This is a genomic window from Methylobacterium sp. AC315 (genome assembly GCF_979253755.1).
On the sequence record NZ_CEEDEA010000007.1, the window covers coordinates 54,667 to 164,690 of the forward strand.

Sequence of the window (110,024 nt, forward strand, 5' to 3'; positions counted from 1 at the left end):
ATCCCTTCCCGGGCGGCGACTTCTCCTCCTTCATGCTGAAGGCGCAAGGCAGTGGCGCCCAGGTGATCGCGCTGGCCAATGCCGGCAGCGACACGATCAACGCCGTCAAGCAGGCCGCCGAGTACGGCATCGGGCGCGGCGACAAGCAGGTGATCGCCCCGCTGCTCACCTACATCACCGACGTGAAGAGCCTCGGCCTAGCCAAGGCCCAGGACATGTACCTCACTGAAGCCTTCTACTGGGACTACGATGACCGCTCGCGCGCCTTCGCGGAGAAGTACTTCGCCAAGATGAAGCGCATGCCGAGCGCGTCGCAGGCGGCGGTCTACTCGGCCGCGCTCAGCTACCTTAAGGCGATCGAGGCGGCGGGCACCGACGAGGCCGGCGCCGTGATGGCCAAGCTGCGCACCATGACCATCGACGACGCGGTGATCCGCAACGGCACGCTGCGCGCCGACGGCGCCCTCGTCCACGACATGCTGCTCCTGCAGGTGAAGAAGCCGGCGGAATCCAAGCGCGACTGGGACTTCTACAACGTCCGGGCGGTCCTGAAGGGCGACGACGTGTTCCCGAAGCCCTCGGATGCCTGCCCGCTCAACGCCAAGGGCTGAGGCCGTCCCCACGCTCCGCGCGGACGGTCTCCGTGCGGTCCCCGCCCCTCGCAGCCGCCGGTGACCCCCCGATGGACATCACCCTCCAGGCCTTCATGGCCCAGCTCACCATCGGCCTCATCGGCGGTTGCTTCTACGCCCTCCTGAGCATGGGGCTGGCGATCATCTTCGGGCTGCTCAACATCATCAACTTCACCCATGGGGCGCAGTTCATGATGGCCGCGTTCCTGGCCTGGATCGGGCTGACCCAGATCGGGCCCTGGCTCGGCTATCCCGACTTCCAGATCAGCTTCTGGGTCGCGCTGGTGCTGGCCCCGCTCTGCGTCGCCCTGTTCGGCATGCTCATCGAACGCACGCTGCTGCGCCGGCTCTACCATCTCGACCACCTCTACGGACTGCTCCTGACCTTCGGGGTGGCGCTGGTGATGGAGGGGGGCTTCCGATACGTGTTCGGCGTCTCCGGCCAGGGCTACGAGCCGCCGGAGATCCTGCAGGGGCCGGTCGATGTCGGCTTCATGCTGCTGCCGAAGTACCGCGTCTTCGTGGTCGTGGCCTCGCTGCTGATCTGCGTCTTCACCTGGTTCCTGTTCGAGCGGACCAAGCTCGGCGCCTACCTCCGCGCCGGGACCGAGAACCCGCGCCTGCTCCAGGCCTTCGGCATCAACGTGCCGGTGATGATCACCCTGACCTACGGGTTCGGCGTGGCGCTGGCCGGCATCGCCGGGGTGCTGGCCGCGCCGATCATGCAGGTGACGCCGCTCATGGGCGGCAACCTGCTCAACATCGTCTTCGCCGTGGTGGTGATCGGCGGCCTCGGCTCGATCCTCGGCGCGATGATGACCGGGCTCGCCCTCGGGCTGATTGAGGGGCTGACCAAGGTGGTCTACCCGGAGGCCTCGACCGTGGTGGTCTTCGTCATCATGGCGCTGGCCCTGCTGGTACGCCCGGCCGGCCTGTTCGGCCGCGAAGTCTGAGGGGAGCCGATGTCGAACACCTTCAAGATTGTCCTGGTCCTGGTCGCGCTCGCCCTGGTCGTCCCCTTCGTGCCGGGGCTGATCTACCCGGTCTTCGTGATGAAGGTGATGTGCTACGGGCTGTTCGCCTGCGCCTTCAACCTGCTCCTGGGCTTCACCGGGCTCGTGTCCTTCGCGCACGCCGCCTTCCTGGGCAGCGCCGGCTACGTCACCGGCGCCCTGATGATCCGGTTCGGCGACCACCCGCTGGGGATGCCGGCGGCCTTCGTGGCGGGCGTCGCCGCGGCGGCTCTGGTTGGCTTCGCCATCGGCGGCCTGGCGATCCGGCGGCGGGGCATCTACTTCGCGATGATCACTCTGGCGCTCTCGCAGATCGTCTATTTCCTGGCGGTGCAGATCCGCTGGACCGGCGGCGAGGACGGGCTCCAGGGCATCCCGCGCGGCAGCCTGTTCGGGCTCGACCTCACCTCCGACACGGTGATGTACTACGTGACGCTGGCGCTGTTTGCGGCGGGCTTCCTGTTCGTGGACCGCGTGGTCCACTCGCCCTTCGGCCAGATCCTGCAGGCGGTGCGGGACAACGAGGCGCGGGCGACGTCGCTCGGCTACGACACCGACCGCTTCAAGCTTCTGGCCTTCGTGATCTCGGCGGCGGTCGCCGGCTATGCCGGGGCGATGAAGGCGCTGGTGTTCCAGCTCGTCTCCCTCAACGACGTTTCGCTGCACACCTCGACCGAGGTGGTGCTGATGACCCTGCTCGGGGGCGTCGGCACGATCTTCGGGCCGCTGCTCGGGGCCGGGCTGGTGGTCGGGCTGCAGAACTACCTCGCGACCATCGGCGACCTCGTGACCGTGGTGATCGGCCTGATCTTCATCGTCTGCGTCTCGTTCTTCCGGCGCGGCGTGGTCGGCGAGCTTCTGCACCTGCGCCGCCGCCGGGCCGAGCGGATCAAGAGGCGTCCGGTCCTCGTCGCCACCCACGAGACAGCCCCGGCCGCCGAGGCGGTTTGAGGCACCCCCTGCCCCGACGGGCAGGCCGATTTCGCCGCCGCGCCGTGTGAGGCGTGGGCGAAGCCATGGCCGCGCGAGCCGAGTGCGGTGCTGTTCAACCCGTTGATCGAAAAGGAAATTCGACCATGTGGACCGGTGTCATTCCCGCCGTCACGACCAAGTTCAAGTCCGACGGCAGCCTCGACCATGCCGAGATGGAGCGCTGCTTCGGCCTCCAGATGGACGCCGGATGCGACGGCATCATCGTGTGCGGCTCGCTCGGCGAAGGGCCGATGCTGTCCCAGGACGAGCGCATCGACGTGCTCAAGCGGGCCCAGTCGGTCACCAAGGGCAAGCCGACCCTGCTGACCGTGTCCGAGGCGGGCACCCGCGAGGCCTGCGACCTCGCCGCCAAGGCGGCCAAGGCCGGCGCCAGCGGCCTGATGGTGGTACCGAGCCCGATCTACCACACCGATCCGGCCGAGACGGTCGAGACCCTGCGGGCCGTCGCGGCCGCGGGCGACCTGCCGGTGATGATCTATTCCAACCGCGTCGCCTACCGGGTCGACGTCACGCCCGAGATCATGGAGGACTTGGCCGCGGATCCGCGCTTCGTGGCCATCAAGGAATCCTCCGACGACATCCGCCGCACCACCGAGATCATCAACCGGCTGGGCGACCGCTACGCCGTCCTGACCGGCGTCGACAACCTCGCCCTGGAAGCGCTCGCGGTCGGCGCCTGCGGCTGGGTCGCCGGCCTCGTCTGCGCGTTCCCGTCGGAGACAGTCGCGATCTACCGGCTGATGCAGGCGGGGCGCACCCAGGAGGCACTCGCGATCTACCGCTGGTTCCGGCCGCTCCTCGACCTCGATGTCTCGACCTACCTGGTCCAGAACATCAAGCTCGCCGAGTGCCTCGCGATCAACTCGACCGAGCACGTGCGCGGTCCGCGCAAGCCCCTGTCCGGAGCGCGGCGGGCCGAGGTCGAGGCGATTGTGCGCAAGGCGATCGAGAGCCGCCCCGCCCTGCCCGCAACGGCCTGATCGCGGGCGGCGGGACCCGGGTTCGGCTCAGCGGCCGATCCCGGTCCCGCCGCCGATTGGGGCGACCGCGTTCGGGCCGGTGTTGGGAGCCGGCGTCGCGGCCTGATTCCGCTGGATGTCCATCCGCAGCGTGTTGCCCTGCGTCGTCTGCTCCTGGCGCAGCGACCGCAGCTGGTTGTTGTTTTCCATGGACTGGTTCGCGGCGTTGGGATTGTTCTGCTGCACCTGAGCCCGAACGGGGGTCGCGAGAAGCGGCGACAGGCAGAGGCCGGCGAGGAGGATGGCGCGCATGGTCAGCTCTGGAGTTCGATGAGGTCACCGAGTCGACGCGCGCGCCGGCCGCCAAGTTCCGCCGATCTCAGGCCGTCTGGCCGGCGTCGCCTTCGGGGAACCGCTCAGCAGCCGATGCAGACCCGCGGATCCCATTTCGGCAGCGGCTTCAGCGGTGGCAGCACCCTCTGCAACGGGGCCGACGTGGTCACGCTCTGCTGGGGAAGCACGACCACGGTGGTCCGCTCGTCTGGAGCGGCGACCACGATATCCTGAGCCGGCTCACCCGCGTCGGGACGGGCGATACTGCCGGTCAGATCGCGATCGACCGCCCGGGCGGAGCCGAGGCTGAGCGAGACGGCGAGGCCGGCGGCGACGAGGCGGATGACGGTCACGGGAAACTCCGCCGGCACAACGGGATGCGGGCGGCGGGGTTCAATTGCCCGTCCCGGTTTGCCAGGCGGTGTATCGCGTTCCGATCCCGGCGTCCGCCGTGACGGCGCCGCGCGTCGTGTCAGGATCGTCGCGGGCGTACCGATGAGGCCGGCAGGATCGTCGCGCGCCAGCGGTTGTCGTCCTGGGGCACCCACGGCCGCTCGACCGGGTGTTCGGGCAGCCGGTACTCGACCTGGATCGGCCCGACCGGTAACCCGCCCGCCAGCGCGAGTGTCCGCGGCGGCGGGCGTTTCGCCAGCCGGACCGGATGCGCTCCTGCCGCGAGCCGGCGCCGGTCGTGCCGATGAAGCCGGGCGTAGCGCTTGCGCATCTGGGCAAGTCGTAGTTGCGCAACGCGCATCTTGGCGCGCCGCAATTGGGCGAGCCGCACCTTCGCCCGCGGCCGCCGCGCGGCCGTCGCGAGGCGGGTCGGGCGCTGCGCCAGCTCGACCAGGCTCGGCTTGTCGTAGCTGACCGGCGCGACGCGGTTGGCCACCGTAATGCAGCCGGTGCAGATCGAGCCTGAAAGCTGCTGCCACGTCTGTTGCTGTCGCTCCGCGATGAGCGCGCTGCGATCGACCGCCGGGCGGGGTTGTTCCGCGCTTCGGCCAGCGGGAACGGCCGCAACGATCGACGGCGACAGGACGGCGAAAGCAGCAAGCGCCGCCATCAGGGAATGTGCAACGCTCTTCATGACCCATCTCGGCGGCTGTCCGGAGCCGCCAAGCTTCTCGTTGCCGCGTGGGCGCCGCCGAGCAAACCGTTTTCTCGAAGAGTCGGTATTCAATACGCAGGCAGCGAACCCGGTCTTGGACCGGCCGTGCCGACGATGCTTCCGTCCGGACGGGTTGAGCGGGCCAAGATTATCACGGGATTTCCGGTTATCTACAAGTATTGTTTGTTTATTTGGAAGTTACGCTTGGCCATGCGGGTTGGACATATGGCTTAATCCGTGGTTAACATCGAGTCCCACAGCCGTGATTAGGGCTGCGGCATCGCATCAGGGCGATCATGATCAATGTTAAGCGGATTGCGGTCCTAGGCATGCTGCTGTCGGCGGGGGCGTGCTCGCGCCTGCCGAACGTGCCGACGGCCTACAGCGCGTTGCCGCGCACCCCGGTGTCCGTCGCCGCGACGCCGGTGGCCGCGGCCCCGGAGGCCCAAGCCGAGGCGGTCGCCACCCTGCCGCGCATCGTCATACCGGGGACCATGACGACCCCGGTCCCGGCGTTCGAGCCCCGGGGCCTGAACCCGGGTGCGGCCCTGGACTCGTCCCGGCGCAGCCGCTTGGCCTGGGAGGCGTCGCGTCCCGCCGATCTCCTGAGACCGCCGGCCCTCGCCGCCGGCCGGTCGGCCGCGTCGACGATCCCGGCGCAGACCTACGATCGCGACGCGGCGATGGAGCGCCTCCTGAAAGGCGGCCACGCGGCCGCGAGCGGCATCTGCTCGGGCTGCTGAGCCTGCGCCGCCAGGCGGGGCATGGTTAGCTGATCGCGTCCGAAGGCTCTGCCGGTTTACGCGCCGTTAACGTGTCCTCCCCAAGTTGCAGCGAGCGACCCGAGGGAGGCGTGGCATGGGTGCCTTGAAGGCTGAAGACGAGCAGGCTGTCGATCGCCTGACCCTGCGGCTCCTCCAGGACGCCTATTGCGACCTCGCGGCCGTGCTCCGCGGGGCCCAGCCCGCGGCGGCCGCGGCCATTCTCGCCGTCATGGAACAGCGCGTCACCGACGTCCTCACTCGGATCTGCCAGCAGGGTTCGGAGGGGCCCGCCTCGGCCGGCATCGCGATCGCCGTCGGCGAACGGATCGGCGAGATCATGGATCAGGCCCATGGCCGCGACGGGCAGGCGGCGCTGGCAGCCTGAAGCCGGCTCAGCTCATCGCAGCGTTGGGCCGCCTGACGGCCCGCACAGATCCCTCGGCCATTGCCAGCGCCGCCATCGCCGGACCATCCTGCCTCGGATGCGTCCGCCCGTCCCCCTGTCCGCCGTCCGGATCTTCGAGGCCGCCGCGCGGCGGCGCTCATTCAAGGCGGCGGCGGGCGAGCTGAACCTGTCGCCGAGCGCGGTCAGCCACGCCGTCCGAAAGATGGAGGAGACGCTCGGCGTCGCCCTGTTCGAGCGCAACGGGCAAGGCATCACGCCGACCCCGGCCGGGGAGGCCTTGTGCGACCATGTCGGCCGGGCCTTCGCCGAGCTGAACCGCGGCCTCGATCTCGTGGCGAATCGCGGGCCCCAACTGCTGCGCCTCCATTGTGCGCCGAGCTTTGCCGCGCAGTGGCTCGTCCCGCGCCTGGCGCGCTTCCTCAGCGAGCATCCGGGCTTCGAGGTTCGGCTGGCCGCCGGCATGGACTACGCCCGCTTCATCACCGACGAGTTCGACGCCGACATCGTCTACGGGCCGCCCCGGGGCGAAGGCCTCTTGCGCATGCCGCTCGGGTTCGAGACGGTGACGCCCCTCTGCGATCCCGAGCGCGCCGCCCGGATCGCCGGCCCCGCCGACCTGTTCGCGCAGACCCTGATCCAGAGCGACAATAAGCAGGTGCGCTGGACTCACTGGTTCGAGCGCAACCGGCTGGCCGCGCCGCCCACCGCCGCGATCCGCTTCGACCGGAGTTTCCTCGCCCTGGCGGCGGCGGCGGACGGGCTCGGCGTCGCCCTCGAATCGACCCGGCTCGCCGAGCGGGAGATCGCCGCCGGTCGCCTGGTCGCGCCGCTCGCCGGGCGGGCGGAGGACATCGGCTACGTCGGCCACCATTTCGTCTGCCCGGCCGATGCCCGCCGCCGGGCGCCGCTGCGGGTCTTCGCGCGCTGGCTCGCCCAGGAACTCGCGATCGAGCTGGCCGCCGAGCTGGTTTGACACCCTCGGCAGGTGAATCCCATTCACCTGAGAGTGTAGGATTCGCGTTTGTCGCGGCCGGTCTCGCCGGGTCAATGTCGCCTCAACGAACAAGACGCGAGGAAACGTCACCGCGAGGCCGCCGATCCCCGGATCGCGATCGCCGGCCGGCTTGCGCCTCCTTCGCGACGACAGGCTTCGATCCCGCACCCGCGCGGATCGCCGGGAGGGTCCCATGCTGTTGAACGATCGGGTCTGCGTGATCACCGGGGCGGCCTCCGCCCGCGGCATCGGCAAGGCCACCGCGCGCCTGTTCGCGCAGTATGGCGCGCGCATCGCCGTGCTCGACCTCGATGCGGGCCAAGCCGAGGAATCCGCCCGCGAGATCGGGGCCGGCCATGTCGGCCTCGCCTGCGACGTGACCGACCGGGCCGCCTGTTCCCGGGCCGCCGAGGAGGTCGTGGCCCGGCTCGGGCGCATCGACGTGCTCGTCAACAACGCCGGCATCACCCAGCCGCTCAAGATCATGGACATCGCGCCGGAGAATTACGACGCGGTCACCGACGTGAACCTGCGCGGCACCCTCTACATGAGCCAGGCCGTGATCCCGGGGATGCGCGGCCAGGGCTCGGGGGCGATCGTATGCATGTCCTCGGTCTCTGCCCAGCGCGGCGGCGGCATCTTCGGAGGCCCGCATTACAGCGCGGCCAAGGGCGGCGTTCTGGGCCTCGCCAAGGCCATGGCCCGGGAACTCGGCCCCGACGGGATCCGGGTGAATTCCGTGACGCCCGGCCTGATCCAGACCGACATCACGGGCGGCAAGCTCACCCCCGAGCTCAAGGTCGAGATCGCGAAGGGCATCCCGCTGGGGCGCCTCGGGGTGGCCGACGACGTCGCCAACGCTTGCCTGTTCCTGGCCTCCGACCTGTCCGCGTACATCACCGGCGCGGTGATCGACGTGAACGGCGGCATGCTGATCCATTGAGAGGCACGCCATGACGTCTCCGTCCCCGACCGAACGGCCCCGTGCGGGGTCCAACGTCCCGCTCAGCGAGCGCGCCTACCATATCCGCCGCCATGCCCTGCGCATGGGCGAGGTCCAGGGCCAGGGCTACATCGCCCAGGCGCTCGGCATCAGCGACGTGCTGGCGGTGAGCTACTTCCACGCCATGGCCTACCGGCCGGAGGATCCCGAATGGGAGGGCCGCGACCGGTTCCTGCTGTCGATCGGCCACTACGCCATCGCGCTCTACGCCGCGCTGATCGAGGCGGAGATCATCCCGGAGGATGAGCTGACGAGCTATGGCGGCGACGACAGCCGCCTGCCGATGTCGGGCATGGCCGCCTACACGCCGGGCATGGAGATCACCGGCGGCTCGCTCGGCCACGGGCTCGGGATCGCGGTGGGCATGTGCCTCGGCCTGAAGCGGAAGGGCTCGAAGAGCGTCGTCTACAACCTGTTCTCCGACGGCGAGCTCGACGAGGGCTCGACCTGGGAGGCCGCCATGTCGGCGGGCTCGTTCAAGCTCGACAACCTGATCGGCCTCGTCGACGTGAACGGCATGCAGGCCGACGGCGCCTCCACGGGGGTGCTCAACTTCGAGCCGCTGGCTCCGAAATTCGAGGCGTTCAACTGGTTCGTGCAGCGGGTCGACGGCAACGACCTCGACGCGCTGGTGGCTGCCTTCGATGCGGCGCGCCATCACCCGGGGCCGCAGCCCCGGATCATCATCTGCGACACGCGCATGGCCAAGGGCGTGCCGTTCCTGGAAGCGCGCGAACGCAATCACTTCCTGCGCGTCGAGCCGGACGAATGGCAGCGGGCTTTAGCGGTCCTGGACGAAGGGAGGGTGCGGTGAGACGCTCGAAATACGAGAGACCCGCCCCGCGGGAAGGCGGCAGCCTCAAGACCTCGGCGATGATCGCCTCGCTCGCCGCCCCCGGGCAGCGCACCAGGGCCGCGCCGTTCGGACATGCCCTGGTCGAACTCGCCAAGACCCGGCCCGACATCGTCGGCCTGTCGGCGGACCTGTCGAAATACACCGACCTGCACATCTTCGCGCAGGCCCATCCCGAGCGGTTCTACCAGATGGGGATGGCCGAGCAGCTCCTGATGAGCGCGGCGGCCGGGCTCGCCCGCGAAGGCTTCACGCCCTTCGCCACCACCTACGCGGTGTTCGCCGCCCGCCGGGCCTACGACTTCATCTGCCTGGCGATCGCCGAGGAGAATCTCGACGTCAAGATTGCCTGTGCCCTGCCCGGCCTGACCACCGGCTACGGCCCGAGCCACCAGGCGACGGAGGACCTCGCGATCTTCCGCGGCATGCCCAACCTCACGATCATCGATCCGTGCGACGCGCACGAGATCGAGCAGGTCGTGCCGGCCATGGCCGCCCATAAGGGGCCTGTGTACCTGCGGCTCCTGCGCGGCAACGTCCCCCTGGTGCTCGACGAGTACGGCTACACGTTCGAACTGGGCAAGGCCAAGACGATCCGCGACGGGCGCGACGTGCTGATCGTCTCCTCCGGGCTGATGACCATGCGGGCGCTGGAGGTGGCCGAGGCGCTGCGCGACGACCGGATCGACGTGGCGGTCCTGCACGTGCCGACGATCAAGCCCCTGGACGAGGCGACGATCCTGCACGAGGCCCGACGTGGCGGACGCCTCGTTGTGGTGGCCGAGAACCACACGGTGATCGGCGGCCTCGGCGAGGCGGTGGCGGGCGTGCTGATGCGCAGCGGAACGATGCCGGAGCGCGGCTTCCGCCAGATCGGCCTGCCGGACGCATTCCTCGACGCCGGCGCCCTGCCCACGCTCCACGACCGCTACGGGATCTCGGCCGCCGCGATGGCGCGGAGCATCCGCGGATGGCTGTGAGCCGCCTCGCCTTCGTCGGCCTCGGCGCCATGGGCCTGCCGATGGCGGGTCACCTCGTGGCCGCGGGTTTTTCCGTGCGCGGCTACGACGTCCGGGCGGAGAGCCGCGCGGCCCTCGCGGCAGCGGGCGGCGAGCTGGCCGGGACCCTGGCGCAGGCGGCCGACGGCGCCGACGCGCTCGTGCTGATGGTGGTCAACGCCGCCCAGGCCGAGGACGTGCTGTTCGGACAGGGTGCGCTCGACGCCCTCGCCCCGGACGGGATCGTCGTCCTGATGGCGACCTGTCCGCCGGGGGCCGTGGAGGCCATCGCGGCGCGCGTCTCGGCCACGGGCCGCCGGTTCGTGGACGCCCCGGTCTCGGGGGGCGTCGTCGGGGCCAAGGCCGCCAAGCTCACGATCATGGCCGCGGCGCCGGCCGCAACGCTTGCGGAGATCCGCCCGTTGCTCGACGCCCTGGGTGACCGGATCTTCCATGTCGGCGAGCGGCCGGGCCAGGGCGCCACCGTCAAGGCGGTGAATCAGCTCTTGTGCGGCGTCCACATCGCGGCCGCCGCCGAGGCGATGGCTCTGGCCGGCCGGGTCGGGGTCGATCTCGCGGTGGTGCTGGAGATCCTCTCGGGTTCGTCGGCGTCGAGCTGGATGCTGCGCGACCGTGGCCCCCGCATGCTGGAGGGCGAGCCGGAGGTCACCAGCGCGGTCGACATCTTCGTCAAGGATCTCGGCATCGTGCTGGAGGCCGGTCGAAGCGCGGGGGCGGCGCTGCCGCTCGCGGCGCTGGCCCATCAGCTCTTCGTCTCGACATCGGGCCGCGGCGACGGCACCGCCGACGACAGCCAGGTGGTGCGCGCCTATCGCGCCCTCAACGGGACCTGAACGTGCGGGCACGGCAGCGGTGAAGTGTCGGCGTTTGTGCGCCGCCACGGCTTGTCCCCGCGCCGCTGAGCCTGGATGATCCGCGCCGGAGCGAGAGACGGCGCGTGAGACGCACAGAAGCGGTCCCCCGGATACCGGTATCGGACCGCGAAGACTGAAGGGACGCACGAATCCACACGACCGGTCAACGGCGGGGATCGCGCGGCTCGGGACGACCCAGGGAGTGAAACCATGCGCGACACGCGCTTCAGCCGCCGCAGCCTGCTCGCCGGCGCGACCGCCGTGCCGATCTTCGGCATCCTGACCCGGCGCGGGCAGGCGGCCGAGTTCTCCTACAAGCTCGCCACCGGCCAGGACCCGACCCACCCGGTCAACATCCGGGCGCAGGAGGCCCTCGACCGGATCCGCGAGGCGACCGGCGGGCGCCTGGAGATCAAGCTGTTCCCGGCCAACCAGCTCGGTTCGGACACCGACCTGCTGGCGCAGGTGCGCAACGGCAGCGTCGAGTTCTTCAACCTCGCCACCTCGATCCTCGCCACCTTCGTGCCGGCCGCGAGCCTGCCCAACACCGGTTTCGCATTCAAGGATTACGACGCGGTCTGGTCGGCGATGGATGGCGGCCTCGGTGCCTACGTCCGGGCCGAGATCGCCAAGACGCCGATCCTCACCGTCTCCAAGGTCTGGGACAACGGATTCCGGCAGATCACCTCCTCGACCCGCGAGATCAGGACCCCCGAGGACCTCAAGGGCTTCAAGATCCGCGTGCCGCCGGCGCCGATGCTGACCTCGCTGTTCAAGGCGCTCGATGCCGGCGCGGCGCCGATCAATTTCAACGAGCTGTACTCCGCGCTCCAGACCAAGGTGGTCGAGGGGCAGGAGAATCCGCTTGCCATCACGGCGACGGCCCGGCTCTACGAAGTGCAGAAATCCTGCAGCCTGACCGGGCATGTCTGGGACGGCTACTGGATTTTGGGCAACAAGAAGGCTTGGCATCGCCTGCCGGAGGATCTGCGCCGGACAGTTTCGCAGGAATTCGACCGGTCCGGCACCGACCAGCGCGCGGATGTGGCCAAGCTCAGCCTGTCCCTGCGCGAGAGCCTTGCCGCCAAGGGCATCGGCTTCGTCGACGTCGACCGCTCGCGGTTCCGCGCGGTGCTGAGCCGGACGAGCTTCTACCGCGACTGGAAGGCCAAGTACGGGGATGCGGCGTGGGCGCATCTCGAAGACGTCTCCGGCAAGCTGACCTGAAGGACGACCGGCATGCAGATCGATATCGCGGCCGTCGAGAGCGCGGCCGGGCTTGAGCTGGCGGGGCCGCCGCTCCGCGCCAGGACCTGGCTGCGCAAGCTGGACGTGGCCCTCGGCTACCTCGTGGAGATCCCGGCGGCGCTGCTGGTTCTGGCCGAGATCGGCGTGTTGTTCGGCGGCGTGGTCAGCCGCTACGTGTTCCGGGAGCCGCTGGTCTGGTCGGACGAATTGGCCGCGATCCTGTTCCTGTGGCTCGCCATGCTGGGCGCCGTGGTCGCGTTCCGCCGTGCCGAGCACATGCGCATGACCGCCATCGTGGCGATGTGCGGCCCGCGCCTGCGCGCCTTCCTGGAGACGGTCGCGCTGGTAGCCGGCCTGATCTTCGTGGCGCTGGTGCTGGAGCCGGCTTTCGAATTCGCCAGCGAGGAGACCTTCGTCCAGACCCCCGCGCTGGAGCTCAACAACGCCTGGCGGGCCGCCGCCCTCCCGATCGGCTTCGGCCTGATGCTGCTGGTCGCCGTGATCCGCCTCCTGGAATCCGCCGACTGGCGGCTCACCGTCGGCGCGCTCGCCCTGGGCGGCGGCATCGCGGCGGGGCTCATGGCGCTCCAGCCCTGGCTCATGGGGCTCGGCAACCTCAACCTGCTGCTGTTCTTCGTCCTCGGGGTCGGCGCCCTGGTCTTCTCCGGCGTGCCGATCGCCTTCGCGTTCGGTCTGTCGACCTACGCCTACATCACGCTCACCACCAACGCCCCGTCGATGGTGGTGGTCGGGCGCATGGACGAGGGCATGAGCCATCTCATCCTGCTCGCCGTGCCGCTGTTCGTGTTCCTCGGCCTGCTGATCGAGATGACCGGCATGGCCCGGGCGATGGTCGGGTTCCTGGCCTCCCTGCTCGGTCACGTCCGCGGTGGCCTGCATTACGTGCTGGTCGGCGCCATGTACCTCGTCTCGGGCATCTCCGGCTCGAAGGCCGCCGACATGGCCGCAGTCGCGCCCGTGCTGTTTCCCGAGATGAAGGCGCGGGGCGCCAAGGAGGGCGACCTCGTGGCCCTGCTCGCCACAACCGGCGCGCAGACCGAGACGATCCCGCCCTCGATCGTGTTGATCACCATCGGCTCGGTCACCGGCGTGTCGATCACGGCCCTGTTCACCGGCGGCCTGCTGCCGGGCCTGGTGCTGGCCGTGACCCTGTGCGCCCTGGTCTGGTGGCGCTACCGCCGGGAGGATCTGAGCCACGTCGCCCGCCCGTCGCGCAGCGTGATCGGCCGGGCTCTCCTGGTGGCGGTGCCGGCCCTGGCGCTGCCGTTCGTGATCCGCTTCGCGGTGGTCGAGGGCATCGCCACCGCCACCGAGGTCTCGACCATCGGCATCGTCTACGCGGTGCTGGCGGGGCTGCTGATCTACCGCCAGTTCGACTGGCGGCGGCTCTACCCGATGCTGGTCATGACCGCGACGCTGTCGGGGGCGATCCTGCTGATCATCGGCGCGGCCACCGGCATGGCCTGGGCGCTGACCCAGTCGGGCTTCTCGCAGACGCTGGCGATCGCGATGAAGAGCCTGCCCGGCGGCCCCGTGGGCTTCCTGTTCGTGTCGGCCGGCGCGTTCATCATCCTGGGCTCGGTGCTGGAGGGTATCCCGGCGATCGTGCTGTTCGGCCCGCTGCTGTTCCCGATCGCCCGGCAGGTGGGCGTCCACGAGGTCCACTACGCGATGGTGGTGATCCTCGCGATGGGCATCGGGCTGTTCGCCCCACCCTTCGGCGTCGGCTACTACGCCGCCTGCGCGATCAGCCGGATCCACCCGGATGCGGGCATGCGCCCGATCGTCGGCTACATCCTGGCCCTGCTGATCGGCCTCGTCGTCATCATCCTGGTCCCCTGGTTCTCGATCGGGTTCCTCTGACGACACCGAGTCTGCCCTCGCCACCGTGACACCCGGCCGGATCCATCCCCGTCCGGGGAGCGCCGCCGCGCGCCCGATCCGGAACCGCCCCATGCGGGCGCGACCTGCATGACGGCATCCGCGAGCCCGCGGTGGGCTCGATGATGAACGGCATCGCGGCCCATCGCGGGCTGGTGCCTGTGGGCGCCACCGACCTGGTCTTCTCGGATGACATGCGCCCGTCGCTGAGGCCGCGCGGACGCCGGCGTTGAGGCTGTATGCCGGTCAGATCATCCCGGCGCCGCCGGTGCGCGCGACGCGGTCGCGCTGCTCGGCGTAGCGACCGTCGGCGACGCGCTTCAGCGCGCCTTCGAGGCGGCCGGCGACCTGACCGAGAAGCGAACGCTCGGAGCGGAAGCCGACGAGATACGCGAGGGTGGCCATCGTGTCCGATCCCGAACAAGGGCCGGGCAGGCGCGCCCGGTTGCTGCGGTGCAATATGCGCCGGCTCGGGATCGCGCGTGAGGGGGCTCTTCCGCGGCCTGCCATGCAAGGACGGCATGAAGTTCGCATGAATTCTTCACCGAACCGGTCCGCGAACGGCTTCTGCCGGGTGCGGTGCAGCGAACGCGGTCGTCCGAACCGTCACCGTCCGGCAGGGGCACCCGGATCAAGCGGCAGGCCGCCGCGGGCTTCGAGACCCTCGCGGATCGCCCGCTTGGTGATCTTGCCGTAGCCGGATTTCGGCAATTCGTCCCAGAAGAACACCCGCTTCGGCAGCTTGTAGCGGGCGACCTCGCCGGCGAGCCACGCGATCAATTCCGCCTCGCCGATCTCCGCGCCGGGGCGGGCCACGCAGACTGCGACGCCGACCTCGCCCCAGGCCGGGTCGGGCACCCCCAGGATCGCGGCCTCGGCGATGGCCGGATGCTTCAGGAGCTTCTCCTCGGTCTCGCGCGGGTACACGTTCGACCCGCCCGAGATGTACATGTCGGAGGCGCGGCCGGTGATGAACAAAAACCCTTCCGGGTCGAGGTGGCCGAGGTCGCCGGTGCGGAACCAGCCGTTCCGGAACGCCGCCGCGTTGGCCTCCGGGTTGTCGTAGTAGCCCGCGAACACGGCCGGGCCGCAGACGCAGATCTCGCCGGTCTCGCCGGCCCCCAGCTCCCGCCCCTTCGCGTCCTGGATCTGCACCTGCATGCCGGTGCGCTCGAACCCGCAGGTGCCGACCTTCACCCCCGGGCCGTCTTCGGCGGCGTGCAGGCGGGGCGGCAGCACGGTGATGTTGCCGGTCACCTCGCCGAGCCCGAAATACTGGACCAGCACCGGTCCCAGCGCCCGCAGGGCCCGCTTCTGGTCCTCCCGGTACATCGGCGCGCCCGCGTAGATCACGTGGCGCAGGCTCGTATGGTCGTGCGCCGCGACCGCCGGGTGCTCGGTGATCAGCTTCACGATGGTCGGCACGGTGAACAGGTTGGTGATGCGCCAGCGCTCGACCAGCGACCACACCTCCGCGGGGTCCAGGCGCGTGCCGCCGGTGAGCACCGTCATGGCGCCGGCCGCGACCTGGGCGAGCTGGTGGATGCCGGCTCCGTGCGAGAGCGGCGCGACCACCAGCGAGGCGTCCGCCTCCGTCGTGCCCGGCATCAGGTCGCAGAGGTGGTTGGTGATCACGAAGGCCATCTGGCCGTGGGTGAGCACCGCCGCCTTCGGGCGGCCGGTGGTGCCCGAGGTGAAGAAGAACCAGCACGGATCGTCGTGCTCGACATCGGCGGTGGGGGCCGTCTGCGCGGCGTGCGCGGCCACCAGGGCGTCGTAATCCAGCCCGAAGGCGGAGCCGCCGATCTCGACCACGAGGCGCAGGTCCGGCGCGGCCTCGCGGATCGCGGTGGCGTGGTCCGGGAACTCCGCGCCGCAGATCAGCGCCGAGGCGCCGCTGGCGCTGGCGAGATAGGCGACCTCCGCGGGCGTCTGCCGGAAATTCGTCGGCACCCAGACGGCGCCGAGCCGGAAGCAGACGAACATCGATTCGAACAGCTGGTTGCCGTTGCGCGCCTGGACCAGCACGCGGTCGCCCTTGGCGACGCCCCGGGCCGCGAGCGCCGCCGCCATGGCGTCGACCCGGGCATCGAGGGCGCCCCAGCTCCAGGTCCGGTCACCCCAGGCGAGGCCGATCGCGTCCGGCCAGCGGCGGGCCGCCCGGCGCAGAAAGTGGGCGAGGTTCATCACCCGCCGCGAAGAGGGCGCGACGCCGCCGCGCGGCGCCGGCCCCGCCGGGCCGTTCACGCGAGCTTCCCGCAGGCCTTCTCCAGGAGGGACCAGCCCTCCTCGCCGTACCGGCCCTTCCATTCGGCGTAGAAGCCGGCCTTGCGCAGCTTCTCGCGAAACGGCTCAGGATCAGGCTTGTTGAACACGAGGCCGCTCTTGGTCAGGTCTTCCTGCAGGCTGGCATTGAGCTTGGCCACGTCGGCCCGCTCCTTCATGCCGGCCTCGTTGATGTGGCGGGCGACCATGGTGCGCAGGTCCTCGGGGAGGCGCTCCCAGGCCCGGCGGTTCGCCAGGAACCAGTAGCCGTCCCACATGTGGTTGGTAAGCGAGCAGTATTTCTGCACCTCGTAGAACTTCGTCGTGGCGATCACCGCCAGCGGGTTCTCCTGGCCTTCGACGATCTTGGTCTGGAGGGCCGAGTAGGTCTCGTTGAGGTTGATCGAGGCGGGCGCCGCCTCGAACGCCCGGAACATTGAGGTCCAGAGCGGCGAGACCGGCACGCGGATCCGGAAGCCCTTGAAGTCGTCCGGATTGGCGATGGGTCGGGTCGAGGAGGTGGTCTGGCGGTAGCCGTTGTCCCAGATCTTCTCCATGGCCACGAGGTTGGCCTTGGCGATCTGCTGGCGGACCCAGGCACCCAGCTCCCCGTCCATCGCCGGCCACACGGCCTCATAATCCGGGAAGGCGTAACCGATGCCGTTGATCGAGGCGTTGGGCACCAGGGTCGAAAGGATCAGCGGCGACATCGTGAAGAACTCGACGCTGCCCGAGCGCAGCTGGCTCAGCGTGTCGGTGTCCGAGCCGAGCTGGCTCGTGGGGAAGATCTTGAGATCGAAGCGGCCGCCGCTCTCGGTTCGCAGCGCGTCCGCCATCTCGCGGGCGCGGACGTTCATCGGGTGCGTGTCGGGCAGGTTGTTGGCGTACTTGTAGGTGAAGTCCGCCCGCTGGGCCCGCGCCACGTGCGGCATCGCCACGGTTCCGGCGAGGATCGCCGTCGAGCCGGCGGACAGGAACCCGCGGCGGGACAGGGGCAAGTGAATTCGCGACGACATGGGCGGCCCTCCTGATCCGGGCGCGCGGCCCGGCGTTTCCTCAGGGTCCGCGTTCATGCGCGGACTCTCTCGTGTCTTGCGGCTTCGATAGCGGCTGGCCCAATCCAGTCAACGGGGCCGTTTCGGCCCGGCCGTCAGTGCAGGCGACTTGTCAGGGCATGTCTCAGGGCATGCCCGCCGAAGCGTGCGGATCATCCGCGCGATGACCGTCTCGTGCGGGCCTATGCGGCCGGCAATTGCTGCTCCAGATGGGCACGAAGGATCGAATAGTGTTGGACGACCTTGTCGAGCTTGTCGGCGTTCGCTCTCCGGATCCGCTCCGAGCCGGCGTCGGGCTGGTAGGTGGTTGCGTAGTGGGCGGCGTGCGCTTTCAGCTTCGCGGAAACGAAGGCCAGATCGGCCGACCAGACGACCTCCGCGCGGACCAGCTGAAGGCGCCGCGCGATCTCGAGCCAATGCAAGTCGAGCGCGATGCCGCTGCCCATCTGCTTGAACAGGTCGAACAGGGAATCAAGGATGCCGATCGCGGTCCGGGCTGACACGATGGAGCGCTCCGTCATGCCTGCGTCGCGATGAGGTCGGGCCGCACATACCAATCGTCAAACAGGGACAGCTGCCGGAAACGCCGACGGTAACCCAGGCCGGTCAGCAGGGCGTAGATTTTCTCGCGGCTGTCCGAGAAGTTGTGCTCGACGCTGATCAGGGCGATGTCGTGGCGCGTGAAATCGAAGCTTTCCAGCACGTCAAACTCGCCGCCTTCCACGTCGATGCTCATGTAGTCGATGCGCTTCGGCGCCCGGGCCTCAACCAGGAATCGCTCCAGCGAAACCGTCTGGACCGCGTATTGCCGACCGTCCTGGCGGAACTGCGCGTGGAAATCGCCCGTCACCAAGTCGTTCATGCCGGACAGCTCGCCGATGTCCACCTCGTTGAATAGGACCTCGACCCCGTCGGTCCTATAGACGCACTTGTCGGTGATGTAGCAGCTCCGGTTGGCGTAGAGCGCGGCGTGCCAGGCCCGGGCCGGCTCGGCCAGCGCGCCCTGCCAGCCGAAGGTCTTCTCGAGCAGCAGCGTATTGCTCAGGCTGATCCCGTCGCAGGCACCGAACTCGACGAAGTAGCCGTTCCGCTTCTCCTTGAGTTCGTACAGGACCCAGAGGTCCTGCAGCAGCTGCGCGTTGGAATACGGCGCCATCTTCGTGGCGAACGACAGGAACTCGAGTTCGGAGCTGGCGAGATGGGGCTTCGCGTCCAGTTCGTTCCTGAGATCGACCAGGGCGTTGAAGACGGTCAGGAGCGCGACATCCATGGCCCTGCGTTCCACCATGTTGAAGGGGACCGATCGATACAGGTGACGAGTGCGGGTGCGGTGCGCTCAGGGACGGGTCCGGTCAAGAGGCCGGGCCCCCAGGATCCGGTTCGAGCCGTCGAACAGAACCGTATGCTGCAGCGAATCGGGCCCCTGGTCCGGTACCGTGCGGGCCGCCCTGCGGATCGCCGACAGGAAGCGCTTCCGGCTGAACCCAAAGGGCCGCAAACTCGCCGACAGGGCCTCGATCAGCTTGGTCGAGGCCTCGGATCGCGCCCGGGCCAGATCGCGCTCCCGCACGGCCGCGTCGCGCTCGGCCGTGATCAGTGCCAGTGCAATCTGCTGCTGCTGGATCTGGCGGATGTATTTGGTGTCGATGTCGTGGACAGGGGACGTCGTCATACGGCAGCCTTCGGGGCTCTGAGCGGAACCAGGTGGCGATACGGCCGGGAACGCGGCGGGACCTACGGGGATGATGGGATCCCATGCATGCTCCCGTGCCCTCGCACGTCTCAGATGGTCCTGGCCAGATCGTCCTGGCCAAGACCATCTGGCAAAGATCACGGTTCTAAGCGGCCCCGCATCCTGTGCTGCCGGATGGCGGCCTGTGCAAGCATCGGCCGACGTTACGGTCCCAACGAAACGATTGACTTCGTCGGGTCCTGAGATGGCGGTTTCGCGGTGTCGAGGGTTGCTGGGCCAGCGGAATAGCCATCAGAAACCGCATGGTTGCGTCACTGTCCGTCCTGCCGACCTCCCCCACCGTGCGCAGCGGCATGTCGTGGCCATCTGGCGCGCGCACCGTGCCGCGGCATTCGACACGGTTCGGGCCGGTCGGCTGCGGCTGCGCGACGCCGGGCCGGTTGTTCATCGCGTGCTGGACCCGCGCATCTGCCCGGTCTCTCGTCCTCGCGGGCGAAGCCGAAGGCAGACAGGGACGTCCAGCGCGTCGCGCCCTTGCGGTGCTTCAGGTTGAGGAGGCGTGTAGAAAGTTTCCGACCCTGAACGGTCCAGAGGACGGGGACGATGCCGCCGTTCACTGAGGGGCAGGCCCCGCCGGCTCAATCTAATGCGGGGAAACCGTCCGCTCGGGCGCCATAGGGTCGAATGGTGGAGACGACAGGGATCGAACCTGTGACCTTTCCCATGTCAAGGGAATGCACTACCGCTGTGCTACGTCTCCTAATCGATCGTCATCAGGCTCGTCGAGCCTGAAAGCCATCGAAATAACCCAGGCCACTCAGCGGCTTATGAGGAGTGCCCCCTACCCTGTCAAGGTAGTGCGCTCCCGCTGAGCTACGCGCCCGGTCCGGTGCTGCGTGAGCACCGGTGGGCCGGGCCTATAGCCGGTGCCCGGCGGGGGCGCAAGCGGAAGGTTGAGGGGCGTAGCCCGGGGGGCGGATACCGCAATGGTGCACGCGGGGAAGAAAATGCGCTATGGGCGTGCCGGCCGGCATCCGGCCGGGCCGCTCGGGCGGTCCCGGCATTCCGCCGCCTCAAGCTTCGGGACATGCGCTACTTCATCGATCACGATCACGGCGACTCGATCCGCGGCTGGATCGTGCCGGACAATCCCCTCGCCATCAGTCGGGTGATGGTCTCCGTCGGAGGCCAGCGCGTGGCCGAGGTTTCGGCCAGCGTCACCGACGAGACGTTCAAGCGCAACGGCTGGCACGCCACCGGGCAATGCACCTTCGTGCTGACGCAGGCCGAGGTGCCGGGCCTGGCCGAGATCCAGCGCCTCGAACTCTACGACGCCGACACCAATGTCCTGGTCTATCGCCGCACGCCTCCGGACGGGCTCGTGCGGCTGCGCGTCATGCTCATCAACACCGGGATCGAGCCCGAGACGGCCCTGCAGGCGGCCTTGTTCCCGTATTTCCAGCACTGCTACTTCGGCGTCCACAAGCTGCCGGACGAGATCCTGACCTGCATCCTGTCCGGCCCCTCAGCCCCCTCGGCGTTGCTGTCGGGCGCCGTGACGATCCCGCGCTACGAGAACTTCATGACGCCGGACCTGATGGTCACCGGCATCCTGGTGCAGGACCCCTACACCGAGATGGCGACCCGCATGCTCTGGCTGAAGGCCCGGGCCGGCGACGCCCTCGATCCGGTGCGCGGCTGGCGCCTCGGACCGCTGGCCGAGGCCGCGTCGTTCTCGGAATCCTACGACTTCACCGACGTGAAGAGCCTCAAGCGCTACTTCCGCATGCTGCCGGAGCCGGCCTACCGGCTGCTCTACAACCCGTTGACCCGCCAGCTCGGAACCCGCATGCCCGAGGATCGCCTGCACCCGGGCAACTCGATCGCCGCGATCGAGATCCTGGCCCGGGTCGGGATCGTCGGCCACAAGACGCGGTACCACGCCTTCGCTTCGACCCTGTTCGACCGGCTGGGCATCCACGCTCCGGTGCCGGTTCCGCCGCCGGTGCCGGCCGAGACCCAGGCGCTGGCCGAGCGCTTGCGGACCGTCAAGGCGGTGGAGGAGATGCTGGTGTTCGACGTCGCGATGTCGGATGCCGTGAAGGACTCGATCGACAAGAGCTGGAGCTGATGGCGCGCCCGACCGAGACGGGGGGCCCCGAGACGCGCCTGCCGCCGGCGCACCTGACGCGAACCGGACGCAAGCGCCGCCCTCTGCCGGTCCGGGCGGCGGCGGACGGGATGCGCGTCGAGCTTCCGGGGCTCGCGGGCCGCTGGCTCGAGATCACCCTGTCCAACGACCCGACGGAGGGTCCGGACACGATCCCCGGCATGGCCTTCGCCGGTCCCGAGGGGCGTCCGGGGCCGCTGCTGCCCCAGGAGGCGTCGGGCGGGGGTGCCTTCACGTGGATCGGGCGCCTCCCCGAGGGCGTCGTCGCCCTGCGGGTGGCCGATCCCGCCGGTCGGGTCCCGGTCCGGCTGCGCCGAATCACGGTGCGCCGCCTCGACTGGCCGACCCTGGTGCCGCGCGCGCTCCTGCGCGAGCCGGCGCTGACCCTGCAGGCGCTCTACTGGCGGATCCTCGGCAAGAAGGTGCGGGCGCGCGGCTTCCTGGGCCGGGCGCTGGCTCACCGCCGGGTGACCGGATACGAGGCCTGGATCCGTGCCCACGGCTATCGCCGGGCGGAGCGGGACGGCATTGCCGCCGAGATCGCCGCCTGGGCCGATCCGCCGCTGATCTCGGTGCTGATGCCGGTGCACGATCCGGACCCGAAGGTGCTGCAGGCCGCCCTCGCCTCCCTGCGCGCGCAGCTCTATCCGCACTGGGAACTGTGCGTCGTCGACGACGCCTCGACGCGGCCCGCGATTCCCCGGATCCTTGAGCGCGCCGCCGAGGCCGATCCGCGCATCCGCGTGCTCGCCCGGTCCGAGAACGGCCACATCGCCCGGGCCACCAACGATGCCCTGGGCCTCGCACGCGGTGTCGCCTGCGCCTTCATGGACCACGACGATGTGCTCACCGAGGACGCCCTCTATGAGGTCGCCCGGGCGCTTCGCCTCGATCCGGATCTGGTGCTGATCTACAGCGACGAGGACAAGATCGACGGACGCGGCCGCCGGTTCGACCCGCACTTCAAGGCGGGCTTCGACCGCGAGCTGCTCTACGCGCAGAACTACATCAACCATCTCACCGTGGTCCGGACCGACGCCCTGCGGGCGGTCGGCGGTCTGCGTCCGGGTTTTGAGGGCAGTCAGGACCACGACCTGCTGCTGCGGCTCACCGACGGCCTCGACCCGTCCCGCATCCGCCACATCCCGCGGGTGCTCTACCATTGGCGCGCCGCGCAGGGTTCCGGGACCTTCTCGGACCGGGCCCTGTCCCGGGCCGAGGCGGCGCGGCTGCGCGCCCTCGACGAGGTCGTGGCGCCCTGGGGTGGCCGGGTCGAGCGCGGGCCGTCGGGCTTCAACCGCCTGGTCCGGCCGCTCCCGCTTCCGCCGCCCCGGGTCTCCGCGATCATCCCGACCCGGGACCGCGCCGAGATCCTGTCGGTCACCCTCGACGGGCTGCTCGCGGGCACCGACTACCCCGATATCGAGGTGGTGATCGTCGACAACGACAGCCGCGAGCCCGAGACGGCGGCCCTGTTCGCCCGGTATCGCGACGACCCGCGCGTGCGCATCGTGCCGGTGCCGGGAGCCTTCAACTTCTCGGACCTGTCGAACCGCGGCGCGGCCGCCGCCACCGGGCCGGTGCTCCTGTTCCTCAACAACGACGTCGAGGTGCTGGACAGCGAGTGGCTCGGGGAACTGGTCCGGCACGCGGTGCGGCCGGAGATCGGCGCCGTCGGGGCAAAGCTGCTCTACCCGGACCGGACCATCCAGCACGGCGGCATCGTGCTGGGGATCGGTGGCGTCGCCGGGCACAGCCATCTCGGCGTACCGGACGCGGATCCCGGCTATTTCTGCCGGATGGTCATCGCCCACGAGGTCTCGGCGGTCACGGGCGCCTGCCTGGCCATGCGCGCCGACGTGTTCGAGGCGGTCGGCGGCTTCGATGCCGACGCCCTGAAGGTCGCCTTCAACGACGTGGACCTGTGCCTGAAGATCCGCCGGGCCGGCTACCGCATCGTGTGGACGCCGTTCGCCAAGTTGATTCATCACGAATCGAAGAGTCGGGGCGCCGAGGATACGCCGGAGAAGCGCAAGCGCTTCGAGGGCGAGGTGCTGACCATGCTCGATCGCTGGGGGCCCGAACTCCGGGCCGACCCCTACTATAACATCAACCTGTCACGGAACTCGGCGCATTACCGGGTCTAGGAGGACGTCCCGGTCAGCCGCGCGGCGACGGGTTCGCCCGCCGCGACAGTCCGCCCTGCATGTGTCGACAGCAGGGCTGGCATGGGGATGCCATGCATGCGTCAGTGGGTGAACTTGCGTCGGATGCCGGTTGCGATACCTCTGGACATGCCGCATGAGGCGGTTCCGGCCATGGCGCCCGAACGGGCGCGCGGCGAGGGCGGCAGTCAACCATGAGTGCGAACACCCCAATGGCTTCGGCCACAACCCTGGAGCGCGATGCTCAGCAGGCGATGGGGGACCACAAGGTCCACCCGAACGAGATCGCCATCGGCGTGGTCATCGGCCGCGCGTCCGAATACTTCGACTTCTTCGTATTCGGCATCGCCTGCGTGCTGGTTTTCCCGAAGGTATTCTTCCCCTTCGTCGATCCGCTGACCGGCACGCTGTACGCGTTCTCGATCTTCGCCCTGGCCTTCATCGCCCGGCCGATCGGCTCCGTGATCTTCATGGCGATCGATCGCCGGCACGGGCGCAGCGTCAAGCTCACGATCGCGCTGTTCCTGCTCGGGGGCGCCACGGCGGCGGTCAGCTTCCTGCCGCGCTACGATAGCATCGGCATCTCTTCCGTCTACCTCCTGGCGGTCCTCCGGATCCTTCAGGGCCTGGCACTGGGCGGCGCATGGGACGGGCTCGCCTCCCTGCTCGCCATGAACGCGCCCCGGGAGCGCCGCGGCTGGTACGCGATGATCCCGCAGCTCGGCGCGCCCCTGGGCTTCATGGTAGCGAGCGCGTTGTTCGCGTTCTTCCTGGTCAACCTCGACGAGGCCGACTTCATCGATTGGGGCTGGCGCTTCCCGTTCTACTGCGCCTTCACCATCAACGTCGTCGCCCTGTTCGCCCGGCTGCGCCTGGTCGCCACCGACGAATTCGCCCGGATGATGGACCTCGACCGGCTCCGCCCGGTCCCGGCCCTGGAGCTGTTCCGGCACCATGCCGCCGACGTGATCCGCGGCGCCTTCGTGCCGCTCGCCGGCTTCGCCCTGTTCCACCTCGTGACGATCTTCCCGATCGCCTGGCTGGCACTCAACAACACCAGCAGCCGCTCGCCCGGCGAGTTCCTGATCGTGCAGTTCTCCGGGGCCATCGTCTGTGCCGGCGCGATCGCCGCCTCCGGGCTGATCGCCGACCAGATCGGCCGCCGCAACTGCCTGATCATGAGCGCCTCGCTGATCGGGTTCTTTGCGGTCGGCAGCATCATCGCGCCGCTCCTGTTCGGCGAGAGCGCGATCGGCCAGACCATCTACGTCACGATCGGCTTCATGCTGCTCGGCCTCGCCTACGGCCAGACCGCCGGCGCGGTGACGGCCCGGTTGGGCAACCACTACCGCTACACCGGCGCCGCGCTGACCTCCGACTTCGCCTGGCTGGTCGGTGCCGGCTTCGCCCCGCTGGTGGCGCTGTTCCTGTCGCAGCGCTACGGCTTGGCCATGGTCGGCGTCTACCTGTTGTCCGGCGCGGTCTGCACCCTCGCGGCCTTGTTCCTCGACCGCTCCGAGATGCGCCAGATGTAGCCGGCAGCGCGCGGCGCAGGCTGCGCGCCTCCTTCCAGACGTTGTCGGCCGTGCCGCAGACGCGACACGGCGCGGATGCCGCGCATGCGGCGTGGGATAAAGAGACGAGTGCTGTGACCTCTTCGACCCCTCTCCCGGACAGGATCGAGCCCAGCGACCGCCGGAGCGGCCTCGCACGTCGGCTCGTGCCGCTCCTCGCCCTGCCGCCGATCCTGGCGTTGCTGGGTGGCTGCAACCTCGTGGTCATGAGCCCGGCCGGCTACGTCGCCGAGCAGCAGCGCAACCTCGTGCTGGCGGCCACCGGGCTGATGCTCCTGATCATCGTCCCGGTGATCTTCTTCACCTTGTTCTTCGCCTGGCGCTACCGCGCCACAAACAAGGACGCGGTGTACGATCCCGAATGGCACCACTCGACGCAGCTCGAGGTGCTGATCTGGACGGCGCCCCTGATGATCATCATCGCGCTCGGCGCCCTCACCTGGATCGGGACCCACACCCTGGATCCGTTCCGGCCGCTCAGCAAGATCGACGCGAAGCGCGACGTCCCGGCCGGCGTCGAGCCGCTGCAGGTCGAGGTGGTGGCGATGGATTGGAAGTGGCTGTTCCTCTACCCGCAATACGGGATCGCCACGGTGAACGAGCTCGCCGCCCCGGTGGACCGGCCGATCCAGTTCAAGATCACCGCCACCGACGTGATGAACACGTTCTACATCCCGACGCTCGCCGGCATGGTCTACGCGATGCCGGGCATGCAGACACAGCTCCACGCGGTGATCAACCGAGAGGGTTCCTATGAGGGCCGCTCGGCGCATTACAGCGGCGCCGGCTTCTCGAACATGTTCTTCAAGTTCAACGGCGTGACCAACGAGGCCTTCGATCAGTGGGTCGCCAAGACCAAGGCGCAGGGCGGCGAGCTGACCCAGGAGGCCTATCTCGAGCTGGAGAAGCCGAGCGAGTCCGAGCCGTCCCGCTTCTACAAGTCCTACGCCAAGGGCCTGTACGACCGGATCATCGGCATGTGCCCCCGGCCGGAGCAGATGTGCGTCGGTGAGATGGTGAAGATCGACGCCCGGGGCGGCGCGTCCGGGGCGGAGGCCGAGGCCAACTACGACCGGTTGCAGTACGACAACCGCATGGCCGATCGCGGCAACGAGGCTCCCGGTGCGACGGGGCCGGCATCCGGGACCGGCCCGCATGGGCAGACGCAGCCTCAGGGCATGAAGCCCAGGCCCGACATGGGCAACCCGGACTCGCGCGGCCAGGGCGAGAATGCGCTGCCTGGGCAGGAGAAGACCCCTGAGGTCAAGGCCCCCGACAGCCAGGGCCAGAGCGAGGGCGGGCAGATCGCGCCCAAGCAGCTCAACCAGTAAGAATGCTCGCGTGAACGCGAGCCCCACACCGTAAAACCGGCGGTCGCCGTCGAACCCATTGAACGGGCCGATCCCATGTTCGCAAACCTCGACCTACAGCAGTTGATCCTCGGTCGATTTACGATCGAGCAGATCCCGTATCACGAGCCGATCCTGCAGGCGACGTTCGCCGGCGTGGCCGTGGTCGGACTCGCCGTGCTGGGCGTCATCACGTATTTCCGCTTCTGGGGGCCGCTGTGGCGTGACTGGGTCACGTCCATCGACCACAAGAAGATCGGTATCATGTACTGCATCTTCGCGCTGATCATGCTGCTGCGGGGCTTCGCCGACGCGCTGCTCATGCGCTCGCAGCAGGCGGTGGCGTTCGGTTCGGAGCAGGGCTTCCTGCCGCCGCACCACTACGACCAGATCTTCACCGCCCACGGCATGATCATGATCTTCTTCGTGGCGATGCCGTTCGTCACGGGGCTCATGAACTTCGCGGTGCCGCTGCAGATCGGCGCCCGCGACGTGGCCTTCCCGTTCCTGAACAACTTCAGCTTCTGGATGACGGTGGCCGGCGGCATCCTGGTGATGGTGTCGCTGTTCGTCGGCGAGTTCTCGCGCGCCACCTGGCTCGCCTACCCGCCGCTCTCGGGGGCTGCCATGAGCCCCGGCGTCGGCGTCGACTACTACATCTGGGCGCTGCAGATCGCCGGTATCGGGACGCTGCTATCGGGCATCAACCTGATCGCGACCATCGTGAAGATGCGCGCGCCCGGCATGACCATGATGAAGCTGCCGATCTTCGTCTGGTCGTCGCTGTGCACCAACATCCTGATCGTGGCCGCCTTCCCGATCCTGACGGCCGTCCTGGCGATGCTGTCGCTCGACCGCTACGTCGGCACCCACTTCTTCACGAACGACCTTGGCGGCAACGCCATGCTGTACTTCAACCTGATCTGGATCTGGGGCCACCCGGAGGTCTACATCCTGATCCTGCCGGCCTTCGGGGTGTTCTCGGAGATCACCTCGACGTTCTGCGGCAAGCGGCTGTTCGGCTATACGTCGATGGTCTACGCGCTCGTGGTGATCACCATCCTCGCCTACCTGGTGTGGTTGCACCACTTCTTCACCATGGGCTCGGGCGCGGACGTGAACTCGTTCTTCGGGATCACGACGATGATCATCTCGATCCCGACGGGCGCGAAGATCTTCAACTGGATGTTCACGATGTACCGCGGCCGGATCCGGTTCGAGGTGCCGATGATGTGGGTGGTGGCGTTCATCGTCACCTTCGTGATCGGCGGCATGACCGGCGTCCTCCTGGCGGTGCCCCCGGCCGACTTCGTGCTCCACAACTCGCTGTTCCTGATCGCGCACTTCCACAACGTGATCATCGGCGGCGTGCTGTTCGGCATGTTCGCCGGCGTGACCTTCTGGTTCCCCAAGGCCTTCGGGTTCAAGCTCGACGAGTTCTGGGGCAAGATGGCCCTCGTGTTCTGGGTGAGCGGGTTCTACGTCGCCTTCATGCCGCTCTACGTGCTCGGCCTGATGGGCGTGACTCGGCGGATGCAGCACTTCGACGACCCGTCGCTTCAGATCTGGTTTGTCATCGCGGCTGGCGGCGCGGCGCTGATCGCTTGCGGGATCGCTTCGCAGATCATCATGTTCGTGGTCTCGATCCGCAATCGCGAGAAGCTGCGCGACCTGACCGGCGACCCGTGGGGCGGCCGGACCCTGGAATGGTCCACCTCCTCCCCGCCGCCGGACTACAATTTCGCCTTCACCCCGGTGGTCCACGATTCCGACGCGTGGTGGGACATGAAGAACCGCGGCTTCGCCCGGCCGATGACCGGGTACAAGCCGATCCACATGCCCAAGAACACCGCGACCGGTGCCATCCTGGCTGGACTGAACTTCACCTTCGGCCTGGCCATGGTCTGGTACGTCTGGTGGCTGGCGGCGCTCAGCTTCGTGGCGATCCTCGTCGTCGCGATCCTTCACACCTTTAATTACAAGCGCGACTTCTACATTCCTGCCGACACGGTCAGTCGGACGGAAGGTCAGAGGACGCGCGAGCTGGAGATGGCGTGATCCGATGATGCACGCGGAGACTGCACCCCCCGGCGCTGCGGCGCCGGTCTTCTACCAGACCGACGAGGAGGGCCATCACTCCGAGGGCTCGACGATGCTCGGGTTCTGGCTCTACCTGATGAGCGATTGCCTCATCTTCGCGACCCTGTTCGCGACCTACGGCGTGCTCGGCCGCAGCTACGCGGCCGGGCCGACTCCCAAGGAGCTGTTCGACTTGCCGGGCATCGCGGTGAACACCGCGATGCTGCTGTTCTCGTCCATCACCTACGGCTTCGCCATGCTGGAGATGGACCGGGACCGGATCAAGCCGACGCAGATCTGGCTCGCGATCACCGGCCTGTTCGGCGTGGCCTTCGTGGCCCTGGAGATCCGGGAGTTCGTCCACCTGTTCCATGAGGGCGCGCCGCCCTGGCGCAGCGCCTTCCTGTCGTCGTTCTACACCCTGGTGGCGACGCACGGCCTGCACGTCTCGGTCGGCATCCTCTGGCTGGTCGTGCTGCTGGTTCAGCTGCGCAAGCACGGCCTGATCGTCGAGAACAAGCGGCGCCTGATGTGCCTGTCGATGTTCTGGCACTTCCTCGACCTGATCTGGATCGGGGTGTTCACGGTCGTCTACCTGATGGGAGTGCTCGAATGAGCGCCGACGCGCACCACCTGACCGGTCACGGTCCGGATACCCATGACGCCCACGCCCACAGCGAGGGCGGGCACGGCAGCTTCGGCAGCTACATCACCGGCTTCGTCCTGTCGGTCATCCTGACGGTGATCCCGTTCTGGCTGGTGATGGGCAACGTACTCGACAACAGCCTCGTCACCACCCTGGTGATCCTGGCGCTGGGCGGCGTGCAGATGGTCGTGCATGTCATCTACTTCCTGCACATGAACACGAAGTCCGAGGGCGGCTGGACCTTCCTGGCCCTGATCTTCACCATCATGGTGGTGGTGATCATGCTCGCGGGCTCGGTCTGGGTGATGTACCACCTCAACCACAACATGATGCCGATGGATGCCCACGACGTCATGAACAACGCCCGCTGAGCGGGCGTGCGGACGTGATCCCCTCGGGGTCGGCGGGGGGCTCCGGTCCGGGCCCCTCCCCGGCCCCGCTTTCGTTCGCGCGGCGCTTCGTGTTCGGCGCGGCCGCCGCCTTCGTGTTCGTCGTCCTCGTCGGGCTCGGGACGTGGCAGGTCCAGCGCCGGGCCTGGAAGCTCGACCTGATCGCCCGGGTCGATACCCGGGTCCACGCCCCGGCGGTGCCGGCCCCCGGCCCAGCCGAATGGCCACGGGTCGGCCCCGACGACGCCTACCGGCATGTCCGGCTGTCCGGCACCTTCCTCCACGACCGGGAGACGCTGGTCCAGGCCGTCACCGAGCGGGGCGGCGGCTTCTGGGTGCTGACGCCGCTCCGCCGGCCCGACGGCACCCTCGTGCTGGTCAACCGCGGCTTCGTGCCGGGGCCGAACCGGGATCCCGCGACCCGGCTGGCCGGTCAGGTGGCGGGGGATGCGCGGGTGACCGGCCTCCTGCGACTGACCGAGCCCGGTGGCGCGTTCCTGCGGTCGAACGACCCGAAGGATGGGCGCTGGTATTCGCGCGACGTGGCCGCCATCGCGGCGGCAAAAGGCCTGACCGACGTCGCCCCCTACTTCGTCGACGCCGACGCGGCGCCCAATTCCGGCGGCCTGCCGGTGGGCGGGCTCACGGTGATCGCCTTCCCGAACAGCCACCTCGTCTATGCGCTGACCTGGTACGGGATGGCGCTGATGCTGGCCGGTGCAGCGATCTACATCCTGCGCGGCCGGCGGACGTCTAGACCTGGAGGGGAGTAGCCCGGTTTCCGGGGGCGTCTATAATGGGGTGACAAACGCCACAACGAGTCACCCCCAATGACCACCCGCATTCCGAACTTCGCCGAGATGTCTTGGGCCGGCGAGCCGCTTGCGGTGGCGTCGCCGGCTCTGCCCGAGCCGTGGATGACCCCGGAGGGCATTCCGGTGAAGGGCCGGTACGGGCCGGAGGACCGGGAGGGCCTGGAGTTCCTCGACACCTATCCCGGCATCGCGCCATTCCTGCGCGGCCCCTACCCGACCATGTACGTGACCCAGCCCTGGACGATCCGGCAATATGCCGGCTTCTCCACGGCCGAGGATTCGAACGCGTTCTATCGGCGCAACCTCGCGGCCGGGCAGAAGGGCCTGTCGGTGGCCTTCGATCTCGCCACGCACCGCGGCTACGATTCCGACCACCCCCGGGTCTCGGGCGATGTCGGCATGGCCGGGGTGGCGATCGACTCGATCTACGACATGCGGACGCTGTTCTCCGGCATCCCGCTCGACGAGATGACGGTGTCGATGACGATGAACGGCGCGGTGCTGCCGATCCTCGCGCTCTACATCGTCGCCGCCGAGGAGCAGGGCGTGCCGCCCCAGAAACTCGCCGGTACGATCCAGAACGACATCCTCAAGGAGTTCATGGTCCGCAACACGTATATCTATCCCCCCAAGGGATCGATGCGGATTATTTCCGATATCTTTGCCTATACCTCCAAGAATATGCCGAAGTTCAACTCGATCTCGATCTCCGGCTACCACATGCAGGAGGCCGGGGCGACGAACGACCTGGAACTCGCCTACACGCTGGCCGACGGCGTCGAGTACATCAAGGCCGGGCTGGCCGCCGGGCTGACCATCGACCAGTTCGCCCCGCGCCTGTCGTTCTTCTGGGCGATCTCGACCAACTTCTTCATGGAGATCGCCAAGATGCGGGCCGCGCGCCTGATCTGGGCGAAGCTGGTTAAGGGGTTCGATCCGAAATCCGAGAAGTCGCTGGCGCTGCGCACCCACTCGCAGACCTCCGGGTGGTCGCTCACCGCCCAGGACGTGTTCAACAACGTCACCCGCACCAACATCGAGGCGATGGCGGCGACGCAGGGCGGCACGCAGTCGCTGCACACCAACGCGCTGGACGAGGCGCTGGCGCTCCCCACCGACTTCTCCGCCCGGATCGCCCGCAACACCCAGCTGTTCCTGCAGCAGGAGAGCGGCACCACCCGGATCGCCGATCCGTGGGGCGGCTCCTACTACGTGGAGAAGCTGACCGCCGACATCGTGGCCCGGGCCTGGGAGCATATCCGCGAGGTCGACCAGCTCGGCGGCATGGCCAAGGCGATCGAGGCCGGCATCCCCAAGCTGCGGATCGAGGAGGCCGCGGCCCGGGCGCAGGCACGGATCGATTCCGGCCGCCAGACCATCGTGGGCATCAACAAGTTCAAGTCCGACGACGACATGGCGATCGACCTCCTGCGGGTCGACAACGGCAATGTCCGCCGCCTCCAGATCGACAAGCTCAAGCGGCTGCGCTCGGAGCGCGACGAGGCGGCGGTCACGGCCCGGCTCGAGGCGCTGACCAACGCCGCCGACACGAACGAGAACCTGCTGGCTCTGGCCGTGGACGCGGCCCGCGCCAAGGCCACCGTGGGTGAGATTTCCGAGGCCCTGGAGAAGGCCTGGGGCCGGCACCGCGCCGAGATCCGCTCGATCTCCGGCGTCTACAAGCGCGAGGTGGGGGGCATGTCGCCAGTGGTCGAGGAAGTCCGGGCGCTGGTCGAGGCGTTCGAGGAGAATGACGGCCGCCGGCCGCGCATCCTGGTCGCCAAGATGGGCCAGGACGGGCACGACCGTGGCCAGAAGGTCATCGCCTCGGCGTTCGCCGATCTCGGCTTCGACGTGGATATCGGACCGCTGTTCGCCACCCCGGACGAGGCCGCCCGGCAGGCGGTGGAGAACGACGTGCACATCGTCGGTGTCTCCTCCCTGGCGGCTGGGCACCTCACCCTGGTGCCGGAGCTGAAGGCGGCACTCACCGAGCAGGGCCGCGACGACGTGATGATCGCCATCGGCGGCGTGATCCCGCCGGGCGACTACGATGCCCTAGTGGCGGCCGGAGCCTCGGCGATCTTCCCGCCCGGTACGGTGATCGCCGAGGCCGCGGTCAAGCTGATCCGCGCGCTGAACGAGCGGTTGGGCTACGCGGCGCGTCAGGCCGCGGAGTAGATCGGGGCCCGTCTCCCCGAACGCGGGGAGACGGGACGCCGCTCAGTTCAGCGCGGTCGGGTCCGCCTCCGTGAGGAAGGCTCCGACCGCGTGGAGGAATTGCATGCGGTTCTTCTCCATCATCACCGTATGGGTGCCCTCCCCCAGCTCGACGAAGCGCTTGTAGGGGGCGTGGGTGAGCTTTGCGAAATACTCCTGTGCCTGGTAGCTCGGCAGGTCCGCGTCCCACTCGGCGTGGATGATCAGCACCGGCACGCGGATGTCGCCCGGGTCGTAGAGCGGTTTGCCGGCCGCCCAGTAGGCGTCCTTGTCGGCGACCGTGCCGTTCGGGGCGCGCAGGACCGGCGGCGCTTGCTTCGCGCCGACCGGATCGGTGGCGAAGGTCGCGTCGGCCCATTGGTCGAACCAGCCCGCCGGGATCAGGTCGGACTTCTTGTCCTCGGGGACGCCGGTCAGCCAGCGCGTCCGGGCGCTGTCCCGGCTCACGCTGCGATAGGCCCCCACCGGGCCGCCGCCGCCGATCAGGCCCGGCGTGCGCGCCAGCCATTGCGGCGCGTACAGGACGAGCCGGTTGACCCGATCGTTGTGGGTGCTGGTGTAGAGGCCCATGGTGGAAGTCCCCCAGGACCAGCCCATCAGGTCGATCTTCTCGACCCCGCGCCTCTTGGTGATGAAGTCCACGACCTGCCCCACCACCTTTGCGGCGTCCTGCGTGCGCATGAGCGGCGGGTTGTCGGCCGGCGACGCGTCCATCGCGGCCGGGCGTCCGGACAGGCCGTAGCCCGGCAGATCCACGAGGTAGACGTCGAAGCCGAGGCCCGCGAGGTAGTCCATGGCCGACATGCCGCCCAGCGGCAGGTCGAAGGCCGTGGACGACGGGTAGGTGGATCCGTGCACGTAGAGCAGGATCCGGTCGCCCGGAAACCGGTCGATCCCGGCAGGGCGCTTGTTGCGGACGTAGATCTCGACGCCCGGCTCGCTCCACGGCAGCCGGAATTCCTCCGTCTGCAGCCGGCTCGCGGGCGCGGCCGCCGACGGGGCCGGTGAGCCCGCGACCGCCACCCCGGCGGCGAGCGCCCCGACCAGCTGGCGTCGGGCCAGGCCCCTGCCCGGCCGCGCCCCGTTCGGATCCTTCTGCACCACTCTGTCCGCCATGGTTTCCTCCGGCCCGCCTTGTTCGGCGGCTCCGGTGATTCAACCGACGGGTGTCGATCGGCGCAACGGTCCGGAGCGGCCGCCGGCGGACAGGAGGCGGGTTCCGTTGCCCGATCCGGCGAAAGCGCGTGAAAAAACCCCCGCCTCTGTCGCCGGGGCGGGTGACGCCGCGCCTCCGCGCGGGCATTGAGGCGGGAGAACCCGGGAGACGCCCGCCCATGACGACCCCGACGACCGTCGCCACCACGCCCTTCCCCGATCAGAAGCCGGGCACCTCCGGCTTGCGCAAGAAGGTGCCCGTGTTCCGGCAGCCGAACTACGTCGAGAACTTCGTCCAGGCGATCTTCGACACCCTGCCCGACAAGGCGGGCGCGACCCTGGTGCTCGGCGGTGACGGGCGTTTCCTCAACCGCGAGGTGGTGCAGAAGACGCTGCGGCTCGCCGCCGGCAACGGGTTCGGCCGGGTGCTGGTCGGACGCGGCGGCCTGCTCTCGACCCCGGCCGCCTCCTGCGTGATCCGCAAGGCCCAGGCGATCGGCGGCATCATCCTGTCGGCGAGCCACAACCCGGGCGGGCCGGACGGCGATTTCGGCATCAAGTTCAATGCCGCCAACGGCGGTCCCGCGCCCGAGACCATGACCAACGCGATCTTCGAACGGGCCAAGGCGCTCACCCGCTACAGCCTGGTCGAGGCGTCGGATCTCGACCTCGACACCCTGGGCGAGACCCGGCTCGGCGCCATGACGGTCGCGATCATCGACCCGGTGGCCGACTACGCCGAACTGATGCGCACGCTGATCGACTTCGACGCCGTGTCGCGCCTGTTCGCCTCCGGCTTCCGCATGCGGTTCGACGCGATGAGCGCGGTGACCGGCCCCTACGCGGTCGCCATCCTCGAAGGCATGCTCGGCGCGCCTCGGGGGACGGTCGTCAACGCCATTCCAAAAGAAGATTTCGGTGGCCATCACCCGGATCCGAACCCGGTCCATTGCCACGACCTGTTCGACCTGATGCAGGGGCCTGACGCCCCCGATTTCGGCGCGGCGTCCGACGGCGACGGCGACCGCAACATGATCGTGGCCCCGGGCCTGTTCGTGACGCCGAGCGACAGCCTCGCGCTCCTTGCCGCCCACGCCCACCGGGCGCCGGGCTACGCGGGTGGGCTCGCCGGCATCGCCCGCTCGATGCCCACGAGCCGCGCCGCCGACCGGGTCGCGGCGGCTCTGGGCATCCAGGCCTACGAGACGCCCACCGGCTGGAAGTTCTTTGGGAATCTTCTCGATGCCGGCCTGATCACCCTGTGCGGCGAGGAGAGCGCCGGCACCGGCTCGAACCACGTGCGCGAGAAGGACGGGCTCTGGGCGGTGCTGCTCTGGCTCAACATCCTGGCCGCCACCGGCGAGCGCGCCGACGCGCTGGTCCGGGCGCATTGGCGCACCCACGGCCGCGACTACTACGCCCGCCACGACTACGAGGAGGTGGATTCCGACGCCGCCAACGGCCTGATGGATGCGCTCCGGGAAAAGCTCGCCGGTCTGCCGGGCACGCGGCTCGGCGACCTCACGGTCTCGACGGCCGACGAGTTCGCCTACCGCGATCCCGTCGATGGCTCGCTCACCGAGCACCAGGGTATCCGCATCGGCTTCGCCGAGGATGCCCGTGTGGTCTTCCGTCTCTCGGGCACCGGAACCGCCGGGGCGACACTCCGGGTCTATCTGGAGCGCTACGAGGCCGATCCGACCCGGCTCGACCTGCCCGTCTCCGAGGTGCTGGCCCCGGTCGTGGCGGCGGCCCGCGCCGTCGCGGAGATCGAGCCCCGCACCGGCCGGGCCGAGCCGAGCGTGGTGACCTGACCGATCCGGGTTTCCAAAGGGCTCAGCCCTTTGGCGGGGTATCGGGGCGGAGCCCGATAGCAGGGCTCCGCGCAGCATTCACGCCGAAGGTCGCTCATTGATCCTCGGTTCGCGCATAGACCCGCAGGCGATGCCCGTTCGGATCGACGGCGACGAAGCTGCGGCCGAAATCGAGATCCGTCGGTGCCAGGACGATCTTGGCGCCCTTCGCCCGCCAGGCGTCGTGGAGCGCGTCCACGCGCGCGGCCCCGTGCACCCGGAAGCCGATTTCGCCTCCGCCGCCCACTTGCGTGGGGGCCGGCACCACTCCGCTTCGCGCCCACAGGCTCAGCGCCAGGCCCGAGGGCAGCGCGAACAGCACGAAGGTCGGGCTCGCCTCGACCGGTTCTCGGTCCAGGAGGGTCGCGTAGAGGCGCGCGCTGGCCTCCGGGTCTGTGACGTAGAGAAGGATGTTGCTGGGTTCGGCCATCGGTCGCTCCTGTCGGTGGATGCGCGACCTCGATATCCAGCGCCCCTGCCAGTTTCCGGCAGCATCAAGCAGCGGGGTCTATGATCCCCTCGGTGCGCCGCCAGTCCTTGAGCAGGGCCTGCCGGCGCCGCGGATAGCGCGCGTCGCTCAGCTGGGCTTCGGCGGTCCGGTCGGTGCGGAAGTGCCGGAAGCCCTGGCGCAGTTCGCACCAGCCCACCAGGATCCGGGCGGCGTCGAAGAATGAGAGGGCGAACGGCCACACCACCCGCTCCGAGGCCGCGCTCGTCCCGTCGCGGTAGCGCAGTGTCAGCTTGCGCTCGGTCCGGATCGCCCTGCGCAGCAGGGCGGGGTCGACCGCGTCGACCGGTGCCGCGGTGCCGGGGCCGACCAGCAGCGCCGAACCCGCGAAGGTCTCGCGCAGGTCGTCGGGCAGGACCGCGCCGATCCGGGCGAGTGCGCTCCGGGCCGCGCTGCTCAGCCGGTCATCCGCGCGATCGGCGACCCAGCGCGATCCCAGGACCAGCGCTTCGATCTCCTCCGGGCTGAACATCAGCGGCGGCAGCAGGAAGCCCGGCCTCAGCACGTATCCGACCCCGGGCTCCCCCTCGATGGCGGCCCCCATCGCCTGAAGGCTCGCGATGTCCCGGTACAGGGTGCGCAGGCTGACGCCGGTCTCCCCGGCCAGCACGCGCCTGCTGACGGGCCGCCGGTGGCTGCGCAGGGCGTGGAGCAGGTCGAACAGGCGTTCCAAGCGGGACATGCGGCCCTTCTAACGCCCGCGACGCTGCCATCGGATGACGGCATCGCGGGTTCCGGCCGGTTACGGAGCGATCGCCTTCACCATGTGAACCGTGATGTCGTCGTCCAGGGTCCGGCCCGGTCCGTCATACGGCTCCTCGCGCTCCACTTCGTAGCCCAGCGATCCGTAGAGGCGCAGGTTCGCCGTGTATTTCTTGTTCGTGTAGAGCCGCAGCCGCGTCAGGCCGGCCCCGGCGGCGATCGTATCCGCGCGGGTGAGCAGCGTTGTCCCGAAGCCCCGGCCCTGGAAATTCGGGTGGACCGCGACGTTGACGACCAGCAGGTGGCCGTTCCCTTCGTCGTCCCTTCGCGTGGTCTCGATCAGGGCGGCCAGTTCTTCGTCGATCTGCAGCAGGTCGAAGCGGTGATCCTGCACAGACTTCGCGTAATCGGCCCGCATCGGTGTCGGCAGGCGGCCGATCAGCGGGATCCATTTGGCGTAGGCCGCGTCCACCACACCCCGGATCGCCGCCGCGTCCGCCGCCTCTGCCTGCCTGATCCGCATCGTCGCCGCCATTCCGAAAGTCCGCCTGTGGTTGACCCGGGCCGGCCCATCCCCTAAAGACCCGGCCGTCGATGGGGCTCCGCACGGGGCCCCGTCGCGTTTTCACGCGCACCCGTGGGCGGGATCATCCCGCCCTGTCGTCCCGGCCTTGAGGGTCCGGGAAAAGGAGGGCGCGTTCCTCAATCTCGGTCACGAGAGGACGCGAAACATATGTCAAAGCGGATTCAGGCGAAGCACAAGCTCGACCGCCGCATGGGCCAGAACATCTGGGGCCGCCCGAAGAGCCCCGTCAACCGCCGCGAGTACGGCCCGGGCCAGCACGGCCAGCGCCGCAAGGGCAAGATGAGCGACTTCGGCACGCAGCTGCGCGCCAAGCAGAAGCTCAAGGGCTATTACGGCAACATCACCGAGAAGCAGTTCCGCCGCTACTACGCCGAGGCGATCCGCCTGCGCGGCGATTCCGGCGAGAACCTGGTCGGCCTGCTCGAGCGTCGCCTCGACGCCGTGGTGTACCGTGCGAAGTTCGTGGCGACCCCGTTCGCGGCCCGCCAGTTCGTCAACCACGGCCACGTCAAGGTCAACGGGATCCGGGTGAACATCCCGAGCTATCAGGTGAAGGCCGGCGACCTCATCGAGGTCAAGGAATCCTCCCGCCAGCTCGAGATCGTCATCGTGGCGACCCAGCTCCCCGAGCGTGACGTGCCGGACTACATCGAGGCCGATCACGCCAAGATGACCGCCCGCGTCACCCGCATCCCCAGCCTGTCCGAGGTGCCCTACCCGGTGCAGATGGAGCCGAACCTCGTCATCGAGTTCTACTCCCGCTGAGTCTCCCGGGATCGCACCCCGCGGCCGAGCCGGCGGCGGGGTGCGGTTCGGGACCTGGACTTGCGAAAGAAGGGGCTGCCCGCAGGGGCGGCCCCTTTTCGTATCCGGCTCAGCAGCCGTTGCAGATCGTGCCCATCGTGTGGCGCATCTTGCTGTCCCACGCCTTCGAGCGGGCTTCCGCGGCCTTCTGCGCCTTGAGCATGGTGACCTCGTTCACCGGTCGGGCCGTACCCGTGGCGGCGGGGCTCGGCGGCTTGGTCTGCCCGGTGGCGGTGATCCTGCGGCCGACCCGGGACCCGTCCGGGGCCACCGGGCTCTGGGCCAGGGCCGGCGCCGCCCCGAGCAGCACGCCCAGGATCACCGCGTGACGGATCGTTGGCATGGACCTGATCTCCCCGACGGCGGGTTGTCTGCGTGCCCCGCCTCAACTGCCGATGACATTAGGGCCGCACCGGAGCACGTTGCAATTGGATGCGGCGCTAAGCCTTTGTCGTGATGCGCGTGCGCACCCCGAGCCGGTATCCGCACCGGCGGGCAGCCTTGTAGCCGGCCGCGGCGGCGAAATCATGGTGCCCGGGCCGGAGGCGGCCCGGCGAGCCGCCCTGCGCGCATCCCGGAGAAGAGCCCCTTGTCCTCGCCCTTGTCCTCGCCCCTGAACCGCCGCGAGGCCGTGGCCGAGGCGCTGGCCCACATCGCCCCGCGCCTGCCCGCCTTCGAGTCCGACGCCGTGCTGGACCGGGCGCTGGCGAGCGCCGGCCTGCGCGGAGCCGCCCCCGGGACCGCCGCGCGCCTCGCCCTGGTGGCCTATGCCCGCCACGTCTTCACCGATTACGACGACCTTCTGGGCGAGGGCTACGACCGCGACAGCGCCCGGCACTTCGTCCTCGACGACCTCAACGCGGCGCTCACCGCCTGGGGCGCCGCGCCGATCCCCGAGGAGGAGCCTGAGGCCGATCCGGAGGGCGAGCCGGATTAGCGTTTTGTCCCGGTGGCGGGCGGGATTCGGGGATGGCAAAGCCGGGTCCGGGGTCACGCCCGACGATGCAGCCCGACAGCGGGGCACCCGTCGCCGGCAAGCTGTCGCGGATCACGAGAGCGGCGCCTTTTGGAGGGGCTGGTTTCGACCCAACCCAGCCGCCAAACTCGTCTACAGCGCTTCCCATAAGCGGTCGTCCGTCGGCCGTCCGGCCACTTCGGCTCGGGACAGGAAGCGGACTTTAGCTTTTGGCCAAGAAGCGGACGCTCCGCATCCTACCTGCGACCCTGATATTGAATAGTACGCCGTCGTCCTATTTCTTTCCGATGCATGCTACGCCCGTCCGACACTCCGATTGCAGGGTCCTTCTCTGGCTTGCCGAGGATCTGAGGCTTGAGGACAATCTTGCCCTCCGGCAGGCCACCACCGGCTACGGAGGCATGGCGGTGCTGCGCATCGCCCCGGAGGCGCGGGGGCGACCCAGGCGGACTCCGCATCGGCGCACTCTTGAGGAGGCAGCCGAGGCGCGACTTGAGGCGCAGTTCTTGGCCAAAGGCATACCTTTCGAGGTGCGTGGCCCTGGTGACGATACGTCCGTTGCGGCGGCTTGTCGGCGGCATGGATGTACCGTGGTCATCCGCAACGCCGCCGATGGCATGGCCGCCGAGCTTGCCCATCACAGGCAATGGACGGACGAGTTGGCGGCGGTCGGCATCCCGCTGGTGACCGTCAACGGCGAGATGATCCGTCGCAAGGGAACGGGAGGGGCCAGGCCCGACGCGCCGTTCCTATCCGATGCGGCCGAGATCGCACCGGGGGCGCTGCCGGACGATCACCCGATAGCCTTGCTGCGGGCCTTCCTGAGGGGCCTGCCGGAGCGGGATTACCTGGCCGGCATGTGGGTGCCGGGCCGAGATCGGCTGAGCACCAGCCTGCTTTCGACCCACTTCGCGGCGGGCACGCTGTCCAGCGACAGGGCGAGGGTCGAAACCGAGGCGGCGGAACGCGCCTGGCACCGCGCGAACCCGGGCCAGGCCCGTTCGGTCGCGGGGAAATCCTTCGGCGCCTTCAAGGGGCGCGTCCGCTACCGTCCCGGCTTCCTGACGACCTTTTCCCGCTATGAGGACGATCTGCGTCCGCTCCCGATCACGCCGGAGATGCGGCGCAGGGTCGAAGCCTGGCGGGACGGATGCACCGGCATCCCCATGCCTGATGCGGCCATGCGCGAGCTGAAGGCGACCGGCTGGATCAATTTCCGCCTTCGCCAGCTGGCCGCGTCCTATGCGGTGCAGCTCCTGGGCTTGCCTCCGTTCGAGGTCGGGACGGTCCTGGCGGAGATGTTCGACGACTACGAGCCCGGCATCACCTGGCTTCAGGTCGCGATCAACGACGGCCGGGTCAATCAGGATCGCGGGCCGCGCATCCTGAACCCGGTCAAGCAAGGCCGCGACCTCGACCTCGACGAGAGCTACGTCCGCGCATGGCTGCCCGAACTGGCCAGCCTTCCGGCCGGGTTCGCCCACGAGCCATGGCTGCATCCCGCATCGCCCCTGCCGCCGCCCCTGGTCGATCACCTGGCCGCCGCTCGCGCAGCCCGCGCGGCTTGGGGGGCGAAGTCCCCAGCGCTCGGGGCGCGCCCGGTGCACGAAACCCCATCGTTCGAATTCGGCGAAAGGAATGCCCCCAGATGATCGAGAAGCACACCTTCGACTTCCTGAAGGGCATCGCGGCCCACAACGACAAGGAATGGTTCGAGGAGCATCGTGACGACTACGAGCGCGCGAAATCCAACCTCGTCGACGTGGCAGGCCACCTGATCGACGCGGCGTCCCGCTTCAATCCCAAGGTGAAGAAGGCGAACGCCGAGCCGACGAAGTGCGTGACCCGCCTCAACCGGGACATGCGCTTCGCCAAGGGCAAGCCGCCGTACAAGACGGACCTGTTCGTGATGCTCAACAGCGTCGGCGACTACCAGGGGTCGGCCTCTTACTACCTCCATGTCGAGCCGGGCGGCTGCTATGCGGGCGGGGGCATCTTCACGACCGAGCCGAAGGCGCTCGACCACATCCGCAAGCGGATCGCGGCATCGTTGCCGAAGTGGACCGGCGTCGTCGAGTCCCGCGAGATGAAGGCGATGTTCCCCGAAGGGCTGACGAGCCCGGGCGAGCTCAAGCGTGCGCCCCAGGGATACGATCCCGACCACCCGGCCATCGAATATTTGCGCATGAAGGGGTTCTGCGCCAACCGGAAGCTGACGAACAAGCAGCTCCAGGGCGAGGACGCCCTCGACGTGGTCGTTGAGACCTTCAAGGCGGCCCAGCCCCTGGTGGACTACCTCAACGACGCCATCGCCGGCTGAAGGCCAAGATCAAAAATCGGAACCGGCCAGGAACCATGGGCCGAACTGCGACTTCCCATAATAGGACGATATCGTCCTATTAATGCTCCGGGCATCGCCTTCGGACCGCCCCACCTTCGGACGTGGCTGGCCGTACGGCGCAACAGACAGGCAATCCGAATGTCCCACGACACGATCAAGACCTGGTACATCGCCGGCCTCCAGGCCTACCGTTCGGCTTCCGAGCAGGGCAAGACGGCAGCCTCCCAGGCCGAGGGGCAGTTCACCGATCCCGCGTTCAAGAAGCTGGCCGCAGAGGGCGCGGCGCTGTGCGGCCGCCAGCAGCAGGCGATGATCGGCTTCCTGAAGGAGCTCGACACCCAGCCGAACGACTTCAAGGACCGTATCCAGGCCGGCATCGCCGAAGGCACGGAGATGTCCGTCAAGGCTGCCCAGGACGACGAGACACGCGACGTCGCCATCGCCTTCGGTGCCCGAGCGGGCCTCACCTACGTGGCCACCGCCTTCCAGTGCCACGTGATTTACGCAAAGGCACTTAGCCTCTCCAAGCAGGCCGAGGAGTTCGAGCGCCTTGGCCAGGAGAGCAAGGCGCTGGAAGAGCGTTACGCAAAGGCCGCCGAGGCCGCGGTCGGCAAGCAGGCCGCTTAGCCCGGCGGCGACAGGGATCACGGGGCCACCGGCCATGTGATGACGGCGACCGGCCGGCGCTCCGCCCCCTCGCGCAGGTCGGTCGCCGCTCGCCATCTCAGGTGGACGGCCGTGTGGGACGACTTGGCTTGGCCGTTCGAACGCACCACCTTTGGTGCATGCGTCCCCCAGCAAAATCGGTTCCGATCTTGGACCAATCCGGCAAGCGTACCCCCGTCCCTTCGGCACCGGACCGCCCGCGCCGTGGACGCCCGCGCGCTGACCAGGCCGGACAGATCGAGGAACGCATCATCACCGTCGCCTCGTCCCTGTTCCTGGAGCAGGGGTTTGGCCGCACGACAGTCGATCAGATCGCCGATCTCGCCCACACCGGGAAGACGACGCTGTACGCGCGCTTTCCGACCAAGGAGGCGCTCTTCTCAGCGGTGGTGCTGCGCTACGTCGACGAACTACAGGCCCGAATGGCCATCGTCCCGACGAACGGGACGCCCAAGGAACGCCTCGTCCAGGTCGGGATCGAACTCGCCAACCTAACCCTGGCCGAGGAGAGCATCGCCCTGATGCGCCTCACCATCGCCGAGGCGAAGGCGTTTCCCGAACTCGGTCGCGAGGGGTTCCGGATCGGCTTTGGCGGATGCGTCCGCTGCATCGCGCAGTGCTTGGCGACGGACGGCTCCGACGCGGCGGTGACGGATGCAACACCGCTGGCGGCACGGTTCGTCGAGATGGCCCTCCACCCCCTTTACATGCACGCCTTCTCAGGTGCGGATCTTGCCGGACTGTGCGAGCGGGCGACCCGAGACGTGCCCGAAGTCGCCGAGATCCTGCTGAGCGGACGATGTTGATGTCCGCTTGAAGCATTTGGCGACCGAAATCGGTCTCGCCGCTTCCCACCTTCACCAGACGTTCCGATCGCGCTTCAACCGTCATCTCGACGTGCGGTCTTCCGCCGTTGCGAATCGTTTCCGGTTCCCCTAGCCTCGGCCCTGTCGCGCTCGCATGAGGGAGGAGACCGCATGAGCATCGTCTATGCCGTCCGCCCCGCAGGGATCGTCCGAGCCCGCGCGCGGATCGGCTGACCGCTGGCGCCCGGCCTCACGGCCCCGGCGTCCCCGAGCCTCTCCCCCGTCTGACCGCGCCCGCCCGCGTCGCATCCGATGCCGGGCCGGCGTTTCCCGGAGCCGACGCCGACGCGTCGGGCTTGTGCATGTCCCTGTCCCCTCCCCGGCGGGTGGGCGCGGTCCGCCGCGTGCTCGCCTTCGTCGTCCGCGGCTGGCGCCTGCGCTGGCCCCTCGTGGCCGGCCTCTCCGGCGCGATCACCCTGGCGACCTTCGCGGAGGTGCTGCTGCCGCTCTATGCCGGCCGGCTGGTCGACGCGCTCACCGGGCCCGAGCGGCAGGCGGCGCTGGAGGCGGCGCTGCCCGCCTTCCTGGCGATGACGGCGCTGGGCCTCGCCACCGCGCTGCTGCGGCACGTCGCCTGGAGCCTGGTGGTGCCGCTCACCCTCCACACCATGAGCGACATGGCCCGGGACGGCTTCGCCCGGGTCCAGCGCTTCTCGACCGAGTGGCACGCCAACACCTTCTCGGGCTCCACCGTCCGAAAGATCTCGCGCGGCATGTGGGCCCTCGACGGGCTCAACGACACGCTGCTGCTGGCGCTGCTGCCCGCCCTGGTGGTGCTGCTCGGCACCGCCCTCGTGCTCGGCCTGCACTGGCCGGCCCTCGGCGCCGTGGTGGCGCTGGGCGCCGCCGCCTATGTCGGCGCCACCGCGCTCCTGGCGACCCGGGTCATCGCCCCCGCCTCCGCGCTCTCGAACGCCCTCGACACGCGGCTCGGCGGCGCCCTCAGCGACGCGATCGGCAACAACGCCGTGGTCAAGGCCTTTGGCGCGGAGGCCCGGGAGGAGGCGCGCCTCGGCCGGCTCCTGGCCAGGTGGCAGCGGCGCACGCACCGCACCTGGATGATCATCACGTGGAGCGGCACCGGCCAGCTCGGGCTGCTGCTCGCCCTGCGCACCGCCATCGTGGCCACCGCCCTGTGGCTGTGGTGGCGCGGGGAGGCGAGCCCGGGCGACGTCGCCTACGTGCTCACCACCACCTTCGTGGTGCACGGCTACCTGCGCGACATCGGCGGCCACATCAACCACCTGCAGCGGGCGGTCAACGAGATGGAGGAACTGGTCGCGCTGGCGGACGAGCCCCTCGGCGTCGCCGACCGGCCGGGGGCGGCCCCGCTCGCGGTCGCGGGCGGGACGATCCGCTTCGAGGCCGTGCGCTTCCACTACGGCGCCCACGGGCATCCGCTCTACGACGGGCTGTCGGTGACGATCCCGGCGGGCCAGCGGGTCGGGCTGGTCGGCCGCTCGGGCTCGGGCAAGACCACCTTCGTCAAGCTGATCCAGCGGCTCTACGACGTCTCGGGCGGGCGCGTGACCATCGACGGGCAGGACGTGGCGGCGGCGAGCCAGGACAGCCTGCGGGCGCAGGTCGCGATCGTGCCCCAGGAGCCGGTGCTGTTCCACCGCTCGCTCGCCGAGAACATCGCGTATGCCCGGCCCGGCGCCTCGGCGCAGGCGATCGAGCGGGCGGCCCGGCTCGCCAACGCGCACGCCTTCATCGCCCGGCTGCCCGATGGCTACGCCACCCTGGTCGGCGAGCGCGGGGTCAAGCTCTCGGGCGGCGAGCGCCAGCGGGTGGCGCTGGCCCGCGCCTTCCTGGCGGATGCGCCGATCCTGATCCTCGACGAGGCGACCTCGAGCCTCGATTCGGAATCCGAGGCCTTGGTGCAGGAGGCGATGGCGCGGCTGATGCACGGCCGCACCGCGCTCGTGATCGCGCACCGGCTCTCGACCGTGCAGGCGCTCGACCGCATCCTCGTGTTCGACCACGGCCGCATCGTCGAGGACGGCCCCCACGCCGACCTGATGCGCCGCCCGGGCGGGGCCTACCGCGCCCTGTTCGAGCGGCAATCCGTCCTGGCTGCGAGCGCGTGACGGACCTGTCCCCCCGCCCCCGGGTGGTCGCGCCGACCCGCGCCATGCTGTAGGACACGCGCCGGATGCGGCCCGATTCGGCCGAGTGAGCTTCGGAGCACGACAGCATGAAGATCAGCGCGCGCAACGTCCTCAAGGGCACCGTGGTCTCGGTCGACAAGGGCTCGACCACCGCCCACGTGAAGATCGAGATCAGCCCCGGCCAGGTGGTCACCGCCGCGATCACCAACGAGGCGGTCGATGCCCTCAAGCTCGTGGCCGGCGGCCCGGCCTACGCCGTGGTGAAGGCCTCCGACGTGATGATCGCGGTCGACTGAGCCTGCCATGGGGCGCCGGGCGGTCATTGCGCTCGCCCGGCGCCCGGATTACGCCGGCCCGGCGGGCTCCCGGGCGGGGCCTGCAGGTCCGATGACCCTAGGGAGTGGCCCGTGAAGACCGTGCTCGGCATCGAGACCACCTGCGACGAGACCGCCGCCGCCGTGGTGTCCGTGGATGAGGACGGGGCCGCGCAGATCCGCGCCAACGAGATCCTGAGCCAGATCGCCGAGCACGCCGCCTACGGCGGCGTCGTGCCCGAGATCGCCGCCCGGGCCCATGTCGAGGTGCTCGACCGGCTGATCGCCCGCGCCCTCGACCGGGCCGGGATCGGCTTTTCCGACCTCGACGGGATCGCGGTGGCGGCCGGGCCCGGGCTGATCGGCGGCGTGCTGGTCGGCCTCGTCACCGCCAAGACCCTGGCCCTGGTGACCCGCAAGCCGCTGCTCGCGGTCAACCACCTCGAGGCCCACGCGCTCACCGCGCGGCTGACCGACAACCTGCCCTTCCCGTATCTCCTGCTGCTGGCCTCGGGCGGCCACACCCAGCTCGTCGCCGTGCGCGGGGTCGGCGACTATGTGCGCCTCGGCTCCACGGTGGACGACGCCATCGGCGAGGCCTTCGACAAGGTCGCCAAGCTGCTGGGCCTCGGCTACCCCGGCGGCCCCGAGGTCGAGCGCATGGCCGAATCGGGCGACCCCGAGCGCTTCGCCCTGCCCCGGCCGATGCTGGGCCGGCGCGAGGCGGATTTCTCCCTGTCGGGTCTCAAGACCGCCCTGCGGATCGAGGCCGAGCGGATCGCCCCGCTGGCCGAGCGCGACGTCGCCGACCTGTGCGCGAGCTTCCAGGCCGCCGTGGTCGACGTGGTGGTGGACCGCGCCCGGGTCGCCCTGCGCGCCTTCTCGGGCGTCGCCGGCCGGCCCACCGCCCTGGTGGCGGCAGGCGGCGTCTCGGCCAACGGCGCGATCCGTCGCGCTTTGGCGGCTTTGGCCGGCGAGGCGGGCCTCGGCTTCGTCGCCCCGCCCCTGCCGCTCTGCGGCGACAACGGCGCCATGATCGCCTGGGCCGGGCTGGAGCGCCTGCGGCTCGGGCTCGTCGACGACCTGACCGCGCCGGCCCGCCCCCGCTGGCCGCTGGCCGTCGACCCGGCCCGGGACGCGGTCCCGGCCGGATGAGCACCGGTGCGGACCGGCGCGCGCAGTGGCGGGATCTCGTCGCGCGCCGCCTGCCCGAGGCCGCCCGGCCCGGCTGGCCGGTCCGCCTCGATCATTGCTTCGCCCGCATCCTCCTGGACAATGCCTGCGGCGGCCCCTGGCGCGACAGCGTGGCGGCGCCCGCCCACGCCAACATGCCGGCCGACGGCCTTGAGCACGCGATCGCCCTCGGGGATGCGGTGCTGGCCGGCACCGCCGACCTCGCCCTGCTGAACCGGCGTTCCCTGGCTTGGCGCGGCAAGATCCGGCGGGGGAAGCTCCGGCGCAGCGAGATCGCGACGGCCCCAATGCCGGACGGCCTTCAGGACGGCGACCTGCTCCTGCGCCGCTGGCGTCCGGCCGACACGACCCCGTTCGCGGCGCTCAACGCCGATCCGGCGGTGATGGAATTCTTCCCCCGGCCCCGGACCGAGGCCGAGAGCGCCGCCGAGGCGAGCAGCTATGACCGGCGCTTCGTGGCGGACGGGTTCGGCCCCTGGGCCCTGGAGCGGGACGGCCGGTTCGTCGGCTTCGTCGGGGCGTTCCGGATCATGCGGGCCATGCCGTTCCCGGGGGGCGAGCGGGTCGGCGCGACCATCGAGATCGGCTGGCGCCTCGCCCGGGATGCCTGGGGCCACGGCCTCGCAACCCGGGCGGCGCGGCTGACGCTGGCCGACCTCGCCGAGCGCTGCGGCATCCGGGCGGTCGTGGCGTACACCGCGTCCGGCAATCGGCGCTCGTTGGCGGTGATGGAGCGCCTCGGCATGGTGCGGGCGGAGACGTTCGCGCATCCGGCGGTGCCGGAGGGGCCGCTGCGCAGCCACATCCTCTATCGGCTTGAACAGGCGGGGGTTTCGGCATGAGCGCACCCATCAACGTCGTCGGCGGCGGCGCTTGGGGCACGGCGCTGGCCAACGCGGCCGCGGCCGCCGGGCACCCGGTCTCGCTCTGGCTGCGCGACCCGGAGGCCGCCGCCAGGCTGCAGGCCGCGCGGGAGAACCCGCGCTACCTGCCGGGCGTGCCGCTCCACGACCGGATCGTGGTGACAGGGCAATCCGAACAACTCGCCGGCGCCCGGGCGACCCTGCTGGTCGTGCCGGCCCAGACCGTGCGCGGCGTGCTGGAGACTCTGCGCGGTCCCCTCGCCTCGGCCGGGCCGGTGATCCTCTGCGCCAAGGGGATCGAGCGCGGCAGCGACAGCTTCCTGAGCGCGGTCGCCGAAGAGGTCCTGCCGCCGGGAACGCCGGTCGCTGTCCTGTCCGGCCCGAGCTTCGCGGCCGACGTCGCCTGCGGCCTTCCCACGGCCGTCACCCTGGCGGCGACGGATCCCGGGCTCGCCGCGTCGTTGAGTGCATTGCTCTCGGGGCCGAGCTTCCGGCTCTACCACACCGACGACGTGCGCGGCGTCGAGATCGGCGGCGCCGGCAAGAACGTGCTGGCCATCGCCTGCGGGATCGTGGCGGGCCGGGGCCTCGGCGAGAGCGCCCGGGCGGCCCTGATCGCCCGCGCCTTCGCCGAGCTGATGCGCTTCGCCCGGGCGTTCGGAGGCCGGCCCGAGACCCTGATGGGCCTTTCCGGCCTCGGCGATCTGGTGCTCACCGCCTCCTCGCCGCAATCGCGCAACTTCGCCTTCGGGCAGCGGCTCGGCGCCGGGGCGAGCCCGGAGGCGGCGTCCGGCGGCAAGCTCGCCGAGGGCGCCTTCACGGCCGCGGCCCTGGCCGGCCTGGCGGCGGCCCGGGCGATCGACATGCCGGTGGCGCAGGCCGTCGCGGCGATCGTGACGGGCCGGGCCGGCGTCGAGGACGTGATCGCCGGCCTGCTCGCCCGGCCGCTGCGCGGCGAGTCGGATTAGGGTTTCAAAAGGTCGGGACCTTTTGCGGGTCCAGGGCGGAGCCCTGGTCGCCTGAAAGGTGTCTCAGGGGCTCCGCCCCCGAACCCCGCCAAAGGGCGGAGCCCTTTGGAAACCCTCAAGTCGTCGTGCGAACGCCCTAACCCCGCCGGTGCTCCCGGAACGCCGCCGTGATCGCCAGCAGCGCGTCCTTGCTGCGCGGATCGGTGAGGACGAGTGCAGCACCAGGGCGAGTGCGGGGATCGGCGGGAGCCCCAGCGCGTCGGCGACGTCGATCACGTCGGCCGGGGCGAGCCGGCGCGGGAAGGCCGAGACCGCCAGCCCCGCCGACAGGGCCGCGCTGATCGCCGAGGTGCCGCCGACGAACACCTCCGTCCAGGGAATCCCGGCCCGGTCCAGCAACTGGATGGCGACGTCCCGCACGGAGCAGCAGGGCGAGGTCGCGGCCAGGCGCAACGTCTCGCCGGCCCGGTGCTCGAAATGCGGGGCCGCGAACCAGCCGAAATGCTCCGGCCCGAGGATGTCGCCGTCGCGCCGCCCCTGTCGGAGCGCCTGCTCCTGCGCCACGGCCCGGGCGTGGTCATCCCGCTCGGCCTGTTCGCCATCGGCGCCGGCGTCCTGCTGATGCGCGCGGCCGCCACCGGCGCGCAGGCGGGCTGGCTGACGCTGCTGCCCGGCTGCCTCCTGGCCGGCACCGGGCTCGGCCTCACCAACACCCCCGTGACCAACACCGCCACGGGCGCCCTGCCGCCGGAGCGCGCCGGGATGGCCGCGGGCATGGACATGAGCGCGCGGATGATCGCGCTTTCCGTCAACATCGCCCTGATGGGTTTCATCCTGCTCCAGGGCGTCCGGGCGGGCCTCGCCCCGCTGGCGCAGGGGGCGGCGCTCGACGCCCTCGCGGAGACGGTGGCGGCCGGCAATCTGGCGCTGGCCGACGCCGGTGCCGCATCGATCGCCCGGCAGGCGCTGGTCCGGGGCGTCGACGGCGTCATGCTGTATGGCGGGCTCTGCGCCTGGGCCTTCGCGGGCGCCAGCTGGCTCGTGCTCGGCCGTAACGGGCGGTGAGCCGGGGCCGGAGGGGCCTGTCCGCGCCGGGGACAGCTGCGCTATGGGGGCCCTGCCGCCGCGACGGGGCGGCCCCGCGAGAGAGGGCGTGATGGCGTACTGGCTGTTCAAATCCGAGCCCGCGACCTGGTCGTGGGACCAGCAGGTCGCGGCCGGCGCGGCCGGCACCCACTGGAACGGCGTGCGCAACCACCTGGCCAAGAAGCACCTGATGGCCATGCAGGTCGGCGAGCAGGGCTTCTTCTACCACTCGAACGAAGGCAAGGCCGTGGTCGGCATCGTCGCGGTGATCCGGCCCTACTACCCCGACCACACCGACGAAACCGGCCGTTTCGGCATGGTCGACCTGAAGGCTGTCGCGGCGCTGCCCCGGCCGGTGACGCTGGACGCGATCAAGGCCGACCCGGCGCTGGCCGACATGGTGCTGGTGAACAACTCGCGCCTGTCGGTTCAGCCGGTCACCGAGGCCGAATGGAACCGCATCCGCGCCGTGGCTGAGATCCCGTAAGGTCCCGGTTTCGAAAGGTCCGAGACCTTTTGCGGGTCCAGGGCGGAGCCCTGGTGCCGGGCTTCGCCCGATGATCAGGGGCTCCGCCCCCGAATCCCCGCCGAAGGGCTGAGCCCTTCGGGAACCCCTTCGTTCAAGCCGCGCGGTTGAACGCGCCCCGCACCGTGACGAACGCGTCCGCGCCGACATCGACGGGCAGCAGGGTGTCCATCACCCGCGAGGCCGGCAGGGTCACGATCACCTCGGTGCCCTCGCGCGGCCGCGAGGACAGCTGGAACTGGCCGCCGTGCAGTTCCACCAGCCCCTTCACGATCGGCAGGCCGAGCCCCGAGCCCTGCTCGGCGGTCTTGATCGCCAGGGAGCCCCGGCCGAACGACGACATCACGGTGCCGAGTTCGTCCTCGGGGATGCCGGGTCCGCTGTCCTTCACCGAGACGTACTGCCCGCCTGAGGCGGTCCAGCCGACCTTCAGCCAGATCTCGCCGCCCGGCGGCGTGAACTTGACGGCGTTCGACAGCAGGTTGAGCACGATCTGGCGCAGCGCCCGCTCGTCGGCCCAGAGCCGCGGCAGCGAGGCGTCGACCAGGTCGTGGAAGGTCTGGTTCTTCGTCTTGGCCCGCAGGCCCATCATGTGGCGGCATTCCTCGACCACGTGGGCGAGCTGCACCGCCTCCTCGTTGAGCTCGTAGCGGCCGGCCTCGATGCGCGACAGGTCGAGGATCTCGTTGATCAGGTTCAGCAGGTGCATGCCGCTGTCGTGGATGTCGTTCGAGTATTCCCGGTAGGACGGCGCCGTGTGGATGCCGAACACCTCGTTCTTCATCACCTCCGAGAAGCCCAGGATGGCGTTGAGCGGCGTGCGCAGCTCGTGGCTCATGGTGGCGAGGAAACGCGATTTGGCGAGGTTCGCCTCCTCGGCCCGGCGGCGCGCCTCGTCGGAATTAGCCTTGGCCTGCTCCAGTTCGCCGAACACCGCGTCCTTCTCGGCCCGGGAACGCAGGGCGCCCACCGTCGAGGCGTAGAGGCGGCGGGCCAGCCCCAGGAAGAACAGCTGCGCGCCGGCGGCCATCAGCACCAGCAGCATCGCCTCCATGCCCTTCGAACAGGTGGCCAGCGACGCGGTGGCGAGCACCAGCGGCACCAGGGCGGCGACCGCCGCCACCGGCACCGTCGCCGCCAGCATGGTCGAGACCGCGGCCGCGATGACGAGGCCGAACAGCGCGAAGGTCCAGCCGCCGGTGGTGCCGAGCCCGATCATCGCCGACCACGACAGGCTCTGCAGGACCTCGCCGATCAGGAAGCGGCGGCGCCAGCGCGCGAGCGGGATCGTGGCCGCGTCGGCCCGCAGGAAGCCGCGGCTCAGCGTGGTGTTGAGCGTGACCATCAGGATCACGCCGAGTGCCCAGAGCGCGGCCACGACCGGGGCGATCCAGAAGGTCGCCGCCGTCGCCAGGGTGACGGCGAACAGCACCAGCGGAATGCCGGCTCCCGCCCGGTACCGGGCGTAATGGCGCAGGAGTTCGTGGTCGAAGGCCCGCTCCAGGCCGGTCTGCGACGTCAGCTTCTCGCGCGCCGAGCGGATCTCGCGGGCGACACCGAGGCGCCGCGCCGCTTCCTCCGTCGAGGGGCCGCGACCGCGCTGCACCATCTCGACGGTGAGATCGGACATGGGATTGTTGAAACTCGGCTCGAACGCGGCGGCGAGGCAGCTGGGCAGGGGGGCGACGGCGCCAGGATGGGGCGGATGTCTTAAGAAGCGGCTGCCGGCATCGGTCGCATCTTACGCATCGGCGTCCGCGCCATGGGGATCGGCCGGCCGGATCGACGTGCGGCGCCACACATCGTTGGCCAGGCGGGGCCGGTTACGGTAAACGACCCGCGTGGCGGGGCCGAAGCGCCGCGATCCGGCGCGCGCCCGGATCCCGCGTGTCGATCGAGGGCCGCCGACCATGCCGATGCTCACCGTCAACGGGGTCACCCACACGGTCGACGCCGACCCGGACATGCCCCTGCTGTGGGTGCTGCGCGACCGCCTCGACGTGACCGGCACCAAGTACGGCTGCGGCATCGCCCAGTGCGGCGCCTGCACGGTCCATCTCGACGGGCAGCCGGTGCGGTCCTGCCAGACTAAGGTGGGCGATGTCGGCACCGCCCAGGTGACCACCATCGAGGGCGTGTCCGGCCGCGTGGCCGAGGCCGTCCAGGCCGCGTGGCGCAAGCTCGACGTCGTGCAGTGCGGCTATTGCCAGTCCGGACAGATCATGTCGGCGATCGGGCTCCTGTCCGGCAACGCCAAGCCCTCCGACGCCGACATCGACGGCGCCATGGACGGCAACATCTGCCGCTGCGGCACCTATCAGCGCATCCGCGCCGCGATCCACGAGGCCGCGCGCGACCTCGCCTGAAGACCCCTCTGCAGACCCCTCTGCCCCTCCCCGCGGTCCTGACCGGAGCATCGCCGCCATGCTGAACGCCCGTCGACCGAACGCATCCCCCGTCCGTCCCAGCCGCCGCGGCCTCCTGGCCGGCGCCGGCGCCATCGTGGTCGCCTTCCGGCTCGACACGAAGCCCGCCCGGGCCGCCGCCGGCCCGGACCTCGCGAGCGTCAAGGCCCAACCCAACGCCTTCGTGCGGATCGCCCCGGACGACACCGTCACGGTGGTGATCAAGCACCTCGACATGGGCCAGGGCAACACGACCGGGCTGGCCACGATCCTGGCCGACGAGCTCGGCGCCGACTGGAAGACGGTCCGCACCGAGTTCGCGCCCGCGGACGCGACGCTCTACAACAACAGCCTGATGGGCCCGATCCAGGGCACCGGCGGCTCCACCGCGGTGGCCAATTCCTGGTTCCAGCTGCGCAAGGCCGGGGCCGCCGCCCGGGAGATGCTGATGGCCGAGGCGGCCTTCCGCTGGAAGGTCCCGGTGGCGCAGATCACGGTGGCCGAGGGCGTGGTCCGCCACGAACCCTCGGGCCGGCAGGCCCGGTTCGGCGAACTCGCGGCCTCGGCCGCCTCCCTGCCGGTCCCGTCCGAGCCGCGGCTCAAGGACCCGAGCGAGTGGACGCTGATCGGCCGGACGGTGCCGCGCCTCGATTCCGTGGCCAAGACCAACGGCTCGGCGGTCTACTCCCTCGACATCCGCCGCCCGAACCAGGTCACCGCCGTGGTCGCCCGCGCCCCGCGCTTCGGCGCCACCGTGAAGAGCTTCGATGCCGCCGCGGCCCGGAAGGTCGTGGGCGTGCTCGACGTGGTGCAGGTCCCCACCGGCGTGGCGGTGATCGCCCGGGACACCTGGGCGGCCATGAAGGGCCGCGAGGCGCTCACCGTCGCCTGGGATGACAGCACCGCCGAGACCCGCTCGTCGGACGCGATCCTGGCCGAGTACCGGGAGCGCGCCAAGGGCCCCGGCCTCACCGCCTCCGAGCGCGGCGATCCGCAGGCCGCGTTGAACGGCGCCGCCAAGGTGATCGAGGCCGAGTTCACCTTCCCGTACCTCGCCCATGCCGCGATGGAGCCCCTGAACGCCACGATCGAGCGGGCGGCCGACGGCGGCTACGACGTCTATGCCGGCTTCCAGTTCCAGACCGTGGAGCAGGCGACCATGGCGGCGATCCTCGGGGTGACGCCCGACCGGGTCCGGCTCCACAGCAACTGGGCCGGCGGGTCCTTCGGGCGCCGGGCGACGCCCACCGCCGACTACCTCGCGGAAGCCGCCACCGTGTTCAAGGCCGCCGGCGAGACGGCTCCCATCCACCTGGTCTGGACCCGCGAGGACGACATGGCCGGCGGCTATTACCGCCCGACCGTGCTGCACAAGGTCCGGGCCGGCATCGACGCCAAGGGTGCGGTGGTCGGCTGGGACCACGTCATGGTCGGCAAGTCCATCATGATCGGCTCGCCCTTCGAGGCGATGATCGTCAAGAACGGGATCGACTCGACCACCGTCGAGGGCGCCTCCGACACGCCCTACGCGCTGCCGGCCTACCGGTTCGGCGTCCATAACGGCCGCGAGGGCGTGCCGGTCCTGTGGTGGCGCTCGGTCGGCCACACCCACACGGCGCACGTCATGGAGGTGATGATCGACGAGCTGGCCCACGCCGCAGACGTCGATCCGGTGGCCTACCGGCTGTCGCTGCTGACGCAGGCGCCGCGGCTCTCGGGCGTGCTGAAGCTCGCCGCCGACAAGGCCGGCTGGTCGGACAAGCCGCAGGAGAAGGGCCGCGGCCTCGGGGTCGCGGTCCACGAATCCTTCGGTTCCTACGTCGCCATGGTGGCCGACGTCACCGCCCAGGATTCCGGGATCCGGGTGAACCGGATCGTGGCGGCGGTGGATGTCGGCGTCGCGGTCAACCCGGACGTGATCCGCGCCCAGGTCGAGGGCGCCGTCGGCTTCGCGCTGTCCGCGGTCCTGCGCAACCGCATCACCCTCAAGGAGGGCCAGGTGCAGGAGCACAATTTCGACGCCTATGAGCCGACCCGGATGAGCGAGATGCCGCAGGTCGCGGTGCATATCGTGCCGAGCCAGGCCGCGCCCACCGGGATCGGCGAGCCGGGCGTCCCTGTGCTGGCCCCGGCCATCGCCAACGCGGTGTTCTCCGCCACCGGGCAGCGCCTGCGCGCCCTGCCCCTCGACCTCTCCGGCATGAAGGGCGCGTGACGAATCGCACGGCGCGCCTCCCGGCCCCGGCGTAGGACGGAGGGGCCTTCCCCCCAAGGCAAGAGACCTGAGTAAGAGACCCGACTGACGACGGCGCGGCGCGACACCGCGCCGTTTTTTTTGGTTTCTGCGCAGCCGCTCGCCATCTTGGCAACGATGCCCGCACACGCCCCGTTCGAAGACACTGCCGCGCGCCTTCGCGCCTGCCGCCTGTGCCGGGACAGCCCGCTCTACGGGCCGCCCCTCCCCCAGGAGCCGCGGCCGATCGTGCAGGGCAGCACCGGCGCCCTTCTCTGCGTGGCGAGCCAGGCCCCCGGGACCCGGGCCCACCGCACCGGGATGCCGTTCACCGACCCGTCGGGCGTCCGGCTGCGCAGCTGGCTCGGCCTCGACGAGGCGCGGTTCTACGACCCCGCGCAAGTGGCGATCGTGCCGATGGGCTCCTGTTTCCCGGGCCTCGACGCCAAGGGCGGCGACCGGCCGCCGCGCCGGGAATGCGCCGAGCGCTGGCGTGCGGAGCTGTTTTCCGGCCTGCCGAACCTCGATCTCATCCTGGTGATCGGCCAGTACGCGCAGGCCTGGCACCTGGGCCGGATGGAGGGCGGCCTGACCGGCACCGTGCGGCGCTGGCGCGCGCTCCTGGACGAGCCCCGCCGCCCCCGGGTGCTGCCCCTGCCCCACCCGTCCTGGCGCAACAACGGCTGGCTCAAGCGCGAGCCCTGGTTCGAGGCGGAACTGCTGCCGGTGCTCAAGGCGGAGGTGGCGCGGGTGCTGGGCGGGTGAGCGAGCCCTAAAAAGGCTCGACGGTCCCGCCATCCGGGCGCTACAAAATCGTGTGCGGATGATCTGGGACGAGCCGAAGCGTCAGAGAACCTCAGGCCTCCGCCCGAAGGGCACGGCCTGAATTTCGCCGATGCGCAGGCCCGTTTCGAATGGGAGACCGCCCTGGTCAGCGAGACCCACGCGAGCAAGACGGGCGGGCGCCGCTTCAAGGCCGTCGGTTTCCTGGACGCGCAACTCAAGACTCTCACGTTCGCGGTGCTCGGAACGGAGGCGGTTTCGGCGATCAGCCTGCGCCCGACCAGCCGGAAGGAGCGGAAGGCCTATGACGACGCGTGACACGACCAAGCGAAGGGCGCCTCCGCTCAGCGATACCGAGGAGGCGCTTCTCCAGGCGTCCATCGCCAACAATCCCGATTCGGCGGAACTGACTGACGCCGAACTGGCGCGCCTGCGCCCGGCCCGCGACGTGCTTCCGCCCGCCGTCTACGCCGCCCTGGCTCAAGGGAGTCCCTCGCAGGGTGAGACCGGGCGGGTGCAACTCACTCTGAACGTCGATCCCGATGAGCTCGCCGCCTACCAGGCCGGCGGTCCCGGCTGGCAGGCGCGCATGAACGAAGCCCTGGCCGAGGGCCTCGTACGCGGCAGGCGGCGCGCCAAGGCCGGCAAGCGCGGCTGATAGGCTCCGGTCCTGATTGACAGGGATCGCCGCGGCGTGGTCCGTGCCGCCAGCCCGAAGGACGCCGCGATGACCGAGAGTGCCGACCCCCGCGACCGCCTGATCGTGGCCCTCGATCTCCCGGGCGTGCCGGAGGCCGAGGCGCTGATCGACCGGATCGGCGATGCCGCGACCTTCTACAAGATCGGCTACCGGCTGGGTTACGCCGGCGGCCTGGCGCTCGCCGAGCGGCTGGCGGCGCGCGGGCTCAAGGTGTTCCTCGACCTCAAGCTCCACGACATCGGCAACACCGTCGAGGAGGGCGTGCGCTCGGCCTCGGGCCTGGGCGCCACCTTCCTCACCGTTCACGCCTATCCGCAGACCATGCGGGCGGCCGTGCGCGGCCGGGGCGCGAGCCTCAAGATCCTGGCCGTGACGGTGCTGACCTCCTACGACGATTCCGACGCCGCGGAGGCCGGCTACGGCCTGCCGGTGGCCGAGCTGGTCGCCAAGCGGGCCGCCCAGGCCGCCGAGATCGGCATCGACGGGCTCGTCTGCTCGGCGGCCGAGGCGGCCTCGGTCCGGCGGATCGTGGGGCCGGACCGGCTGATCGTCACCCCGGGCATCCGCCCGGCCGGCGCCGAGGCCGGCGACCAGAAGCGGGTGATGACCCCCGGGGACGCCCGCAGGGTCGGGATCGACCACGTGGTGGTCGGGCGCCCGATCACCGGTGCCGCCGACCCGCGTGCCGTGGCGCAGGCGATCGTGGCCGAGCTGGCCTGAAGCCCGGCATTGCCTTCGGGCGGCCGGAATCCATCTCAACCCCGCAACCGATGAGGCACAGGATGGCGAAGGGCTACTGGATCGCGCGGGTCGATGTCCGCGACGCGGAGGCCTACAAGGATTACGTGGCCGCCAACGGCATCGCCTTCGCCAAGCACGGCGGGCGCTTCCTGGTGCGCGGCGGCGCCTTCGAGGCGGTGATGGGCCAGCCCCGCTCCCGCAACGTGGTGATCGAGTTCCCGAGCTACGCCGACGCCCTCGCCTGCTGGAACTCCGACCTCTACCAGGCGGCCAAGGCCAAGCAGCGCGGCGGCGTCGATGCCGAGATCCTGGTGATCGAGGGCTATGACGGCCCGCAGCCGAGCGTGTCCGAGCCGGCGCCGGAGGCGGGGCGGGCCTCGGAGTAAGGTCTTCGGATCGGCTCAGCGCTTCGTATCGGGGGTCGGATCCGGATCGAGGCGCTGAGGTCTGAAGCGGCGGTACGCGGCTTCGACGTCTGCCGTCGTCGCGAACCGACCCGCGTGCAGGTCGGCCAGGCCGCGTTGAGCGGCGGCGCGTTCCGCATCGGTGAGCGGCTCAGGCAAGGCGCGATCGATATCCATGAGGGGTGCGATCCCATTCGCTGGATGCCGTACGCCACCGTTGATCGTGCGGGCTGTGCTGCGAGGAGGCCGGCGACGCGTCATCGGTTCAGCCCAGTCGTGCGCCTTGCGCCGGTCCGGCACCGCTTGGCCCCCGCGGCGCCAAGCCCCGCAGCAGGAACGCCGTCATGGCCTCCAGCGAGGGGACCGGCTGGAGCGCGGTCTGCCCGACCAGCAGCGGATGGGTGTAGCGGGCGATGCCGGCATGGATGCAGGCGGCCGCCTCCGCCGGGTCGGCGGCCTCGAACTCGCCCCGGGCCACGCCGTCGCGGACAATGCGCTCGAACCCGGCCGTGACCCGGGCGATGTGGTGCCGGCAGACCTCCCAGCTCTCGCCCATGGCCGCCTCGACCATCTCGTGGAGCCGGGGAAATTCCTCGCAGCGCCGCGTGCAGTCGCGGTGCAGGAGGTCGATCGCCGCCACGAGGCGTTCGGTGGCGCCGAGGCCCGGGCGGGCGGCGACCTCGGAGACCAGGGCCTCGATCTCGCCGATCAGCCGCTCCAGCACCGCCTCGTTGATCGCCTTCTTCGACTCGAAGAACCGGTAGACGTTGGCCGGGCTCATCTTCAGCGTCCGGGCGATGTCCGCCACGGTGGTCTTCTGGTAGCCGATCTCGCGAAAATACGCCGCCGCCGTCGCCAGGATGCGGCAGCGGGTGGTCGGCGCGCTCTCCTCCGTGAGCATGGGGGTCGGGGTATCCAGGGACATGCTCCTCAGTAGGGCACGGGCGCGGCGGGCGTCAAAGACCCCCGGTTCCCGGGACCCGGCTTTGCCCGCGGCGGGTCGGCGCGGCCGGAACCCTCCCGGGTCCGACCCATTGCCCCGGCATCCGGCTGCCTGCACGGCGGCGCACGCACGAGGCACGCAACGATGATCCTGACCGACAAGCGAGCCCTGATCACCGGAGCCGATTCCGGCATCGGGCAGGCGACCGCCGAGCTGTTCGCCCGGGAGGGGGCGGACGTGGCGATCACCTATCACACCGACGAGGCCGGGATCCGCGAGACCGCCGCCCGGGTCGAGGCGGCCGGCCGCCGCGCCCTGGTGCTGCAACTCGACGTCGGCGACGCCGCCGCGGTGAATGCCGCCTACGACCGCGTCGGCAGCGAGCTGGGCGGCCTCGACATCCTGGTGGCCAACGCTGGTCAGGCGATGAGCGGCATGCCGGTCGCCGAGATGGACGACACGGTGCTGGAGCGGATCCTGCGGGTGAACCTGATGGGGCCGCTGTTCTGCGCGCGCCCGTTCATCGGGATGCGCCGGGCGCAGGGCGGTGGCGGCAAGATCGTGTTCGTGTCCTCGGTGGCCCAGCACCTGCCGACCCCCGAGAGCGCTCCCTACGGCATGTCGAAGGCCGGGCTCGGCTCCCTGTGCCGGAGCCTGTCGCGGGAACTCGCGGAGGACCGGATCAACGTCAACAACGTCGCCCCCGGCCTGATCGAGACGCCGATGACCGCGGACCGCTTCGAGAAGACCGCGGTGCTCGACAAGTCCCTGGAGCGGATTCCGTGGCACCGGGCCGGCCAACCCGAAGAAATCGCCCGGGCGATCCTCTACCTCGCCTCGGGGGCCGCCGATTACGTCACCGGCCACACGCTCGTGGTGGATGGCGGCCTCACGATGCAATGGGGCGGGGCCTGAAACGCCGAAGGGCGCCGGGTTTCCACCCGGCGCCCTCCACGGGCATGGATTGTTGCGCGCGATCCGCTGGCCCGGGCCGCCTTACGAACCGAACTGCGATCCGAGCTGCTCCAGGTACTCGGCGAGGTCGAGCCCGCCGACGCGCTTGCCGTAATCGAAGCGCATGCCCTGACGGATGTCGACGCTGGCATCGCGCGTGGTCAGGGTGAACGGCCGGACGCACACCCAGGCCCCGTCGCGGCGGTGCTCGAAGTACCCGAGGATCTCGTGCTTGGCCATGTCCTTCCCTCCGGAATAGTGTTCGAGGACATAACGGTGACGCTGCCGTTCGGTTCGACGGTCGCGACTGTTTTTCGCGCGTGAACCTGCACAGATCGAGTGTTCGTGATCCGGAACACCGCGGATCGCACCCGGCCTATCGCGCTAGAGCTTGACTATAACAGTTCAAAACAGGGGGACGCTGCTCACGGCCAGCGCTCCAGGATCGCGTCGGTCGTCAGGGTCAGGACCTGGTGGCCGTAGCGCATCCGGTACATCACCATCAGGGCGTCGTGGGCCTCGTCGCAGGAGCTGCACAGGCCGTCCGTGGCGAGCACGATGCGGTAGCCCAGATCGACGCCGCCCAGCACCGCCGCCAGCACGCAGACATCGGTCTCCGCACCGGTGACGACCAGGGTGTCCACGCCCCGCGCCTGGAGGCGCGCGTCGAGGTCCGTTTCGAGCCAGGGCGAGTAGACGGTCTTGTCGATCACCTCCGCGGGCGGGACGAGGCGGGCCAGATCGGGGACCAGCTCGATCAAACCGGGATCGAGCGCAGCCCGCGTCATGCCGGACCACCGGGCCGAATAGGTCGCCCACGTGCCTCGTCCCTCGCCGGGGCGGGCCGCCGGGATGAAGCGCGTGAACACGGTCCGATCCGGGTGGGCCTCGGCGAGGCGGCGCACGTGCGGCAGGACGCGCGGCATCCACGGCGTCTGCCAGTCCGTCGGCTCGGCGAACATGCGCTGCATGTCGACGCAGAGATGCACGCAGGACTGGCCCAGGGGCTCGCCCGCGGAGCCGTCGTCGGCCCGCGCCCGGGAGGGCGGCGCGCGCGTCGTCTCGGTTTCCATGCCCGCGCGTTTCATGCCTCGGTGGTTGCACGTTCGCGGCCGGCCCCAGCAAGGCCGGCCGCGGTCCGGATCGTCAGCGGTCGGCCTTCTCGCCGGCCGTGGTCAGCGCGAGGTAGCGCTCGGTGGTCGGCTTGATCAGCGACCGCACCGCCTCGGCCATGCCCTGCTCTTCCTTCAGCGATTGCTGGAAGCCGGTCCGATGCGCCTGCTGGCCGGCCGCATCCGCGATCGTCAGCAGTGACTCGTAGGCCGCGATCTCGAAGTTCTCGAAGGCGTGGTTGGCGTAGGTGTTCTTCAGGATCTCGTCCTGGGCCGGTGTGTGGCCGAGCGCCATCATGTTGCCGACGAAGCCCAGGAACCCCTCCTTGAGCGCCGACGGGCTGTCGCCGAGGCTCTGCAGCGCCTCCTCCAGGCGCTGGCGCTGGCCGTGCGTCTCCTCGATGTGCCGGCGCAGGGCCTTCTCCATCTCCGGGTAGCGCTCCAGGCGCTCGACCTGCCGCTCCATGATCTGCAGGGCCTGCATCTCGACGGCGTGGGTGTTCTTCAGGGCCGTGACGTAGATCGAACGTGTATCGAGGGTCATGCCGGTGTCTCGCAATGGATGGTGGATCCGCGGTGATCCATTCATCCGGGCAACCTCGGGCCCGCACGGCCAAGTTCCGGCCGGGAAGGTCGCAGGTTGCGCCCGCTCCCGCCGGGTCCCGGGGGCCTCGCCGCACTGCGCGCGGTCCGGATGGCCCGGACCCGCAGGACCGGGCTGGCCGTGCCGCGCGGCGGCGGGGGCTACGTCAGCCCCTCCTCCATCAGCGCCGTCTTCACCGCCTGGCGCCCGCGCACGCGGCCGTACCAGGCGTCCAGGTTGTGCAAGCGGTCGAAATGGATGTCGGCTCGGTAATACGAGGTGAGCCACGGCGCCTGCCCCCAGCCCGTGAGCGCGAACAGGTAGACGTCGGCGACCGTGAAGGTCTCGCCCATGAGGAAGGCCTGCCCGGCGAGTTGCGCGTCGATCCAGGCGAAGCGTGCCTCGAGCCTCGGCTTGGCGGTTTCGACATACCGCCCCGCCAGGCGTGCGTAGAGGAGGGGAATGAAGCCCTTGTGGATCTCGGAATTCAGGAAGCCCAGCATCTCCTGAAGACGGTAGCGCTCGAAGCTGCCGTTCGCCGGGGCGAGGCGCGTCTCCGGCTTCAGGTCGGCCAGGTATTGCAGGATGGCGGGGCCCTCGCGCAGGATCCGGCCGTCGTCGAGTTCGAGGAGGGGCACGTAGCCGTGCGGGTTGACGGCGTAGTAATCCTGTCCCTCTTCCGTCCTGTGGTCGGCGTGATCGACTTTGCAGAGTTCAAAGTCGAGGCCGAGCTCGTGGGCAATGATGTGCGGGGCGAGCGAGCAGCTTGCGGGAATGTAGTACAGTCTCATGATTGCGCCCGGACAACTCGATCTCATCGATGTTGGAAACGACCGTTTCCGCAGAAATACGTAGCGCAGTCCTATCGATGCCGAAAGAACGCAAGACTTTGTGCGTGAGTAACAAGAATTATACGTATGGTGGCGCGAGGGCCGGTCGATGCGAGCGACCGTGACCGGGTGCTCCGTCGAGCACGCGATGCATCTGCTCGGCGGCCGCTGGCGCCTGCTCCTCGTGTCCTACCTGATCGACGGACCGAAGCGCTTCAACGAGCTTCGGCGTGATCTGCCGGGGATCTCGCAGAGGATGCTGACGCTGGATCTCCGCGCCCTCGAAGCCGCCGGCCTGATCAAGCGCACCGTCTATCCGACGACGCCGGTCAAAGTAGACTATGCGCTGACCGAGGACGGCATGCGGTTGAAGAAGGTCGTCTCCGTCGTCCAGGAATTCGGTCTGTGGCTGAAGCAGCGAGGGCCGGCCTGAGGCGTGGGAAGACGCGCCCCACGCCCGATCCTTGTGCGGTGGCCTCAGGGTGCGTGCCCGACGTCAATGCATGGACTGGTTCGACGGGGACCGTTGCCGGCTCGCGAGGTGGCGGCCGATCTCGAGCAGCAGGGTTTCGGTCAGGGCGACGATGCGGGTGTCGCCGAGGGCCGAGACCGCGTTGTGGAGCGACAGGCACAGGTCGGCGGTCTTGTTCAGGGCGTCCTCGATCGTGCTCCCGTCTTGCGTCGCGAAGGCGGTGCCGGCGGACTTGCTGTCCGAGATCTCGACGACGACCCCCCGTCCGGTCAGGGGGCGGCCGAGTTCGTCCAGGTAGAAGTGCCCGCGGGTGAACACCCAGCGCAGCCGGCCCTCCGGGGAGCAGACCCGGTACTCGGCGGTATACGAGCCGCCGGATTGCACGCAGTCCAGGATGACCTGGGAGATGTGCTCCTGATCCGCATGATAGACCGCCTTCAGGATCTCCGAGAGGCTGACCCCGGCCCGCGAACGGGCCGGGCTGATGTTGAACAGCAGCGCGGTGACCGGATCGGCCCGCGCGTCGTCGGTGGCGATGTCCCACATCCAGAAGCCGACCCCGCCGGAGGCTTCCAGCGCCGCGATCAGGGTCGCCTCTGAGACAATATCGTCGGAGTTTTCCAGCAAGATATCCCCCGATATCCGTATCGCACGTCCGCGCTAAGCCATTTACTGGATCGGCGCACCGTCACGATCCGGATGTATCAGAAATCGTCGGTCGAATAGAGCACAATGGCAACAGCTGCGCCCGGTCCGCCGGCGCCTCGCGATCCCCCGGGCGTTCCCCACCGGGGCGGTCGGGGACCTCCCTCGGGCCCTGCCCTTCCAGGGCGCGGGCGCACGCTCCAGGCTGCGCATGCCGGACTCGGCTTGGTCCTGGCCGATCCGCAGGCCGATCTGGATCCCCGGGAGTGCCGTGCCCTGCCCGGGCTTCCGTTCGCGCCGGTCCCGCGCATCGGCCGGCGGCTTCCCTGGCGCCGGCGCCGCCGAGCGGCGGGGCGGTCCGACCGGGCCGGTCCCGTGCTTTGCGACCCGTCCCGCCTCCGACCGGGGATGGACCGCGGCTGGGGCCTGCGCACTACGCAAAGCCCCGATAGATTTGCCTTTCAGGATCGAAACCTTTATAAATCATCTCAATTCGATTCAAAAAATGAATTTAGGCTATATCATGTCGGCGTTGCGATACGTTCTTCTCGGACTCTCGGTCTTATCGTTGGCTGTCGTGCTGGTGTTCTGGACTGTGAGTGGGCACGTCGCCGATCTCGGCGTGTTTTTGGTGGCCGCTTTCTTGGTCGCCAACAGCGTTTATATTCTATTTTCCCGTCCGACATTGCGCGCGAGCTCTGTCTTCGACCGTGCGGCTACGGGACTTGCTTTCGCCTCGCTCGAACTGCAGCACCAGGCCAAGGAGGCGAAGATCCGGGAGGCGGAGGCCGAGCGGATCCGGGCGCAAGAGGCCGAGCAGAACAAGTCAAAGCTGCGGGCGGCCGAGGAATTCATCAGCTACGTGCGCCAGAACCCGCTGATGCGCGGCCGGCAAGCCGTCACGGTCAAGCAGATCACCTTGCTCGGCGACCCGAAGAGTATCGCGCTCCCGACCCTGGAGCTCCCCCGTCCCGTCCCGTCGGAGCTGAATGGCCGGCATCGCGCCGATCCGGGGGCGACCAGCGTGACGCCTCCGGCGCCGCCCCCCGGCGCCGTGCCGCGTCTGGAAGCCTGACCGGCGCCTGGCGCTCGCGCGCGACGCCGAACCTCACGGCGGCCGCCGGGCGGGCTTGCGCGGATCGCGCCCGTCACGACCTCGCGAGCGGTTGGCCGGAGGCACCCCCGACCCGATCCGTCACGGAACCATCTCGGCGGCCTGCGGCTTGCTGAGCTGGGACCGGGAAGGATTTGCTCCTCTCACGGCTCAGCGGAAAACAACCGCCCTCGACGGCGGCATGAGAGGAAACATCCTTTGCGCACCACGATCATCACTGCGGCCTTGCTCGCCGCCTTCGGCGCCGCCGTCGCCTCCCCGGCCTCCGCCGCCCCGATCGGCCCCGGCGCCGTCGCTGCGCCGGCCGACATCGTCTCGACCGTCCAGATGGATCGGATGGAGCGTCGCATGGAGCGTCGCCACATGGAGCGCCGCATGGAGCGGCGTCACATGGAGCGTCGCATGATGCACCGTGAGATGCGCCACCGCATGATGCGCCGGGAGATGATGCACCGCATGTAAGCGGAAGACACGGCGCTACCGGTGGAACCGCCGGTAGCGCCGTCCGGTGCGGCGCTCGGACGTCTGTCGACACCGATGCCAGGAAGGTCTGCCGCTTGCCGTGGCCGAGCGCGCTCTGGGCCGACGAGCCCTGGTACCGGGCGCCTGCTGCATGTTCCACGTCCAAGCAGGCGGGCAGCGGTGTCCCGCTCGCCGTAAATCTGAGGCGAATGCCAAGATCGAGGCAGATCCAGTCCGGTCTTTCTCGCGTATTCGCCCGGTCTACATATGGGGCGGACCTGTAGGTCATGCGCTCTCAGGCCTACGTCGACGCGGATCGAGGCCGTCGAGCCCACCCCACCGCCAGAGTGGCTCGCACGTTCCGCCCGGCGCCACGCGGCCGCTGGACGGGCCTCCCCCGTCCCGCCGAGCCGCATGTCGAGGAGCATCGGTTCTGCGAGACCGCCCGAGCCGAGCGCGGGCGCTCCGCGGACGGTCGGATCGATGGCCCGGTTCGCCTGGTTCCCATTCGGCCCGAAAATCCGCGTCCAGCAAGCGACGACCCGCGATGGCCCGGAAATACCCGTTGCGGCTCGATGCGGTGTGGGTGCCGGCGAGGCCGTCCAGCGGGGACAGGGGCGTCGCGTTCGGGCGCGGTATCGATCCGCGCGTCCGCAGCCCGGGGGTGGAGGATCGCAACCACCGAGATCTGCGCCCGCCCGCGGGCCCATCGAACCATCCGGGGCCCAACGCGTTTCCAGGCTCGGTGAGGAGACAGGTACGATGAAAGCGTTTTTGGCTGTGGTTGCCGTCGGCTTCGGCGTGATGTCCGCGCTCGGCCCGGCCCTCGCTCAGCGCGGCCCCGATTATGGCTATGGCGGCCGGGATTACGGCGACCGCGACCGGGACGGCGACGATTACCGGGGCCGGGATCGCGGCGACCGCGGCTACGGCGACCGGGGCTACGGTGAGCGCGCCTATGGCGGGTTCGATGAGCGCGAGTATCTGCGCTGCAACCCCGATGTCCGCCGGGCCGTCGCCAGCGGCCAGATGGAGTCCGGTGCGGCCCATTACCGGACCTTCGGACGCCGCGAGGGACGCCGCCTGAGCTGCTGACCCGATCGCGTCGGCCACGCTCCGCCGGGAGGCGCCGCGCCCGGTCCCACACCGCGCTCGCCACAACAGAGCCTCCTCGGCGCCGGGCGCCGGGGAGATCGATGGAAGAGCCTCGGCAGCGTTCTGCCGGGGCGGGGGGCCGCGCCCTCGCACGGCCTCCGGACCCGAGGGGCGGCACGGCCGTCGCGCCCGACGCGTCTCGTCCGGACGCGCCCGTCCGGCGAATCATCGATCCTGCGCCGCCGCCAGGTCGATCGATCCCGCAGCGTCCCCGGCCAGGATCGGGGGTACGCCCGCGCCGTTCGGCGCCGAATGCGGGGTGACAGGGTCCAGATCGGTTTCAGATCGGGACCATGCGGCGCATCCCTATGCTTGCGGCCTTGACGGCGCGGCGGGTTGAAAACAGGCTTACGCCCGCGTCGCGGCAGATCGATGCGCGGTCGTTGGGTCTGGCCGAAACATTGCATCAGGCTGCCGGGTCGGATTGGACTTCGAGCGCGGGGGCGGTCATGAAGAAATTACTGTCGATAACCATTTTTGGTCTTCTGACGATGGGCACTGCACAGGCCCAGGACAAAGGCGGACCGATCAAGATCGGTGTCTCGGCCGGCGTGACCGGGCCGTATGCAGCTTTCGGCGTGCAGGTGAAGAACGGCGTCAGCCAGGCGATCGAGGACATCAACAAAGCCGGCGGCATCAAGGGCCGGCCGTTCGAGCCGATCTACGGCGACGACGCCTCCGACCCGAAGCAGGGCGTGTCGATCGCCAACAAGCTCGCCGCGGACGGCGTGACGATGGTGGTCGGTGCCTTCGCCTCCAGCGTGTCGATCCCGGCCTCCGACGTCTACCTCGACGCCGGCATCGTCCAGGTCACGCCGTCCTCCACCAACGTGAAGTTCACCGAGCGCGGGATGTGGAACACCTTCCGCACCTGCGGTCGCGACGACCAGCAGGGCGTGGTGGCCGGCGCGTATCTGGCCGATCACTTCAAGGGCAAGCGGATCGCCTTCGTCCACGACAAGTCGTCCTACGGCAAGGGTTTGGCGCAGGAGACGCAGATGACGCTCAAGGCCAAGGGCGCCAAGGAGGTGCTGTTCGAGGGCGTCAACCCGGCCGAGAAGGATTACTCGGCGCTCGTGTCCAAGCTGAAGTCGGCCAATGTCGACGTGGTCTATTACGGTGGGTTCCACACGGAGGCCGGGCTGATCCTGCGCCAGATGCGCGACCAGGGCCTGAAGGCGACCCTGGTGGGCGGCGACGGCCTCGCCCCGAAAGAGTTCGTGCAGATCGCCGGCGATGGCGCCGAGGGCACGCTGATGACCTTCTCGCCGGACGCCCGGAAGAACCCGAATGCCCAGCCCGTCGTCGCGGCGTTCAAGGCCAAGAACATCGATCCCGATGCCTACACGCTCTATGCCTACGCGGCCGTGCAGGTGCTGGCCAAGGCCGCCACCGAGACCGGCTCGATAGAGGGCAAGGTGCTGGCCGACTGGCTGCACCAGGGCAAGACGATCGAGACCGTGGTCGGCCCGATCGTGTACGACAAGAAGGGCGACCTCACCCGGCCCGACTACGTGATCTACGCCTGGAAGAAGGGCGCCGACGGGAAGATCGACTACGCCGGCAACGAGCTGGCGCCGTAAAACCGGAGCCCCGCGAATTTCGGGGCTCCGCGCCCCGAGCCCCGCCGAGGGGCTGTGGGCCCTTCTGTAACCCCGGACCTCGGCGCGGATCCGGCGGGCCGGTACCTCTATCGGCCGAACGACTGAGGGGCGCAGAGGCCTTATGATCTCCCCTCCGCGTCCCGGCGCGCAGGGGAGATCCGATGTTCGACTTCAGCCAGCTCCGGTGCTTCGCCGCCGTGGCGGAGGAGCTGCATTTCGGGCGTGCGGCCGCCCGGCTGAACATGACGCAGCCGCCCCTGTCGCGGCAGATCCAGGTGCTGGAGCGGGTGCTCGACGTGCAGCTCCTGGAGCGCACCAGCCGATCCGTCCGCCTGACCGCGGCCGGGCGCAGCTTCCTGCCGGAGGCGCAGCGCATCCTGCGGCTCGCCGAGACCGCGACCCACGTCACCCGCCAGGTCGCGGCCGGGCGCGCGGGGGTGCTGAAGCTCGGCTTCACCGCGGCCTCGGCCTACGATGTCCTGCCCCGCCTCGTCACCGCCCTCCGGCGGGCGCTGCCCGACGTCACGCTGGCCCTGCGCGAGATGGTCAGCCGGGACCAGGTCGAGGCGCTGCTGGCTGGCCGCATCGATGCCGCCCTGGTGCGCCCGCCCATCGTCCATCCGGACCTGATCGCGGTGAGGGCGGTGGCCGAGCCCCTGGTGGTGGCCCTGCCGGCCGGGAATCCCCTGGCGGCGCGGGCGCATCTCGCCCCGGGCGATCTCGGCGGCGAGCCGTTCATCGCCTACGCGCCGAACGAGGCGCGCTACTTCCACGACCTGATCCTCGGCCTGCTCACGGAGGCGGACGTGGAGCCCCGGATCGTGCAGCGGATGACCCAGATCCACTCGATCCTGGCCCTGGTCCGGGCCGACCTCGGCATCGCCCTGGTGCCGGCTGCGGCCGAGCGCCTGCGCTTCGAGGGCGTGGCGTTCCGGCCGCTGGTGCTCCCGGCCCCCCGCCCCGCCGAGCTGGTCCTGGCCTGGCGGCGGGACGCGGACGAACCGCTGATCGCCCGGTTGGTCGCGATCCTGGCGGAGCTGCCCCCCGCCTGATCCAAGCGCCCCCGCCTGATCCAAGCGCCCGCGGCGTCGATGAGCCAAGCGCCCGCGGCGTCGATCGATGCGCCCGCGGCATCGATCGATCCAGCCTTTGGCTTTGACCTCCGGCGGAAAGGCTGCGCCTGATGGGCGCCCGACGGCCCGCAGAGGCCGGGGCCGCCAGGAGAGGGATCGCCGTGGACCGACTCACCAACCGCTTCAAGGCCGCCCTCGGCGCGGGGCGCCAGCAGATCGGCCTGTGGTGCAGCCTCGCCAGCCCGATCTCCACCGAGATCGTCGCCGGCGCCGGGTTCGACTGGCTGCTCCTCGACATGGAGCACTCCGCCAACGACCTGCGGGACATCTATGTTCAGCTCCAGGCCATGATGGAGAACGCCACCAACCCGGTGGTGCGGGTGCCGAGCGACGACCCCATCACCATCAAGCGCATCCTGGATGCCGGCGCCCAGTCGCTGATGATTCCCAATATCGACGATGCCGCGCAGGCCGAGCGGGTCGTGGCGGCGACGCGCTACGCGCCCCGCGGCATCCGCGGCTTCTCGCAGGCGCCCCGGGCCGCCCGGTTCGGGCGCATCCCGGACTACCACACCCGCTGCGAGGCCGAGATCGTCGTGATCGTGCAGGTCGAGTCCCGCCGCGCCCTGGACAATCTGGACGCGATCGCCGCCGTCGAAGGCGTGGACGGCGTGTTCATCGGGCCCGGCGACCTCTCCACCAGCCTCGGCCATCTCGGCCAGCAGGGTCACCCGGAGGTGGTCGCGACCATCGAGGCAGCCATCGGCCGGATCGTGAAGGCCGGCAAACATGCGGGTATTCTCACGCCGAGCGAGGAGCTGGCCAAGCGCTACATCGCGGCCGGCACCCGGTTCACCGCGGTCGGCTCGGATCTGGGGCTGCTGGCCCGCAACGCCGAGGCCCTGGCCGGGCGCTTCCGCACCGAAGGCTGAGCGGGGAGCGTCCGATGCAGGCCGAGATCGACAGCGCGACCCAGAATCGCCCGACGCAGGATCGCCCGGACCTCGAGCGCCCGGCCGGGGACGCGCCGCGCACGATCCGGCTGAGCGAGCACGACAACGTCGCGATCGTGGTCAACGCCTTCGGGCTGCCGGCCGGCACGGTGTTCCCGGACGGGCTCGCGCTCGTCGAGTTCATCCCGCAGGGCCACAAGGTGGCGCTGTCCGACATCCCGGAGGGCGGCGCGGTGCGCCGCTACGGCGAGGTGGTCGGCATCGCCACGCAAGCGATCCCGCGGGGCGCCTGGGTGGAGGAATCCCGGGTCGCGACCCCGGTCGCCCCCGCCCTCGACGCCTTGGAGCTGGCGACCCGGGTGCCGGCGCCCCTGCCCCCGCTCGAGGGCTACACCTTCGAGGGCTACCGCAACCCGGACGGGTCGGTGGGCACCAAGAACATCCTGGCGATCTCGATCAGCGTGCAATGCGTCGCCGGCACCCTCGACGTGGCGATCCGGCGGATCAAGCAGGAGCTGCTGCCGCGCTTCCCCAACGTCGACGACGTGGTTGGCCTCACCCACGCCTATGGCTGCGGCGTCGCCATCAACGCCCCCGAGGCGGTGGTGCCGATCCGGACCCTCCAGAGCCTCGCGCAGAACCCGAATTTCGGCGGCGCGGTCATGGTCGTGGGGCTGGGCTGCGAGAAGCTCGTCTCGGAGCGCCTGCTGCCCGACGGCGGCGCCGCCGGGGACGGGGTGGTCCGGCTCCAGGACGAGCGCCACCGGGGTTTCTCCGCGATGCTCGACAGCATTATGGCGATGGCGGAAACCCGCCTGGAGGTGCTGAACCGGCGCACCCGCGAGACCTGCCCGGCCTCCGAACTCGTGGTCGGCCTGCAATGCGGCGGCAGCGACGCCTTCTCGGGCGTCACCGCCAACCCGGCGCTCGGCTACTGCGCCGACCTGATCGTGGCCTGCGGCGGCACCGTGTTGTTCTCCGAGGTCACGGAGGTCCGGGACGCGATCCACCTCCTGACCCCCCGGGCGAAGAACCCGGAGGTGGCCCAGGCCCTGATCCGCGAAATGGCCTGGTACGATGCCTATCTCGCCAAGGGCGAGGCCGACCGCCGGGCCAACCCGTCGCCCGGCAACAAGAAGGGCGGCCTCAACAACATCGTCGAGAAGGCCCTGGGCTCGGTCGCCAAGTCCGGCACCGGTGCGATCGCCGGGGTGCTGGCGCCGGGCGAGCGGGTCCGCGAGAAGGGCCTGATCTTCGCCGCGACCCCGGCCAGCGACTTCGTCTGCGGCACGCTCCAGCTCGCCTCGGGGATCACCCTGCAGGTGTTCTCCACCGGCCGCGGTACGCCCTACGGTCTCGCTCAGGCCCCGGTGATCAAGGTCGCGACCCGGACGGAGCTGGCCGAGCGCTGGTCCGACCTGATCGACCTCGATGCCGGCCGGATCGCCACCGGCGAGGCCACGATCGAGCAGGTCGGCTGGGAGCTGTTCCACCTGATCCTGGACGTGGCGAGCGGGCGCAAGCGGCCCTGGTCCGACCATTGGGGCCTGTTCAACGATCTGACCCTGTTCAACCCGGCGCCGATCACCTGAGCCCAGGCATGCGCGGCGCGGCGTCGCAAGCGCGGCCGGACTCTGCTAGGCAGCCGGCATCGTGAAGCCGCTGCCGATTCCCACCCCCCGGGCCGTCCTGTTCCGCGTGCACTGGGCGCTCGGCCTCACCGCGGGGTTCGTGCTCGCGCTGATGGGCCTGACCGGCGCGCTGATGAGCTACGAGGAGGCGATCACAGCCTTCGCCAACCACGACCGGACGCGGGTCGAGGCGGCGGATCGGGTGCCGCTCGCCCCCACCGCCCTCGCCGCCCGGATCGACGCGCAGGCGGGCGGCCGAATCGTGAACGTCCTCACCCTGTCGGACGACCCGAACGCGAGCGTGTTCGTGCGCTTCGCCCGCGACCCGGAGACCCGGGCGCGGCCGCCCTCGGCCTATGCCGATCCCTATGACGGTGCGGTGCTGGGCCCCGTCCGGCTGGAGGCGGCCTTCGCGACGGTGCGGGACCTGCACCGCTGGCTGCTGATCCCCGGCGGGTCCAAGGGCTGGGGCCGGACCATCACGGGCGCCTGCACCCTGGCGCTGATCGTGTTCCTGGCCACAGGCCTCTACCTGCGCTGGCCCAAGATCCATCGCTGGCGGATCTGGCTGAAGCCGAGCCTGTCGCGGCCGGGCCGGCCGCGCTGGTGGTCCCTGCACGCCGTGGCCGGGACCTGGCTGACGCCGGTCTACCTGGTCATCGCGCTCAGCGGCCTGACCTGGTCCTACCCGGCGTTCAAGGACGGCGCCACCTGGCTGCTCGCCGGGACACCGGAGCGGGCGAAGCCGGCCCGCATGGCCGGCCACCGGGAGGCTTCTCCCGTGCCGGATTCCCGGCCCGACGCCGTCGACCGTGCCTGGACGGCGTTCCGGACCGGAGAGGGTCACGAGGCCGGCCTCGTGACCCTGACGCTGCCGGGGGCCGACACGGGGGCGATCCGCATCCGCTGGCTGCCCCGGGGTGTCGTGTCCCTCAGCGCCCGCAGCGAGGCGCGCTACGACGCCGCCACGGGCGCCTTCCTGTCGGCCGAGCACGCCGCCGACACGCCGCTTGGCCGCCAGATCCTCCAGTCCATCCTGGAGGTGCATCGCGGCCGGTTCTTCGGCGACCTGTTCGCCCTGCTGTTCTGCGTGGCCGCGCTGGCCATGCCGGGCTTCGCTGCCACCGGCCTGACCCTCTACATCCTGCGGCGCGCGGCGGCCCGCCGGCGCGCGCCGGTCCGCGCCACGGTGCCCATCCGCGAAGCGACTCCCCGACGCGAGTCCGTCGGCGGCACCGGCCGATCGTAGACCCGAGAAGACCGGATTCCCAAAGGGCTCAGCCCTTTGACGGCGTTCAGGGGCGGGCCCCCTGAGGCAGCCGGGCTTCGCCCGCCCTCAGGGCTCTGACCTGGACCCGCACAAGGTCTTGGACCTTCTGGAGCCCTGACTTCGGCCGGTCTCCCTCACATCCGCGCGGTGATCGTTGCCAGTACGGTGAAGGGCGCGCCGGGGGTGTTGTTGAACTGATTGAACGGCTGCTCGATGTAGCGTGCGTTCGTCAGGTTCCGGATGTTGACCGCGAACCGGTAATGCGCGTCGATGTCGTAGTACACGGCTGCGTCGACCCGATTGTACGCCCCGACCTTGTAGCTGTTGTTGAGGTCGCCGAAGCGCTGGCCGACATGGGTGACGCCGATGCCGAGCCCGAGACCGCGCAGGGAGCCGGCCTGGACATCGTAGGTCGTCCACACGCTGCCGCTGAAGGCCGGCGCGCCCACGAGGCGGTTGCCGACCGCGAAGACCCTGTCCTTGGTGATCCGCGCATCGAGATAGCCGACGCCGCCGATGACCTTCCAGCCCGGAAGGATCTCGCCGGCCAGGTCCGCCTCGACGCCCTCCGAACGCTGCTGGCCGGTGATCACCGAGAAGCCGGTGTTGACGGGATCGTTGCCGGCGACGTTGTCCCGGGTGATCCGGAAGGCGGCCGCGCTCAGGGTCAGGTCGGGGTTGATGTCGATGCGGGTTCCGACCTCGAGCTGCTCGCCCGTCTCGGGCGCCGGGTTGACGACGTTGAGGACGTTCGCGGTCTGTGGCGCGAAGGACGTGGCGTAGCTGGCATAGACCGTCAGCGGCTCGAACGGCCGATAGATCAGGCCGACGCGCGGCGAGGCGCCGAACAACTCCTGCTCCGGCGGCTGGGTCTTCGAGCCCGGTACGCGGGCGAAATAATATTGGGTGCCGAGATCGAACCGGGCGCCGAGCACGAGCTGCAACTGGGGCGTGAGTGCGATCTGATCCTGCAGGTAGAACCCGAACAGTTCGAGCCTCTGCTTCAGGTCTTGCTGGAGCGAGAGAGCTCCGGGCGTGCCGCCGAAGACCGGGTTGAGGAAGCTGACCGGGGTGTAGGTGCCCTGCTGGGAATAGGGGTGGCGGAAGCCGTTGGTGTACTCGAACCCCACGAGGGCGGTGTGGGAGAATCCGAGCGTGTCGAACTTCATCACCGCTTCGGTCTGCGTATCCACGGCTGCGAAATGCGAATCGACCGAGGCGTCGCGCCGCGTGACCTGGGTCCCGGCGTTGTTCACCCCGGTGGCACGGGCCGTGAACAGGTTGAACGCCCCCCACTGCCCGTTGATGACTTGCCGCAGCGTCAGGTTCTCGTTGACGTCGTGTTCGGCCCGCATCGTGATCCCGTTGACCTCGCCGTAATAGCGCGAGGACGGCTCGCCGTAGTAGCGGCGGATGTTGTCCAGCGGCACGCGTCCGCGGAACGCGATGAGCCCCTCGTCGTACTGGGTGCGCTGGCTGGTGGCCTCCGCGTTGATGTAGACCCTCGTGTCGGCGCTCGGCGTCCAGCTCAGCGCCGGCGCGATGAAGACGCGCCGGTTGGTGTTGTCCCCGATATTGCGGAAGGTCGGGTCCTCCTGCGCGGCGAAGGTGAGGCGGGCGGCCAGCCCGTCGATGGACGGGATCGCGCTCGAAACCGAGCCCTGGAACCGCCGGAAGCCGAAGCTGCCGCCCTGGACGCTCGCGTCCGCGGTCGGCTCCAGGGTCGGCCTGCGGGTGACGATGTTGACGACTCCGCCCGGGTCGCCCCGACCGAACAGCACCGAGGCCGGCCCCTTGATCACCTCGACCCGTTCGGCATTCGCGAGGTCGCGCTCCACCGGATAGAAGTTGATCGCCGGATTGGTCAGGATGCCGTCGACGGCGAAGAGCTGCGTGGCGAAACCGCGGATGACGTAGTTCTGCGAGCGGCCCTGTACGGTGCTGCCGGGCGTGACGTTGCTGACATTGGTGACGGCATCGGTCAGGCGCAGGTCCTGCTGGTCCGTGATCACCTGGCGCGGGACGACGGTGATCGATTGCGGCGAGTCCCGCAGGGGCGTGTCGGTCTTGGTCGCGGTCGCCGAGCGCGTGGCGCGATAGCCGACGACCGGCCCGTCCGCCCGCTCGACCGCGGGGCCCGTGCCGGTGACGCTCAGTTCCGAGAGGACGACCTCATCCTGGACCGGGCTGGATTGTGCGTGGGCGACAGTCGTCGATGCCGCAAGCAGAGTAAAAACCAGCCCGTATCGCTTATTGGTTGCGCAATTGCGGTCCAAAGTTGCGACGACGGCGCGGATCGATCGGCCTTGAGGCATAGTTTCGAGTCATTCTTAAGAAGATCGTCGCGTCGAGGCGCCCTGGTCTGTGCGTACGATTGCCAGCCTGATTCAATGCGTGATTGTAATTGAATGCCTCGGAGCCGCAGGAACTCACCGGACGTGTCCGGTGCGTCACACATCCCTTTGGAATGGTTTTAAACCTTGCGGATTATGCAGACTTAAACGTGCGCAAATGGGCAAGATACACGTCCAGGCGTTGATGCGGATCATGCTGGGACGGAGATCGACATGCGCGCCTGTCGGCCTCTTCGAATCAGGCGCGCGCTCACTTCGTCCGAGTCCTTCGCGCCCGCCGCCGTCCGTTCGGATCGGGGGCCGCCCGGAGCGCCCGTCGCGGCTGGCCCGGCGCGACGCGCCTCACCGATATCCGGGCCTGCGCGCTGCGCAGCACCGCGAGCCGGCAGCCGCGCAGCGTGAGCGCGCCCGGTGGCCCGTTCCGGATCGATACGTCCTCGGATGTGCCGTCTTCGCCGTCGGCGAACCTGCCGGCGCGGATCCGGGTAGGCCTGTCCGGCGGTTCCTGCGGTTTCGTCCGCCGATGAGGGTCAGCGGTCCGGTCGCGGCGTGCCCGGGGCGGCCCGCGGCAGGCGGCCGTCGAGCCCGGTCGCCAGCAGGGCGTGGAGCTGGGCGACCGCGGGGGCCGGATCGTAATCGGGCAGGATCGCGCGGCCGACGATGATCCCCTTCATCAGCGGGGCGACCAGCCCGTAGAGCCGGTCCGGGTCGCAATCCGGGCTGGTGGCCAGCGCCGAGAAGGTTTCGGTGAACCAGTCCCGGGTCTCCGCCTCAGTCCGGGCGGTCAGGTCGGAGATGGCCGGGTTGCGGGTGGCTTCCGACCAGATCTCCATGCGCAGCACCGCGGCTTCCCGGGTGATCGACACGAAGTACCGCGCGATGAGGTCGAGTAAGGCTGCGCGCGGGTCGCCGCTGTGCCCCATCTCTTCGACGAGCAGGATGCCGCGCTCGCGCTCGCGCTCGACCAGCCCGACGACCAGGGCCTCCTTGGACTCGAAGTAGCGGTAGAAGTTGCCCGGGCTCATCGCGGCCTCGCGGGCGAGGTCCTGCATCGTGGCGCGGTGGAAGCCGTTGCGCACGAAGCAGGCTTCGGCGGCGTCGAGGATGTGCGCGCGCCGCGCGGCCTGGCCGCCGCGCGCCTCGGCGGCGGCCGGCACGCTCACGGGGCGAACTGCGCGACCGCGGCGACGCGGCTCTGGTCCTTCGCGGGGATGGTGGCCGCACAAGCCTGGGCGGTCTGGCTCATGTCGGCGCACAGGCGCGCCTGCCAGCCCTTCGGACCCGCGCCGGTCCAGCTGATCAGCGCCATCCAGGCGAGAACCAGAACGGCGGCGAAGGTGAGGTTCGACGGGGTGCAGAAAGCCCGGACCGTCGCGAGGAGGCGCGCCGCGCCGGTTCCGGACGGGTCGAACCGGTCCTCATCCAGATCCGACCAGCGACCTTCGAGCGACAGAGCCATGGCTCACTCCTGCGTGCCTGACTGTCGTAATGAACGTTCATTCTCGCGTCAATGAACGTTCGTTCTCGCAGGCTGGGATGGGCGGGCCGTCGGTCGATATGGTTTCCGGATGGTTGTACCGTGCCGTCCGACCGGTGCGATGCCCCGTCACTCGACACTCGGTACTCGGCTCCGCGCCCGGGGCTCTGCCAGCCGGTCTCAGGCGAGCCGCGCCACCCGGGGCCAAGGGCGCTGCCCCGGCCCTGGGAGGCGCGCCGGGTTCAGGCGTGCCCGGCCGGCTTGAGGGCCCCAGTCCGGTCGTGGAAATCCGGCCCGTTGATCGTCCGGGCGACGTGCCCGGCGCGGATCAGGTAGTCGCCGAAATGCTCGCCGGGGTTCCGGCCCTTGGCGAAGTCGGCGAAGAGCGGATCCAGGGTGTCGCGGATGTCCGAGGCCGCCACGTCCTCCTTGTAGAGCTTGCTCAGGCGCGAGCCGTCGAAGGCGGCGCCGAGATAGAGGTGGTAGCGCTCGGGTCCCCGGCCGACGAGGCCGATCTCGGCGATGAACGGGCGGGCGCAGCCGTTCGGGCAGCCGGTGGAGCGGATCGTGATCTCCTCCTCGGCGAGCCCGTGCGTGGCCAGGCTCTGCTCCAGCTCGGTCATCAGATCCGGCAGGTAGCGCTCGCTCTCGGCCAGCGCGAGGCCGCAGGTCGGCAGCGCCACGCAGGCGATGGAGTTGCGCCGGAGCGCGCCCGCGCCCTTGGTGATGCCGTACTGATCGACCAGCGCCTCGATCTCGGCGCGCTTCTCCGCCGGCACGTTGGCGACGATCACGTTCTGGTTGGCGGTGAGGCGAAAATCGCCCGCGTGCACCTGGGCGATCGCGCGCAGGCCGGTGAGGAATTGCGGGCCGTCCTCGTAATCCTTGATCCGGCCGGACGGGACGTAGAGCGTCAGGTGGTGGCGGCCGTCGTCGCCCTCGGTCCAGCCGAAGCGGTCGCCGTTGTTGGTGAAGGTGAAGGGCTTCGGCTCGCCGAGCGTCTTGCCGATCCGGGTCTCCACCTCGGCCCGGAACGCCGCCAGGCCGTAGCGCTCGATCGTGTACTTGAGCCGGGCGTTCTTGCGGTTCTTGCGGTTGCCCCAGTCGCGCTGGACCGTCATCACGGCCTCGGCGACCTTGATGGCGTCCTCGGACTGCACGAAGCCCATCACGTCGGCGGTGCGCGGGAAAGTCTCGGGCTCGCCATGGGTCATGCCCATGCCGCCGCCGACGGTGACGTTCCAGCCGGTGACCTGGTTCTTCGTGTCCAGGATGGCGATGAAGCCGAGATCGTGGGCGAAGATGTCGACCTCGTTGGAGGGCGGCACCGCCACGACGATCTTGAACTTCCGCGGCAGGTAGGTGCGGCCGTAGACCGGCTCGACCTCCTCCTCCTCGCCGCCGACCACGCGCTCGCCGTCGAGCCAGATCTCCCGCCAGGCGCTGGTCTTCGGCAGCAGGCTGTCCGAGATGTCCTTGGCGAGGGTGTGGGCGGCCTTGTGGGCGCCCGCCTGAGCCGGGTTGGTCGCCGCCATGACGTTGCGGTTGACGTCGCCGCAGGCCGCGATCGTGTCGAGCAGGGCCGCGTCGATGGCCGCCATCGTGCGCTTGAGGTTCGACTTGATCACACCGTGATACTGGAAGGTCTGGCGCGTGGTCGCCCGTAGGGCGCTGCCTGCATACGTCACCGCGATGTCGTCGAGGACCAGCCACTGCTTCGGGCTGATCACGCCGCCGGCGATGCGCAGGCGGATCATGAAGCTGTAGGCCTTGTCGAGCTTCTTCTTGGTCCGCTCCGGGCGCAGGTCGCGGTCGTCCTGCATGTACATCCCGTGGAACTTCACGAGCTGCCCGTCATCCTCGGAGATCGCCCCGGTGGCGTGCTTCAGCAGGCCGTCGGCGAGGCCGCCGCGGAGATAGCCGCTGGCGATCTTGATGTGCTCGTTGGCGGCGAGCTGGGCCGCGCGGGCCGCCTCGGCATCGGTGATCGGCCGGTCCTTGGGCGGAGTCTCGTAGACGCGGGCGGCCGGGGTCTGCGCCAGGGCCCGGGTGTCGGCGTCGTCGCGGGGGCTGTGGTCGTCCATGAGATCACTTCCAAAGTCTCGACTACGTCTCCGCCCCCCGATGCGGGCGGGATAGTCCCAAAGTCCGGCTTCAAAAGGTCCGAGACCTTTTGCGGGTGCAGGGCGGAGCCCTGCGGGGTGGGGCTAGGCCCCGATCCATCAGGGCTCCGCCCTGACAACCCACCAAAGCGCGACATGCCCTTTGGAAACCCAGATCTACCCGTGCTCCGTCGGCATACGCTCTAGTAGACGTCCTGCTGGTAGCGGTGGCTGCGCTCAAGGGCCGCAACCTGCGCCTCGGCGTCGGCCGGGCTCAGGGATTTGGCGATTTCGTAGGCCCGCACAACCGCGGCGCGGACGTCCTTGGCCATATTCTTGGCATCGCCGCAGACGTAGAAATGGGCGCCGCCCTCCAGCCAGGAGACCAGCTCCTGCGCGTGGTGGGTGATGCGGTTCTGCACGTAGATCTTCTCCGGCTGGTCGCGGGAGAAGGCGACGTCGATCTTCGTCAGCGAACCGTCCTCCAGGGCCTCCTGCCATTCCAGCTGGTACAGGAAGTCGTGCAGGAAGTGCCGGTCGCCGAAGAACAGCCACGCGCGGCCGGGGGCCTCGATGGCGCGGCGCTCCTGCACGAAGGCGCGGAACGGGGCGACGCCGGTGCCGGGGCCGACCATGATGATGTCGGTGGCCGGATCCTGCGGCAGGCGGAAGTGCCGGTTCGGCTTCAGCCGCACCCGCAGCTTGGCGCCGTCCCGGATCCGGTCGGCCACATGCACGGAGGCCACGCCCGAGCGGGTCCGCCCGTGGGTCTCGTAGCGGACCGCCACGATGGCGAGGTGGACCTCGTCGCCCACTTCCTTGCGCGAGGACGCGATCGAGTAGGCCCGGGGCGGCAGCGGCCGGGTGATGGTGTTGAGGTGCTCGGCCGTCAGCGTGGCCGGGAAGGTTGCGAGCAGGTCGATCAGGTGCCGCCCCTCGATCCAGGCCCGGGCCTCGCCGCTGTCGATCAGTTTCTGCGCGTCCGCGTGGCCGGTCGCCTTGGCGAAGCGCTCGATCGTGGCGGCCGACAGCGTGGTGATGTCCCGCTCGGCGAGCAGCGCCCCGCGTAGCGCGTCGTCTTCCGAAAGCCCCGCGGCATTCAGGATCTCGTCCACGAGCTGCGGATCGTTCTCGGGGAAGACCTCGAGCGAATCGCCGGGCTCGTAGGCGGGCGCGCCGTCCTCGAAGGCCAGCGCCAGGTGGATCGTCTCCTTGTCGGAGCGCGACGAGTTGAGGTTCACGTGCTCGACGACCTCGACCACCAGCGGCTCGCGGCTCGGCTCGGCCTCGTCGTCCTCGCCGGCGGCGGTGCGGGCGAAATCCACCGCCACGACGTTGTCGGGCGTCTCCGCCGGGGCGAGGGCCTTGAGGGTGTTCTTGATCCAGTCGGCGGCCGGCTTCTCGAAGTCGAGGTCGAGGTCGGCGCGCTTGGCGGCGCGCTGGCCGCCCAGCGCCTCGAAGCGCGCGTCGAGCGCCTTCCCGATGGCGCAGAACTCGACATACGAGGTGTCGCCCAGCGCCAGGACGGCGAAGGGGACGCCGTCGATGCGCGGGGCGCCCTCCCCCATCAGTTCGCCGTAGGCCCGCACGGCCCGCGCCGGCGGCTCGCCTTCGCCCCAGGTCGCCGCGATGGCGATCAGCTTGCCGGCCTTGGGCAGGCTCGCCAGGTCGAGGTCGGAGAAGTCTACGACCTTCGGCTTGAACCCCTGCTTGCGCGCCAGCTTGGCGACGTTGCCGGCCAGCGCCTCGGAGTTCCCCGATTCGCTGGCGTAGAGGATCGTCAGCGGCTCGGCGGCCTTGGGCGGGGCGGCCGGGATCGCGGCCGGCTGCCCTCCGGCGGCGTCGAGGCCCGCCAGGAAGCCCGCGAGCCACGCGCGCTGCACGGGCGTCGCGCTGCCGAGCACGGCATCGAGGCTGGCGCGCTCGCCGTCGCCGAACGGGGCGGTGCGCGGAAGGAGATTCTGGCGTGCCATCAGGGGACCATGTCGTGGCCTACGAGGCCGGTGTCAATCGAAAACGTTCTTTTTGCAGAACGCGCCTGAACTAGGATATTGCATTCGTTGCGCCGCAATAAAAGAGAAGATCATTCTCCAACCACGGCGAGGACCGGACCGGTGCCGGGGAGGTGGCGGCCGGTTTTCGGGGGTGCCGGCAGCGGCAGGGCGGTGGTGGACTTCACCTTCTCCATGGCGAATCGCGAGGTGACGTTCTTCAGTGGCAGCACCGCGATAAGCTGCTTGTAGAAGCTGTCATAGGCCTGCATGTCGGCAACCACGACGCGCAACATATAATCCACGTCGCCGGCCATCCGGTAGAATTCCAGCACCTCCGGCATGGCCGAGATGGTCGCAGCGAAGCGCTGCAGCCATTCCTGGGAGTGGTCCGCGGTCTCGATCGAGACGAACACGGTGAGGCCGAGGCCGAGCTTCACCGGGTCGAGCACCGCCACCCGCCGGTCGATCACGCCGTCGGCCTCCAGCTTCTGGATGCGCTTCCAGCACGGCGTCTGAGACAGGCCGACGCGCTCGCCGATCGCCGCGATGGAGAGGGTCGCGTCCGCCTGGAGCAAGGCGAGAATCTTGAGATCGATGGCGTCCAAAGTCGTCTCCGTGGGATCCTTCCACGCTGGGCCGCGCGCGGGGAGTTTAGGCGTTTCTGAGGGCCGCCGAGAAGAATCTTTTGTCGTGCGGGGTCTCGGGCGCGGAGGAACGGGGTGCGCCACCGCACGCCAGGCCACCCGGATATGCCCGACAAGCACCCCGAGCTGCCTTGACTTCGTTCGTTATAGCGAACATTTCGACCCGACGACAACTGGGTGCGGCGTGATCCGCGCCCTTATCCCACGCACCAACCTCAGGACATGTCGCGATGACCCGTCCGGACCGAACGATGGCCGAGTCCCTGTCCGAGCGGCTGTCCGGGCTCGATCTGCCAGGTCGCCTCCACCTGATTGCCGCCGAGATCCCGGGCCGGCTCGTGTTCACCACGAGCCTCGGCGTCGAGGACCAGGCGCTGACCCACGGGCTGGCGATGGCCGGGCTGGCGAAGGGCCGCGTCGAGATTGTCACCCTCGATACCGGCCGGCTGTTCCCGGAGGCCTACGACACCTGGGCCGAGACCGAATCGGCCTACGGGATCCGGATCGGCGCCTACGCGCCGGAGCGGACCGCCGAGGAGGCCTTCGTGCGCGACGAGGGCATCAACGGCTTCCGGCGCTCGGTGGCGGCCCGGCAGGCCTGCTGCGGGTTCCGCAAGGTCGAGCCGCTCGGCCGCGCCCTCGAGGGCGCGAGCGGCTGGCTCACCGGCCTGCGCGCCGGCCAGTCGGCCAACCGCGCCGAGACGCCGCTCGCCGAGTTCGATCCCGCCCGCGGCCTGATCAAGCTCAACCCCCTGGCCGACTGGTCCCGGGCGCAGGTCGACAGCTTCGTGCGCGAGAACTTCATTCCCTACAACGTCCTGCACGATCGCGGCTTCCCGTCGATCGGCTGCGCTCCCTGCACCCGCGCCGTGAAGCTCGGCGAGCCGGAGCGCGCCGGGCGCTGGTGGTGGGAGCAGGAAGAGAAGAAGGAGTGCGGCCTGCATGTCGGGCAGCCCTCCGCGTCGATCCAGCCGGGCCAGGAGCCCGCCATCTTCGAGAGCACCCCAGACGTGAAGACCCGCCAGCCGGAGTTCGCCCGATGAGCGCAGCCCTCGCCGCCGCGGTGCCGACGGGCGCCCCCGCCTCCGCCGACCGCCTTAGCCACCTGAAGCGGCTGGAGGCCGAGAGCATCCATATCTTCCGGGAGACGGTCGCCGAGGCCGAGAACCCGGTGATGCTCTACTCGATCGGCAAGGATTCCTCGGTGCTGCTGCACCTGGCCCTCAAGGCCTTCGCGCCGGGCACCCTGCCGTTCCCGCTGCTCCACGTCGACACGACGTGGAAGTTCCGCGAGATGATCGCCTTCCGCGACGCCCGGGTGAAGGAGCTCGGCCTCGACCTCCTGGTCCACACCAACCCGGACGGGCTCGCCCGCGGTATCGGGCCGGTGAGCCACGGCTCCGAGGTCCACACCGACGTGATGAAGACCCAGGCGCTCCGTCAGGCGCTCGACACGTACAAGTTCGACGCGGCCTTCGGCGGTGCCCGCCGCGACGAGGAGGCGAGCCGGGCCAAGGAGCGGATCGTCTCCTTGCGCACCGCGCAGCACCGCTGGGATCCCAAGCGCCAGCGCGCGGAGCCCTGGCACCTCTACAACCTGAAGAAGAAGCGCGGCGAGTCCCTGCGGGTGTTCCCGCTGTCCAACTGGACCGAGCTCGATATCTGGCTCTACATCGAGCAGGAAAAAATCCCGATCGTGCCGCTCTACTTCGCGGCCGAGCGCCCGGTGGTGGAGCGCGACGGCCAGCTGATCATGGTCGACGACGACAGGCTGCCGCTGGAGCCCGGCGAGGTTCCGCAGCAGCGCCTCGTCCGCTTCCGGACGCTCGGCTGCTACCCGCTCACCGGCGCGGTGGAGAGCGACGCGGCCACGCTGCCCGAGATCGTCGGCGAGACGCTGGCGGCGCGCACCTCGGAGCGCCAGGGCCGGGTGATCGACAAGGACGGCGCGGGCGCCATGGAGCGCAAGAAGCAGGAGGGGTATTTCTGATGACCGTGCACCAGGCTCCCACCGCGTTCAGCGACCGTGCCGCCACCTATCAGGCATTCCTGGCCGCCCACCAGAGCAAGGCCGTGCTGCGCTTCATCGCCTGCGGCTCGGTGGATGACGGCAAGTCGACCCTGATCGGCCGGCTGCTGCACGACACCAAGCAGATCTTCGACGACCAGATCTCGGCGCTCCAGCGCGACTCGCGCCGCCACGGCACGCAGGGGCAGGAGATGGACCTGGCGCTGCTCGTCGACGGCCTCCAGGCCGAGCGCGAGCAGGGCATCACCATCGACGTCGCCTACCGGTTCTTCTCCACCGACAAGCGCTCGTTCATCGTGGCCGACACCCCCGGTCACGAGCAGTACACCCGCAACATGGCCACCGGCGCCTCGACCGCGGACGTGGCTGTGATCCTGGTCGACGCCCGGCAGGGCCTGATCCGCCAGACCCGGCGCCACGCCCTGCTGGTCTCGATGCTGGGCATCCGCCGGGTGGTTCTGGCGGTGAACAAGATGGACCTGGTCGGCTGGTCGCAGGACACGTTCGACGCGATCCGCTCGGGCTTCACCGAGTTTGCCCGCGATCTGAACTTCGCCGAGATCAAGGCGATCCCGCTCTCGGCCAAGAACGGCGACAACGTCGTGGAGCCCGGCATCGCCACCCCCTGGCACACCGGCGGCACCCTGCTCGACTACTTGGAGACCGTTCCGGTGCACGCGGAGGCGCTCAACGCCCCGTTCCGCATGGCGATCCAATGGGTCAACCGGCCGAATTCCGAGTTCCGCGGCTATAGCGGGCGGATCGCCAGCGGCCGGGTCCGCCCGGGCGACGCCGTCACCATCCAGCCCTCCGGCCGGACCTCGACGGTGGCGCGGGTCTACACCGCCGACGGCGACCTTGCGGAGGCCGGCGAGGACGAATCGGTCACCCTGGTGCTGGCCGACCAGATCGACGCCTCCCGCGGGCAGGTGATCGCGGCATCCGGCGCGCCCCTGCGGGTCGCCGAGAGCTTCGACGCCCGTCTGTTCTGGGCGGCCGAGACCGAACTGGCGCCGGGGGCGAGCCTGCTCGCCAAGATCGGCACCGCCACGGTCAACGCCACCGTCGAGCGGATCATCTCCCGGATCGATCCCGAGACCGGCAAGCCGGGCCCGGCCGAGCGCCTTACCGCCAACGACATCGCGGACGTGTCCCTGCGCCTCGACCGTCCGGTGGCGGTGGATGCCTACGCGGCCAACCGCGAGACCGGCAGCCTGATCCTGATCGACCGCGAGACGACCGACACCGCAGCGCTCGGGCTGGTCCTGGCGCCCAAGGGCGAGGCTGCGCCAGCGGCCTCCGCCGCACCGCCTGACGAGAAGGCCCCCGGCCTGCTCGGTCGCCTCGGCCGCCTGTTGGGGCGCTGAAGCCAAGGTCCCGGATCCACAGGGTCCGGGACCTTGGCGGGTTCAGGGCGAAGCCCTGGGATCGGGTTAGCCCATTGGGGTCCCTGACCGTCAGGCCGCTTCCGAGACCGCGCCGAGCCCCCAGGCCTGCGCCAGCTGCGTATAGGAGTCGTGCCGCGCCGCCTGGTCGGGGATCGCCGTGACGATCATCAGTTCGTCGGCCTGCGTCCGCGCCACGAGGTCCATGAGCCGCGCCCGCAGGGTCTCCGGCCCGCCCACATGCAGCTTGTCGCGGCCGCGCTCGATCTGGGCCCGCTCGGCATCGGAATACGGATAGGCGAGCGCTTCGTCCAAGCTCGGCAGCGGCCGGTACTCGCCGCGCTCCCGTCGCAGGGTCGACAGGCGGGCGCTCGCGGCCTGGCGCTCGGCCTCCGCGTCGGTGGCGGCGCAGATCGCCGCCACCGCGAGGATCGCGTGGGGCTGTGTGCCCAGCCGCGTCGGCCGGAACAGGCGGCGATAGGCCAGCATCGGGGCCTCGGCCGGCATCCCGGAGAAGTGCTGCGCGAAACCGAAGCCGCAGCCGATGTCGCCGGCGAGCTGGGCGCTGTAGTCGGACGATCCGAGCAGGAAGATCGGCGGCAGCGGCACGCCGGACGGGCTCGCCTGGATCTTCCCGAACGGGTGCCCCTCCGGGAAGCCGCCGTCCCAGAACAGCAACTCCTGCAGGCGGTCGAGGAAGTCGTCGTTGCCCCCCTCGCCGGGCGCCTCCCGGCGGCGCAAGGCCCGGGCGGTGAGCCCGTCGGTGCCGGGCGCGCGCCCGAGGCCGAGGTCGATCCGGCCCGGAAACAGGGCCTCCAGCACTCGGAACCGCTCGGCCACCATCAGCGGTGCGTGGTTCGGCAGCATGATGCCGCCCGATCCAACCCGGATCGCCCGGGTCGCGGCGGCGATCTGGCCGATCATGATCTCGGGGGCCGGGCTCGCCACGTTGGGCAGGGCGTGGTGCTCGGCCAGCCAGTAGCGCCGGTAGCCGAGACCGTCGACGTGGCGCGCGAGCGCCAGCGTGTCGTGCAGCGCCTGCGCCGGGGTCGAATCGGCGCTGACGAAGGAGAGGTCGAGGACGGAGAGCGGTGTCATGGTTGGGAGATAGGGAGGCGGGCTGGCCGGTGCGAGGGCCCGTCGAGGGGCCGATGCCCGTGCTGCACGCGACGCAGGTCGCTCTCAGTTCGTCCCGCCTGCTTGATCCCCGCCCTGAAACAGGGTCTCGAAGTCTCGGCCGCCGTAGAAGACGTTGACGATCTCCACCCGATCGCCGTTGACGTGATAAGCGATCACAGCGGATCGTTCGAACGATACCGTCCGCAACCCGGGCTCCAAATCGTCGCGCGGGCGAGCACCATGGGGTGCGTCGCCGACACGTTCACAGCGGCTGACGAGCCGGTTCAGAAACCGGTCGGCAACGCTCGGGTCGCGGCTCGCCTCGTAGACCCAACGGTAGATCTGCAGCAGATCGAACTCGGCTTCCGCACGGAAGACGACCCTAAGGCGTCGCATTCCGGTGGGCCTTCACGGTCTCGGCATGAAGGGCCTTGATGTGAGCTCGGACCTCCTCGACGCTCAGCGGCGGCCGCGGGTCGTCGAGGGAGCGGCGGATGCGGGCGCGCATCGCGTCGAGACGTTCGGCATCCTCCTGGCGCCGGCTCTGCCAAGCCTGCACCGCGTCCTCCAAAACCTCGCCGAGCGAGGCGTATTCGCCGGCCTCGACGCGCTCGCGCAGGGTGCGGACCGTCTCGGGAGGCAGCGTGACGCTGATCGTCTCGGCGGGTGGCATGACTCGGCCTCTTCACTCGGCCTCTTCGGATCGGCACGATCCTAGCATGAAAACCGGGCTGCCGCGCAGCCTTGTCCGCACCGCACCGTCGGCCTAGGGTCCCGGCCGCATCGCGGGCGCCCGAGATCGCCTCGCCCTCACGGAGATCGACACATCATGGCTCTCCTCGCCGACGTCCTCTCGCGGGTGAAGCCGTCCGCGACCATCGTGATGACTCAGAAGGCCCGTGACCTGAAGGCCTCCGGCGTCGACGTCATCAGCCTGTCGGTGGGCGAGCCGGATTTCGACACGCCGGACCACATCAAGCAGGCCGCGATCGAGGCGATCCACCGCAACGAGACCCGTTACCCGCCGGTCTCGGGCATCGCGCCCCTGCGCGAGGCGATCGTGCGCAAGTTCAAGCGTGAGAACGGGCTCGACTACAAGGTCTCGCAGACCATCGTGGGTACCGGCGGCAAGCAGGTGCTCTACAACGCCTTCCTGGCGACCCTGAACCCCGGCGACGAGGTGGTGATCCCCCGCCCCTACTGGGTGTCCTACCCCGAGATGGTCGGGCTCTGCGGCGGCACGCCGGTCTTCGCCGACACCGACATGGAGCACGGCTTCAAACTTCAGGCCGAAGAGCTCGACCGGGTCCTGACGCCCAAGACCAAGTGGATTGTCCTCAACTCGCCGTCGAACCCATCCGGGGCCGCCTACACGCGCGACGAGATGAAGGCGCTCACCGACGTGCTGCTGCGCTATCCCGACGTCCACATCCTGACCGACGACATCTACGAGCACCTGACCTACGGCGACTTCGCCTTCGTCACCCCGGCCCAGGTCGAGCCGCAGCTGATCGCGCGCACGCTGACCATGAACGGCGTCTCGAAGGGCTACGCCATGACCGGCTGGCGGATCGGCTACGCGGCCGGGCCGGAGACGCTGATCAAGGCGATGGATTTCGTCCAGGGACAGCAGACCTCCGGGGCGAGCACGATCGCGCAATGGGCGGCCGTGGCTGCCCTCGACGGCCCCCAGGACCACCTGGCGAAGTTCCGGGCGGCGTTCCAGGGCCGGCGCGACCTCGTCGTGTCGATGCTCAACCAGACCAACGGCCTGACCTGCCCGACGCCGGAGGGCGCCTTCTACGTCTACCCGTCCTGCGCGGCGCTGATCGGCAAGAAGACCGAATCCGGCAAGACCATCGAGACCGACGAGGATTTCGTCACCGAGCTGCTCCAGGCCGAGGGCGTGGCCGCCGTGCACGGCTCGGCCTTCGGGCTCGGCCCGAACCTGCGCATTTCGTACGCCACCTCCAACGCCGTGCTGGAGGAGGCCTGCCGGCGCATCCAGCGGTTCTGCGGCTCGCTGCGGTAAGTCCCGCCCCTACGCAAGACTCAAGGGAGCGGGCCGGTCCATGGATTGAAGATCGGGACGCCGGTCTGCGCGAAGTCCGAGGTGTTTCTCGTGGCTAGTGTCAGTCCTGCATCCAGGGCCGTTGCGGCGATCAGCAGGTCCGGCTGCGAGAACGTGTGCCCGCGTTGCCGGCCCTCTTCGACCAGAAATCGCCAGTGCACGATCACGTCTTCGTCGAGGGGCAAGATGCGTCGCTCGAACATCGGCCTGAGCCGGTGCGCGAGCTAATCGGCCAGGTCCGTCCGACGGGCTCCGTCAGCGAGCCGCTCGATCCCGAAGCGGAGTTCTGCGAGCGTTACGCAGCTCACGAAGAGGGGGTCGAGCGGTTGGGCGGCGACGAAGGCCACGACCCTCTGCTCGGGTCGCGGACGGCGTAACTCAGACAGGACGTTGGTATCGAGCAGCCAGCGAGTCACAAGCCGACATCGCGAACCGGCATCACCACAGATTCGGGCTCAAGATCGATGTCCCGGTGGGGTGAGGCTTGCAGCGCATCGATGAGCGACTGGCCCGTCGCAGGTCCGGTGAGCCGACGGAACTCCTCAGCGGAGATCACGACGACGGCCTCCCGGCCTTGGACAGTCACATGCTGCGGGCCATCGCTCCTGACTCGCCGAACGAGTTCGCCAAACCGGCTCTTGGCGTCCTGGAGGCGCCAATGCCTGGGCTGCTCGGGCGGATGCTCTGCACGATGGGCCATGCTTGGAAGATTATCGGCGTGCCGTGTGATCGTAAAGGCGATCCCGGATCGTGGAGCACGTGATGACATCGTGAGCGCGCCGGCTACCATTGTCCCGGCAGCGCATTTTCGGAGCCTCCCATGCCCACCATCGCGGTGATCGCCCCTGGCGCCATGGGCAGCGCCATCGGGGCGCGGCTGGTCGAGCACGGCGCCCGCGTGCTGACCGCGCTCGCGGGGCGCAGCGCGGCGAGCCGGGCACGCGCCGAGGCCGCCGGCCTGGTCGATGCCGATCTGGCCGACCTCGCGGCCGCCGACATCCTGCTGTCGATCGTGCCGCCCGCCGACGCGGAGGCCTTGGCTCACCGCCTCGCCTCCGTACTCACGGCGGCGCGGCGCAAGCCGGTCTACATCGACGCCAACGCCGTCAGTCCGGACACGGTCGGGCGCATCGCTGGGATCGTTGCGGCGACGGGCGCGCCCTTCCTCGACGGGGCGATCCTGGGCCTGCCGCCGAAGCCCGGCAGCATGGGGCCCCGCGTCTACGTCTCCGGGGACGATACCGCGCCGGCGATGGCCCTGCGCGCGTTCGGGCTGGACCTGCGCGTCTGCCCCGGGCCGGTCGGCGCGGCCTCCAGCCTCAAGATGAGCTATGCCGGCCTCAACAAGGGCCTGACGGCGCTGGCCGCCCTCATGGTCCTGGCGGCCGAGCGTGCCGGCGCCGGCGCCGCGCTGCTCGACGAGCTCGCCGAGAACGAACCGGCGCTGCTCGCCCGGTTCGCCAAGGCCCTGCCCGACATGGCGCCGAAGGCCTATCGCTGGGCACCCGAGATGGGCGAGATCGCCGATTTCCTCGGGCCGGACGCGGCTGGGCGACAGGTGTTTTCAGGTTTTGCCGATCTTTACGCGCGCCTGGCTGCGGGGTCGGAGGACACCGAGATCGCCGCGCTGATGCGCTTCGCCGCGGCCGCTGCGGCGCGCTGATCGCCGCGGGGGCGCCGAATCGGCCGTCGCTCTGTTGCCGGCTTGGCTGCCATTCTCTACACGAGCGGTCTCCCGCGGCCGATGCGCCTGAAGGTTTCGCGAGCCCGCTCGGGCCTGCATGGTAGCGGGGCCGGCAGTGACGGGGTGGTTCGGACCAGTTCTCTGGACCAATCCTGTGAGGCTCAGTGGGCCGAGTCGCTGCAGGAGTGTCGGGAGCGCGGGGAACAGGAACCGCGGGCTCGGCGCAAGGCCCACAAAGATTTCCGTTCGCTATCGGCGTCGACAGGTGCCCGCGGCGGCATCCGGGCAGCCCGATCCGACGCCTCGCCCGATCCGGCGCCCTGCCCCGATCCGGGACGATGCAACGCCAGGCGGTTGCAGCTTCGTTCACGCTCCCGCGCGATGATGCGATAGGGCCGGGATCCGGTCCGGCGTAACCGCGTTCTTTCGGGCCTGACCACCATGCGAGCCCTGCTCACCGGCGGCATCAAGGCGATCCTCGGGATCGCCGCTCTCTCGACCGCCGCCCATTGGACGTTGCGCGTGCAGCGCGAATCCACCCCCGCGAGTCCGATCGCGGCCTTTGCCAGCTTGCCCGATCCAGCCGCGACCGGCTCGATCGAGCCGCGCCGGCCCGCGAGCGCTGCCGCCCTCGCGCCGGCCCCCGTGCCGGCTCCGGCCGCGGGCCTGGACCAGGGGCATCTGGCCGCGCTGATCGCCGGAGCGGCCCCGGCGAAAGCCAAGGTCGCCAAGACGGCGACGAAGACGGCGGCCGCCGACAAGGTCGCGGCCAAGCGCTGAGCCCGGCATCGGCGCCCGACGCCGTGCCGGCTGCATGGTTCCCCTGCGCGGCGGCGGGTGCCGCGGCGGGTGCACGCGTGGCAGATAAGCAGGCCTCCACCGAGATTTGGCAGGCATGAGCACGCAGGTCGCGACATCCGTCGCCAACGACAGGGCCTCCGCGCGTGCGGTCCCGTCACCCGACCTCGCGCACCGCCGGCGGATCGTCGGCATCGCCTTGATGTGCGGCGCGGTCGCCTTCTTCGCGAGCCTCGACGCCTGCGCCAAGACGCTGGCGCGGGCCGAGGTCGACCCGCTGGTCACCACCTTCATGCGCTACGCCGCCAGCGTCGCGATGATCTCGCTGTTCATCAACCCGGTGCGCACGCCCGGGGTGGTGAAGAGCCGGCGGCTGACGCTGCAGATCGTGCGCTCGCTGCTGCTGTTCGCCTCCACGGCCCTGAACTTCCTGGCCCTGCGCTACCTGCAGCTTGCCGAGACGATCTCGATCCAGTTCGCCGCCCCGCTCACGGTGGCGCTGCTGGCCGGGCCGCTGCTCGGCGAATGGTCGTCGCGGGCCCGGATGGCCGCGATCGGCGTCGGGTTCCTGGGCGTGCTGGTGATCGTCCGCCCGGGCCTCGGCGGGATGCACCCGGCCGCCCTGCTGTGCGTGGCCAACGTCGTGGTCTACGCCTTCTACGCGATCATCACGCGCAAGCTCGCGGCCTACGATTCCACCGCCACCACCATGTTCTACACCGGGCTGGCGGGCTTGGCGCTGATGGCGCCGCTCCTGCCCTGGATCTGGACGAACCCGGCGAGCCTGACCCATTGGGCGCTGCTGGTCGGGGTCGCGCTGTTCGGCACGCTCGGGCACTGGCTGCTGGTGATGGCGCATGCCCGCGCGCCGGCCAACGTGCTGGCGCCGTTCATCTATACGCAGCTGCTGTGGTCCGTGACGCTGGGCTTCCTGCTGTTCGGCGACGTGCCGAGCCGCTGGACGGTCGCCGGCGCCATGATCGTGGTTGGCTCCGGCCTCTATCTCCTGGCGCAGGAGACGATCCGGCGGGACAGGCCGGCCGCCTGAGGGCGACCGGCCGATGTCCGAGGCGGGGCTTTAGCGGCCCATGCGCTCCTGGCGGTCCATGCGCTCCTCGCGGCGGTTCTCGCGGGCGCGGCGGGCCGGATCCGGATCGGTGCCGAGCACGCCGCCGACGGTGCCGGTGGCCGCGCCCACCGCGCCGCCCACGACGCCGCCGACCGGGCCAGCCGCAGCCGAGCCGTCCTCGACGCCGCGCTGGGCGCCCCTGGCCGTGCCCTGGGCTTCGGCGCCGGTGGCGAAGGCCAGCGGGGCGAGGGCGAGGGCGGCGATCATCAGCTTCTTCATGGTCAACTCCTGGTCGTCGTTCGGGACGAGTTCCGCGACGTGCGCGTCGCGGAGGACGTACCGGTCAACGGTTCAAGCGCCGAAAGGTCTCATCAGGCCTCGCAGGGCCGCCCGCTGGCATCGGGAAGGGGCCGCTGCTAGAGAACGGGTCATGTTCGCTTCGCATGCTCTTCGCGGCCTGGGCCGCAGGCTTCGAATTATTGGCCCGGCCTCCGCGTAAATGAGTGCCCGCTTCGGCGAGGCCGCGCGGAAGTCCGGGATCCTGCTGCCGCCCGCCCTGCCCTTGCCGGCCCATTGCCGCCGGCCCGACCGCCGATGCGAGATCCGATGACCACCCCCGAGACCGCGGCTGCCCGCGACTATTCCAAGACCCTGTTCCTGCCGCGCACCGAGTTTCCGATGCGCGCCGGCCTGCCGACCCGGGAGCCGCTGCTGCTGGAGCGCTGGGCCGCGATCGACCTCTACGGGAAGATCCGCGCCGCCGCTTCGGGCCGGCCGCGCTTCGTGCTGCACGACGGGCCGCCCTACGCCAACGGCAACATCCATATCGGCACGGCGCTCAACAAGATCCTGAAGGACGTGATGGTGCGCTCGGCCGGCGCCCTCGGCCTCGACGCCAACTACGTCCCGGGCTGGGATTGCCACGGCCTGCCGATCGAGTGGAAGATCGAGGAGCAGTACCGCGCCAAGGGCCGCAACAAGGACGACGTGCCGGTGATCGAGTTCCGGCAGGAATGCCGGACCTTCGCGGCCCACTGGCTCGACGTGCAGCGGGCGGAGTTCAAGCGCCTCGGCGTCACCGGCGACTGGGACCACCCCTACGCGACCATGGCCTACCCGGCCGAGGCGGTGATCGCCGACGAGCTGATGAAGTTCTCGATGAGCGGCCAGCTCTATCGCGGCTCCAAGCCGGTGATGTGGTCGGTGGTCGAGAAGACCGCCCTCGCAGAAGCCGAGGTCGAGTACGAGGAGCATGTCAGCGACACCGTGTTCGTCGCGTTCCCGATCCGGCAAGGAGCCGATGACGGGGCCGATGCGGCGCTGAAAGACGCCCGCGTGGTGATCTGGACGACCACCCCCTGGACCATGCCGGGCAACCGCGCCGTCGCGTACTCCAAGAAAATCGCCTACGGGCTCTACCGCGTCACGCAGGCCCCGGCCGAGAACTGGGCCACCCCCGGGCAGACCTACCTGCTGGCCGACAGCCTGGCCGCGACGGTGTTCAAGGCGGCCCGGGTCGAGGCGTTCGAGCGCGTCGCCGACGTGCGGCCGGAGACGCTGTCAGGCCTCACCCTGGCGCATCCGCTCAAGGGCCGCGGCTACGACTTCGCCGTGCCGATGCTCGACGGCGACCACGTGACCGACGAATCCGGCACCGGCTTCGTCCACACGGCGCCGAGCCACGGCCGCGAGGATTTCGATCTCTGGATGTCCAGCGGCCGGCTGCTGCAGGAGCGCGGCATCGACCCGGCGATCCCGTACACGGTGGATGCGGACGGCGCCCTGACCAAGGCCGCGCCGGGCTTCGAGGGCACCCGGGTGCTCACCGACAAGGGCGAGAAGGGCGACGCCAACAAGGCGGTCATCGCCGCGCTCACCGAGGTCGGGGCGCTGGTCGCCCGCGGCGTGCTGCGCCACCAGTACCCGCATTCCTGGCGCTCCAAGAAGCCGGTGATTTTTCGGAACACCCCGCAATGGTTCATCGCCATGGATCGGCCGGTGGACAGCCTGGGCAACCGCTCGCTGCGGGAGGTCGCGCTCCAGAGCATCGAAGAGACCCAGTGGGTGCCGCCCCAAGGAAAAAACCGCATCAACGGCATGGTCGGCAATCGGCCCGACTGGGTGGTCTCGCGCCAGCGCGCCTGGGGCGTGCCGATCACTGTGTTCGTCCACCGGGAGAGCGGCGAGATCCTCAAGGACGAAGGCGTCAACGCCCGGATCCGCGACGCCTTCAAGGAAGAGGGCGCCGATGCCTGGTTCCGGGACGACGCGGCGCAGCGCTTCCTGGCCCCGGACCACGACCCGGCCGCCTACGAGAAGGTGACGGACGTCCTCGACGTCTGGTTCGATTCCGGCTCGACCCATGCCTTCGTGCTGGACGATCCGGAGGCGTTCCCGGCGCTCGCCGGCGTGCGGCGCGTCCGCGACGGCGGCCAGGACCGGGTGATGTACCTGGAGGGCTCCGACCAGCACCGGGGCTGGTTCCAGTCTTCGCTGCTCGAATCCTCCGGCACCCGCGGCCGGGCGCCCTACGACATCGTCCTGACCCACGGCTTCGTGCTCGACGGCAAGGGCCTGAAGATGTCGAAGTCGAAGGGCAACGTCGTCGCGCCGCAGAGCATCATCAAGGATTCGGGCGCCGACATCCTGCGCCTGTGGGTCGCCGCCTCCGACTACACCGACGACCTGCGGATCGGCCCGGAGATCATCAAGACGTTCGCGGAGACCTACCGGAAGCTCAGGAACTCCCTGCGCTGGATGCTCGGCTCCCTGGCGCATCGGATCCAGGGGGATGACGTCGCGTTCCAAAATATGCCGGAGCTGGAGCGGCTGATCCTGCACCGGCTGGCCGAGCTCGACGGCGAGATCCGTGAGGCCTACGCGACCTACGACACCAAACGGGTCGTGGCGCTGCTCAACGGCTTCATGACCGGCGACCTGTCGTCGTTCTACTTCGACGTGCGTAAGGACGCGCTGTACTGCGACCCGATCTCGTCGGTGACCCGCCGGGCGGCCCTACAGGTGATCGACGAGACGTTCCGCCGGGTCGTGGTCTGGCTGGCGCCGGTGCTCGCCTTCACGGCGGAGGAGGCCTGGCTCGAGCGCTACCCGTCCGCCGACGGCTCGGTGCATCTCCAGACCCTGCCGGAGACCCCGGCCGAATGGCTCGACGTCCCCCTCGCGGAGCGCTGGCAGAAAATCCGGAAGGTGCGCCGGGCCGTGACCGGTGCCCTGGAGGTCGAGCGTGCGGCCAAGCGCATCGGCGCGAGCCTGGAGGCGGCCCCGACTGTCTACGTCGGGGACCCCGAGCTGCTCGCCGCCCTGGAGGGCTGCGACTTCGCCGACACCTGCATCACCTCCGCGATCACGGTGGAGGCCGGTGAGGGCCCGGCGGAGGCGTTCCGGCTCGACGAGGTGCGCGGCGTGGCCGTGGTGCCGACCCTGGCCGAGGGGCGCAAATGCGTCCGCTCCTGGCGGGTCACCCCGACGGTGGGCGGCGACCCGGACTACCCGGACGTCACCCCCCGCGACGCCCAGGCCCTGCGCGAGTGGGACGCGGCGCACCCGGAGGCGAGCGCGGCGTGAGGGTTTTGGGCGCCTACACCGCCGACGCCTCCCTCCCCCCTCTGCGGGGGAGGGTGGGCCTCGCGTCAGCGAGAGTCGGGAGAGGGGAGCGCCGTGTCCGGAAAGCGCGCGACACGCGTGAAACCCTGAAGCGTCGCGCTGCCCCTCTCCCCCCCTGCTTCGCAGGGTACCCTCCCCCGCAGAGGGGGGAGGGAGAGGCGCGTGTGTCCGGTCCCCGCCCATGACCCCCACCCGCGCCGGCCTGCTGGCCCTGTTCCTCACCCTGGTCCTCGACCAGGCCTCCAAGCTCGGGCTCTATTTCGGCACCGACCTCGTGCTGACCCAGCCGTGGCGGCTGGCGCCGTTCGCCGACTTCGTGGTGGTCTGGAACCGGGGCGTCTCCTACGGCCTGTTCCAGCAGGAGAGCGGGTTCGGGCGCTGGTTCCTGGTGATCCTGTCGCTCGCCGCCGCGCTCGGCCTCGGCATCTGGATGACCCGGGCCGGGTCGCGGCTGCTCGCCGTGGCGCTGGGGCTGATCGTCGGCGGCGCGCTCGGCAACGCCATCGACCGGGCCGCCTACGGGGCGGTGTTCGACTTCGTCCACCTGCATGCCGGCGGCTGGTCCTGGTACGTGTTCAACGTGGCCGACGCGGCGATCGTCGCCGGGGTGATCGGGCTGGTCCTCGACAGCCTGAGCCCAGCCGGGCGCGGTACGTCCAAGGATCCGGCCAAGACCGGCCCCGCCCGGACCGATACGGCCCCTCGCCTATGATTCGCGCAACACACAGGCCCCAGTTGCCTCAAGGCTCTGGTGCGATGCGGTCAAGGCGCCATACGATCGCCGGAAACCGGTCCCACGCCGGGACCTGTCGGATCAGGCCGCGTGGCGGCCATCCCCGCGCCGGATTTCCGGCCGGAACCCGTGAGGCAGCATGACCGGGCATCGCAGGCTTCGTCTCATCCTCTCCGCCGCGGTCGCGTTGGCGCCGCTGCTGGCCGGCGGCGCGCAGGCGCAGGAGCGCGGCGAGTTCATGCGCGACGCGCTCTCCGGCATCGGCCTCCTGGAGAAGCGCCAGGACCCGATCGACTATCACGAGCGCCCGCCGCTGGTGATGCCGCCCAAGCTCGACGGCAAGGTCCTGCCGCAGCCCCGGGCCCGCTCCACCAGCACCGCCTGGCCCAAGGATCCCGAGATCGTCGAGCGCGAGCGCGCGGCCGCCGAGCGGCGGCGCCCGGTGGGCAACCAGGCACGCGGCCGCTACGACGACAACAACGCCACCCTGTCGGTGGACGAGATCCGCAACGGCCGCCGCGCCGGGGCGAGCGTCACCACCGAGGCCGAGCGCAAGCCGGGCGACACCAACCGCGACGACAGCCTGCTCAGCCCGTTCGACCTGCTGAAGGGCAAGAGCGCCAACGCCGAGCCCTCGGATGTCGAGCCGGCCCGGGACATCCTGACCGATCCGCCCACCGGCTACCGGCAATCTCCGAAGAAGCTGGCCCAGCCGCCGTCGCGGGACCCGATCAACAACGCCAGCCGCGAGCGCGACGAGGCCGACCCCCGGGCCTACCAGCGCCAGCGGGCCCAGCAGTAACCATCAGGCTGTGGCGCCGTTGCAACGGCGGCCCGGCATGGCAACATGGCATGTCTGTCCCGGTACGGCTCTTGCCGGCCGGAGACGAGGACGGCCCCGATCCACGCGGGCGTTCCGGTCAGGGGCGTCGCCGGCACGGGGCCGGCAAAAGGAAAGCGGAATGCACCTGTTCAGGAAGGCGACGCCCACCCTCTTCCCGCCGCGTCCGGGCTCGCCCTACGGCGGCAGCGCCGGCCGGGGCGAGGCCGCGCCGTTCGGGCGCTCCGAGGCGGGCGGACCCGAAGTCACGGCCTTCACCCTCGACAACGGCCTCGACGTGGTGGTGGTGCCCGATCACCGGGCCCCCGTCGCGACCCACATGATCTGGTATCGCAACGGCTCGGCCGATGATCCGTTGGGCCAGTCGGGCATCGCCCACTTCCTCGAGCACCTGATGTTCAAGGGCACCGAGAAGCACCCGGTGGGGGCCTTCTCGAAGGCGGTCTCGGGCCTCGGCGGCCAGGAGAACGCGTTCACCAGCTACGACTACACCGCCTATTTCCAGCGGGTCGCCCGCGACCATCTCGGCACCATGATGGCGTTCGAGGCCGACCGCATGGGCGGCCTCGTCCTCGACGACGCCGTGGTCGCCCCCGAGCGCGACGTGGTTCTGGAGGAGCGGCGCATGCGGGTCGAGACCGACCCCTCCGCCCAGCTCTCCGAGGCGATGGCCGCCTCGCTGTTCGTGCACCACCCCTACGGGATCCCGATCATCGGCTGGATGCACGAGATCGAGGGCCTGAATCGCGAGCACGCGCTGGCCTATTACAAGCGCTTCTACACCCCCGAGAACGCGATCCTGGTGGTGGCCGGCGACGTGACCCCGGACGAGGTCCGCAGGCTCGCGGACGAGACCTACGGGCGCGTCGCCCCCCAGGGCACCCGTCCCGAGCGCCTGCGGGCGCGCGAGCCCGAGCCCAAGGCCCTGCGGCGGGTCGCGGTCGCCGACCCGAAGGTCGAGCAGCCGACCCTGCAGCGGCTCTACCTGACCCCCTCCTGCATCACCGCCCGCGACGGCGGCTGCCACGACCTCGAGCTGCTGGCCGAGGTGCTGGGCGGCGGGTCGACCTCCTACCTCTACCGCAAGCTGGTCATGGAGACCGGCCTCGCGGTGAATGCCGGCGCCTGGTACATGGGCTCGGCGATCGACGAGACCCGGTTCTCCGTCTACGCGGTGCCGGCCGAGGGCGTCTCCCTGGAGGCGCTGGAGGAGGCCGTGGACAAGATCCTGCGCCGCGCCCCCGCGGAGGCGCTCGGCGCCGAGGCGATCGAGCGGGCCAAGACCCGGCTGGTCGCCGAGACCGTCTACTCCTCCGACAGCCAGTCCTCGCTCGCCCGGATCTACGGCTCCGCGCTGGCGATCGGCGAGACCATCGAGGAGGTCCGCCGCTGGCCGACCGACATCGAGGCGGTCTCGCAGGAGCGCCTCAAGCTGGCCGCCGAGCGCTGGCTGACCCCGGCCCGCTCGGTCACCGGCTACCTGACCAAGGCTCAGGACCCCGACGCCCCGGTCGCGATGGCCGCGGAGTAGTTCCTTCGGGCGCGGCCCGGCGGGCTCTTTCTCGCGCCGCCGGGACCTGCGTCAGGACGAGAGCTTGCTCCGCCTCCGCCCGTGACACGATAAGACAATGAGGTTCCCATGAGCGTCGCCGAGCACTTGGTCGACACCGCCGCCCCCGCCAGCTCGCCCACCACGGCCCTGCCGGTGACGACCGCCGCGGGCATCGAGGCGTGGCACGTCGAATCCCCCGTGGTGCCGATGATCGCGCTGGCCTTCACGTTCGAGGGCGGTGCCGCCCAGGATCCCGCCGGCAAGGCCGGCTGCGCTCAGATGCTGGCCCGGCTCCTCGACGAGGGCGCGGGCGACCTCACCTCCGACGCCTTCCAGGAGCGGCTGGCCGCCCGGGCGATCGAATTGTCCTTCCATGCCGGCCCCGACGCGGTCGGCGGCTCGCTCAAGATGCTGGTCAAGCACGCCGACGAGGGCATCGCGCTCCTCGCCCTGGCGCTGGCCAAGCCGCGCCTCGACCCGGACGCGATCGAGCGCGTCCGGGGCCAGGTCATCGCCGGCCTGCGCTACCAGCAGAACGACCCGGGCGTGCTGGCCTCGCGCCGGTTCTTCAAGGAGGCGTTCGCCGGCCACGCCTATGCCCGGCCCTCCTCGGGCACGGTCGAGAGCGTCGCCACCATCACCCGGGACGACCTCCTGGAGATGCATGCCCGCATCATCGGGCGCGGCCGGGTGAAGGTCGCGGCGGTGGGCGCCATCGGGGCCGAGCAGCTGGCCGAGGGCCTGAACCGCGCCTTCGGGGCCCTGCCCGAAGCCGGGACGCTGAAGGCGGTGCCGCGGACCGAGGTGCAGGATCTCGGCCGGCGCATCGTGGTCGACCTCGACGTGCCGCAATCGGTGATCCGCTTCGGCATGGCCGGCGTGCCCTGGCGCGACCCGGACTTCATCCCGGCCTACGTCCTGAACCACATCCTGGGCGGCGGCGCGTTCACCTCGCGCCTGTTCCAGGAGGTGCGCGAGAAGCGCGGCCTGGCCTACTCGGTGGGGACCTCGCTGGTCAGCCACCGCTCGGCCGCGATGACCTGGGGCTACACCGCCACCAAGAACGAGCGCGTCGGCGAGGCGCTGTCGGTGATCGGCGACGAGATCGGCCGGCTGATCACGGATGGCCCTGACGACGACGAGCTGCAGAAGGCCAAGGACTACCTCACCGGCTCCTACGCGCTGGGCTTCGACACCTCGACCAAGATCGCCCACCAACTGGTGCAGATCGCCTTCGAGGAATTGGGTATGGACTACATCGCCCGCCGCAACGCCCTGGTCTCGGCCGTGACCCAGGCCGACATCCGCCGCGCCGCCGCCCGGACTTTTGCGGACGGGAAGATGCTGGTGGTGGCCGCCGGCCGGCCGGTGGGGCTCTGAGGTTCAGGCCGCCGCGGGGGCGAGCGGCGCGATCCGCGCGATCTCCGGCCCGATGCTGAGGCTCAGCGTCTCCACCTCGTACTGACGCTGGAGGTTGAGCCAGAACTCTGCGCTCGTGCCGAAATAGCGGCTAAGACGCAGCGCCGTGTCGGTCGAGACTCCGATCTGCTCGGCGGCGATCCGTTCGATCCGGGTCCGCGGGACCCGGCAGGCCCGCGCCACCGTGCCGGCCGACAGGCCAAGGGGAATCAGGAAGTCCTCGCGCAGCACCTCGCCGGGATGCAGCGGCGGCAGGACGGTGTCGGTCTCGTACGCGACGGCCATCGGGTGTCTCCCAGAGGCGTGGGGCATCGCAGTCTACCCCCTTACGCCCACTGCAATCCAGCTTTGCGCTCGCAACGCCGTCGTCCGAACCCCACCTGAGGCGCCTCAAAGCGGGGCCCATACGAAAAGCCATGCAACTCACCGGCATCCATCACCTCACCGCGGTGACCGCCCGCGCCGCGGAGAACGTGGCGTTCTACACCGGCACGCTCGGCCTACGGCTGGTGAAGAAGACCGTGAACCAGGACGACGTCTCGGCCTATCACCTGTTCTACGCGGATGGCCTGGCGAGCCCGGGCACCGACATCACGTTCTTCGACTGGCCGGCGCCCCCCGAGCGGCGCGGTTCGAACAGCATCACCCGCACCCACCTGCGCGTGCCGGGCGAGGGCGCGGTGGCGTGGTGGCACATGCGCCTGCGCGATGCCGGTGCCGTGGCGGCCGAGCCCGCGCTGCGTGACGGACGCCTCACCGTGGATTTCGAGGATCCCGAGGGCCAGCGCCTCGCCCTGGTCGATGACGGCGGCACCGGCCCGGAGCACCCGTGGGACGCCTCCCCGGTGCCGGCGGCCTACCAGATCCGCGGCCTCGGCCCGATCCGGCTGTCCGTGCCGGCCCCTTCCCGCACCGCTGCCGTGTTGACCGATCTGCTCGGCATGCGCCTGTCGCGGCGCTTCGAGACCGGCGACGGCCCGGTCGAGGTCTACGCCATGGGGTCGGGGGGCCCGGCCGCCGAGGTTCAGCTCCTCGCCGACGCCGCCCCGCCGGCGCAGCAGGGTGCGGGCGCGGTCCACCACGTCGCCTTCCGCATCCCCGATGCGGATTACCAGGCCTGGGCCGACCGGCTGAAGGCCGCCCGGGTGCCGAGCAGCGGGCCGGTGGACCGCTACTATTTCCGCAGCCTGTATTTCCGCGAGCCCAACGGCATCCTGTTCGAGATCGCCACCGACGGGCCGGGCTTCACCGCCGACGAGCCGTTGGAGAGTCTCGGCGCGCGCCTCGCCCTGCCGCCGTTCCTGGAGCCGCGCCGCGCGGAGATCGAGGCGGGGCTGAAGCCGCTGCGGCCGGTCACCGCCGGTTAAATATTCGAACGATTCCAGGCGATTCACTTCTCCGGCAGGTGTGATCCTGGTGCGCCTTGACGAGCGTGCTGCAACTGCGAAAGAAGCATCCGATCAGGGGTTCGACGTCCGGATCCCGGCGAGATCGCTCCCGGGGGTCGCCCCCGCAGCCGCGGGGCGGCGGTCGCCCGCCGAACCCCATGCGCCCTGATTCATCGGGGGCATGGGCCGAGCATCAGAGGATTCGAGGACTGATCCGTCGATGAGCAAGTTCTACGAGGAGCGCGTTCTGTCGGTGCATCACTGGACCGACAACCTGTTCTCGTTCCGCACCACGCGGGATCCGGCGTTCCGGTTCCGCAACGGCGAGTTCACCATGATCGGCCTCGAGGTCGAGGGGCGGCCGCTGCTGCGCGCCTACTCGGTGGTCTCGGCGAACTACGAGGAGGAGCTCGAGTTCTTCTCGATCAAGGTGCAGGACGGTCCGCTGACCTCCAAGCTCCAGCACCTCAAGGTCGGCGACCCGATCATCGTCGGCAAGAAGCCCACCGGCACCCTGGTGCTCGACAACCTGCTGCCGGGCCGCAACCTCTACCTGCTCGGCACCGGCACGGGGCTCGCGCCGTTCCTGTCGATCATCAAGGACCCGGAGACCTACGACCGGTTCGAGAAAGTCGTGCTGGTCCATGGTTGCCGTCAGGTTCAAGAGCTGGCCTACGGCGAGACGATCAACGAGTCCCTGCCCAAGCACGAGTTCCTGGGCGAGATGATCTCGAACCAGCTGATCTACTACCCCACCGTGACCCGCGAGCCGTTCCGCAACCGCGGCCGGATCACCGACCTGATGGTCTCGGGCAAGCTGTTTGCCGATATCGGCCTGCCGGCGATGTCGGTGGAGAACGATCGCTTCATGCTCTGCGGCAGCCCCGACATGATCCGCGACACCCGCGAGCTGCTGAGCAACGGCGGCTACGAGGAAGGCAATCACGGCGAGGGCGGCCACTACGTGATCGAGAAGGCCTTCGTCGAGAAGTAGTTCTTTGGGACTTTGGGTTCAGCCCGGTGCGGTCCGCCGCGCCGGGCTTTTTCATGCCGACCCAACCGCGTTCACAGTCGTCCGCCGGCAAGGACGGTGCTGCTCGAAGACGTGCCGGCGGCCACGCCTCACCGCTCCCCCTGCGGCACCGGTGGCAGGCCGTCCGCGAAGGGGCCGCCGCCGGCGCTGAACAGCTTGCGCAGGAAGCCCGGGGCGATCGCCGAGAGCGGGTTCACGCTCACGTCCGGCGAGGCGAGCTTGCCGGAGACGCGGAAGTTGACGGCGAACAGCCCCTCGTTGTGCCCGCCCCCGAGGAGCGGCCCGAGGAGAGGCAGCTGCGAGGCGACGTTGTTGAGCCCGTAGAGCGGCACGAAGGTGCCGGTCATGTCCGTGCGCTCCCGGCCGGTATCGAGCCAGCCCGACAGGGTGAAGCCCATCGCGGCGTTCGAGATCGCCGCGTCGCTGAAGTCGACCCGGCTGCCGCTGCGCACGAAGTTGGCCCGCATCCGGTCGAAGGTGACGTCGCCGGCCGCCCGGCCCGGGGCGATGCGGCGGCCGCGGACCGTCTCCGCCTCGGAGGGCTCCGGCCCCTGTGCCATAATGCTCGACAGGGCCGGCTCGTTGCGGAGCGAGAAGTCGCGGATCTGGACCACGCCGGCCTGCGGGCCGTCGTTGAGGCCGATCCCGGCGGTGAGGCGCCCGCCATACATCCGCCGGTAGACGTCGACGAAGCGCAACGTCGCGCCGGCATCGGCCGACTCCACCGCCAGCGTCGGCACGCCGCGTTCGCCCCGGGCGACGCTGGCGACGAACGCCGCCGCGCGGAAGCGCCCGGTGATGTTGGCCGCCCGCAGGGTCCGGCCGTGCAGCGACAGCCGCAGGTTGGCGTTGGTCAGCGCCTCGTCGTTGAAGCCCGCCACGATCGGGACCTGGATGTCGGCATCGACATCCTTCGGGTTGGACTCCTTCGCCTCCTTGCCGCTCTTGGCGTCCGGGCCGCCCAGGGACTTGAGGAACGGGCGCGCATCGACCACCGCGCCGCGGACCACGACCTTGTAGCCGTTGCCGGTGCGGTCGAGGCTCACCCGCAGGTCGTCGCCCGGCGACAGCTTGACGTTCGTCAGGTCGGCGCGCTCCAGGCCGCCCTCCGGGCTGATCGTGAGGCTGCCGCGCGCGGAGGCCGGGGCGGCGTCGAGGGCGAAGTCGCGCAGCTCGTAGGTCTGGCCGGCATCCACCAGCGTGAAGCTGAGGCGGCCCGGCTTGCCCGTCGGCTTGGTCAGCCCGGGCACCAACCCGTCGATGCCGGCCCTGGCGAGATCCGCCTCGACCCGGATCGGCGGCTTGGCCGTTCCCGGGCGGCCTATCGGCACCACGGCGCGGACCGGGATGGTGCCGGACAGCTGCGGTGCGGTCGGCAGGCCCTTCTTGCCGCGCAAGGCCTCGTCGAGGGCCACTGTGACCACCGCCTCGCCGGGCTGGCCGACCTTGGGCTGGCGCATGTCCACCGAGATGGGGGCGCCCGCGACCCGGCCGTCGCCCTTCAGCGTGAAGGCGCCGCGGTCGTACAGCAGAGTGAACCTGCCCGCCTCCAGCCGATCCTTCCCCATCACCTTGTCGACCGAGAGGTCGGAGAGCGTCCCGGACAGGGTCACGGGCAGGCTCGGCAGGTCGGGCACGTGCTTGAGGTCGAGGGGGAAATCGACGCGCAGGTCGGCATTGCCCTTGATCGTGGCCGGGTCGAGATCGACGCTCATCAGGCTCTTGAACAGCTTCGCCTGGAGCACCGAGGCCATGCCGTCGGCCCCGCCGGTGAGCCGCATGCCGATCTGCGCCACGACCCGGTCCGGCGTGATCTGCGGGATCACGAAGCTGCCGTCCGTGACCGTGAGCCCGCGGCCGTCCGGGCCGTGGATCTCGGCGGTCACGTTGCGCACGGTGGTCGAACGGCCGGTGATGGTCCCGGAGACGTTGCCCTTCACCACCGGCGGCGCGTCGGCGGTGACGTCCAGCGCCGCGTCGGAGACGCGGAAGTCGATATGCACCGCGTCGTCGGGGGCGGGCTCGCCCCGGGTCGCAGCGGCCAGCACGGTGCCGGACATCTTCACGCGGATGTCCACGGCGTTGATCCGGCCGCGCCGCAGCTGGTCCACCAGGTAGGTGCGGGCCGGCGGGGCGATATGCTCCGGCCACAGCCGCAGCCCGGTCCGGACCTCGCCGTCGTGGCCGAGGATGCGCAGGGTCAGGCCGCCCTCGTCGGCGGTGGTGCCGATCGTGCCGGTGATCACCCCCTGCACGCCGGGGGCCGCCACGTTGAGCGCGTCGATGGCGATGCCGCCGTCGCGGCCGGTGAGCTGCGCGTCGATCGCGTCGATCTTCACCGGCGCGTCCTGCGGGGTCGCCCCGCGCAGGACGGCGTCGCGGCTCGCGAGCGTCGCGGTCCAGGCGGTTGCGGCGTCCGGCGGGCTCTCCGTCCAGGCGCCGGTCAGGTGGACCGCGTTGCCGGCCCCCCGGTAATCCAGGCCGGTGAGCGACATCACCCGGCCGGTCTCGTCCCAGTTCAGGGTCGCGTCCAGGCTCTCGACCGTGACCGGGTTGAAGTCCTTCTCCTCGATCAGGAAGGTGCCGTCGCCGGTATGGACCTTGGCGTTCATCGACGTGATCCGCCCGGCCGTCAGGCTCACGTCGGCGCGGGCCGAGAGCTTGAGATCGGTGGTCAGCGGCAGGCTCGATTGGCCCGTGAGCAGCAGCAGGTCGGGCACCGGCAGATCGTCCAGGGTGATCACCCCGGAGCGCGCCTGCGGCGTACCATCCTGCGTCTTCCCATCCCGCGTCTTGCCATCCCGCGGCTCGCCGCCCTCGCGCAGGGAGCCGCCGAAGCGCCACTCGCCGTGGGGGCCGTCCAGGCGCAACTCGAAGTTGCGGGTTCCGTTCACGGGATCGCGCCCGAACAGTCCGTTGACCCGGGCGAACACCGCGCGCTCGCGGCCGTCGTCGTCGATCAGCCGCAGGCGCGCATCGGTCAGGCGGGCACGGTCGAGGGCGCCGACGATGCCGCTGGAATCCAGCACCACCCCGAAGATCGAGGCCAGGGTCGCCGAGATCGGCGAGACCTTGCCGCGCGCGTCGTCCACGCTCGGCGGCGTGTGCGGCTCGATGTCGACCGGGTGGTTGGCCTCGGAGGCCGCGAACGCGATCGAGCCGTCCCGGTGCACGAGGGCGGTGGTCTGGGTCTCGCGGAACTCGATCGAGCGCGGCTGCAGGTTGAGGTGCAGGAGGCCCCAGGGGTCAAGGCTGACCACGGCGAGCGGCGCCCGCACCACCAAGTCGCCCTGCGGGTTGCGGATGTCGAGGCCGGAGAAGCGCAGGCTCAGGGCGTTCTCGCGGTCGAGTTCGAGGCTGCTGCCACGGATGGCGATGCTCCAGCCCGGCCCGATCCGCTCGGCCACCGCGGCTGCGACCCGACGGGACAGGGCATCGATCTGCAGCGGGCCGTTGGACAGGCGCAGCGCCGCCAGCCCGATCCCGCCGCCGACGAGCAGCACCAGGGTCAGCACGCCGACGAGGCAGAACCCGCCCCAGCGTCGCGCCGTCCCCCGAGGCTTGCCTGCCAAGGTCGTCTCGTCCGCCATCGGGACCCTTGTTCCGGGGCTTCGCGCGCGGAACTCCGCGGCCGGTGGATCGAAGCGCGGCCACGCTTTACAGCGGGCGCGTCTCCGAGTTTTGCTCGGGCGGCGCGACGCAACCTGATGGTGCTGCCGCGCATGGCGGGACTGCACACCATCAATCGGCCGAAAGGAAGGCACGATGCCACTATCAGTAGGCGATCAGGCCCCCGATTTCGACCTCCCCGCCTCCGGCGGAGGGCGGATCGCCCTGTCGGCGCTCAGGGGTCACAAGATCGTGCTCTACTTCTACCCGAAGGACGATACGAGCGGCTGCACCTTGGAGGCGCAGGATTTCAACGGCCTGCTGCCGGCCTTCACGGGCGCCGACGCGCAGGTGATCGGCCTGTCGCCGGACCCGGTGAAGAGCCACGACAAGTTCTGCGGCAAGTACGGCCTTACCTTCCCGCTCGCCTCCGACGAGGACAAGGGCGTGCTGGAGGCCTACGGGGTCTGGGTCGAGAAGAGCATGTACGGGCGCAAGTACATGGGCGTGGAGCGCACCACCGTGCTGGTCGACCGGGAGGGGCGCATCGCCCGGATCTGGCCGAAGGTGAAGGTGCCCGGCCATGCCGAGGCGGTGCTGGACGCCGCCCGGGCCCTGCCCTGACCGGACGGAGCGCGCGCGGCGCGACGGATCCTTAACCCTAAGCGGGTCTGAATGGCGGCTCCCACGGGGCCGTCCCGATGCATCGCCCGCCGCTTCCGAAGATCCTCGCCGCCGGGCTCGCCCTCGCCTTCGTGTGGGCGCTCGGCGCCTCCTACCTGGTCGTGTTCCACGACGACGTGCTGGCCGGCTTCGTGGCCCGCCAGGGGGCGATGCGGGACGCCTACGAGGCCCGGCTCGCCGAGCTGCAGGACCGGCTCGACCGCACGCACCGTGACCGGGCCGGGGCCGAATCCAGCCTGGCCGAGCGGGTCGCGGCGGCGCTGGAGCGTCAGGCCGAGCTGGAGCGCCGGCAGGCGGCCCTGGCAAATCTCGGATCCCAAAGTCTCGGATCCCAAAGTCTCGGTTCGGAAGGTCTCGGATCGCAGATCCCCGATCCGCTCACCACCGGCGCCCTGCCGTCGAAGCGCGATGACGAGTTCCGCCTGCGCCCGGCCGAGGCCGGCGGGCCGGCCCGGTTCCCGTCCCCCGCCCTCCCCCGCCGGAGCGCCCTCGACGCCGAGACCGGGCTGATCCGCCTGGAAGCGCGGCTCGACGGCGTGCGGGCCGCCCAGGGCGCGCGCCTCGCCCAATTGGTCGAGCGGGCCGGCGACACGGTCCGGCGCCTTCGCGGACTGATCGGCCGCATTGGCCTCGATCCCGACCGTTTCGACCGCAGCGCGGCGGGCACCGGCGGCCCGCTCGTCCCCCTCGATGCCGGCGCCCTGGACGGCATCGCCTTCGAGACCGGCTTCGACACCCACTTCGACACCCGGTTGGCCCTCGTCCGCCGGGCGCTCGACGACGGCGTGCGCCTGCACCAGTTCGCCGCGACGCTGCCGCTCGGCCGGCCGATACGCGGCCAGCCCACGGTGTCGAGTCCGTTCGGCACCCGCCTCGATCCGTTCACCCGGGGCCTCGCGCTCCATACCGGGCTCGACCTCAAGGCCGAGTACGGCGAGCCCGCCCGCGCCACCGCGCCCGGACGGGTCAGCGCCGCGGAATTCGCGGGCGGCTACGGCAACATGGTCGAGATCGATCACGGCCATGGCGTGGTCACCCGGTTCGGGCACCTCGCCCGCATCGCCGTGCGCCCCGGCCAGCGCGTCGCCGCCGGGGACGTGCTTGGCCTGGTCGGCTCGACCGGGCGCTCCACCGGGGCGCACCTGCACTACGAGACGCGGATCGACGGCGAGCCGGTCGATCCGCAGCGCTTCCTCGAGGCCGGCGCGGACCTCGCGGCCGCGCGCCCGACGGATTGAGCCGGCGCCGGCTTCTGCGATTCATGAGAGCGTCGCGCACATGCGCGTTGCCGAATACCGGCGCTGGGTGGAGCCGCGCCCTGACGAGGAGCGCTGGGAGCTGCGCGATGGCGGGCCCGTGCTGATGGCGCCGCCGAGCGCCCGGCACCATGACCAACGACCGCGGCCGCAAGCGCGCCTTCTACGCCACCGTCCCGAGCCTCCAGACCCTGCTGGTCGTCTCTCGGGACGAGGCCCGGATCGAGGTCTGGCGCCGGGATGCCGGCTGGACGATGCGGGTCGCCGGGCCGGACGCGTCGATTCTCTTGCCGGAACTCGGTGGCGGCCTGCCGGTGTCCGAGGTCTACGCCCGCGTGGCGTTCTGAACCACCGCTGTTGCGGCCGCGCCCGCGGGTGCTACCATCGCGCCTGGATCGGAGGGCGGCGATGGCTTTGGCCGCGAAGCGCGAAGCGCGCATGGATGTTGCCGAGTTCAGGCATTGGGCGGAGAGCCGCCCGGATGGGGAGCGCTGGGAGCTGCTCGACGGCGACCCCGTGCTCATGGCGCCGCCGCGCGAGCGGCACCAGCGCATCGTCATGAACTTGGCCGGACGCCTGGATGCGCTCGCCGAGCCGCGGGGCTGTCGCGCCATGCCGGGGCTCGGAATCCTCAGTGCGGTGCAGGACGACTTCGTGCCGATCCCCGCCGTGGTCGTGCGCTGCGGGCCATCGCTGCCGGACGGGTACGCCGAAGACCCGCTGCTCGTCGCCGAGGTGCTGTCGCCCTCGACCATGAGCCTGGACCGGGGCCGCAAGATTGATTTCTACCGGACGGTGCCGAGCCTGCAGGTCCTGCTGATCGTCTATTCCGACGAGGTCCGGGTTGAGGTCTGGCGGCGCCGGGGCGACGACTGGAGCGTGCAGGCGCTGGGTCCCGACGGCAGCGTCGCGTTGCCGGAACTGGACGGCGCCGTGCCCGTGCCCGACATCTACCGCGGTCTCGCATCCTGAGCGGCCGCACCCGATCTCAACCGGCCGGCTTCCCCGGCCCAGCAGAGCGTCAAGGCACCGACTTGCCCCACTTCGAAGATTTCTACGCGGCCAAGCTACGCGGCGCCCTCGGCGTGACGGATGCGGAATCGGTGCTCGACCTGCGCGGCACCAACCGGGCGACCGCCGAGGCGTCGCTCAAGGACATGCTGGAGCGCAGCCGCTTCGCCAAGGGCAAGACCGTGGCGATCCGCCTGGACCCGCCCCCGGAGGGCGGCGGCGAGACCCTGTTCCAGCCCGCGGGCCGCCTGCTCCTCGACGCGAAGCGCCGCGGGCTGATCGAACGCCTGCATACCCTGCCGGCCCAGGACGGGCTCGGCTTCTACGTCGCCCTGGCCGGCCGGGCGGACCGGACGCCGATGTGATCCGGCCGCGTACCGGCCCTGTGATCCGGCGCCTGCTGTAGAGCCGGCAACGGATCGCGCGTGGGCATCCGGGCGTTGAACGGTCCCACGCCATCGGATCCCGCCCATGCCGTATCTAGAACCCCGACTCGCCCGGTGCCGCGCATGAGGCCCGTCCCCGGTGGCCGCAACACGATCGAGCGCATCGCCCGCTTCGGCTACGGCGCCCGCGGGACCGTCTACGTCGTGGTCGGCGCCCTGGCGCTGCTCGCGGCGATCGGCCAGGGCGGCCGGGCCGGCGACAGCAAGGATGCCCTGCGCGCGGTGCTGGCCGGGCCGTTCGGCGCGGTGGTCGTCGGGCTGATCGCCCTGGGGCTTGCCGGCTTCGCGCTCTGGCGCTTCGTCGAGGGCGTGACCGATGCCGACCGGCGGGGCACGTCCGCCAAGGGGCTGGCGGTGCGCGGCGCCCACCTGGTCAGCGCGGCGATCTATATCGGCCTCGCCGTCAGCGCGGCCTCGCTCAGCCTCGGCCTTGGCATGAGCGGCGGCGACGGCATGCACGACGGCACCGCGTGGCTCCTGTCCAAGCCGTTCGGCCGCTGGCTCGTGGCCCTGGGCGGGCTCTGCGTGATCGGCGGCGGCTTCGGGTTCCTCGGCAAGGCCTGGCGGGGCGACGTCACCGACCGGCTCGCCCTCGACGCCGAGGCCCGCGAGCGCTGGGCCGGCCCGGTCGGCCGCTTCGGCTACGCGGCCCGGGGCATCGCCTTCCTGATCATCGGCGGCTTCCTGGTTGCGGCGGCCTGGCACCAGCGCTCGTCGGACGCGAAGGGACTGACCGAAGCCTTCGCGCTGCTGCGCGCGCAGCCCTATGGCTGGATCCTGCTCGGCCTGGTCGCGGCCGGCCACGCCGCCTTCGGGGCCTTCGGGCTGATCCAGGCCCGCTACCGGCACATCGACGCCCCCGACATCGACCGGGTGGACGACGCGGCCGGGGCGGCAGTCCGGGCTTTGTCGTGAAAGATAAGTCTTTGTAAATTGTCGCCCGTGCCCCATGTAGAGTTCACCCTCCGCGCAATTCCGTGCCCTGGGCGACGACGCGGAGGCGATAATGGCCCGGACTCTTATTACTGGTCGAGCACAAACGGTTACGACCGAGGATTTCAACGAGCGCGTCAGGATCCTGCTGGTCGACAAGATCTACCCGCTCAAGGGTCGGACCTACCAAAAGAACTTCAAGACCGGCTTCTCCGGCGCGATCGTCAAGTAGGCCGTTTCGCCGGCCGGATGCCCTCGAGGCGGCCGGCTGCGCGCTGATCGCTCGCGTTGACAGGGCGGGTGCCGCGGCGGATACCGCGCGGCACCCCATCCGGCCCCCGATGCAGCAGCGCTTCTACAAGATCGCGGTGATGGTGGCCCACGACCTCGCGGCGACCGCCGCCGCCGTGGTGCTCACCTTCCTGTTCCGCTTCCAGGGCGGCATGCTGGCCGAGCGCCTGCACGCCCTGCCGCTCCTGCTGCCGCCCTTCCTCCTGTTCGCCGGCCTGGTCTACGGCCGGTTCCGGCTGTACCGGACCAAGTGGCGCTTCGCCTCGCTGCAGGACCTCGCCGGGATCGTCCGGGCCGCCAGCGTCCTGGCGCTGGCCCTTCTGGTGATCGACTGGGTCCTGGTCTCGGCCGACCTGTACGGGTTCTACTTCTTCGGCAAGATCGCGATCCT

112 protein-coding genes, 1 tRNA gene and 1 pseudogene (2 of these 114 only partly in view) are annotated in these 110,024 nt (G+C 70.1%); 75 read left to right on the forward strand and 39 right to left on the reverse strand.

Features of this window, described 5'->3' with window-relative positions:
* The 4 genes from AC0IY0_RS14050 to AC0IY0_RS14065 form a co-directional block, all read left to right on the forward strand.
* Positions 1-611, forward strand: the final stretch of a protein-coding gene (locus AC0IY0_RS14050) for an ABC transporter substrate-binding protein (protein WP_147907250.1). Its footprint begins 622 nt before the window's first position; 611 of the gene's 1,233 nt are visible here — the last part of the coding sequence; its start codon lies off the left edge, out of view; its stop codon occupies positions 609-611.
* Positions 612-682: 71 nt separating this feature from the next.
* Entirely contained in the window at positions 683-1,585 is a 903-nt protein-coding gene (locus AC0IY0_RS14055) for a branched-chain amino acid ABC transporter permease (RefSeq protein ID WP_147938729.1), read from the forward strand.
* 9 nt (positions 1,586-1,594) lie between these two features.
* Positions 1,595-2,596 carry a branched-chain amino acid ABC transporter permease gene (locus AC0IY0_RS14060; RefSeq protein ID WP_471764166.1) on the forward strand — a complete coding sequence of 334 codons (1,002 nt, stop codon included), beginning with the start codon at positions 1,595-1,597 and terminating at the stop codon, positions 2,594-2,596.
* 125 nt (positions 2,597-2,721) lie between these two features.
* Positions 2,722-3,618 carry a dihydrodipicolinate synthase family protein gene (locus tag AC0IY0_RS14065; RefSeq protein ID WP_147938731.1) on the forward strand — a complete coding sequence of 299 codons (897 nt, stop codon included), beginning with the start codon at positions 2,722-2,724 and terminating at the stop codon, positions 3,616-3,618.
* 27 nt (positions 3,619-3,645) lie between these two features.
* On the opposite strand, the gene AC0IY0_RS14070 is transcribed toward AC0IY0_RS14065, so the two are convergent.
* The 3 genes from AC0IY0_RS14070 to AC0IY0_RS14080 all read right to left on the reverse strand — a co-directional run bounded on the left by AC0IY0_RS14070 (position 3,646) and on the right by AC0IY0_RS14080 (position 5,017).
* Complete coding sequence (locus tag AC0IY0_RS14070; protein ID WP_147938732.1) at positions 3,646-3,909, reverse strand: hypothetical protein; 264 nt, start codon at positions 3,907-3,909, stop codon at positions 3,646-3,648.
* Positions 3,910-4,013: 104 nt separating this feature from the next.
* A complete protein-coding gene (locus AC0IY0_RS14075; protein ID WP_147907245.1) occupies positions 4,014-4,283 on the reverse strand; it encodes a hypothetical protein in 270 nt (89 codons plus the stop codon).
* A 119-nt stretch (positions 4,284-4,402) separates the two neighbouring features.
* Positions 4,403-5,017, reverse strand: coding sequence for a hypothetical protein (locus tag AC0IY0_RS14080; protein WP_147907244.1), 615 nt, complete (start codon positions 5,015-5,017; stop codon positions 4,403-4,405).
* A 350-nt stretch (positions 5,018-5,367) separates the two neighbouring features.
* Between AC0IY0_RS14080 and AC0IY0_RS14085 the strand changes: the two genes are divergently transcribed.
* From AC0IY0_RS14085 to AC0IY0_RS14125, 9 genes are all read left to right on the forward strand, one after another.
* On the forward strand, positions 5,368-5,781 hold the full coding sequence (locus AC0IY0_RS14085; RefSeq protein WP_471764169.1) for a hypothetical protein: 414 nt from the start codon (positions 5,368-5,370) through the stop codon (positions 5,779-5,781).
* Positions 5,782-5,896: 115 nt separating this feature from the next.
* Positions 5,897-6,187: a hypothetical protein gene (locus AC0IY0_RS14090; protein ID WP_147907243.1), complete on the forward strand. Its 291-nt coding sequence runs from the start codon at positions 5,897-5,899 to the stop codon at positions 6,185-6,187.
* A 97-nt stretch (positions 6,188-6,284) separates the two neighbouring features.
* A complete protein-coding gene (locus tag AC0IY0_RS14095; RefSeq protein WP_471764172.1) occupies positions 6,285-7,181 on the forward strand; it encodes a LysR substrate-binding domain-containing protein in 897 nt (298 codons plus the stop codon).
* Between the two features lie 214 nt (positions 7,182-7,395).
* Complete coding sequence (locus AC0IY0_RS14100; protein WP_419829768.1) at positions 7,396-8,145, forward strand: SDR family NAD(P)-dependent oxidoreductase; 750 nt, start codon at positions 7,396-7,398, stop codon at positions 8,143-8,145.
* A 10-nt stretch (positions 8,146-8,155) separates the two neighbouring features.
* On the forward strand, positions 8,156-9,019 hold the full coding sequence (locus AC0IY0_RS14105; protein ID WP_147907240.1) for a transketolase: 864 nt from the start codon (positions 8,156-8,158) through the stop codon (positions 9,017-9,019).
* The gene (locus AC0IY0_RS14110) at positions 9,016-10,038 is read left to right on the forward strand and encodes a transketolase family protein (RefSeq protein WP_147907239.1); all 1,023 of its coding nucleotides are present in this window, start codon (positions 9,016-9,018) and stop codon (positions 10,036-10,038) included. The genes AC0IY0_RS14105 and AC0IY0_RS14110 overlap by 4 nt, the downstream gene beginning before the upstream one ends.
* Positions 10,029-10,910, forward strand: a complete 882-nt coding sequence (locus AC0IY0_RS14115; protein WP_147938735.1) for an NAD(P)-dependent oxidoreductase — start codon at positions 10,029-10,031, stop codon at positions 10,908-10,910. The genes AC0IY0_RS14110 and AC0IY0_RS14115 overlap by 10 nt, the downstream gene beginning before the upstream one ends.
* Positions 10,911-11,141: 231 nt before the next feature.
* Positions 11,142-12,158, forward strand: a complete 1,017-nt coding sequence (locus AC0IY0_RS14120; RefSeq protein WP_471764174.1) for a TRAP transporter substrate-binding protein — start codon at positions 11,142-11,144, stop codon at positions 12,156-12,158.
* Positions 12,159-12,170: 12 nt separating this feature from the next.
* Positions 12,171-14,063 (forward strand): TRAP transporter large permease, encoded by a 1,893-nt coding sequence (locus AC0IY0_RS14125; RefSeq protein ID WP_147907236.1) that lies wholly within the window; start codon positions 12,171-12,173, stop codon positions 14,061-14,063.
* A gap of 264 nt (positions 14,064-14,327) precedes the next feature.
* On the opposite strand, the gene AC0IY0_RS14130 is transcribed toward AC0IY0_RS14125, so the two are convergent.
* The 7 genes from AC0IY0_RS14130 to AC0IY0_RS14160 all read right to left on the reverse strand — a co-directional run bounded on the left by AC0IY0_RS14130 (position 14,328) and on the right by AC0IY0_RS14160 (position 19,854).
* Positions 14,328-14,486, reverse strand: a complete 159-nt coding sequence (locus AC0IY0_RS14130; protein ID WP_187193601.1) for a hypothetical protein — start codon at positions 14,484-14,486, stop codon at positions 14,328-14,330.
* Positions 14,487-14,687: 201 nt separating this feature from the next.
* The gene (locus AC0IY0_RS14135; protein ID WP_471764176.1) at positions 14,688-16,328 is read right to left on the reverse strand and encodes an acyl-CoA synthetase; all 1,641 of its coding nucleotides are present in this window, start codon (positions 16,326-16,328) and stop codon (positions 14,688-14,690) included.
* Positions 16,325-17,362 carry a TRAP transporter substrate-binding protein gene (locus AC0IY0_RS14140; protein WP_147907234.1) on the reverse strand — a complete coding sequence of 346 codons (1,038 nt, stop codon included), beginning with the start codon at positions 17,360-17,362 and terminating at the stop codon, positions 16,325-16,327. The genes AC0IY0_RS14135 and AC0IY0_RS14140 overlap by 4 nt, the downstream gene beginning before the upstream one ends.
* Positions 17,363-17,583: 221 nt before the next feature.
* A complete protein-coding gene (locus tag AC0IY0_RS14145) occupies positions 17,584-17,922 on the reverse strand; it encodes a hypothetical protein (protein WP_246692286.1) in 339 nt (112 codons plus the stop codon).
* Positions 17,919-18,671 carry an FkbM family methyltransferase gene (locus AC0IY0_RS14150; protein WP_471764179.1) on the reverse strand — a complete coding sequence of 251 codons (753 nt, stop codon included), beginning with the start codon at positions 18,669-18,671 and terminating at the stop codon, positions 17,919-17,921. The genes AC0IY0_RS14145 and AC0IY0_RS14150 overlap by 4 nt, the downstream gene beginning before the upstream one ends.
* A 66-nt stretch (positions 18,672-18,737) precedes the next feature.
* Positions 18,738-19,073 (reverse strand): hypothetical protein, encoded by a 336-nt coding sequence (locus tag AC0IY0_RS14155; RefSeq protein ID WP_419829761.1) that lies wholly within the window; start codon positions 19,071-19,073, stop codon positions 18,738-18,740.
* A 706-nt stretch (positions 19,074-19,779) separates the two neighbouring features.
* Positions 19,780-19,854: transfer RNA gene (locus AC0IY0_RS14160), tRNA-Val, on the reverse strand.
* Between the two features lie 327 nt (positions 19,855-20,181).
* Here AC0IY0_RS14160 and AC0IY0_RS14165 point away from each other — a divergent pair.
* The 9 genes from AC0IY0_RS14165 (at position 20,182) to scpA (ending at position 32,462) form a co-directional block, all read left to right on the forward strand.
* Positions 20,182-21,225: a hypothetical protein gene (locus AC0IY0_RS14165; protein ID WP_147907231.1), complete on the forward strand. Its 1,044-nt coding sequence runs from the start codon at positions 20,182-20,184 to the stop codon at positions 21,223-21,225.
* Positions 21,225-23,411, forward strand: a complete 2,187-nt coding sequence (locus tag AC0IY0_RS14170; RefSeq protein WP_147938739.1) for a glycosyltransferase family 2 protein — start codon at positions 21,225-21,227, stop codon at positions 23,409-23,411. The genes AC0IY0_RS14165 and AC0IY0_RS14170 overlap by 1 nt, the downstream gene beginning before the upstream one ends.
* 212 nt (positions 23,412-23,623) lie before the next feature.
* The gene (locus AC0IY0_RS14175; RefSeq protein ID WP_147938740.1) at positions 23,624-24,964 is read left to right on the forward strand and encodes an MFS transporter; all 1,341 of its coding nucleotides are present in this window, start codon (positions 23,624-23,626) and stop codon (positions 24,962-24,964) included.
* Between the two features lie 113 nt (positions 24,965-25,077).
* Complete coding sequence (gene cyoA, locus AC0IY0_RS14180; protein WP_147938741.1) at positions 25,078-26,334, forward strand: ubiquinol oxidase subunit II; 1,257 nt, start codon at positions 25,078-25,080, stop codon at positions 26,332-26,334.
* Between the two features lie 75 nt (positions 26,335-26,409).
* Complete coding sequence (gene cyoB, locus AC0IY0_RS14185; protein WP_147938742.1) at positions 26,410-28,410, forward strand: cytochrome o ubiquinol oxidase subunit I; 2,001 nt, start codon at positions 26,410-26,412, stop codon at positions 28,408-28,410.
* A 4-nt stretch (positions 28,411-28,414) separates the two neighbouring features.
* A complete protein-coding gene (gene cyoC / locus AC0IY0_RS14190) occupies positions 28,415-29,047 on the forward strand; it encodes a cytochrome o ubiquinol oxidase subunit III (protein WP_147907226.1) in 633 nt (210 codons plus the stop codon).
* A complete protein-coding gene (gene cyoD, locus AC0IY0_RS14195) occupies positions 29,044-29,448 on the forward strand; it encodes a cytochrome o ubiquinol oxidase subunit IV (RefSeq protein ID WP_147907225.1) in 405 nt (134 codons plus the stop codon). Before cyoC ends, cyoD begins: the two co-directional genes overlap by 4 nt.
* 14 nt (positions 29,449-29,462) lie before the next feature.
* On the forward strand, positions 29,463-30,239 hold the full coding sequence (locus AC0IY0_RS14200) for an SURF1 family protein (protein WP_147938743.1): 777 nt from the start codon (positions 29,463-29,465) through the stop codon (positions 30,237-30,239).
* Positions 30,240-30,296: 57 nt separating this feature from the next.
* Entirely contained in the window at positions 30,297-32,462 is a 2,166-nt protein-coding gene (gene scpA, locus AC0IY0_RS14205) for a methylmalonyl-CoA mutase (RefSeq protein WP_147855622.1), read from the forward strand.
* A gap of 42 nt (positions 32,463-32,504) precedes the next feature.
* Here the strand turns inward: scpA and AC0IY0_RS14210 are convergent, their stop codons facing one another.
* On the reverse strand, positions 32,505-33,617 hold the full coding sequence (locus AC0IY0_RS14210; RefSeq protein WP_471764184.1) for an alpha/beta hydrolase: 1,113 nt from the start codon (positions 33,615-33,617) through the stop codon (positions 32,505-32,507).
* Between the two features lie 218 nt (positions 33,618-33,835).
* Between AC0IY0_RS14210 and AC0IY0_RS14215 the strand changes: the two genes are divergently transcribed.
* The gene (locus AC0IY0_RS14215; RefSeq protein WP_471764186.1) at positions 33,836-35,470 is read left to right on the forward strand and encodes an alpha-D-glucose phosphate-specific phosphoglucomutase; all 1,635 of its coding nucleotides are present in this window, start codon (positions 33,836-33,838) and stop codon (positions 35,468-35,470) included.
* A 94-nt stretch (positions 35,471-35,564) separates the two neighbouring features.
* Here AC0IY0_RS14215 and AC0IY0_RS14220 read toward each other — a convergent pair whose 3' ends face one another.
* The 3 genes from AC0IY0_RS14220 to AC0IY0_RS14230 form a co-directional block, all read right to left on the reverse strand.
* Positions 35,565-35,939, reverse strand: a complete 375-nt coding sequence (locus tag AC0IY0_RS14220; RefSeq protein WP_471764189.1) for a VOC family protein — start codon at positions 35,937-35,939, stop codon at positions 35,565-35,567.
* A 64-nt stretch (positions 35,940-36,003) separates the two neighbouring features.
* Positions 36,004-36,699 (reverse strand): helix-turn-helix transcriptional regulator, encoded by a 696-nt coding sequence (locus tag AC0IY0_RS14225; protein WP_471764191.1) that lies wholly within the window; start codon positions 36,697-36,699, stop codon positions 36,004-36,006.
* A gap of 60 nt (positions 36,700-36,759) precedes the next feature.
* Entirely contained in the window at positions 36,760-37,242 is a 483-nt protein-coding gene (locus AC0IY0_RS14230) for a GNAT family N-acetyltransferase (RefSeq protein ID WP_471764193.1), read from the reverse strand.
* 210 nt (positions 37,243-37,452) lie between these two features.
* Here AC0IY0_RS14230 and rpsD point away from each other — a divergent pair, with 210 nt between their 5' ends.
* Positions 37,453-38,070, forward strand: coding sequence for a 30S ribosomal protein S4 (rpsD, locus tag AC0IY0_RS14235; RefSeq protein WP_058190956.1), 618 nt, complete (start codon positions 37,453-37,455; stop codon positions 38,068-38,070).
* Positions 38,071-38,179: 109 nt separating this feature from the next.
* On the opposite strand, the gene AC0IY0_RS14240 is transcribed toward rpsD, so the two are convergent.
* A complete protein-coding gene (locus AC0IY0_RS14240) occupies positions 38,180-38,452 on the reverse strand; it encodes a hypothetical protein (RefSeq protein WP_471764196.1) in 273 nt (90 codons plus the stop codon).
* 246 nt (positions 38,453-38,698) lie between these two features.
* Between AC0IY0_RS14240 and AC0IY0_RS14245 the strand changes: the two genes are divergently transcribed.
* The 10 genes from AC0IY0_RS14245 to AC0IY0_RS14290 all read left to right on the forward strand — a co-directional run bounded on the left by AC0IY0_RS14245 (position 38,699) and on the right by AC0IY0_RS14290 (position 48,408).
* Complete coding sequence (locus tag AC0IY0_RS14245; protein ID WP_471764198.1) at positions 38,699-39,046, forward strand: DUF2293 domain-containing protein; 348 nt, start codon at positions 38,699-38,701, stop codon at positions 39,044-39,046.
* A gap of 326 nt (positions 39,047-39,372) precedes the next feature.
* Positions 39,373-40,737, forward strand: coding sequence for an FAD-binding domain-containing protein (locus AC0IY0_RS14250; RefSeq protein WP_471764322.1), 1,365 nt, complete (start codon positions 39,373-39,375; stop codon positions 40,735-40,737).
* Entirely contained in the window at positions 40,734-41,405 is a 672-nt protein-coding gene (locus AC0IY0_RS14255) for a DUF2461 domain-containing protein (protein WP_471764200.1), read from the forward strand. The genes AC0IY0_RS14250 and AC0IY0_RS14255 overlap by 4 nt, the downstream gene beginning before the upstream one ends.
* A gap of 159 nt (positions 41,406-41,564) precedes the next feature.
* Complete coding sequence (locus AC0IY0_RS14260) at positions 41,565-42,053, forward strand: DUF892 family protein (RefSeq protein ID WP_471764203.1); 489 nt, start codon at positions 41,565-41,567, stop codon at positions 42,051-42,053.
* Positions 42,054-42,241: 188 nt separating this feature from the next.
* Positions 42,242-42,898 carry a TetR/AcrR family transcriptional regulator gene (locus tag AC0IY0_RS14265; RefSeq protein WP_187193599.1) on the forward strand — a complete coding sequence of 219 codons (657 nt, stop codon included), beginning with the start codon at positions 42,242-42,244 and terminating at the stop codon, positions 42,896-42,898.
* A 362-nt stretch (positions 42,899-43,260) separates the two neighbouring features.
* On the forward strand, positions 43,261-45,048 hold the full coding sequence (locus AC0IY0_RS14270; protein WP_471764206.1) for an ABC transporter ATP-binding protein: 1,788 nt from the start codon (positions 43,261-43,263) through the stop codon (positions 45,046-45,048).
* Positions 45,049-45,155: 107 nt separating this feature from the next.
* On the forward strand, positions 45,156-45,365 hold the full coding sequence (locus AC0IY0_RS14275; protein ID WP_147908434.1) for a TOBE domain-containing protein: 210 nt from the start codon (positions 45,156-45,158) through the stop codon (positions 45,363-45,365).
* A 111-nt stretch (positions 45,366-45,476) separates the two neighbouring features.
* Complete coding sequence (tsaD, locus tag AC0IY0_RS14280; RefSeq protein WP_147908433.1) at positions 45,477-46,538, forward strand: tRNA (adenosine(37)-N6)-threonylcarbamoyltransferase complex transferase subunit TsaD; 1,062 nt, start codon at positions 45,477-45,479, stop codon at positions 46,536-46,538.
* Entirely contained in the window at positions 46,535-47,419 is an 885-nt protein-coding gene (locus AC0IY0_RS14285) for a GNAT family N-acetyltransferase (RefSeq protein ID WP_471764209.1), read from the forward strand. The genes tsaD and AC0IY0_RS14285 overlap by 4 nt, the downstream gene beginning before the upstream one ends.
* Positions 47,416-48,408, forward strand: a complete 993-nt coding sequence (locus tag AC0IY0_RS14290) for an NAD(P)H-dependent glycerol-3-phosphate dehydrogenase (RefSeq protein ID WP_471764211.1) — start codon at positions 47,416-47,418, stop codon at positions 48,406-48,408. The genes AC0IY0_RS14285 and AC0IY0_RS14290 overlap by 4 nt, the downstream gene beginning before the upstream one ends.
* Before the next feature lie 136 nt (positions 48,409-48,544).
* On the opposite strand, the pseudogene AC0IY0_RS14295 reads toward AC0IY0_RS14290, so the two are convergent.
* Positions 48,545-48,942 (reverse strand): annotated as a pseudogene (locus AC0IY0_RS14295) (type 2 periplasmic-binding domain-containing protein); the annotation flags it as partial.
* A 39-nt stretch (positions 48,943-48,981) separates the two neighbouring features.
* On the opposite strand from AC0IY0_RS14295, the gene AC0IY0_RS14300 reads away from it, so the two are divergent.
* Positions 48,982-49,473, forward strand: coding sequence for a hypothetical protein (locus AC0IY0_RS14300; RefSeq protein ID WP_471764213.1), 492 nt, complete (start codon positions 48,982-48,984; stop codon positions 49,471-49,473).
* 91 nt (positions 49,474-49,564) lie between these two features.
* Positions 49,565-49,981, forward strand: a complete 417-nt coding sequence (locus tag AC0IY0_RS14305; protein WP_147938761.1) for an EVE domain-containing protein — start codon at positions 49,565-49,567, stop codon at positions 49,979-49,981.
* 133 nt (positions 49,982-50,114) lie between these two features.
* On the opposite strand, the gene AC0IY0_RS14310 is transcribed toward AC0IY0_RS14305, so the two are convergent.
* Positions 50,115-51,650, reverse strand: a complete 1,536-nt coding sequence (locus AC0IY0_RS14310; RefSeq protein WP_471764215.1) for a sensor histidine kinase — start codon at positions 51,648-51,650, stop codon at positions 50,115-50,117.
* Positions 51,651-51,930: 280 nt separating this feature from the next.
* Between AC0IY0_RS14310 and AC0IY0_RS14315 the strand changes: the two genes are divergently transcribed.
* From AC0IY0_RS14315 to AC0IY0_RS14345, 7 genes are all read left to right on the forward strand, one after another.
* Positions 51,931-52,386 carry a (2Fe-2S)-binding protein gene (locus AC0IY0_RS14315; RefSeq protein ID WP_471764217.1) on the forward strand — a complete coding sequence of 152 codons (456 nt, stop codon included), beginning with the start codon at positions 51,931-51,933 and terminating at the stop codon, positions 52,384-52,386.
* Between the two features lie 58 nt (positions 52,387-52,444).
* A complete protein-coding gene (locus tag AC0IY0_RS14320; RefSeq protein ID WP_471764218.1) occupies positions 52,445-54,640 on the forward strand; it encodes a xanthine dehydrogenase family protein molybdopterin-binding subunit in 2,196 nt (731 codons plus the stop codon).
* Between the two features lie 156 nt (positions 54,641-54,796).
* A complete protein-coding gene (locus AC0IY0_RS14325; RefSeq protein ID WP_471764219.1) occupies positions 54,797-55,423 on the forward strand; it encodes a uracil-DNA glycosylase family protein in 627 nt (208 codons plus the stop codon).
* A 162-nt stretch (positions 55,424-55,585) separates the two neighbouring features.
* Positions 55,586-55,759 carry a BrnT family toxin gene (locus AC0IY0_RS14330; protein WP_471764324.1) on the forward strand — a complete coding sequence of 58 codons (174 nt, stop codon included), beginning with the start codon at positions 55,586-55,588 and terminating at the stop codon, positions 55,757-55,759.
* On the forward strand, positions 55,746-56,099 hold the full coding sequence (locus tag AC0IY0_RS14335; RefSeq protein WP_471764221.1) for a BrnA antitoxin family protein: 354 nt from the start codon (positions 55,746-55,748) through the stop codon (positions 56,097-56,099). Before AC0IY0_RS14330 ends, AC0IY0_RS14335 begins: the two co-directional genes overlap by 14 nt.
* Positions 56,100-56,168: 69 nt before the next feature.
* Positions 56,169-56,861, forward strand: coding sequence for an orotidine-5'-phosphate decarboxylase (gene pyrF / locus AC0IY0_RS14340; protein WP_147908425.1), 693 nt, complete (start codon positions 56,169-56,171; stop codon positions 56,859-56,861).
* 62 nt (positions 56,862-56,923) lie between these two features.
* Positions 56,924-57,268 (forward strand): DUF1330 domain-containing protein, encoded by a 345-nt coding sequence (locus AC0IY0_RS14345; protein ID WP_147908424.1) that lies wholly within the window; start codon positions 56,924-56,926, stop codon positions 57,266-57,268.
* A gap of 15 nt (positions 57,269-57,283) precedes the next feature.
* Here the strand turns inward: AC0IY0_RS14345 and AC0IY0_RS14350 are convergent, their stop codons facing one another.
* Positions 57,284-57,463 (reverse strand): hypothetical protein, encoded by a 180-nt coding sequence (locus tag AC0IY0_RS14350; protein ID WP_147899242.1) that lies wholly within the window; start codon positions 57,461-57,463, stop codon positions 57,284-57,286.
* Positions 57,464-57,551: 88 nt separating this feature from the next.
* Positions 57,552-58,211, reverse strand: a complete 660-nt coding sequence (locus AC0IY0_RS14355) for a TetR/AcrR family transcriptional regulator (RefSeq protein ID WP_147908423.1) — start codon at positions 58,209-58,211, stop codon at positions 57,552-57,554.
* A gap of 162 nt (positions 58,212-58,373) precedes the next feature.
* Between AC0IY0_RS14355 and AC0IY0_RS14360 the strand changes: the two genes are divergently transcribed.
* A complete protein-coding gene (locus AC0IY0_RS14360; protein ID WP_471764222.1) occupies positions 58,374-59,144 on the forward strand; it encodes an SDR family NAD(P)-dependent oxidoreductase in 771 nt (256 codons plus the stop codon).
* 81 nt (positions 59,145-59,225) lie between these two features.
* On the opposite strand, the gene AC0IY0_RS14365 is transcribed toward AC0IY0_RS14360, so the two are convergent.
* The 4 genes from AC0IY0_RS14365 to AC0IY0_RS14380 all read right to left on the reverse strand — a co-directional run bounded on the left by AC0IY0_RS14365 (position 59,226) and on the right by AC0IY0_RS14380 (position 61,669).
* On the reverse strand, positions 59,226-59,423 hold the full coding sequence (locus tag AC0IY0_RS14365; RefSeq protein WP_007563351.1) for a hypothetical protein: 198 nt from the start codon (positions 59,421-59,423) through the stop codon (positions 59,226-59,228).
* A gap of 185 nt (positions 59,424-59,608) precedes the next feature.
* On the reverse strand, positions 59,609-60,256 hold the full coding sequence (locus AC0IY0_RS14370) for a cysteine hydrolase family protein (protein ID WP_471764224.1): 648 nt from the start codon (positions 60,254-60,256) through the stop codon (positions 59,609-59,611).
* Between the two features lie 73 nt (positions 60,257-60,329).
* A complete protein-coding gene (locus AC0IY0_RS14375; protein ID WP_147908421.1) occupies positions 60,330-60,839 on the reverse strand; it encodes a ferritin-like domain-containing protein in 510 nt (169 codons plus the stop codon).
* Between the two features lie 200 nt (positions 60,840-61,039).
* Positions 61,040-61,669 carry a glutathione S-transferase N-terminal domain-containing protein gene (locus AC0IY0_RS14380; protein ID WP_471764227.1) on the reverse strand — a complete coding sequence of 210 codons (630 nt, stop codon included), beginning with the start codon at positions 61,667-61,669 and terminating at the stop codon, positions 61,040-61,042.
* A 148-nt stretch (positions 61,670-61,817) separates the two neighbouring features.
* Between AC0IY0_RS14380 and AC0IY0_RS14385 the strand changes: the two genes are divergently transcribed.
* On the forward strand, positions 61,818-62,141 hold the full coding sequence (locus tag AC0IY0_RS14385) for a winged helix-turn-helix transcriptional regulator (RefSeq protein ID WP_147940017.1): 324 nt from the start codon (positions 61,818-61,820) through the stop codon (positions 62,139-62,141).
* 63 nt (positions 62,142-62,204) lie between these two features.
* On the opposite strand, the gene AC0IY0_RS14390 is transcribed toward AC0IY0_RS14385, so the two are convergent.
* The gene (locus AC0IY0_RS14390; RefSeq protein WP_246692283.1) at positions 62,205-62,807 is read right to left on the reverse strand and encodes a PAS domain-containing protein; all 603 of its coding nucleotides are present in this window, start codon (positions 62,805-62,807) and stop codon (positions 62,205-62,207) included.
* Positions 62,808-63,279: 472 nt separating this feature from the next.
* Here AC0IY0_RS14390 and AC0IY0_RS14395 point away from each other — a divergent pair, with 472 nt between their 5' ends.
* From AC0IY0_RS14395 to AC0IY0_RS14430, 8 genes are all read left to right on the forward strand, one after another.
* A complete protein-coding gene (locus AC0IY0_RS14395; RefSeq protein WP_471764228.1) occupies positions 63,280-63,900 on the forward strand; it encodes a hypothetical protein in 621 nt (206 codons plus the stop codon).
* Between the two features lie 237 nt (positions 63,901-64,137).
* Complete coding sequence (locus AC0IY0_RS14400; protein WP_147908417.1) at positions 64,138-64,401, forward strand: hypothetical protein; 264 nt, start codon at positions 64,138-64,140, stop codon at positions 64,399-64,401.
* A gap of 762 nt (positions 64,402-65,163) precedes the next feature.
* Complete coding sequence (locus AC0IY0_RS14405) at positions 65,164-65,496, forward strand: hypothetical protein (RefSeq protein ID WP_147940019.1); 333 nt, start codon at positions 65,164-65,166, stop codon at positions 65,494-65,496.
* A 551-nt stretch (positions 65,497-66,047) separates the two neighbouring features.
* Positions 66,048-67,139, forward strand: coding sequence for a branched-chain amino acid ABC transporter substrate-binding protein (locus AC0IY0_RS14410; protein ID WP_246692282.1), 1,092 nt, complete (start codon positions 66,048-66,050; stop codon positions 67,137-67,139).
* A gap of 182 nt (positions 67,140-67,321) precedes the next feature.
* Positions 67,322-68,212: a LysR family transcriptional regulator gene (locus AC0IY0_RS14415; protein ID WP_147940021.1), complete on the forward strand. Its 891-nt coding sequence runs from the start codon at positions 67,322-67,324 to the stop codon at positions 68,210-68,212.
* Positions 68,213-68,394: 182 nt separating this feature from the next.
* Positions 68,395-69,165 (forward strand): HpcH/HpaI aldolase family protein, encoded by a 771-nt coding sequence (locus tag AC0IY0_RS14420; RefSeq protein ID WP_147908413.1) that lies wholly within the window; start codon positions 68,395-68,397, stop codon positions 69,163-69,165.
* A gap of 14 nt (positions 69,166-69,179) precedes the next feature.
* A complete protein-coding gene (gene garD, locus AC0IY0_RS14425) occupies positions 69,180-70,778 on the forward strand; it encodes a galactarate dehydratase (RefSeq protein ID WP_246692281.1) in 1,599 nt (532 codons plus the stop codon).
* Positions 70,779-70,839: 61 nt separating this feature from the next.
* Entirely contained in the window at positions 70,840-72,066 is a 1,227-nt protein-coding gene (locus AC0IY0_RS14430; RefSeq protein ID WP_246692280.1) for a PepSY-associated TM helix domain-containing protein, read from the forward strand.
* 155 nt (positions 72,067-72,221) lie between these two features.
* Here the strand turns inward: AC0IY0_RS14430 and AC0IY0_RS14435 are convergent, their stop codons facing one another.
* The 6 genes from AC0IY0_RS14435 to AC0IY0_RS14460 all read right to left on the reverse strand — a co-directional run bounded on the left by AC0IY0_RS14435 (position 72,222) and on the right by AC0IY0_RS14460 (position 80,619).
* Positions 72,222-74,402 carry a TonB-dependent siderophore receptor gene (locus AC0IY0_RS14435; protein ID WP_471764230.1) on the reverse strand — a complete coding sequence of 727 codons (2,181 nt, stop codon included), beginning with the start codon at positions 74,400-74,402 and terminating at the stop codon, positions 72,222-72,224.
* Positions 74,403-74,971: 569 nt separating this feature from the next.
* Complete coding sequence (locus AC0IY0_RS14440; protein WP_471764232.1) at positions 74,972-75,604, reverse strand: TetR/AcrR family transcriptional regulator; 633 nt, start codon at positions 75,602-75,604, stop codon at positions 74,972-74,974.
* Entirely contained in the window at positions 75,601-75,900 is a 300-nt protein-coding gene (locus tag AC0IY0_RS14445) for a hypothetical protein (protein WP_147908411.1), read from the reverse strand. The genes AC0IY0_RS14440 and AC0IY0_RS14445 overlap by 4 nt, the downstream gene beginning before the upstream one ends.
* Before the next feature lie 260 nt (positions 75,901-76,160).
* Positions 76,161-78,002 (reverse strand): NADPH-dependent assimilatory sulfite reductase hemoprotein subunit, encoded by a 1,842-nt coding sequence (locus tag AC0IY0_RS14450; protein WP_471764233.1) that lies wholly within the window; start codon positions 78,000-78,002, stop codon positions 76,161-76,163.
* A 221-nt stretch (positions 78,003-78,223) separates the two neighbouring features.
* A complete protein-coding gene (locus AC0IY0_RS14455) occupies positions 78,224-79,993 on the reverse strand; it encodes a diflavin oxidoreductase (RefSeq protein WP_471764235.1) in 1,770 nt (589 codons plus the stop codon).
* Positions 79,994-80,103: 110 nt separating this feature from the next.
* Positions 80,104-80,619: an Lrp/AsnC family transcriptional regulator gene (locus AC0IY0_RS14460; RefSeq protein WP_147857649.1), complete on the reverse strand. Its 516-nt coding sequence runs from the start codon at positions 80,617-80,619 to the stop codon at positions 80,104-80,106.
* Positions 80,620-80,888: 269 nt separating this feature from the next.
* Between AC0IY0_RS14460 and AC0IY0_RS14465 the strand changes: the two genes are divergently transcribed.
* From AC0IY0_RS14465 to cysN, 3 genes are read left to right on the forward strand one after another with little or no spacing between them, the layout of a single operon-like run.
* Positions 80,889-81,701 (forward strand): phosphoadenylyl-sulfate reductase, encoded by an 813-nt coding sequence (locus AC0IY0_RS14465; RefSeq protein WP_471764237.1) that lies wholly within the window; start codon positions 80,889-80,891, stop codon positions 81,699-81,701.
* On the forward strand, positions 81,698-82,648 hold the full coding sequence (gene cysD, locus AC0IY0_RS14470) for a sulfate adenylyltransferase subunit CysD (RefSeq protein WP_147908407.1): 951 nt from the start codon (positions 81,698-81,700) through the stop codon (positions 82,646-82,648). The genes AC0IY0_RS14465 and cysD overlap by 4 nt, the downstream gene beginning before the upstream one ends.
* A complete protein-coding gene (gene cysN, locus AC0IY0_RS14475) occupies positions 82,648-84,054 on the forward strand; it encodes a sulfate adenylyltransferase subunit CysN (RefSeq protein WP_471764238.1) in 1,407 nt (468 codons plus the stop codon). The genes cysD and cysN overlap by 1 nt, the downstream gene beginning before the upstream one ends.
* Before the next feature lie 90 nt (positions 84,055-84,144).
* Here cysN and AC0IY0_RS14480 read toward each other — a convergent pair whose 3' ends face one another.
* The 3 genes from AC0IY0_RS14480 to AC0IY0_RS14490 form a co-directional block, all read right to left on the reverse strand.
* On the reverse strand, positions 84,145-85,170 hold the full coding sequence (locus AC0IY0_RS14480) for an LLM class flavin-dependent oxidoreductase (protein WP_471764239.1): 1,026 nt from the start codon (positions 85,168-85,170) through the stop codon (positions 84,145-84,147).
* 84 nt (positions 85,171-85,254) lie between these two features.
* On the reverse strand, positions 85,255-85,587 hold the full coding sequence (locus tag AC0IY0_RS14485) for a type II toxin-antitoxin system RelE/ParE family toxin (protein WP_147908404.1): 333 nt from the start codon (positions 85,585-85,587) through the stop codon (positions 85,255-85,257).
* Positions 85,574-85,864, reverse strand: a complete 291-nt coding sequence (locus AC0IY0_RS14490) for a ribbon-helix-helix domain-containing protein (protein WP_147908403.1) — start codon at positions 85,862-85,864, stop codon at positions 85,574-85,576. Before AC0IY0_RS14490 ends, AC0IY0_RS14485 begins: the two co-directional genes overlap by 14 nt.
* Positions 85,865-86,020: 156 nt before the next feature.
* Between AC0IY0_RS14490 and AC0IY0_RS14495 the strand changes: the two genes are divergently transcribed.
* On the forward strand, positions 86,021-87,223 hold the full coding sequence (locus AC0IY0_RS14495; protein WP_147908402.1) for a pyridoxal phosphate-dependent aminotransferase: 1,203 nt from the start codon (positions 86,021-86,023) through the stop codon (positions 87,221-87,223).
* Between the two features lie 20 nt (positions 87,224-87,243).
* Here the strand turns inward: AC0IY0_RS14495 and AC0IY0_RS14500 are convergent, their stop codons facing one another.
* From AC0IY0_RS14500 to AC0IY0_RS14510, 3 genes are read right to left on the reverse strand one after another with little or no spacing between them, the layout of a single operon-like run.
* Positions 87,244-87,465: a PIN domain-containing protein gene (locus tag AC0IY0_RS14500; RefSeq protein WP_348642423.1), complete on the reverse strand. Its 222-nt coding sequence runs from the start codon at positions 87,463-87,465 to the stop codon at positions 87,244-87,246.
* A 21-nt stretch (positions 87,466-87,486) separates the two neighbouring features.
* Positions 87,487-87,678: a PIN domain-containing protein gene (locus AC0IY0_RS14505; protein WP_348642422.1), complete on the reverse strand. Its 192-nt coding sequence runs from the start codon at positions 87,676-87,678 to the stop codon at positions 87,487-87,489.
* Positions 87,675-88,052 (reverse strand): type II toxin-antitoxin system Phd/YefM family antitoxin, encoded by a 378-nt coding sequence (locus AC0IY0_RS14510; RefSeq protein WP_471764240.1) that lies wholly within the window; start codon positions 88,050-88,052, stop codon positions 87,675-87,677. The genes AC0IY0_RS14505 and AC0IY0_RS14510 overlap by 4 nt, the downstream gene beginning before the upstream one ends.
* Positions 88,053-88,082: 30 nt before the next feature.
* On the opposite strand from AC0IY0_RS14510, the gene AC0IY0_RS14515 reads away from it, so the two are divergent.
* The 3 genes from AC0IY0_RS14515 to AC0IY0_RS14525 all read left to right on the forward strand — a co-directional run bounded on the left by AC0IY0_RS14515 (position 88,083) and on the right by AC0IY0_RS14525 (position 90,792).
* Positions 88,083-88,925 carry an NAD(P)-dependent oxidoreductase gene (locus AC0IY0_RS14515; RefSeq protein ID WP_471764243.1) on the forward strand — a complete coding sequence of 281 codons (843 nt, stop codon included), beginning with the start codon at positions 88,083-88,085 and terminating at the stop codon, positions 88,923-88,925.
* Between the two features lie 462 nt (positions 88,926-89,387).
* A complete protein-coding gene (locus tag AC0IY0_RS14520) occupies positions 89,388-89,726 on the forward strand; it encodes a hypothetical protein (protein ID WP_147908400.1) in 339 nt (112 codons plus the stop codon).
* 115 nt (positions 89,727-89,841) lie between these two features.
* A complete protein-coding gene (locus AC0IY0_RS14525) occupies positions 89,842-90,792 on the forward strand; it encodes a DMT family transporter (protein ID WP_471764245.1) in 951 nt (316 codons plus the stop codon).
* Positions 90,793-90,822: 30 nt separating this feature from the next.
* Here the strand turns inward: AC0IY0_RS14525 and AC0IY0_RS14530 are convergent, their stop codons facing one another.
* The gene (locus AC0IY0_RS14530) at positions 90,823-91,092 is read right to left on the reverse strand and encodes a hypothetical protein (RefSeq protein ID WP_147908398.1); all 270 of its coding nucleotides are present in this window, start codon (positions 91,090-91,092) and stop codon (positions 90,823-90,825) included.
* Between the two features lie 327 nt (positions 91,093-91,419).
* On the opposite strand from AC0IY0_RS14530, the gene ileS reads away from it, so the two are divergent.
* From ileS to AC0IY0_RS14555, 5 genes are all read left to right on the forward strand, one after another.
* A complete protein-coding gene (ileS, locus tag AC0IY0_RS14535; RefSeq protein ID WP_471764246.1) occupies positions 91,420-94,398 on the forward strand; it encodes an isoleucine--tRNA ligase in 2,979 nt (992 codons plus the stop codon).
* Between the two features lie 220 nt (positions 94,399-94,618).
* Complete coding sequence (lspA, locus tag AC0IY0_RS14540) at positions 94,619-95,149, forward strand: signal peptidase II (protein ID WP_147857337.1); 531 nt, start codon at positions 94,619-94,621, stop codon at positions 95,147-95,149.
* Between the two features lie 160 nt (positions 95,150-95,309).
* The gene (locus AC0IY0_RS14545) at positions 95,310-95,972 is read left to right on the forward strand and encodes a hypothetical protein (RefSeq protein ID WP_147857338.1); all 663 of its coding nucleotides are present in this window, start codon (positions 95,310-95,312) and stop codon (positions 95,970-95,972) included.
* A gap of 160 nt (positions 95,973-96,132) precedes the next feature.
* Complete coding sequence (locus AC0IY0_RS14550; RefSeq protein WP_147910485.1) at positions 96,133-97,542, forward strand: M16 family metallopeptidase; 1,410 nt, start codon at positions 96,133-96,135, stop codon at positions 97,540-97,542.
* A 108-nt stretch (positions 97,543-97,650) separates the two neighbouring features.
* A complete protein-coding gene (locus tag AC0IY0_RS14555; protein WP_471764248.1) occupies positions 97,651-98,943 on the forward strand; it encodes a M16 family metallopeptidase in 1,293 nt (430 codons plus the stop codon).
* A gap of 3 nt (positions 98,944-98,946) precedes the next feature.
* On the opposite strand, the gene AC0IY0_RS14560 is transcribed toward AC0IY0_RS14555, so the two are convergent.
* A complete protein-coding gene (locus tag AC0IY0_RS14560; RefSeq protein ID WP_147856867.1) occupies positions 98,947-99,267 on the reverse strand; it encodes a HigA family addiction module antitoxin in 321 nt (106 codons plus the stop codon).
* 131 nt (positions 99,268-99,398) lie between these two features.
* On the opposite strand from AC0IY0_RS14560, the gene AC0IY0_RS14565 reads away from it, so the two are divergent.
* A complete protein-coding gene (locus tag AC0IY0_RS14565; RefSeq protein ID WP_471764250.1) occupies positions 99,399-100,349 on the forward strand; it encodes a ring-cleaving dioxygenase in 951 nt (316 codons plus the stop codon).
* A gap of 241 nt (positions 100,350-100,590) precedes the next feature.
* Positions 100,591-101,364 carry a ferredoxin--NADP reductase gene (locus tag AC0IY0_RS14570; protein WP_147910481.1) on the forward strand — a complete coding sequence of 258 codons (774 nt, stop codon included), beginning with the start codon at positions 100,591-100,593 and terminating at the stop codon, positions 101,362-101,364.
* Between the two features lie 128 nt (positions 101,365-101,492).
* Here AC0IY0_RS14570 and AC0IY0_RS14575 read toward each other — a convergent pair whose 3' ends face one another.
* A complete protein-coding gene (locus tag AC0IY0_RS14575) occupies positions 101,493-104,993 on the reverse strand; it encodes a hypothetical protein (protein WP_471764251.1) in 3,501 nt (1,166 codons plus the stop codon).
* Positions 104,994-105,168: 175 nt separating this feature from the next.
* Between AC0IY0_RS14575 and AC0IY0_RS14580 the strand changes: the two genes are divergently transcribed.
* The 8 genes from AC0IY0_RS14580 to AC0IY0_RS14615 form a co-directional block, all read left to right on the forward strand.
* Positions 105,169-105,636 (forward strand): peroxiredoxin, encoded by a 468-nt coding sequence (locus AC0IY0_RS14580; protein WP_471764253.1) that lies wholly within the window; start codon positions 105,169-105,171, stop codon positions 105,634-105,636.
* Between the two features lie 77 nt (positions 105,637-105,713).
* Positions 105,714-106,934 carry a peptidoglycan DD-metalloendopeptidase family protein gene (locus AC0IY0_RS14585; RefSeq protein WP_471764254.1) on the forward strand — a complete coding sequence of 407 codons (1,221 nt, stop codon included), beginning with the start codon at positions 105,714-105,716 and terminating at the stop codon, positions 106,932-106,934.
* A 149-nt stretch (positions 106,935-107,083) separates the two neighbouring features.
* Positions 107,084-107,299: a hypothetical protein gene (locus tag AC0IY0_RS14590; protein ID WP_471764256.1), complete on the forward strand. Its 216-nt coding sequence runs from the start codon at positions 107,084-107,086 to the stop codon at positions 107,297-107,299.
* Between the two features lie 61 nt (positions 107,300-107,360).
* Positions 107,361-107,924, forward strand: a complete 564-nt coding sequence (locus tag AC0IY0_RS14595) for a Uma2 family endonuclease (protein WP_147939422.1) — start codon at positions 107,361-107,363, stop codon at positions 107,922-107,924.
* A gap of 62 nt (positions 107,925-107,986) precedes the next feature.
* Entirely contained in the window at positions 107,987-108,328 is a 342-nt protein-coding gene (locus AC0IY0_RS14600; RefSeq protein WP_147910761.1) for a hypothetical protein, read from the forward strand.
* A gap of 144 nt (positions 108,329-108,472) precedes the next feature.
* Entirely contained in the window at positions 108,473-109,324 is an 852-nt protein-coding gene (locus AC0IY0_RS14605) for a DUF1206 domain-containing protein (RefSeq protein WP_147910760.1), read from the forward strand.
* 91 nt (positions 109,325-109,415) lie between these two features.
* Complete coding sequence (locus tag AC0IY0_RS14610; protein WP_187193597.1) at positions 109,416-109,574, forward strand: hypothetical protein; 159 nt, start codon at positions 109,416-109,418, stop codon at positions 109,572-109,574.
* A 109-nt stretch (positions 109,575-109,683) separates the two neighbouring features.
* Positions 109,684-110,024 carry the 5' portion of an SDR family NAD(P)-dependent oxidoreductase gene (locus AC0IY0_RS14615; RefSeq protein WP_147910759.1) on the forward strand. 1,660 nt of this gene lie beyond the right edge of the window, so 341 of the gene's 2,001 nt are visible here — the first part of the coding sequence; it begins with the start codon at positions 109,684-109,686; the stop codon falls past the right edge of the window.

Excerpts from the sequence above, each read along its gene's own strand:
- AC0IY0_RS14270 (WP_471764206.1), top strand. The coding sequence starts at position 43,261 with ATGTCCCTGTCCCCTCCCCGGCGGGTGGGCGCGGTCCGCCGCGTGCTC.
- AC0IY0_RS14515 (WP_471764243.1), top strand. The coding sequence starts at position 88,083 with ATGCCCACCATCGCGGTGATCGCCCCTGGCGCCATGGGCAGCGCCATC.
- AC0IY0_RS14580 (WP_471764253.1), top strand. The coding sequence starts at position 105,169 with ATGCCACTATCAGTAGGCGATCAGGCCCCCGATTTCGACCTCCCCGCC.
- AC0IY0_RS14325 (WP_471764219.1), top strand. The coding sequence starts at position 54,797 with ATGCCCGCACACGCCCCGTTCGAAGACACTGCCGCGCGCCTTCGCGCC.
- AC0IY0_RS14250 (WP_471764322.1), top strand. The coding sequence starts at position 39,373 with ATGCATGCTACGCCCGTCCGACACTCCGATTGCAGGGTCCTTCTCTGG.
- AC0IY0_RS14115 (WP_147938735.1), top strand. The coding sequence starts at position 10,029 with ATGGCTGTGAGCCGCCTCGCCTTCGTCGGCCTCGGCGCCATGGGCCTG.
- AC0IY0_RS14365 (WP_007563351.1), bottom strand. The coding sequence starts at position 59,423 with ATGGCCAAGCACGAGATCCTCGGGTACTTCGAGCACCGCCGCGACGGG.
- AC0IY0_RS14225 (WP_471764191.1), bottom strand. The coding sequence starts at position 36,699 with ATGTCCCGCTTGGAACGCCTGTTCGACCTGCTCCACGCCCTGCGCAGC.
- AC0IY0_RS14315 (WP_471764217.1), top strand. The coding sequence starts at position 51,931 with ATGCCGATGCTCACCGTCAACGGGGTCACCCACACGGTCGACGCCGAC.
- AC0IY0_RS14375 (WP_147908421.1), bottom strand. The coding sequence starts at position 60,839 with ATGACCCTCGATACACGTTCGATCTACGTCACGGCCCTGAAGAACACC.
- AC0IY0_RS14355 (WP_147908423.1), bottom strand. The coding sequence starts at position 58,211 with ATGTCCCTGGATACCCCGACCCCCATGCTCACGGAGGAGAGCGCGCCG.
- AC0IY0_RS14525 (WP_471764245.1), top strand. The coding sequence starts at position 89,842 with ATGAGCACGCAGGTCGCGACATCCGTCGCCAACGACAGGGCCTCCGCG.
- AC0IY0_RS14560 (WP_147856867.1), bottom strand. The coding sequence starts at position 99,267 with ATGGCCGTCGCGTACGAGACCGACACCGTCCTGCCGCCGCTGCATCCC.
- cyoB (WP_147938742.1), top strand. The coding sequence starts at position 26,410 with ATGTTCGCAAACCTCGACCTACAGCAGTTGATCCTCGGTCGATTTACG.
- ileS (WP_471764246.1), top strand. The coding sequence starts at position 91,420 with ATGACCACCCCCGAGACCGCGGCTGCCCGCGACTATTCCAAGACCCTG.
- rpsD (WP_058190956.1), top strand. The coding sequence starts at position 37,453 with ATGTCAAAGCGGATTCAGGCGAAGCACAAGCTCGACCGCCGCATGGGC.
- AC0IY0_RS14345 (WP_147908424.1), top strand. The coding sequence starts at position 56,924 with ATGGCGAAGGGCTACTGGATCGCGCGGGTCGATGTCCGCGACGCGGAG.
- AC0IY0_RS14275 (WP_147908434.1), top strand. The coding sequence starts at position 45,156 with ATGAAGATCAGCGCGCGCAACGTCCTCAAGGGCACCGTGGTCTCGGTC.
- garD (WP_246692281.1), top strand. The coding sequence starts at position 69,180 with ATGCAGGCCGAGATCGACAGCGCGACCCAGAATCGCCCGACGCAGGAT.
- cyoC (WP_147907226.1), top strand. The coding sequence starts at position 28,415 with ATGATGCACGCGGAGACTGCACCCCCCGGCGCTGCGGCGCCGGTCTTC.
- AC0IY0_RS14095 (WP_471764172.1), top strand. The coding sequence starts at position 6,285 with ATGCGTCCGCCCGTCCCCCTGTCCGCCGTCCGGATCTTCGAGGCCGCC.
- AC0IY0_RS14570 (WP_147910481.1), top strand. The coding sequence starts at position 100,591 with ATGAGCAAGTTCTACGAGGAGCGCGTTCTGTCGGTGCATCACTGGACC.
- AC0IY0_RS14140 (WP_147907234.1), bottom strand. The coding sequence starts at position 17,362 with ATGTCGTCGCGAATTCACTTGCCCCTGTCCCGCCGCGGGTTCCTGTCC.
- AC0IY0_RS14360 (WP_471764222.1), top strand. The coding sequence starts at position 58,374 with ATGATCCTGACCGACAAGCGAGCCCTGATCACCGGAGCCGATTCCGGC.
- AC0IY0_RS14260 (WP_471764203.1), top strand. The coding sequence starts at position 41,565 with ATGTCCCACGACACGATCAAGACCTGGTACATCGCCGGCCTCCAGGCC.
- AC0IY0_RS14290 (WP_471764211.1), top strand. The coding sequence starts at position 47,416 with ATGAGCGCACCCATCAACGTCGTCGGCGGCGGCGCTTGGGGCACGGCG.
- AC0IY0_RS14480 (WP_471764239.1), bottom strand. The coding sequence starts at position 85,170 with ATGACACCGCTCTCCGTCCTCGACCTCTCCTTCGTCAGCGCCGATTCG.
- AC0IY0_RS14060 (WP_471764166.1), top strand. The coding sequence starts at position 1,595 with ATGTCGAACACCTTCAAGATTGTCCTGGTCCTGGTCGCGCTCGCCCTG.
- AC0IY0_RS14080 (WP_147907244.1), bottom strand. The coding sequence starts at position 5,017 with ATGAAGAGCGTTGCACATTCCCTGATGGCGGCGCTTGCTGCTTTCGCC.
- AC0IY0_RS14065 (WP_147938731.1), top strand. The coding sequence starts at position 2,722 with ATGTGGACCGGTGTCATTCCCGCCGTCACGACCAAGTTCAAGTCCGAC.
- AC0IY0_RS14610 (WP_187193597.1), top strand. The coding sequence starts at position 109,416 with ATGGCCCGGACTCTTATTACTGGTCGAGCACAAACGGTTACGACCGAG.
- cysD (WP_147908407.1), top strand. The coding sequence starts at position 81,698 with ATGAGCGCAGCCCTCGCCGCCGCGGTGCCGACGGGCGCCCCCGCCTCC.
- AC0IY0_RS14220 (WP_471764189.1), bottom strand. The coding sequence starts at position 35,939 with ATGGCCGAACCCAGCAACATCCTTCTCTACGTCACAGACCCGGAGGCC.
- AC0IY0_RS14175 (WP_147938740.1), top strand. The coding sequence starts at position 23,624 with ATGAGTGCGAACACCCCAATGGCTTCGGCCACAACCCTGGAGCGCGAT.
- lspA (WP_147857337.1), top strand. The coding sequence starts at position 94,619 with ATGACCCCCACCCGCGCCGGCCTGCTGGCCCTGTTCCTCACCCTGGTC.
- AC0IY0_RS14550 (WP_147910485.1), top strand. The coding sequence starts at position 96,133 with ATGCACCTGTTCAGGAAGGCGACGCCCACCCTCTTCCCGCCGCGTCCG.
- AC0IY0_RS14455 (WP_471764235.1), bottom strand. The coding sequence starts at position 79,993 with ATGGCACGCCAGAATCTCCTTCCGCGCACCGCCCCGTTCGGCGACGGC.
- AC0IY0_RS14210 (WP_471764184.1), bottom strand. The coding sequence starts at position 33,617 with ATGGCGGACAGAGTGGTGCAGAAGGATCCGAACGGGGCGCGGCCGGGC.
- AC0IY0_RS14165 (WP_147907231.1), top strand. The coding sequence starts at position 20,182 with ATGCGCTACTTCATCGATCACGATCACGGCGACTCGATCCGCGGCTGG.
- AC0IY0_RS14150 (WP_471764179.1), bottom strand. The coding sequence starts at position 18,671 with ATGGATGTCGCGCTCCTGACCGTCTTCAACGCCCTGGTCGATCTCAGG.
- scpA (WP_147855622.1), top strand. The coding sequence starts at position 30,297 with ATGACCACCCGCATTCCGAACTTCGCCGAGATGTCTTGGGCCGGCGAG.
- AC0IY0_RS14465 (WP_471764237.1), top strand. The coding sequence starts at position 80,889 with ATGACCCGTCCGGACCGAACGATGGCCGAGTCCCTGTCCGAGCGGCTG.
- AC0IY0_RS14320 (WP_471764218.1), top strand. The coding sequence starts at position 52,445 with ATGCTGAACGCCCGTCGACCGAACGCATCCCCCGTCCGTCCCAGCCGC.
- pyrF (WP_147908425.1), top strand. The coding sequence starts at position 56,169 with ATGACCGAGAGTGCCGACCCCCGCGACCGCCTGATCGTGGCCCTCGAT.
- AC0IY0_RS14490 (WP_147908403.1), bottom strand. The coding sequence starts at position 85,864 with ATGCCACCCGCCGAGACGATCAGCGTCACGCTGCCTCCCGAGACGGTC.
- AC0IY0_RS14240 (WP_471764196.1), bottom strand. The coding sequence starts at position 38,452 with ATGCCAACGATCCGTCACGCGGTGATCCTGGGCGTGCTGCTCGGGGCG.
- AC0IY0_RS14495 (WP_147908402.1), top strand. The coding sequence starts at position 86,021 with ATGGCTCTCCTCGCCGACGTCCTCTCGCGGGTGAAGCCGTCCGCGACC.
- AC0IY0_RS14100 (WP_419829768.1), top strand. The coding sequence starts at position 7,396 with ATGCTGTTGAACGATCGGGTCTGCGTGATCACCGGGGCGGCCTCCGCC.
- AC0IY0_RS14350 (WP_147899242.1), bottom strand. The coding sequence starts at position 57,463 with ATGGATATCGATCGCGCCTTGCCTGAGCCGCTCACCGATGCGGAACGC.
- AC0IY0_RS14155 (WP_419829761.1), bottom strand. The coding sequence starts at position 19,073 with ATGACGACGTCCCCTGTCCACGACATCGACACCAAATACATCCGCCAG.
- AC0IY0_RS14055 (WP_147938729.1), top strand. The coding sequence starts at position 683 with ATGGACATCACCCTCCAGGCCTTCATGGCCCAGCTCACCATCGGCCTC.
- cyoD (WP_147907225.1), top strand. The coding sequence starts at position 29,044 with ATGAGCGCCGACGCGCACCACCTGACCGGTCACGGTCCGGATACCCAT.
- AC0IY0_RS14575 (WP_471764251.1), bottom strand. The coding sequence starts at position 104,993 with ATGGCGGACGAGACGACCTTGGCAGGCAAGCCTCGGGGGACGGCGCGA.
- AC0IY0_RS14500 (WP_348642423.1), bottom strand. The coding sequence starts at position 87,465 with ATGTTCGAGCGACGCATCTTGCCCCTCGACGAAGACGTGATCGTGCAC.
- AC0IY0_RS14285 (WP_471764209.1), top strand. The coding sequence starts at position 46,535 with ATGAGCACCGGTGCGGACCGGCGCGCGCAGTGGCGGGATCTCGTCGCG.
- AC0IY0_RS14510 (WP_471764240.1), bottom strand. The coding sequence starts at position 88,052 with ATGGTAGCCGGCGCGCTCACGATGTCATCACGTGCTCCACGATCCGGG.
- AC0IY0_RS14555 (WP_471764248.1), top strand. The coding sequence starts at position 97,651 with ATGAGCGTCGCCGAGCACTTGGTCGACACCGCCGCCCCCGCCAGCTCG.
- AC0IY0_RS14255 (WP_471764200.1), top strand. The coding sequence starts at position 40,734 with ATGATCGAGAAGCACACCTTCGACTTCCTGAAGGGCATCGCGGCCCAC.
- AC0IY0_RS14215 (WP_471764186.1), top strand. The coding sequence starts at position 33,836 with ATGACGACCCCGACGACCGTCGCCACCACGCCCTTCCCCGATCAGAAG.
- AC0IY0_RS14335 (WP_471764221.1), top strand. The coding sequence starts at position 55,746 with ATGACGACGCGTGACACGACCAAGCGAAGGGCGCCTCCGCTCAGCGAT.
- AC0IY0_RS14385 (WP_147940017.1), top strand. The coding sequence starts at position 61,818 with ATGCGAGCGACCGTGACCGGGTGCTCCGTCGAGCACGCGATGCATCTG.
- AC0IY0_RS14450 (WP_471764233.1), bottom strand. The coding sequence starts at position 78,002 with ATGGACGACCACAGCCCCCGCGACGACGCCGACACCCGGGCCCTGGCG.
- AC0IY0_RS14410 (WP_246692282.1), top strand. The coding sequence starts at position 66,048 with ATGGGCACTGCACAGGCCCAGGACAAAGGCGGACCGATCAAGATCGGT.
- AC0IY0_RS14415 (WP_147940021.1), top strand. The coding sequence starts at position 67,322 with ATGTTCGACTTCAGCCAGCTCCGGTGCTTCGCCGCCGTGGCGGAGGAG.
- AC0IY0_RS14085 (WP_471764169.1), top strand. The coding sequence starts at position 5,368 with ATGCTGCTGTCGGCGGGGGCGTGCTCGCGCCTGCCGAACGTGCCGACG.
- AC0IY0_RS14170 (WP_147938739.1), top strand. The coding sequence starts at position 21,225 with ATGGCGCGCCCGACCGAGACGGGGGGCCCCGAGACGCGCCTGCCGCCG.
- AC0IY0_RS14305 (WP_147938761.1), top strand. The coding sequence starts at position 49,565 with ATGGCGTACTGGCTGTTCAAATCCGAGCCCGCGACCTGGTCGTGGGAC.
- AC0IY0_RS14595 (WP_147939422.1), top strand. The coding sequence starts at position 107,361 with ATGGCTTTGGCCGCGAAGCGCGAAGCGCGCATGGATGTTGCCGAGTTC.
- AC0IY0_RS14605 (WP_147910760.1), top strand. The coding sequence starts at position 108,473 with ATGAGGCCCGTCCCCGGTGGCCGCAACACGATCGAGCGCATCGCCCGC.
- AC0IY0_RS14545 (WP_147857338.1), top strand. The coding sequence starts at position 95,310 with ATGACCGGGCATCGCAGGCTTCGTCTCATCCTCTCCGCCGCGGTCGCG.
- cysN (WP_471764238.1), top strand. The coding sequence starts at position 82,648 with ATGACCGTGCACCAGGCTCCCACCGCGTTCAGCGACCGTGCCGCCACC.
- AC0IY0_RS14120 (WP_471764174.1), top strand. The coding sequence starts at position 11,142 with ATGCGCGACACGCGCTTCAGCCGCCGCAGCCTGCTCGCCGGCGCGACC.
- AC0IY0_RS14070 (WP_147938732.1), bottom strand. The coding sequence starts at position 3,909 with ATGCGCGCCATCCTCCTCGCCGGCCTCTGCCTGTCGCCGCTTCTCGCG.
- AC0IY0_RS14405 (WP_147940019.1), top strand. The coding sequence starts at position 65,164 with ATGAAAGCGTTTTTGGCTGTGGTTGCCGTCGGCTTCGGCGTGATGTCC.
- AC0IY0_RS14370 (WP_471764224.1), bottom strand. The coding sequence starts at position 60,256 with ATGGAAACCGAGACGACGCGCGCGCCGCCCTCCCGGGCGCGGGCCGAC.
- AC0IY0_RS14145 (WP_246692286.1), bottom strand. The coding sequence starts at position 17,922 with ATGACGGAGCGCTCCATCGTGTCAGCCCGGACCGCGATCGGCATCCTT.
- AC0IY0_RS14380 (WP_471764227.1), bottom strand. The coding sequence starts at position 61,669 with ATGAGACTGTACTACATTCCCGCAAGCTGCTCGCTCGCCCCGCACATC.
- AC0IY0_RS14310 (WP_471764215.1), bottom strand. The coding sequence starts at position 51,650 with ATGTCCGATCTCACCGTCGAGATGGTGCAGCGCGGTCGCGGCCCCTCG.
- AC0IY0_RS14435 (WP_471764230.1), bottom strand. The coding sequence starts at position 74,402 with ATGCCTCAAGGCCGATCGATCCGCGCCGTCGTCGCAACTTTGGACCGC.
- AC0IY0_RS14090 (WP_147907243.1), top strand. The coding sequence starts at position 5,897 with ATGGGTGCCTTGAAGGCTGAAGACGAGCAGGCTGTCGATCGCCTGACC.
- AC0IY0_RS14520 (WP_147908400.1), top strand. The coding sequence starts at position 89,388 with ATGCGAGCCCTGCTCACCGGCGGCATCAAGGCGATCCTCGGGATCGCC.
- AC0IY0_RS14230 (WP_471764193.1), bottom strand. The coding sequence starts at position 37,242 with ATGCGGATCAGGCAGGCAGAGGCGGCGGACGCGGCGGCGATCCGGGGT.
- AC0IY0_RS14125 (WP_147907236.1), top strand. The coding sequence starts at position 12,171 with ATGCAGATCGATATCGCGGCCGTCGAGAGCGCGGCCGGGCTTGAGCTG.
- AC0IY0_RS14565 (WP_471764250.1), top strand. The coding sequence starts at position 99,399 with ATGCAACTCACCGGCATCCATCACCTCACCGCGGTGACCGCCCGCGCC.
- AC0IY0_RS14105 (WP_147907240.1), top strand. The coding sequence starts at position 8,156 with ATGACGTCTCCGTCCCCGACCGAACGGCCCCGTGCGGGGTCCAACGTC.
- AC0IY0_RS14530 (WP_147908398.1), bottom strand. The coding sequence starts at position 91,092 with ATGAAGAAGCTGATGATCGCCGCCCTCGCCCTCGCCCCGCTGGCCTTC.
- AC0IY0_RS14585 (WP_471764254.1), top strand. The coding sequence starts at position 105,714 with ATGCATCGCCCGCCGCTTCCGAAGATCCTCGCCGCCGGGCTCGCCCTC.
- AC0IY0_RS14485 (WP_147908404.1), bottom strand. The coding sequence starts at position 85,587 with ATGCGACGCCTTAGGGTCGTCTTCCGTGCGGAAGCCGAGTTCGATCTG.
- AC0IY0_RS14590 (WP_471764256.1), top strand. The coding sequence starts at position 107,084 with ATGACCAACGACCGCGGCCGCAAGCGCGCCTTCTACGCCACCGTCCCG.
- AC0IY0_RS14130 (WP_187193601.1), bottom strand. The coding sequence starts at position 14,486 with ATGGCCACCCTCGCGTATCTCGTCGGCTTCCGCTCCGAGCGTTCGCTT.
- AC0IY0_RS14445 (WP_147908411.1), bottom strand. The coding sequence starts at position 75,900 with ATGGCTCTGTCGCTCGAAGGTCGCTGGTCGGATCTGGATGAGGACCGG.